The 115,343-nt window shown below is 72.4% G+C and carries 91 protein-coding genes, 1 tRNA gene and 8 pseudogenes; 43 read left to right on the forward strand and 57 right to left on the reverse strand.

What is annotated here, in order from left to right; all coding sequences use genetic code 11:
• Positions 1-821 precede the first annotated feature (821 nt).
• The 4 genes from GVV04_RS28125 to GVV04_RS28140 form a co-directional block, all read right to left on the reverse strand.
• Entirely contained in the window at positions 822-2,024 is a 1,203-nt protein-coding gene (locus GVV04_RS28125) for an ABC transporter permease (protein WP_161692032.1), read from the reverse strand.
• On the reverse strand, positions 2,021-2,710 hold the full coding sequence (locus tag GVV04_RS28130) for an ABC transporter ATP-binding protein (RefSeq protein ID WP_328822615.1): 690 nt from the start codon (positions 2,708-2,710) through the stop codon (positions 2,021-2,023). Before GVV04_RS28130 ends, GVV04_RS28125 begins: the two co-directional genes overlap by 4 nt.
• An 89-nt stretch (positions 2,711-2,799) precedes the next feature.
• A complete protein-coding gene (locus GVV04_RS28135) occupies positions 2,800-3,861 on the reverse strand; it encodes a peptidoglycan-binding protein (protein WP_161692034.1) in 1,062 nt (353 codons plus the stop codon).
• Between the two features lie 95 nt (positions 3,862-3,956).
• On the reverse strand, positions 3,957-4,586 hold the full coding sequence (locus GVV04_RS28140; RefSeq protein ID WP_161692035.1) for a hypothetical protein: 630 nt from the start codon (positions 4,584-4,586) through the stop codon (positions 3,957-3,959).
• 89 nt (positions 4,587-4,675) lie between these two features.
• Between GVV04_RS28140 and GVV04_RS28145 the strand changes: the two genes are divergently transcribed.
• A complete protein-coding gene (locus GVV04_RS28145) occupies positions 4,676-5,329 on the forward strand; it encodes a response regulator transcription factor (RefSeq protein ID WP_161692036.1) in 654 nt (217 codons plus the stop codon).
• Positions 5,326-6,501: a sensor histidine kinase gene (locus GVV04_RS28150; RefSeq protein WP_201754300.1), complete on the forward strand. Its 1,176-nt coding sequence runs from the start codon at positions 5,326-5,328 to the stop codon at positions 6,499-6,501. Before GVV04_RS28145 ends, GVV04_RS28150 begins: the two co-directional genes overlap by 4 nt.
• Here the strand turns inward: GVV04_RS28150 and GVV04_RS34615 are convergent.
• Positions 6,474-6,569, reverse strand: a pseudogene (locus tag GVV04_RS34615) (DNA-binding response regulator); the annotation flags it as partial. The gene GVV04_RS28150 and the pseudogene GVV04_RS34615 overlap by 28 nt on opposite strands.
• 171 nt (positions 6,570-6,740) lie before the next feature.
• Here GVV04_RS34615 and GVV04_RS28155 point away from each other — a divergent pair.
• Positions 6,741-8,378, forward strand: a complete 1,638-nt coding sequence (locus tag GVV04_RS28155) for an alpha/beta fold hydrolase (protein ID WP_201754301.1) — start codon at positions 6,741-6,743, stop codon at positions 8,376-8,378.
• Between the two features lie 224 nt (positions 8,379-8,602).
• A pseudogene (locus GVV04_RS34885) lies at positions 8,603-8,800 on the forward strand (CGNR zinc finger domain-containing protein); the annotation flags it as partial.
• Between the two features lie 323 nt (positions 8,801-9,123).
• Here the strand turns inward: GVV04_RS34885 and GVV04_RS28165 are convergent.
• Entirely contained in the window at positions 9,124-9,465 is a 342-nt protein-coding gene (locus GVV04_RS28165; protein WP_328822617.1) for an AbrB/MazE/SpoVT family DNA-binding domain-containing protein, read from the reverse strand.
• Positions 9,466-9,976: 511 nt separating this feature from the next.
• Positions 9,977-10,150 carry a hypothetical protein gene (locus GVV04_RS32435; RefSeq protein WP_201754336.1) on the reverse strand — a complete coding sequence of 58 codons (174 nt, stop codon included), beginning with the start codon at positions 10,148-10,150 and terminating at the stop codon, positions 9,977-9,979.
• A 262-nt stretch (positions 10,151-10,412) separates the two neighbouring features.
• Between GVV04_RS32435 and GVV04_RS28175 the strand changes: the two genes are divergently transcribed.
• A complete protein-coding gene (locus GVV04_RS28175; protein WP_161692039.1) occupies positions 10,413-10,958 on the forward strand; it encodes a flavin reductase family protein in 546 nt (181 codons plus the stop codon).
• 9 nt (positions 10,959-10,967) lie between these two features.
• Here the strand turns inward: GVV04_RS28175 and GVV04_RS28180 are convergent, their stop codons facing one another.
• Both GVV04_RS28180 and GVV04_RS28185 read right to left on the reverse strand, forming a co-directional pair.
• A complete protein-coding gene (locus GVV04_RS28180; protein ID WP_161692136.1) occupies positions 10,968-11,603 on the reverse strand; it encodes a response regulator in 636 nt (211 codons plus the stop codon).
• Complete coding sequence (locus tag GVV04_RS28185; RefSeq protein WP_161692040.1) at positions 11,600-12,844, reverse strand: sensor histidine kinase; 1,245 nt, start codon at positions 12,842-12,844, stop codon at positions 11,600-11,602. Before GVV04_RS28185 ends, GVV04_RS28180 begins: the two co-directional genes overlap by 4 nt.
• A 110-nt stretch (positions 12,845-12,954) precedes the next feature.
• On the opposite strand from GVV04_RS28185, the gene GVV04_RS28190 reads away from it, so the two are divergent.
• From GVV04_RS28190 to GVV04_RS28205, 4 genes are all read left to right on the forward strand, one after another.
• The gene (locus tag GVV04_RS28190; protein WP_161692137.1) at positions 12,955-13,719 is read left to right on the forward strand and encodes an ABC transporter ATP-binding protein; all 765 of its coding nucleotides are present in this window, start codon (positions 12,955-12,957) and stop codon (positions 13,717-13,719) included.
• Positions 13,719-16,103 (forward strand): ABC transporter permease, encoded by a 2,385-nt coding sequence (locus GVV04_RS28195; protein ID WP_161692041.1) that lies wholly within the window; start codon positions 13,719-13,721, stop codon positions 16,101-16,103. The genes GVV04_RS28190 and GVV04_RS28195 overlap by 1 nt, the downstream gene beginning before the upstream one ends.
• Before the next feature lie 155 nt (positions 16,104-16,258).
• Positions 16,259-16,942, forward strand: coding sequence for a thioesterase II family protein (locus GVV04_RS28200; protein WP_161692042.1), 684 nt, complete (start codon positions 16,259-16,261; stop codon positions 16,940-16,942).
• A gap of 118 nt (positions 16,943-17,060) precedes the next feature.
• Positions 17,061-18,539, forward strand: a complete 1,479-nt coding sequence (locus tag GVV04_RS28205) for a recombinase family protein (protein WP_161692043.1) — start codon at positions 17,061-17,063, stop codon at positions 18,537-18,539.
• Positions 18,540-18,561: 22 nt separating this feature from the next.
• Here the strand turns inward: GVV04_RS28205 and GVV04_RS28210 are convergent.
• Positions 18,562-18,645, reverse strand: a tRNA-Leu gene (locus GVV04_RS28210).
• Between the two features lie 223 nt (positions 18,646-18,868).
• Between GVV04_RS28210 and GVV04_RS33625 the strand changes: the two are divergent.
• Positions 18,869-19,072, forward strand: a pseudogene (locus GVV04_RS33625) (hypothetical protein); the annotation flags it as partial.
• Positions 19,073-20,172: 1,100 nt separating this feature from the next.
• Here GVV04_RS33625 and GVV04_RS32440 read toward each other — a convergent pair.
• On the reverse strand, positions 20,173-20,880 hold the full coding sequence (locus tag GVV04_RS32440; protein ID WP_201754337.1) for a pentapeptide repeat-containing protein: 708 nt from the start codon (positions 20,878-20,880) through the stop codon (positions 20,173-20,175).
• Positions 20,881-21,064: 184 nt separating this feature from the next.
• Between GVV04_RS32440 and GVV04_RS32445 the strand changes: the two genes are divergently transcribed.
• The 5 genes from GVV04_RS32445 (at position 21,065) to GVV04_RS28235 (ending at position 29,221) form a co-directional block, all read left to right on the forward strand.
• A complete protein-coding gene (locus GVV04_RS32445; protein ID WP_201754338.1) occupies positions 21,065-21,676 on the forward strand; it encodes a fibronectin type III domain-containing protein in 612 nt (203 codons plus the stop codon).
• Positions 21,677-21,829: 153 nt separating this feature from the next.
• Positions 21,830-24,469, forward strand: coding sequence for a fibronectin type III domain-containing protein (locus GVV04_RS28220; RefSeq protein ID WP_407938851.1), 2,640 nt, complete (start codon positions 21,830-21,832; stop codon positions 24,467-24,469).
• Positions 24,470-24,496: 27 nt separating this feature from the next.
• The gene (locus GVV04_RS28225; protein ID WP_161692045.1) at positions 24,497-25,498 is read left to right on the forward strand and encodes an AAA family ATPase; all 1,002 of its coding nucleotides are present in this window, start codon (positions 24,497-24,499) and stop codon (positions 25,496-25,498) included.
• Positions 25,499-25,514: 16 nt separating this feature from the next.
• Positions 25,515-26,765, forward strand: a complete 1,251-nt coding sequence (locus GVV04_RS28230; protein WP_161692046.1) for a DUF58 domain-containing protein — start codon at positions 25,515-25,517, stop codon at positions 26,763-26,765.
• A 50-nt stretch (positions 26,766-26,815) separates the two neighbouring features.
• Complete coding sequence (locus tag GVV04_RS28235) at positions 26,816-29,221, forward strand: transglutaminase domain-containing protein (protein WP_161692138.1); 2,406 nt, start codon at positions 26,816-26,818, stop codon at positions 29,219-29,221.
• 593 nt (positions 29,222-29,814) lie between these two features.
• On the opposite strand, the gene GVV04_RS28240 is transcribed toward GVV04_RS28235, so the two are convergent.
• From GVV04_RS28240 to GVV04_RS28260, 5 genes and pseudogenes are all read right to left on the reverse strand, one after another.
• Positions 29,815-30,132 (reverse strand): hypothetical protein, encoded by a 318-nt coding sequence (locus GVV04_RS28240; protein ID WP_161692047.1) that lies wholly within the window; start codon positions 30,130-30,132, stop codon positions 29,815-29,817.
• 512 nt (positions 30,133-30,644) lie between these two features.
• A pseudogene (locus tag GVV04_RS28245) lies at positions 30,645-30,896 on the reverse strand (response regulator transcription factor); the annotation flags it as partial.
• A gap of 144 nt (positions 30,897-31,040) precedes the next feature.
• A complete protein-coding gene (locus tag GVV04_RS28250; protein WP_161692048.1) occupies positions 31,041-31,832 on the reverse strand; it encodes an SDR family oxidoreductase in 792 nt (263 codons plus the stop codon).
• Complete coding sequence (locus GVV04_RS28255; protein WP_161692139.1) at positions 31,829-32,803, reverse strand: LLM class F420-dependent oxidoreductase; 975 nt, start codon at positions 32,801-32,803, stop codon at positions 31,829-31,831. Before GVV04_RS28255 ends, GVV04_RS28250 begins: the two co-directional genes overlap by 4 nt.
• 107 nt (positions 32,804-32,910) lie before the next feature.
• On the reverse strand, positions 32,911-33,582 hold the full coding sequence (locus GVV04_RS28260) for a maleylpyruvate isomerase N-terminal domain-containing protein (protein WP_161692140.1): 672 nt from the start codon (positions 33,580-33,582) through the stop codon (positions 32,911-32,913).
• Positions 33,583-33,670: 88 nt separating this feature from the next.
• On the opposite strand from GVV04_RS28260, the gene GVV04_RS28265 reads away from it, so the two are divergent.
• Positions 33,671-34,123, forward strand: coding sequence for a YbhB/YbcL family Raf kinase inhibitor-like protein (locus GVV04_RS28265; RefSeq protein WP_161692049.1), 453 nt, complete (start codon positions 33,671-33,673; stop codon positions 34,121-34,123).
• A 10-nt stretch (positions 34,124-34,133) separates the two neighbouring features.
• On the opposite strand, the gene GVV04_RS28270 is transcribed toward GVV04_RS28265, so the two are convergent.
• Positions 34,134-35,021, reverse strand: a complete 888-nt coding sequence (locus tag GVV04_RS28270) for a phosphatase PAP2 family protein (RefSeq protein WP_328822620.1) — start codon at positions 35,019-35,021, stop codon at positions 34,134-34,136.
• Between the two features lie 465 nt (positions 35,022-35,486).
• A complete protein-coding gene (locus GVV04_RS28275) occupies positions 35,487-38,384 on the reverse strand; it encodes a glycoside hydrolase family 48 protein (RefSeq protein ID WP_201754312.1) in 2,898 nt (965 codons plus the stop codon).
• A gap of 918 nt (positions 38,385-39,302) precedes the next feature.
• Between GVV04_RS28275 and GVV04_RS28280 the strand changes: the two genes are divergently transcribed.
• Entirely contained in the window at positions 39,303-40,790 is a 1,488-nt protein-coding gene (locus GVV04_RS28280) for a GH1 family beta-glucosidase (RefSeq protein ID WP_161692052.1), read from the forward strand.
• Positions 40,791-40,896: 106 nt separating this feature from the next.
• Here GVV04_RS28280 and GVV04_RS28285 read toward each other — a convergent pair whose 3' ends face one another.
• From GVV04_RS28285 to GVV04_RS28295, 3 genes are all read right to left on the reverse strand, one after another.
• Positions 40,897-41,316 carry a roadblock/LC7 domain-containing protein gene (locus GVV04_RS28285; RefSeq protein WP_268926370.1) on the reverse strand — a complete coding sequence of 140 codons (420 nt, stop codon included), beginning with the start codon at positions 41,314-41,316 and terminating at the stop codon, positions 40,897-40,899.
• On the reverse strand, positions 41,316-43,958 hold the full coding sequence (locus GVV04_RS28290; protein WP_161692054.1) for a nitrate- and nitrite sensing domain-containing protein: 2,643 nt from the start codon (positions 43,956-43,958) through the stop codon (positions 41,316-41,318). Before GVV04_RS28290 ends, GVV04_RS28285 begins: the two co-directional genes overlap by 1 nt.
• Positions 43,959-44,054: 96 nt before the next feature.
• Positions 44,055-45,467, reverse strand: coding sequence for an FGGY family carbohydrate kinase (locus GVV04_RS28295; protein ID WP_161692055.1), 1,413 nt, complete (start codon positions 45,465-45,467; stop codon positions 44,055-44,057).
• A 282-nt stretch (positions 45,468-45,749) separates the two neighbouring features.
• Between GVV04_RS28295 and GVV04_RS28300 the strand changes: the two genes are divergently transcribed.
• The gene (locus tag GVV04_RS28300) at positions 45,750-47,681 is read left to right on the forward strand and encodes a chorismate-binding protein (protein ID WP_161692056.1); all 1,932 of its coding nucleotides are present in this window, start codon (positions 45,750-45,752) and stop codon (positions 47,679-47,681) included.
• A 77-nt stretch (positions 47,682-47,758) separates the two neighbouring features.
• Here GVV04_RS28300 and GVV04_RS28305 read toward each other — a convergent pair whose 3' ends face one another.
• Both GVV04_RS28305 and wrbA read right to left on the reverse strand, forming a co-directional pair.
• On the reverse strand, positions 47,759-48,151 hold the full coding sequence (locus tag GVV04_RS28305; RefSeq protein ID WP_161692057.1) for a DUF4190 domain-containing protein: 393 nt from the start codon (positions 48,149-48,151) through the stop codon (positions 47,759-47,761).
• Between the two features lie 255 nt (positions 48,152-48,406).
• Positions 48,407-49,027 carry an NAD(P)H:quinone oxidoreductase gene (gene wrbA, locus GVV04_RS28310; RefSeq protein ID WP_161692058.1) on the reverse strand — a complete coding sequence of 207 codons (621 nt, stop codon included), beginning with the start codon at positions 49,025-49,027 and terminating at the stop codon, positions 48,407-48,409.
• 109 nt (positions 49,028-49,136) lie between these two features.
• Between wrbA and GVV04_RS28315 the strand changes: the two genes are divergently transcribed.
• Positions 49,137-49,631 (forward strand): GNAT family N-acetyltransferase, encoded by a 495-nt coding sequence (locus GVV04_RS28315; RefSeq protein WP_161692059.1) that lies wholly within the window; start codon positions 49,137-49,139, stop codon positions 49,629-49,631.
• A gap of 749 nt (positions 49,632-50,380) precedes the next feature.
• Here the strand turns inward: GVV04_RS28315 and GVV04_RS28320 are convergent.
• Together GVV04_RS28320 and GVV04_RS28325 are read right to left on the reverse strand one after the other, a co-directional pair.
• A complete protein-coding gene (locus GVV04_RS28320) occupies positions 50,381-50,749 on the reverse strand; it encodes a DUF3037 domain-containing protein (protein WP_328822621.1) in 369 nt (122 codons plus the stop codon).
• A complete protein-coding gene (locus tag GVV04_RS28325) occupies positions 50,746-51,504 on the reverse strand; it encodes a HipA family kinase (RefSeq protein WP_161692060.1) in 759 nt (252 codons plus the stop codon). The genes GVV04_RS28320 and GVV04_RS28325 overlap by 4 nt, the downstream gene beginning before the upstream one ends.
• Before the next feature lie 189 nt (positions 51,505-51,693).
• Here GVV04_RS28325 and GVV04_RS28330 point away from each other — a divergent pair, with 189 nt between their 5' ends.
• Complete coding sequence (locus GVV04_RS28330; protein WP_328822622.1) at positions 51,694-52,851, forward strand: winged helix DNA-binding domain-containing protein; 1,158 nt, start codon at positions 51,694-51,696, stop codon at positions 52,849-52,851.
• Positions 52,852-53,320: 469 nt separating this feature from the next.
• On the opposite strand, the pseudogene GVV04_RS34955 reads toward GVV04_RS28330, so the two are convergent.
• The 4 genes and pseudogenes from GVV04_RS34955 to GVV04_RS28355 form a co-directional block, all read right to left on the reverse strand.
• Positions 53,321-53,518, reverse strand: a pseudogene (locus tag GVV04_RS34955) (helix-turn-helix domain-containing protein); the annotation flags it as partial.
• An 830-nt stretch (positions 53,519-54,348) separates the two neighbouring features.
• A pseudogene (locus tag GVV04_RS28345) lies at positions 54,349-55,326 on the reverse strand (MerR family transcriptional regulator); the annotation flags it as partial.
• On the reverse strand, positions 55,320-56,006 hold the full coding sequence (locus tag GVV04_RS28350; RefSeq protein WP_407938852.1) for a HEAT repeat domain-containing protein: 687 nt from the start codon (positions 56,004-56,006) through the stop codon (positions 55,320-55,322). The pseudogene GVV04_RS28345 and the gene GVV04_RS28350, both read right to left, overlap by 7 nt.
• Before the next feature lie 252 nt (positions 56,007-56,258).
• A complete protein-coding gene (locus GVV04_RS28355) occupies positions 56,259-57,806 on the reverse strand; it encodes a golvesin C-terminal-like domain-containing protein (RefSeq protein ID WP_161692065.1) in 1,548 nt (515 codons plus the stop codon).
• Between the two features lie 298 nt (positions 57,807-58,104).
• Between GVV04_RS28355 and GVV04_RS28360 the strand changes: the two genes are divergently transcribed.
• Complete coding sequence (locus GVV04_RS28360; protein WP_161692066.1) at positions 58,105-58,806, forward strand: VOC family protein; 702 nt, start codon at positions 58,105-58,107, stop codon at positions 58,804-58,806.
• A gap of 95 nt (positions 58,807-58,901) precedes the next feature.
• On the opposite strand, the gene GVV04_RS28365 is transcribed toward GVV04_RS28360, so the two are convergent.
• Positions 58,902-59,873: an oxidoreductase gene (locus GVV04_RS28365; RefSeq protein ID WP_328822623.1), complete on the reverse strand. Its 972-nt coding sequence runs from the start codon at positions 59,871-59,873 to the stop codon at positions 58,902-58,904.
• A gap of 85 nt (positions 59,874-59,958) precedes the next feature.
• Between GVV04_RS28365 and GVV04_RS28370 the strand changes: the two genes are divergently transcribed.
• The 3 genes from GVV04_RS28370 to GVV04_RS28380 all read left to right on the forward strand — a co-directional run bounded on the left by GVV04_RS28370 (position 59,959) and on the right by GVV04_RS28380 (position 61,621).
• On the forward strand, positions 59,959-60,588 hold the full coding sequence (locus GVV04_RS28370; RefSeq protein ID WP_161692067.1) for a TetR/AcrR family transcriptional regulator: 630 nt from the start codon (positions 59,959-59,961) through the stop codon (positions 60,586-60,588).
• Between the two features lie 279 nt (positions 60,589-60,867).
• Entirely contained in the window at positions 60,868-61,299 is a 432-nt protein-coding gene (locus tag GVV04_RS28375) for a RusA family crossover junction endodeoxyribonuclease (protein ID WP_161692068.1), read from the forward strand.
• Between the two features lie 46 nt (positions 61,300-61,345).
• Positions 61,346-61,621: a hypothetical protein gene (locus GVV04_RS28380; protein ID WP_161692069.1), complete on the forward strand. Its 276-nt coding sequence runs from the start codon at positions 61,346-61,348 to the stop codon at positions 61,619-61,621.
• Positions 61,622-61,817: 196 nt separating this feature from the next.
• Here the strand turns inward: GVV04_RS28380 and GVV04_RS28385 are convergent, their stop codons facing one another.
• Positions 61,818-62,516, reverse strand: a complete 699-nt coding sequence (locus GVV04_RS28385; RefSeq protein WP_161692144.1) for an HAD family hydrolase — start codon at positions 62,514-62,516, stop codon at positions 61,818-61,820.
• Between the two features lie 135 nt (positions 62,517-62,651).
• Between GVV04_RS28385 and GVV04_RS28390 the strand changes: the two genes are divergently transcribed.
• Entirely contained in the window at positions 62,652-62,810 is a 159-nt protein-coding gene (locus GVV04_RS28390) for a hypothetical protein (RefSeq protein ID WP_161692070.1), read from the forward strand.
• 61 nt (positions 62,811-62,871) lie between these two features.
• Here GVV04_RS28390 and GVV04_RS28395 read toward each other — a convergent pair whose 3' ends face one another.
• Both GVV04_RS28395 and GVV04_RS28400 read right to left on the reverse strand, forming a co-directional pair.
• Positions 62,872-63,957 carry a sensor histidine kinase gene (locus tag GVV04_RS28395; protein ID WP_161692071.1) on the reverse strand — a complete coding sequence of 362 codons (1,086 nt, stop codon included), beginning with the start codon at positions 63,955-63,957 and terminating at the stop codon, positions 62,872-62,874.
• A complete protein-coding gene (locus tag GVV04_RS28400; RefSeq protein WP_161692072.1) occupies positions 63,957-64,619 on the reverse strand; it encodes a response regulator transcription factor in 663 nt (220 codons plus the stop codon). The genes GVV04_RS28395 and GVV04_RS28400 overlap by 1 nt, the downstream gene beginning before the upstream one ends.
• A 121-nt stretch (positions 64,620-64,740) precedes the next feature.
• On the opposite strand from GVV04_RS28400, the gene GVV04_RS28405 reads away from it, so the two are divergent.
• Positions 64,741-65,628 carry an ABC transporter ATP-binding protein gene (locus GVV04_RS28405; RefSeq protein ID WP_161692073.1) on the forward strand — a complete coding sequence of 296 codons (888 nt, stop codon included), beginning with the start codon at positions 64,741-64,743 and terminating at the stop codon, positions 65,626-65,628.
• The gene (locus tag GVV04_RS28410) at positions 65,625-66,614 is read left to right on the forward strand and encodes a transporter (protein ID WP_161692074.1); all 990 of its coding nucleotides are present in this window, start codon (positions 65,625-65,627) and stop codon (positions 66,612-66,614) included. The genes GVV04_RS28405 and GVV04_RS28410 overlap by 4 nt, the downstream gene beginning before the upstream one ends.
• 58 nt (positions 66,615-66,672) lie before the next feature.
• Here the strand turns inward: GVV04_RS28410 and GVV04_RS28415 are convergent, their stop codons facing one another.
• A complete protein-coding gene (locus GVV04_RS28415; protein ID WP_161692075.1) occupies positions 66,673-69,447 on the reverse strand; it encodes an MGH1-like glycoside hydrolase domain-containing protein in 2,775 nt (924 codons plus the stop codon).
• Between the two features lie 42 nt (positions 69,448-69,489).
• Between GVV04_RS28415 and GVV04_RS28420 the strand changes: the two genes are divergently transcribed.
• The 3 genes from GVV04_RS28420 (at position 69,490) to GVV04_RS28430 (ending at position 74,325) form a co-directional block, all read left to right on the forward strand.
• Positions 69,490-71,433 (forward strand): amylo-alpha-1,6-glucosidase, encoded by a 1,944-nt coding sequence (locus tag GVV04_RS28420; protein WP_161692076.1) that lies wholly within the window; start codon positions 69,490-69,492, stop codon positions 71,431-71,433.
• Between the two features lie 190 nt (positions 71,434-71,623).
• Positions 71,624-73,372, forward strand: coding sequence for a serine/threonine-protein kinase (locus GVV04_RS28425; protein WP_161692077.1), 1,749 nt, complete (start codon positions 71,624-71,626; stop codon positions 73,370-73,372).
• Between the two features lie 143 nt (positions 73,373-73,515).
• A complete protein-coding gene (locus tag GVV04_RS28430; protein ID WP_161692078.1) occupies positions 73,516-74,325 on the forward strand; it encodes a metal-dependent hydrolase in 810 nt (269 codons plus the stop codon).
• Positions 74,326-74,425: 100 nt separating this feature from the next.
• On the opposite strand, the gene GVV04_RS28435 is transcribed toward GVV04_RS28430, so the two are convergent.
• Positions 74,426-75,685, reverse strand: coding sequence for a glycosyltransferase (locus GVV04_RS28435; protein WP_161692079.1), 1,260 nt, complete (start codon positions 75,683-75,685; stop codon positions 74,426-74,428).
• A gap of 390 nt (positions 75,686-76,075) precedes the next feature.
• Between GVV04_RS28435 and GVV04_RS28440 the strand changes: the two genes are divergently transcribed.
• Complete coding sequence (locus tag GVV04_RS28440) at positions 76,076-76,999, forward strand: CPBP family intramembrane glutamic endopeptidase (RefSeq protein WP_161692080.1); 924 nt, start codon at positions 76,076-76,078, stop codon at positions 76,997-76,999.
• A 91-nt stretch (positions 77,000-77,090) separates the two neighbouring features.
• Here GVV04_RS28440 and GVV04_RS28445 read toward each other — a convergent pair whose 3' ends face one another.
• The 3 genes from GVV04_RS28445 to GVV04_RS28455 all read right to left on the reverse strand — a co-directional run bounded on the left by GVV04_RS28445 (position 77,091) and on the right by GVV04_RS28455 (position 79,948).
• On the reverse strand, positions 77,091-78,119 hold the full coding sequence (locus GVV04_RS28445; protein WP_161692081.1) for a phosphotransferase family protein: 1,029 nt from the start codon (positions 78,117-78,119) through the stop codon (positions 77,091-77,093).
• A 132-nt stretch (positions 78,120-78,251) separates the two neighbouring features.
• Positions 78,252-78,845, reverse strand: coding sequence for a nucleotidyltransferase family protein (locus GVV04_RS28450; RefSeq protein WP_161692082.1), 594 nt, complete (start codon positions 78,843-78,845; stop codon positions 78,252-78,254).
• Positions 78,846-78,937: 92 nt separating this feature from the next.
• A complete protein-coding gene (locus GVV04_RS28455) occupies positions 78,938-79,948 on the reverse strand; it encodes a hypothetical protein (RefSeq protein ID WP_161692083.1) in 1,011 nt (336 codons plus the stop codon).
• Positions 79,949-80,040: 92 nt separating this feature from the next.
• On the opposite strand from GVV04_RS28455, the gene GVV04_RS28460 reads away from it, so the two are divergent.
• Both GVV04_RS28460 and GVV04_RS28465 read left to right on the forward strand, forming a co-directional pair.
• Positions 80,041-80,661, forward strand: coding sequence for a TetR/AcrR family transcriptional regulator (locus GVV04_RS28460; RefSeq protein WP_161692084.1), 621 nt, complete (start codon positions 80,041-80,043; stop codon positions 80,659-80,661).
• A 172-nt stretch (positions 80,662-80,833) separates the two neighbouring features.
• Entirely contained in the window at positions 80,834-81,046 is a 213-nt protein-coding gene (locus GVV04_RS28465) for a hypothetical protein (RefSeq protein ID WP_161692085.1), read from the forward strand.
• Between the two features lie 103 nt (positions 81,047-81,149).
• Here GVV04_RS28465 and GVV04_RS28470 read toward each other — a convergent pair whose 3' ends face one another.
• The 7 genes from GVV04_RS28470 to GVV04_RS28500 all read right to left on the reverse strand — a co-directional run bounded on the left by GVV04_RS28470 (position 81,150) and on the right by GVV04_RS28500 (position 88,900).
• On the reverse strand, positions 81,150-81,740 hold the full coding sequence (locus tag GVV04_RS28470; protein ID WP_161692086.1) for a TetR/AcrR family transcriptional regulator: 591 nt from the start codon (positions 81,738-81,740) through the stop codon (positions 81,150-81,152).
• A 173-nt stretch (positions 81,741-81,913) separates the two neighbouring features.
• Positions 81,914-83,590, reverse strand: coding sequence for a bifunctional 3'-5' exonuclease/DNA polymerase (locus GVV04_RS28475; RefSeq protein ID WP_407938848.1), 1,677 nt, complete (start codon positions 83,588-83,590; stop codon positions 81,914-81,916).
• Between the two features lie 213 nt (positions 83,591-83,803).
• Positions 83,804-84,763 (reverse strand): carbohydrate ABC transporter permease, encoded by a 960-nt coding sequence (locus GVV04_RS28480; protein WP_161692087.1) that lies wholly within the window; start codon positions 84,761-84,763, stop codon positions 83,804-83,806.
• Positions 84,764-84,775: 12 nt separating this feature from the next.
• Entirely contained in the window at positions 84,776-85,717 is a 942-nt protein-coding gene (locus tag GVV04_RS28485) for a carbohydrate ABC transporter permease (protein WP_161692088.1), read from the reverse strand.
• Positions 85,718-85,759: 42 nt separating this feature from the next.
• Complete coding sequence (gene ngcE, locus GVV04_RS28490) at positions 85,760-87,172, reverse strand: N-acetylglucosamine/diacetylchitobiose ABC transporter substrate-binding protein (protein WP_161692089.1); 1,413 nt, start codon at positions 87,170-87,172, stop codon at positions 85,760-85,762.
• Positions 87,173-87,197: 25 nt separating this feature from the next.
• On the reverse strand, positions 87,198-87,947 hold the full coding sequence (locus GVV04_RS28495; protein WP_161692090.1) for a sugar isomerase domain-containing protein: 750 nt from the start codon (positions 87,945-87,947) through the stop codon (positions 87,198-87,200).
• Positions 87,944-88,900, reverse strand: coding sequence for a MurR/RpiR family transcriptional regulator (locus GVV04_RS28500; protein ID WP_161692091.1), 957 nt, complete (start codon positions 88,898-88,900; stop codon positions 87,944-87,946). The genes GVV04_RS28495 and GVV04_RS28500 overlap by 4 nt, the downstream gene beginning before the upstream one ends.
• A 196-nt stretch (positions 88,901-89,096) precedes the next feature.
• On the opposite strand from GVV04_RS28500, the gene GVV04_RS28505 reads away from it, so the two are divergent.
• Positions 89,097-90,086, forward strand: coding sequence for an N-acetylglucosamine kinase (locus tag GVV04_RS28505; RefSeq protein ID WP_161692092.1), 990 nt, complete (start codon positions 89,097-89,099; stop codon positions 90,084-90,086).
• A gap of 60 nt (positions 90,087-90,146) precedes the next feature.
• Here the strand turns inward: GVV04_RS28505 and GVV04_RS28510 are convergent, their stop codons facing one another.
• A complete protein-coding gene (locus GVV04_RS28510) occupies positions 90,147-91,076 on the reverse strand; it encodes a hypothetical protein (RefSeq protein ID WP_161692093.1) in 930 nt (309 codons plus the stop codon).
• Positions 91,077-91,187: 111 nt separating this feature from the next.
• A complete protein-coding gene (locus tag GVV04_RS28515) occupies positions 91,188-91,565 on the reverse strand; it encodes a hypothetical protein (protein ID WP_161692094.1) in 378 nt (125 codons plus the stop codon).
• Between the two features lie 318 nt (positions 91,566-91,883).
• Between GVV04_RS28515 and GVV04_RS28520 the strand changes: the two genes are divergently transcribed.
• Positions 91,884-94,304, forward strand: coding sequence for a helix-turn-helix domain-containing protein (locus tag GVV04_RS28520; protein ID WP_161692095.1), 2,421 nt, complete (start codon positions 91,884-91,886; stop codon positions 94,302-94,304).
• 103 nt (positions 94,305-94,407) lie between these two features.
• On the opposite strand, the gene GVV04_RS28525 is transcribed toward GVV04_RS28520, so the two are convergent.
• From GVV04_RS28525 to ngcE (GVV04_RS28535), 3 genes are read right to left on the reverse strand one after another with little or no spacing between them, the layout of a single operon-like run.
• Positions 94,408-95,322 carry a carbohydrate ABC transporter permease gene (locus GVV04_RS28525; RefSeq protein ID WP_161692096.1) on the reverse strand — a complete coding sequence of 305 codons (915 nt, stop codon included), beginning with the start codon at positions 95,320-95,322 and terminating at the stop codon, positions 94,408-94,410.
• Positions 95,319-96,227: a carbohydrate ABC transporter permease gene (locus tag GVV04_RS28530; protein ID WP_161692097.1), complete on the reverse strand. Its 909-nt coding sequence runs from the start codon at positions 96,225-96,227 to the stop codon at positions 95,319-95,321. The genes GVV04_RS28525 and GVV04_RS28530 overlap by 4 nt, the downstream gene beginning before the upstream one ends.
• Positions 96,224-97,639: an N-acetylglucosamine/diacetylchitobiose ABC transporter substrate-binding protein gene (gene ngcE, locus GVV04_RS28535; protein WP_161692098.1), complete on the reverse strand. Its 1,416-nt coding sequence runs from the start codon at positions 97,637-97,639 to the stop codon at positions 96,224-96,226. The genes GVV04_RS28530 and ngcE (GVV04_RS28535) overlap by 4 nt, the downstream gene beginning before the upstream one ends.
• A gap of 155 nt (positions 97,640-97,794) precedes the next feature.
• Between ngcE (GVV04_RS28535) and GVV04_RS28540 the strand changes: the two genes are divergently transcribed.
• Entirely contained in the window at positions 97,795-99,168 is a 1,374-nt protein-coding gene (locus GVV04_RS28540; RefSeq protein WP_161692099.1) for an acyltransferase family protein, read from the forward strand.
• Here GVV04_RS28540 and GVV04_RS28545 read toward each other — a convergent pair.
• Complete coding sequence (locus GVV04_RS28545; RefSeq protein WP_161692146.1) at positions 99,140-100,624, reverse strand: CoA-acylating methylmalonate-semialdehyde dehydrogenase; 1,485 nt, start codon at positions 100,622-100,624, stop codon at positions 99,140-99,142. The genes GVV04_RS28540 and GVV04_RS28545 overlap by 29 nt on opposite strands.
• A 58-nt stretch (positions 100,625-100,682) precedes the next feature.
• Entirely contained in the window at positions 100,683-101,990 is a 1,308-nt protein-coding gene (locus GVV04_RS28550; RefSeq protein ID WP_161692100.1) for an aspartate aminotransferase family protein, read from the reverse strand.
• Positions 101,991-102,251: 261 nt separating this feature from the next.
• Here GVV04_RS28550 and GVV04_RS28555 point away from each other — a divergent pair, with 261 nt between their 5' ends.
• Positions 102,252-103,280 (forward strand): hypothetical protein, encoded by a 1,029-nt coding sequence (locus GVV04_RS28555; protein ID WP_328822625.1) that lies wholly within the window; start codon positions 102,252-102,254, stop codon positions 103,278-103,280.
• Positions 103,281-103,339: 59 nt separating this feature from the next.
• Here GVV04_RS28555 and GVV04_RS28560 read toward each other — a convergent pair whose 3' ends face one another.
• Positions 103,340-104,014 carry a Tat pathway signal sequence domain protein gene (locus tag GVV04_RS28560; protein WP_161692101.1) on the reverse strand — a complete coding sequence of 225 codons (675 nt, stop codon included), beginning with the start codon at positions 104,012-104,014 and terminating at the stop codon, positions 103,340-103,342.
• A gap of 469 nt (positions 104,015-104,483) precedes the next feature.
• On the opposite strand from GVV04_RS28560, the gene GVV04_RS28565 reads away from it, so the two are divergent.
• The 4 genes from GVV04_RS28565 to GVV04_RS28580 all read left to right on the forward strand — a co-directional run bounded on the left by GVV04_RS28565 (position 104,484) and on the right by GVV04_RS28580 (position 107,983).
• Entirely contained in the window at positions 104,484-105,272 is a 789-nt protein-coding gene (locus GVV04_RS28565) for a TetR/AcrR family transcriptional regulator (protein WP_235967160.1), read from the forward strand.
• A 230-nt stretch (positions 105,273-105,502) separates the two neighbouring features.
• The gene (locus tag GVV04_RS28570) at positions 105,503-106,132 is read left to right on the forward strand and encodes a DUF6230 family protein (RefSeq protein ID WP_161692102.1); all 630 of its coding nucleotides are present in this window, start codon (positions 105,503-105,505) and stop codon (positions 106,130-106,132) included.
• 1 nt (position 106,133) lies between these two features.
• A complete protein-coding gene (locus GVV04_RS33635; RefSeq protein WP_235967161.1) occupies positions 106,134-106,748 on the forward strand; it encodes a DUF6114 domain-containing protein in 615 nt (204 codons plus the stop codon).
• 257 nt (positions 106,749-107,005) lie between these two features.
• Positions 107,006-107,983 carry an NAD(+)/NADH kinase gene (locus tag GVV04_RS28580; protein ID WP_161692103.1) on the forward strand — a complete coding sequence of 326 codons (978 nt, stop codon included), beginning with the start codon at positions 107,006-107,008 and terminating at the stop codon, positions 107,981-107,983.
• Positions 107,984-108,241: 258 nt separating this feature from the next.
• Here GVV04_RS28580 and murD read toward each other — a convergent pair whose 3' ends face one another.
• Positions 108,242-109,591, reverse strand: a complete 1,350-nt coding sequence (gene murD / locus GVV04_RS28585) for a UDP-N-acetylmuramoyl-L-alanine--D-glutamate ligase (protein ID WP_161692104.1) — start codon at positions 109,589-109,591, stop codon at positions 108,242-108,244.
• An 87-nt stretch (positions 109,592-109,678) separates the two neighbouring features.
• On the opposite strand from murD, the gene GVV04_RS28590 reads away from it, so the two are divergent.
• Entirely contained in the window at positions 109,679-111,028 is a 1,350-nt protein-coding gene (locus GVV04_RS28590) for a hypothetical protein (RefSeq protein ID WP_161692105.1), read from the forward strand.
• 104 nt (positions 111,029-111,132) lie between these two features.
• Here the strand turns inward: GVV04_RS28590 and GVV04_RS34960 are convergent.
• Positions 111,133-112,137, reverse strand: a pseudogene (locus GVV04_RS34960) (PucR family transcriptional regulator); the annotation flags it as partial.
• Positions 112,138-112,208: 71 nt separating this feature from the next.
• Positions 112,209-112,932 (reverse strand): annotated as a pseudogene (locus GVV04_RS34965) (PucR family transcriptional regulator ligand-binding domain-containing protein); the annotation flags it as partial.
• Between the two features lie 120 nt (positions 112,933-113,052).
• Between GVV04_RS34965 and GVV04_RS28600 the strand changes: the two are divergent.
• A complete protein-coding gene (locus tag GVV04_RS28600) occupies positions 113,053-114,336 on the forward strand; it encodes a serine hydrolase domain-containing protein (RefSeq protein ID WP_161692107.1) in 1,284 nt (427 codons plus the stop codon).
• A 91-nt stretch (positions 114,337-114,427) separates the two neighbouring features.
• Here GVV04_RS28600 and GVV04_RS28605 read toward each other — a convergent pair whose 3' ends face one another.
• Positions 114,428-115,330, reverse strand: coding sequence for a TrmH family RNA methyltransferase (locus tag GVV04_RS28605; RefSeq protein WP_407938853.1), 903 nt, complete (start codon positions 115,328-115,330; stop codon positions 114,428-114,430).
• Positions 115,331-115,343 lie beyond the last annotated feature (13 nt).

Here is a 115,343-nt window from a genome sequence, read left to right on the forward strand (position 1 = left end):
GGCGCGCGACATCTTGCGGCCCGCTCCGTGCGCCACGGAATGGTTGGCATCCGGCCTGTCGGTTCCGCCTGAAAACTGGCTCAGGCACACATTTTGTGAGTTGTGCTCGCGGGTAGTTCGGGTTGGGGACTGCGTGATTTCGGCTCTGGCTCACTTTCGGTGGTGACATTCGGTAGTAGGCAGAGATGCCCCGGGATTGCCCTCATGTGCTGGCGTTTCTCTGAGCTGGTCAGCTTCGGGGAAGAATCTACAACTGCGGCTCGCCGAGTGGCTGGACACGCCCGCAGCCTGCCTGACCTGCAATATCGAACTGTTGCCGTCGGAACTACTTTCTGTGACCACCGAAAGCGAGCCAGAGCCGAAATCATCGACACACTCCCTCTGTATGCACGGGGACTCGGCGTAAGCGCGACATCTACTTGTACATCGACGGGTCAGGATGAGTTCCGCGCGCACGGCGTGGAACTGCGAGAACGCGGATGGATTCGGGGCTTGCGCTCGGACGAGTTTTTGACAAAGTGCCAGTTGTAGAAGTATACGCTCCAGGCTTCGGACTACGGATCAGAAGGTTAGGGGTTCGAGTCCCTTCGGACGCACAAGATCAAAAGGTGCCTGGCCTGTGGAAACGTGGGTCAGGCGCCTTCATCATTTTTCGTCCCTTGTGGACGTTGGGGTGCTCGGTGGGTGCTCGTCCGACGAGCGTGTCCTACGTCTCGTCCTGTCCGCTGGGGTCCCATCGGGCCTCGTCGTCGTCGGCGGCGTGCCGGCTGCCCGGCACGCGGCGATCCTTCGCCGCGACGCCGGGCAGCCGGGCGTTTGATTCAGGCGATGCGGAGTGCCTCGGTGGGTTGCATGCGGGCCGCGCGGAGCGCGGGGAGCAGTCCGGCGATGGCGCCGATGGCTATGGCCGCACCGAGCCCTCCTGCCCAGGCGAGCGGCGGAACTACTGTGGCCCAGCCTTTGACACCGGCGTAGATCGCTGTGGCCGTTGTGCCCATCGCCACTCCAGCGGCGCCGCCGAGCGCGGCGAGCAGGATCGCCTCGGACAGGAACTGGAGGCGGATGTGGCCCTTGGTAGCGCCGAGCGCGCGCCGCAGTCCGATCTCAGATCGGCGCTCGAGGACGGAGATGACCATGGTGTTGGCGACTCCGATACCGCCGACGAGCAGGGCCACCGCTCCGAGCCCGAGGAACAGGCCGTTGAGCGCGGACTGGGCCGCGGCGCGGGCCACGAGAGCGGCTGAGGGCCGGCTGACGCTGACCTCACTGGCGTTTTCCGGGTTGGCCGTCGCGGCCAGCACGCTGTAGACGTCATTGACATGCTCGGTCTGGGCCCGCACGTAGATGGTGGAGGGATGGCCGTCGAAGTGCAGGTATTTCTGCGCGGCCGGGTAGCCGACCAGGACCGATTCGTCGAGTTCGGGGGTTAGTGCCACGGGATTGAGGATCCCCGCGACGTAGAACCACTGCCCGCCGACCCAGATACGTTCGTCTAGGTGGATCTGGGCGATGCCCAGTCGGGCGGCGGCGACCGAGCCGAGTACGGCGACCGGTTGCTCGGCGGTGGCGGCGTTGAGGTATCTGCCCTGGGCGATGGTCGTGCGTACTGCGGCGGGCAGGTCCAGGCTCGCGGCGTTGACCGTGAGTGAGTTGGTGTTGATGCTCGGGATGTACGGGCTGCGGTAGGCGTTGGCCTTGGTGCTACCGGTGCTCTGGGCCGTTTCGACCGGGCCGATCCGGGCGATCATCGCCGGAGCGTCGAGGGGCAGCGTGGCGTCGCCGCCGCCCAGGCTCTGGCCCGGGGTGACCTTGAGCAGATTGGTACCCAGTTTGTCGATCTCGGCTAGCAGCCCGGCCTGGGACGAGGCGGACAACCCCATCACCGCGACCATCGCCGCGACGCCGATGGCGATGCCCAGCGCTGACAGTACGGCCCGCATCCGCCTGTTGCGCAGCCCCACGCTGGCGGTCCGGGCCAGGTCGGCCGGATGCAGCCGCCCAGGAGCGGGAGCCGTGGTTGTCATGGCAGGTGCCTTTCGGTGGACAGCGGCTGCTCCGCCGAGCTGACGTCGGCGACGATCTGGCCGTCGAGGACCTCGATGCGGCGCGGCAGCCGTGCGGCCAGTTCACGATCATGGGTGATCATGATGATGGTGGTGCCCTCGGCGTTGAGCTCCGTGAGCAGCTTGAAGATCGCCACTCCGGAGACACTGTCGAGGTTGCCGGTGGGTTCGTCGGCCAGCACGATCGCCGGGTTGCCGACCAGGGCCCGGGCGATCGCGACCCGCTGTCGTTCACCTCCCGACAGTTCCGGCGGACGGTGATCGACCCGATGACTCAGCCCGACCCGGGCCAGTGCCTCGGCCGCGGCCGCCAGCCGTGCACCCTGCCTGACACATGAGTACAGCAGCCCGTCGGCGACGTTCTCCAGGGCGGTGGCGTGTTGGGCCAGGAAGAACTGCTGGAACACGAACCCGATCCGGGTGGCCCGCAGTCCCGCCAAAGCCCGGTCCGACATCTTGGCGACGTCGTCGCCGACGATCCGGACCGTCCCCGACGTGGGACGGTCCAGGGTGCCCATCACCTGTAACAGGGTCGACTTTCCCGAGCCCGATGGGCCCACGATCGCCACCAGCTCGCCCCGGTGAATGGTGAAGCTGGCCTTGTCCAGCGCCACCACCGGCGTCGCTCCGGGGTAAATCTTGGTCACCTCGTCCAGTTGCAGGACCGGCCAACCAGTGTGTCGGCCACCACCGGCCGCCCTTGTCTGCGTGGCCACTGTCGGGCTGTCCAGGCCGGTCATGAGGCCGGCACCACGATGTTCTGGCCCGCCGTTAGGCCGTCACCCGTGACCTCGACCTTCCCGACGCTGGTGTCGAACAACCCCGTTGTCACCGGGATCAGGCGATGCGCACCAGCGGCCTCAACCACCTCGACCGCGTACCCTCCGCCGGCCATCGCCAGCAGCGCGTTAACCGGCACTGACAGCACGTCCTCCACCGTCTCGGAAATGATGGACACCAGTACCGGTGCCTGGTCGAGCTGTCCGGTCTCCTCCGGCTTCGACGGCGTGACATACACGTCAACGGTGGTTTTGCTGTCCCTCTTCGTCGCCACCTTCCCGACCGACGAGACCACACCGGGCGTGGTCCTGCCGGTGGGCAGTGAGATGGTGACCTTGTCACCGACCTTGACGTCTGACTGCTGGCTTGCGTTCAGCAAGACGGCCACCTGCCGCTGGGTCGAGGAGGCCTGCAGGACCGCGGCGCCGGGCGCTGCCGAACCACCGCGTACCGCGGTCACCTTGGTGATCCTGATCTCCTTGGCCGGCACGAACACCGCCTGCCCGAGCGGCAGTCGTCCGGTCTCGCCGAGGCCCACGTCGTCTTGCAGTTCCTTGAGGGCGTTGTAGGTCTGCCGGCCGAAGTAGTCCGAACCCGGGGCGATCTCGTCCTTGGTGGCGTATCCGAGGGCGACGAGCGTGGCGTTCAACTGCCGAACGTCAGCACCCTCCGTGCCCCAGTCCAAGTCCCGATAGGCCGGCACGCCGCCCTGCAGCAGGATCACCGGCTTCCCGTCGACCAGGTAGAGCGCCTTGCCCTGACCGACCACGTCGCCAACGTTCGGCAGCCTGGTGACCGTGCCACTGGCCTTGTTGACCACCTGGTAGTCACCCCCGTAGCCCAGCGTCCCGTTCTCCTGGGTACGGGCGGACAGGGTTCCCTTGGTCACCTGCGCCAACCCGGTCGAGGCGGTGCTTTCGGTCGACGTGTTCTTCGTCCGGCCGCCGAACGGGTCGGTGACGACGATCACGATCCCCGTAGCGACCGCGACCAGGGCCACCACGACAACCGTCGTCACCCATCCACGCCGCCCACGGCGTCCGGGGCGCGGACGTCGGCCCTTCCCACCGGCCGGGCTGACGTCCGCGTCTTCCACCGAGATCTGCGTCGTACTCACGACCCGCCGCCCGGCTTCTTGGGGGTCTGGTTCCGCATGCTCTCCGGCTGGTACTTCGCGCAGGCGGTCTCTGCCGCCTTGAACTGCGGAAAGTTGGGGTCGGTGTCGAGTTTGAAACCGCCGTCCGCAGCGGGGTCCGGAAAGCTCGGCACACCGTTTTCCCGCATGCACTGGGCGTACTTGAGCTTGTCCGACGAGGACCACTGATTCTGGGTGCCCGCCTGCGGATCACCAACCGGCATGAGCTGCTTACAGGCGTTCATCGCCTTCTTGAACGCTTCAGAGTTGACGTCGATCCCGTCTCCCATGCCCTTTCCGGGCTGGGGGTCCGGAAAGCTTGGAAGGCCGTTCTCACGCATGCACGTGGCAAAGCCCACACTGTCGGGTGCCGAACCGGCCCCGGAAGCCCCGGTCGTCGCCGTGTTGCCCGAATCGCCGCTGCTGGAGCAGGCCGCGGCGGCCAGCGCGACGATCGTCAGCAGGACGGCCGTCGCATTGGCCCGGTGCAACCGCCGCTTCCGGTCCGGAATCCGGCCGGCGGTGCCCAACATGTCGTCTTCCATCACGTTGGCGAGTACCGGCTTCGGTGCGTGGGTGGCCGTCGTTGTGGCCTTGGTCGTGGTCATGGCGAACAGACTGGTGGTAGGGGCGTTGCCCGGGCATGAACGGAAGCGTTAACGCCCCTGTTGCGGCCGACCTGCTATGACTTGGACCCATGCGAGTGCTGGTGGCGGAGGACGAGCGGGATCTGGCCGATCTGGTGGCCGTGGGGCTGCGCCGGCACGCCATGGCGGTCGACGTGGCCTATGACGGCGCCGCCGCGGCGGAACGGCTGGCCGTCAACGACTACGACGTGCTGGTGCTGGACCGGGACCTGCCCGAGGTGCACGGCGATGTGATCTGCCGGGACCTGGTGCGGGCCGGGGCCCGTACCCGCATCCTGATGCTGACCGCGGCCGCGTCGGTGCCTGAGCGGGTTGCCGGCTTGGGTTTGGGCGCCGACGACTACCTACCCAAACCCTTCGACTACACCGAATTGGTGGCGCGGGTGCAGGCCTTGGGGCGGCGCAGCGAGGCGTTGCAGCCGCCAATGCTGGAGCGGCACGGCATCGTGCTGGACACCTACCGTCTGCAGGCGTCCCGCGACGGCCGCTTTCTGCGGCTGTCGCTGAAGGAATACGCCGTACTGGAGGTATTGATGCGGGCGAACGGGGCAGTCGTGAGCACCGAGACGCTGCTGGAGTCGGCGTGGGACGAACACGTCGACTCGTTCTCCAGTGTGGTGCGCGTCATCGTCAGCCGGCTGCGTGCCAAGCTCGGCGACCCGCCCTGCATTCGGACCGTGCCAGGCGCCGGATACCTGCTGTGACCGGTCGTACCTGGCAACCTCTGGCGCGGCGGCTCGGCACGATGCGGATGCGCCTCACCGTCCTGTATACCGGCCTGTTCCTGGTCACCATGACGATCGCGCTCACCGTGGTGAACCTGCTGATCAGCAACATGCTGAAACGTCAGGTCGTCGGCACGAAGTCTCGCGCGCTTCCCTGGATGCCTCTGGACGCCGCACCTGGTTCGGGAAACTACTACGCGAAGGACGTAAGCCGTCTGCCTGACGCGGTGCTGCATTACCAATGGACTGTCACGACCATCACGATCGCCGTGCTCACAGTCGTCTCGGTGGCAGCAGGGTGGTGGCTGGCCGGACGACTGCTGCGCCCACTGCGGCACATCACCGCCACCGCGCACCGGCTCTCCCTGTCCAACCTGCACGAGCGGATCGCCCTGACCGGTCCCCACGACGAGCTCAGAGACCTCGCCGACACCTTCGACGCGATGCTGGAACGGCTGGAACGATCAGTGGACAGCCAGCGGCGTTTCATCGCCAACGCCGCCCACGAACTGCGCACCCCACTAGCCACCCAGCGGGCAGCGATCCAGATCGGGCTGGACGACCGGCTACCGGACCACCTCACCGAGGTACGGCAGAAACTGCTGACCGCCAACCAGCGCACCGAACGGCTGATCGACTCGCTACTGCTCCTCGCCCAGGCCGAACACGGCCTGGACACCACCCAACCGGTGGCCCTCGACCTGCTGACCCGCCAAGCGGCCGACGAGATGGTCCCGGACGGCATCATCGTCACCCTGGATACCCAGCCGGCCACTGTCCCAGGCGACCCGGTGCTGCTCCACAGGCTCCTGACCAACCTTTTCCAGAACGCGGTGAAGTACAACCACCCCGACGGAACCGTCCACGTCAACCTCACCGAGACCGGCACCCTGACCGTCCGCAATACCGGCCCCGACGTACCAGCGGAACGGATCACCGAACTGTTCCTACCGTTCCGCAGACTCCATACCCGCACCCGAGCCACTGACGGCGCCGGCCTCGGGCTGTCCATCGTCGCCTCGATCGCCCAAGCCCACCACGCCACCCTCGACGCCCGGCCCAATCCCGGCGGCGGACTTGAATTGACCGTACGGTTCCCCGCCCTCGCCGGAACAGGAGCGGCTCAGGCGCGTGTCAGGCCGCATTTGTAGGCGTAGACGACGGCCCGTACACGATCGCGCAGGCCCATCTCGGACAGCACTCGGCTGACGTGCGTCGTGAGGGCGCCATCCATGCCGGCGCAGCCCCACGGCCACCAGATCGGCCAGATCCCGCTCGTCCTCCGCCACCAGCACTCGCATGGGTCCAAGTCATAGCAGGTCGGCCGCAACAGGGGCGTTAACGCTTCCGTTCATGCCCGGGCAACGCCCCTACCACCAGTCTGTTCGCCATGACCACGACCAAGGCCACAACGACGGCCACCCAAACACCGAAGCCGGTACTCGCCAACGTGATGGAGGACGAAAAGGAAGGCACCGTCGGTCGCCGCGCCGGCCGGAAGGTAGTCGCGGCGGTAGCGGTGGCTGCTGGCGCGCTGGCATGGCTGGTCGCCGGCTCGCCCGCCGCGGAGGCGGCGCGACATGCCGAGCCTACGGTCGACTGGCAGCCCTGCCCCACCTACTCCGACGAGGTGCTTCGGTCCCGCGACGTCCCCGACGAACGGATACCGGAGTTCCGCGCCCTGCTGAACCGGATGGACTGTGGCACGGTCGGCGTCCCGTTGGACTACCGCCAGCCGCAAGGCCGGCAGATCACCGTCGCGATCACGCGGCTCAGGGCGGCGTACCAGACGCGTCGGTTGGGCAGCATCGCGGTCAACCCGGGCGGGCCGGGCGCCGGCGGATACCTCACGCCCCTCGACTTCATGATGACGAACCAGGAAAGCGCGCGACTGGGCGACCGGTACGACCTGATCGGCTTCGATCCGCGCGGGACCGGCTACAGCACCAAGGTCAGGTGCACGAACGCGGGACCGGGCGGGCCACCGACGTCAGGGCCCCTGACCGAGGCGGCGGCCAGGGCCAACTACGACGCCGAGGTGGCCGGCAACGCTGCGTGCGGGCAGTCCGATCCCGACATCCTCGGTCAGCTCACCACGGTGAACGTTGCCCGCGACCTCGAACGCGTCCGGGTCGCTTTGAGGGAGCGGAAGCTCAACTTCCTCGGCGTGTCCTGGGGCACCTGGCTCGGCGCGGTGTATCGCAGCAACTTCCCCGGCAGCGTGGGGCGCATGTTTCTGGACAGTGTGGCGTCTCCGGAGTTCAGCGTGGACTCGTTCGACGACGGCCGCGCCGCAGCCGTCGAGCGCCGATTCTCGCGCCTCGCGGCATGGATCGCGTCGCGCCACGACACGTATGGCTTCGGTACCTCCGCCGGGCAGGTACGGGCCGCGATTTTAGAGCTCGTTCGCGCCTACGACACAAACCCGAAGCAGTACACCGACCTGAGCCGGCCCGCGGACGGTGCAATGGTCGCGCGACTGGCCGGCCAGGACTCACGGGACTGGACGCGGGTCAGCCAGGCGCTTGCCGAGTTGCGGGGCTGGACTGGCACCACCGCACCGCCCACGGTCAGGGAGATCTTCAGTGCACGCCCGCGCATGATCCCACCGGGCGCACCGGAGGTTTTCAACCCAACGATGCAAAAGGCAACCGTCTGCAACGAGGACCCCGCTCGGTTTGACTTCGCCACCGCCTGGGCCGAGTACCAGCAGCGCCTCGAACAGAACCCGGTGACCGGTCGGGCCACCGTGTTCTCCGCCGGGTGCGCCGGCTGGCCGCTGCCGGGCCGGGAAGTCCAGCTACGACCCGCCGCGGGGTCGCTGGTGCTGGCCGGACACCGCTACGAAGCCGGATCCCCGTACGAGTGGACGCCGCAGATGCGCGCCGCCGTCGGTGGCACGATGTTCACCGTCGACGACGATGTGCACGGATCGGTCCTGAGAGTGCCGGACTGCGCTGCCGAAATGGTGTCGTACTTCGCCACGGGCCGAATCGATCAGGGCTGCGACGGTGTCCCGGTGCCGTAGAACCGGCCGCCACTGCACTCGACGGGCTAGCAGACCCGATTCCACGATCCTGGTAAACCCGGTTGGCTGCCGCCTGCTCGCCGGGATGGCACCGCATGTGCCGCCCCGGTGACCGGCGCGCCTACCGGTACCTGACCGAGGGCGCCGATCATCAGGCGTAGCCGGCCGCACCGGAACCGGTCCACAAGCAGCCGGCACCTGGCCCCGGCTCACGGTGCACGAGCGACGCCTGCCGCTGGGTGTTCTACGGCACCTCACGCTCCGGCGCCGGCAAGTGGTGCTCGATGCGCCTGTGCGGCAACCGCGCCAAGCAGGAGGCCTGGCGCGGCCGCCGTCGTACGACGGATAGCCGCCGCGGGTGCGAAACGCGGATGCTCGTCGCACGACCGCCCTCTTGTAGAGACAACGCAGGGCGGCGATAAGGTGCTCTGCTGCGCTTCGACCTCCGCGGGCATTCCGCCGCGCCACAACGTGCGTCTTGACGTATTCCGCCAAGTGCTCAATCTCCGACGGTGTGGGCTCGTCCAGTCTCCGCTGCCCCCAGTGCTCCACGACACGCTTCCAGTAGGAGCCGTAGGCGCGGCGCGTACCTACAGTGACCGCAGCCGCCACTACAGGGACGTATTCGGCGAAGGCCGGCGACGGAGGACGAGCCACCGCAGCTTCCAGAAGATCAGCAGGCGAGATACCCATCCGGGCAAGGAGCAGCCGAGCTGCGTCCAGTTCAGCACGATTCGCCGCAGCATCACTCATGCTCGCCCCCGAACACCGCATCGTGAGCCTGCGCAATCATCTCGTCGAGCTTTGCCGGCGGGTGAACCACCAGGCGTCTGCTGGCTGGTTCAGCCACGATGAACACGCGGTCGCCGGCGGCAAGGCCGCACCACTGACGGACCACCGCCGGCAGCCGGACGTGACCTTCCTTTGTCACCTTGAAGACGCCTTGCTGATCAGCAGACACCACAATCAGCCCACGGCGCTCCCTGATACTCAATCGCAGACCGGGAACCCACTGGAGCACCTTCATCGCCGACCGATCAGCGATTCGACCGTGCGCATTGAGCGTGACCAGGCCGTAAACAGCCACGCGACTGCGGGTGACGGCAAGGCTCGGAAGCGGTAGCGGTGGCCGCTTCATCGCCGCGGCAGGTGAGCGAGGAACACCGCGTGCGCCGCTCGGCTGACCAGGCACAACAACAGCGGGGATGACCGATGAGCTGGCGCGCGACGTCGCAGCTCTCGCACCCAGCCTGCCACTACGAGCAGTGCTGGGCTCCGTCTTGGAGGGATTTTGGCGGTGGTCAAGCATACTTGACCACCGCTACGTCATACGTTGCACAGATAAAACATGCTTGTGTCCGAGGATCGACACGAACCGATACCCAACACGGGTTGCGCCTTATCGGCGCTATTCCACTCGCCTGAAAATCAGGCTACCTGAAGGGTCCCGGGCTGACCGCCCGGGATCCGGTCGGCACGAGAGGCTCCTCAGCGTGACGCGGCGAGAGATTCATCGTTCACCTTGGCCTGGCGCGGAATGGCTCAGTGAGCTGCGGAGGTCGTCGACTGCGGGCTTCAACCGCGCGCGCTCTTCATCGTCAGCGGCGATGGTCTCGAGTGAAGCTCATTTCCGCGCAGGCGGCCAGCTTCATGGGTTGATCAAAGGACTGGCGTCGGCGGATCTCGGCGACGGGCAACGCGATCATCTCCGTGTCAGCGTGGGATTGCTGGGCGGTGGCGGTGAGGATGGTCAGGACGGCGAGGGCGAGCATGGCCAGGGTGACGTGGCAGCAGGATCCGGTCGAAGCCAAGCGGATTGTCCGGATCCCACGGATCGCCGAGCCGGCGCTCGAGTTCATCGGCGCCGGGCCCGGCCTGGTGACCAGCAAGGATCGCTGACAATCGACTCACCCTTCGCAGACGGCGTCGCGGCTTACTCGGCGAAGAGTCCGTGGGCGGGATATCGCGTTCCTATAGGTTCCCGCCGGCTGACGCTATAGGCGAGTTATAGAGAGGCCGCGCACCGTCGCGGCCATGGAGACCGCAGCCGGGGCTGTTCCACCTATCGCAGCGCGAGCGCCCGAGGTCGACGAGCGGGAATTCCGTCGGACGATGGGCCGGTTCTGCACCGGCGTAACCGTCGTCACCGCCCTTGACGAGGAGCCCGTCGGTTTCACCTGCCAGTCGTTCACGTCGCTGTCCCTCGACCCGCCACTGGTCATGGTGTCCAGCTCGAACCGCGGCCGCAGCCTGCCGCGCATCGTGCGGGCCGGCTCGTTCGGGACCAACATCCTCAGCGCACGGCAGGAAGCGTTGGGGCGTCGCTTCGCGACCTCCCGGCCGGACAAGTTCGCCGGGGTGAGTTGGCAGGCGTCGCCGGTCACCGGCACACCGCGTATTAACGGCGCCCTCGCGTGGATCGACTCGGTCGTCCGGGACGTGATACCGGGCGGCGACCATACGATCCTGATCGGCCAGGTAGTCGCGGTCCACCACACTCCCGACGCGGGCGAGCCGCTGCTCTTCTTCGACGGCGAGTTCTGCGATCTCGCGGCTGGGCAGCCAGGCCGAGGTCGGTGACCCTGCGGCTCAGCTCCGCAGGTAGGCCAGCACCGCGAGCACCCGCCGGTGGCCGTCCATCGCGGCCGGCAGGTCAAGTTTGCTGAAGATGTTGCCGATGTGCTTGTTGACCGCCGCGTCCGTGACGTGCAGCCGCTTGCCGATGGTGTCGTTGGAGCGGCCCTCCGCCATCAGCGCGAGGACCTCGAGCTCGCGGGCGGTCAGCCGCTGCCTCGGATCCGGCCGCCGACTGATCAGCTGGCGGACCACCTCGGGATCGACGACCGTCTCCCCGGCCGAGACCTGTTCCACCGCAGCGTTGAACTCCACGACCGCGCCGACCCGGTCCTTCAGGAGGTAGCCGACGCCCTCGCCGTTGTCGGAATCCAGCAACTGTGCCGCGTACGACTGGTCTACGTACTGGCTGAGGACCAACACGGGCAGGCCGGGGTTGGACCGACGGAGCTGTACGGCGGCTCGCAGCCCGTCGTTGGCGTTGCCCGGCGGCATCCGGACGTCGGTGATGATGATGTCCGGGCGCCGGGCCTGGACGGCGTCGGCCAGCGCGTCGGCGTCCGCCACCGCGTCGATAACCTCGTGCCCAAATCGGCCGAGGATGCTCACCAGGCCCTCCCGAAAGAGAGCGGAGTCCTCGGCAAGTGTCACCCGAAGGGGCATGGAATCTCCATCAGTACGAGAGTCGGACCGCCCGGCGGGCTGGACACCCGCATGCGCCCATCCAGCACGGCCAGGCGGTCCGCGAGCCCAGTCAGCCCGGTCCCGGCGGAGGCATCCGCGCCGCCCACACCATTGTCCCTGACCTCCAAGACCAGAATGTCGGCGTGGTGCCGCCCGATCAGCTCGACCCGATCGGCCCGGCTGTGCTTGGCCACATTGGCCAGCGCCTCGGTGACGGCATAGTAAGCAGCGGTTTCGACAGGCTGCGGCAGCCGTCCGGCGAGCCGCAGGTCGAGCGAGACCGGCACCGAGAACCGGCTGGCCACCTCCTCGAGCGCGGCTACCAGCCCGTTGTCGGCGAGCACCTGCGGGTTCAGCCCGCGGACCAAGTGGCGCAGGTCGGCCAACGCCAGGGCGAGCTGCTCCTGCGCCGACCCGATCTCGCGGTGGAGCGAGGAGTTCTCGGGCACGTCCAGGGTCATCAGGCCCAGCATCACGCTGAGCGAGACGAGCCGCTGCTGAGCGCCGTCGTGCAGGTCGCGCTCGATGCGCGCCCGCTCGGCCTCGAACGCGTCGAGCAGCCGCGCTCGTGACTCGGTGATCTCTTTCAGGTTCGGGTCGACTTCGTCGTCCCGAGGCGCGAGGACAATCCGGCACAGTGTCGCGCGGGCACCCGCCCAGGCGGTCAACGAATAGGGTGCGGCGAGCAGCAGCAGTACGCCCAGCACGGCCCAGGGCCAGGCGTACGGATCGTCGATCGGCGCGCCGATGCACAGTGCCGGCACCACAAAGGCCAAGCCGAGTACGGCGACGTCGACCCACCAGAGCGCGGTCAGCGAGATCACCATCAGGATCAGTTCGCGCCAGGTCGCCGACTCCTTCAGCCGGGTACGCAACCATGCGCGCAGCCCCGACTCCTCCGGTGGCCGGTGCGGATCCTGGATTCCGTCCAGGTCCACCAGCCGCAGCCGCTGCCGCTCCAGGCGCGCGAAGGGCAGTCCCATCAGCGCGGCGGCCAACAACAGCACGACCCCGACGATCACGACGACGGTGAGAATGCCGACGGTGACCACCGCGACGAACAGGCACATCGTGAGGGCGCCGGCGAGTACGCCCGAGAGCAGGTAGAGCAGGGCTCGCCAGGGCCAGGCCGAGGCAAGGAATCCGACTGGATGCAGGGCCATCGCCTGCCAGGCGGTCCGGCTTCGCATCTCGCCGCCTCTTCGCACCCCGCCATGGTAGGCCAATGACCGATCCTGGCGCGGTAGTGCGGGCTCTACCAAAAAGACTATTTCCTGGATCAGTGCATGCCACACAGTCCATACGATCGAATCAAGGCATGACTGCGACAAAACATTCGTCTGTGACGACGGCGGTCGAGCTTCGTGCCGTGCACAAGGTCTATCAGCGAGGCACCCAGGAGGTTCAGGCGCTGGACGGCGTGTCCATCGGCTTCCCGACGGGCACCTTCACCGCGATCATGGGCCCCTCCGGCTCCGGTAAGTCCACGCTCCTGCAGTGTGCTGCCGGCTTGGACGAGCCCAGCGCGGGGCAGATCTTCGTCGCCGGGGCGGACATCAGCGGGATGGACGAGCGTCAGAGAACAGCACTACGGCGGGACCGGATCGGCTTTGTGTTCCAGGCCTTCAACCTGGTGGCGTCTCTGACCGCGGCGCAGAACGTGGAGCTGCCGCTGCGCTTCGCCGGCCGCCGCCCCGACCGTGCCGAAGTGACACGGGCCCTGTCCGCGGTCGGCCTCGGCGAACGCACCGGGCACCGGCCGAGCGAGCTCTCCGGCGGTCAGCAGCAGCGGGTCGCACTGGCTCGCGCGCTGATCACCCGGCCCGACGTGCTGGTCGCCGATGAGCCGACCGGCGCGCTCGACACCAAGACCTCGCGCGAGGTGTTGTCGCTGCTGCGACTGCTGGTCGACCAGCAGTCGCAGACCACCCTCATGGTCACCCACGATCCCGTCGCCGCTTCGTACGCCGACGTGGTTATCTTCCTCAAGGACGGCCGGATCGCCGACCGCCTGGAGCTCGATCCGACCGACGGGTCGAAGCCCAGCCGGATCGCCGCCCAGATGGCTCGGCTGGAGGCATGATGCTGGCCGCAGCCAACATTCGCGAACACTGGCGGGCTTTCCTCGCCACCTTCCTCGCCGTCGTCGTCGGCGTCGGCCTGATCGCCGTCACCTTCATCCTCTACGACTCGGGCCGGCCGCGGCCCCAGCCCCGAGTGGCCGACGCCCCGGTTCTGGTGGTGTCGAACCAGGCGGTGGACCAGACCGGTGCTGTCCGGGACCGCGTGCCGTGGAGCGAGAGCGAAGCCGCTGACCTGGTCCGGCAGTTCGACGGGATCGACGGCGTCGAGGCGACGATCATCGACCGCAACTTCTATGCGCAGGCCTTCGCCAACGACGAGCCAGTGGCCGACGAGGCCGCGATGGAGGCCGGACACGGCTGGTCCAGCGCCCGGCTGGCGACGTACCGGCTGACCGCTGGCCGAGCGCCGCAGGCAGACAACGAGGTGGTGGTCGGCACTGATCTCGGAGTGCCCGCCGGATCTGCTCTCCCGATCGGCCTCACGGACGGCATGCACACCTACACGGTGAGCGGGACGACCGATGGCCACGGCTTCTACTTCACCGACGCCGAGGCCGCCCGACGGGACACCGGGGTAACCACGATCGGGCTGCTGGTGCCGCGAGGATCCCCCGTCTCAGACATCGCCGACCGGGCCGGCAGCATTGTCGGCGACGCCGGCTCCGCGCTGACCGGTGACGCCCGAGGTGTCGTGGAGCCCGGCTACATCACGCACAAACGGTTCCTGGGCGCTCAGTTGATCGGCGCGATGGCGGTCATGGCCCTGTTCACCACGATCTTCGTGGTCGCCGCCACCCTGGCCCTCGCCACGACGCAGCGCCGCCGCGAGATCGGGCTGCTGCGAACGATCGGCGCCGACCCGCGCCAGATCCGCCGCATGGTGCTAGGTGAGGCGGCCATCGTCGGTCTGCTCGGCTCGGTGGTCGGCTGTCTGGCCGGCATATTCGCCGCGCCCGCCATGCTGGCGTCACTCGATCGGCTCGACGTCACGCCGCCCGACTCCCGGATCATCATCTCGGCGTGGCCGTTGCTGGCCTCCACCGCGGTCGGCACCGGGGTGGCTGTGCTGGGCGCATGGGTGGCCAGCCGCTCGGCCGCCCGGGTGGCACCGATCGAGGCACTGCTCGACGCCGCGACGGAGCAGCGTCCGATGAGCAGGGGCCGCTGGATCGCCGGGCTGGCCATCCTCGGACTTGGTGTGGTGCTGGCCTTCATGACCGCGGTCGGTGATGCGGACGGCCGCCTCAACCTGGCGATTGGTACATCGGTGTGTCTGATCGCCGCCGCAGCGCTGCTGGCGCCGATCGTCATCAGGCCGGTGGTACGCCTGGCGACGGCGCCGTTCGCCCGCCGGTCGTCCGGCGCGGGCGCGATGCTTGTCCGGGCCGAGCTGCTCAACGCGACCCGGCGAGCCGCCTCCACGGCCGCCCCGGTCATCGTCGCGGTCGGCTTCGCCGTCCTGATAAGTGGGCTGGTCGACACCATGCGGATGGCCTACCCCGCCGAGACCACCAAGCAACTGGCCGGGCAGGTGCTCATCGACCCCGGCAACGCGCCCGGTCTGAGTGACGCGGCAGTCACGCAGAACCCGGTCGGCCGGGCCGCCCTGCCGACCCGCCTGTTCGTAGCCCGGCCGGACGCTGGCGACACCGTGATCGACGGGGTCGGATCGCGAGACCCTCGCTGGTCGCGGCCGGGCGAGGCGGTCCTGGACACAACCATGGCGAAGTTCCTGAAGGTCCAGGCTGGCGCGACGGTCACCGTACGGTTCGCCGACGGCCTCATCACCCCGTTGCGGGTCGCTCAGGTGCTGCCGCCCGACCAGGCTCGTGGTTCGTTCGTACTCTCCCGGGACACGGTACGTGAGCATGACCCTACGGCCCTGACCGACAATATCTTCATGGCCGCCGACCAGGCGCCGGCTCACCTCAGCGCGGGAGCCCGGTTGCAGAACGCCGAGCAGTTCGCGCTGGAGGAGTACAACACCGACGCGAAACTGACGGACAACCTGGCCATGATGCTCACGGTGGTCGCGGTCGGCTACAGCGGCCTGGCAGTAGCCAACAGCATGGCTATGGCGGGATACGGGCGACGCACCGACTTCGCGGTGATGAAGTCAGCCGGCGGCACCCGGCGGCAGCTGCTCGACCTCGCCGTCAGCGAGACCGGGCTGCTGGTGCTCATCGGCTCGGTGCTGGGTCTGCTCGCCACCCTGCCAGCGCTGGCCGGCGTCGCCTCGGGCCTGAGCGCTGAGACAGGGACCCAGGTAACTGTGCACCTCAACGGGGGCACCCTTACCTGGGCCGTCCTCGGCAGCCTGGTTATGGCGACGGCCGCGAGCGCCTTCGTGACCTGGAACGTGATGCGCCCGCGCAATAGGTAAGCGAGGCCCTTCTGCTGGAGCCCGAGGGATGCGCACCCCCGTCGCCGCCCTCGGGCTCCTTCGTGCGCAACCGCCTCTCGACCCGGGCAACCTATAGAAACGATGTAGCAACTACCGGTCTACTCGGCCTCGCCCAGACACGGGAAGGCGAAAATATGATCACCGGCAGATCGCGATCTTCCGACCGATGGCTGCGGTCGTCGCCCGGCCCGGCGGTTCCTGCGCGTCGCCTGGTTTGTCTGCCGCATGCAGGCGGGACAGCTCAGGCCTACCGCACCTGGCAGGACGGCGTGCCAGACGACACCGGCGTCTACGCGGTGCAGTATCCCGGCCGGCAGGACCGGCTCCGGGAGCCACCGGCGACCTCCATCGAGCAGTTGGCCGGGCCAATCGCCGACGCGCTCGACCCGCTCACCGGATCGCCGATGGTCCTGTTCGGACACAGCCTGGGTGCGATCGTCGCGTACGAGGTGACACTGGAACTCGAGCGACGGCATGGTCCCGTGATCGACCTGCTGATCGTCTCCGGTTCCCGCGCCCCTCACGAACGGGAGACCGACGACAAGCACCTGCTCTCCGACCGTGAGCTGGCAGCCGAGATCGAGCGAGTTGACGAATCGTTCGGCGAGTTGGCCCAGGATCCCGAGCTGCTCGGCCTGCTGGTCGTGACACACGAGATCCGTGGCCGGCTCCTTCCCCCGGACCTGGCCGACCTGGCTCAGGGCATACGCCAGACGGTGGCGCGTGAGCTACTCCCACTTCGGTGGAGAGAGGACTCCACCAAGTTCGGGCGGGGATGCCGACACACGGCCGACATCGGCACCACGCCAGGCGAGTAATAGCTTCGACCCCTCCTCCGCGCCGACGGGTGCGGTGAGTGGCCGAGTCCAACAAACCACTACATCGTTGTCCATCCATACCGAGGGCTGACCGTAAGCCTCGGTGTGGGAGGTCCTGATGCAGTACGCGCCGGAACTCGACGGCCCTGACCTGCTCGGCTGGTGGATGCGGCAGCCGCCCCGGCGGGGCCGCCCCCGGACGCGGTACCAGGCAACATCAAAGCCGCTGGGTATCCCGTTCGCGTTCTACGGCCGGATGTCGACGCGGGAGTTCCAGGACCGGTTGTCGTCGGCGCGGTGGCAACGCGACTTCGCCGAGGACGTGATCGACGGCCGGGGCGTAATCGTCGCCGAGTTCTTCGACGTCGGCGAGTCCCGTCAGGTGCCCTGGACGCGTCGCCCGCAAGCCGCACGACTACTGGCAGCTCTCGCGGACCCTGGCCGGGGGTTCGACGCGGTGGTCGTGGGAGAGTTCGAGCGAGCGTTCTACGGCAACCAGTTCCGCGACCTCGCGCCGCTGTTCAACCTGTACGGCGTGCAGCTGTGGCTGCCCGAACTCAACGGACCGGTCGACGCCAGCAACGAGTTCCACCTGTCGCTGCTGGCCCTGCTCGGTGTGCACTCGAAACGAGAGGTCCAGCGCTCGCGGTTTCGGGCCAAGGCGGCGATGCGCGCCCAGGTGGTCGAGCAAGGCCGTCATCTCGGCGGCCGCCCGCCCTACGGGTACCGGCTGGTCGCGGCAGGACCGCACCCGAACCGGGCCCACGCCAGGTGGGGACGCATGGCTCACCGGCTGGAACCTGACCCGTCCACCGCACCGCATGTGCAGTGGATGTTCGCCCAGCGCCTCGCCGGCCGCAGCGTCGCCGGAATCGCCCGCGACCTCAACGATCGGCACGTGCCCTGCCCGTCCCGCGTCGATCCCGGCCGCAACCCGCACCGCAGCGGCACGGGATGGACGCTACGCACGGTGGCGGCGATCCTCGCCAACCCTCGCTACACCGGCCGGCAGGTCTGGAACCGGCAGCACACCGACCGCGGCCCACTCGACGCCGCCGATGATCTCCTCGGCCAGTCGGAGGCACGCCGCTGGAACCTGATGCAGCAATGGGTGATTTCCCGGGACATCGCGCATCCGCCGCTGGTCAGCGAGCACGACTTCGTCGCCGCCCAACAGGCCAACGCCCTGCCCGCACCGGCCGACGGCGCGAGCGGGCGCTACCTGCTCACCGGGCTGATCCGCTGCCAGGAATGCGGACGGATCCTCGACGCCCACTGGGTCAACAAGCACGCCGCCTACCGCTGCCGCCACGGCCACCGCACCGCAGCAACAGGTGACGCGCCCCGGCCGCGCAACGTCTACATCCACGAAGCCAAAGCGATCACACAACTCGCCGAATGGATCGGCATCCCGGCCGCCGACCCCCACACGGTCACCGACGCGCTACTCGAACACGAGCTCCACGTCACCTGCGCGATCGGCGGGACACTGACCATCACAAAGATCTCCGAGGCGGCCACCGCGCATCGACTACCCGCGATCCCGCACCAGCGCAGGACAGCAGAAACCCCCACCGAGACGCTTCATCTACCGTGAAGACCACCCGTGGGGGTTAACGTGTCCGAGGGGGGACTTGAACCCCCACGCCCTTTACGGGCACTAGCACCTCAAGCTAGCGCGTCTGCCATTCCGCCACCCGGACCTACTCGTTCAGCCTACCCTGTCGGCCTGGGCGGCTTCGCCACCCGTTCACCGACCCGGAGGGCCGCACGGGGCATTACTGTACACGGCGGCGGTGGATCATGCACATCACCTTCCCACCGGCCCGTTTGCGCAGCTCAGGGGGCTGAAAGAACCGACTGGGGTAGGCCGACTCGATCATGGCCGGCAGGGCGGGTGGCGTCGAACCCCCCTCTCCGGGCAGCATGACTGACGTGTCACAGCCCTCTCCCTTGGCCGCCCTCCAGCATCGGACGCTGGCCCAACGCGCCGCCGGCGACATCGCCGGCGCGCGTCGGCTACTGGCCGACGCGCTCGGACCGATCCGGGCCAGCTACGGCGAGGACCATCCGGAGGTGCTGCGCTGCGCACACCTCCTGGCCCGCCTGCACCGCGAGGCCGACGACCCTGCCGCCGCGCGGCGCGTACTGGAGGAGTGCCTCGCGGCCGGCGAGCGCCGATGGCATCCCGCCGACCCGCTGATGCTCGCGCTCTCCCTCGACCTCGCCTCGGTCTCCGAGGAACTGGGCAACCGGCACGAGGCCCGCCGCCACTACTCGCGCATCGCCAGCGCCGGGCCCGCCGTGCTCGGCGCGGACCATCCGGCGGTACGCGAGGCGCGGCAATACCTCGGCGCCGCCGCGCCCGGGGCGGCCCCCGTTCCTCAGCCCAACCCCTCCGCCGCCCCGCACCACCCGACGGCCCCCCAGCCCAGTCAGCCGGCCCCCCAGCACGGCCCGCCCATCCCCCCGCTTGGCCCCCCGAAGCTCGACGGTCAGACCATTTCCCTCGCACCGGTGCCGGTACTACCGCCGCAGAGGCAGGCGCAGGCCGCGCCCCGCCCGGGTGCCGCGCCGCCCCCGCCTCCGGTGTCCGCCCCGCCCCGGCAGTCGCCAACTCCACCGGCGGTCCCGGTGACGCAGCATCATTTTCCGCCGCCGCCCGAGATTCCGGTGCCGCCCCAGCAGTTCCCGCCGCCCATCCCACCTCCGCCTCGTGCTCCGGCCCCACCGCCAGCCCGGGCCCAGGCACCGGCGCCGGCACCGCGTCGTCCCGAGTCGCCCCCTGTACCTGGGACGCAGGGGCACGCGCCCGGGCCCCGGCTTTCCGCTCCCCCGCCCACCACGCCGGCTGGCATGCCGACCCAGCAGGCGGGCTCCTCGTGGGCCCCGTCCCAGGTCGCCGCGCCGCAGGCATCCCGACCCCCGGCTCCCCCACCGCCGGCCCCCAGCGCCCACCCCGGGCCGCCGCGTCAGGCCCTCCCCCCACCGCCGGCCGCGCCGTATCCGCACACCGGACCGGTCACACCACCCCAGCCGCCGACTCCGCTCGGATCGGCCTCCCCGGGGGTGCCGCACCCCCCGTCGAGCGGCACCCAGCCCACGTCCGCCCCGCCGCCACCCGCACCGGCCATGCCGCAGGCAGTGCCCGCGCCGCGCCCACCCGTCGGCCCGCCACCGCAGCCGGCATCGCCGCCAGTCCCGGCGCCGGGTTGGGACAAGCCGACCATTCAGGTACGGCAGATCGACGCGTTGCTGCGGGAGGAGGCCGCCCGCGCGGCCGGTACGCGGGCCGGGCCGGTCAGCGGCGGCCCGGCGGCTGCGGCGAGCGGTGCTCCGTCAGTGACCGACGCCCCGGTCAGCGCACCGGCCGCGAGCGGTCCCCCTGCCATCCCGGTCAACAAACCCCCCACGGCCGCACGACCGGCCAGTGGGCCACCCGTGGGCGGCATACCGGGCAGCGTGCCGCCCCCGGCCGGGCCACCAGTGGGCGTCGCACCGTTTACAACTCCGCCCGTGAGCGGAGCACCGATCAGCGGTACGCCATACAGCGCACCGCCCGTGAGCGGTACGCCATACAGCGCACCGCCCGTGAGCGGCACGCCATTCAGCGCGCCGCCGGTCAGCGCGCCGCAGTACAACGCACCGCCGATCAGCGCCACCCCCTCCAGCGCACCGCCATACAGCGCACCGCCAGTAAGCAGCCCGCCGGTCAGTGCCACGCCCTTCAGCGCGCCCCCGGTCAGCGGTCCGCCGGTGAGCGGGGCACCGGTGCCGCCCTGGGGAATGACGGCGCCGCCATGGAGCAGCGTCGCCCCGCCGCAGCCGCTGGCTTCGGCCGTCGACCCCGACGCGGCCCCGCACCCACGAGACGGGTCCGACCGTCCCGCCGAGGAGTTGGGCGCGCCGTACGCCGGCGGGGAGCCGGTGACCGGCACCGCGCCCACACCCCCGCCGCCGCAGTCACCCGACCCGGAGCCGTCGGTGCCGCGGCCCGACGCGTCCGCCGCCGCGCGGCCCCCGGTCCCACCGCCGCCGCCCCCGATCCCCCCGCCTCCGCTCCCGGTGCCACCGCCTCCGCCTCGGGACCACCGCTCCGACGCGATTGAGCGGGGACCGGCCGTGCTGGACTGGGCGGAGCAGCAGTCGGCCCAGCACAGGCCGGCCGAACACGGCCAGGGCCAGGGCCAGGGGCAGACCTGGCACGAGCGGGACGGGTGGCGGGCCGCCGACGACTACCCCTCGCCGCCGGATGCCTGGCAGACGACGTACCAGGAGGAGAAGCGGACCGGGCGCGGCCGGACGGTGGTCCTGGTCGCGGTGGCGGTGCTGGTGGTCCTGGCCATCGTGGTCGGCGTCGCGGTGCTGGTGTTCGGCCGCGACAAGGCGGCTCCCCCGGGCGCGGCACCGGCGTCGGCGTCGGCGTCGGCCGGTCCGAAGGTGAGCGGCCCTCCGCCGGGTGACCTGAAGCTGCGCGACGATAGCAGCACGATCAGCCTCACCTGGACGGATCCGTCCTCCGGCGCGGTCCCGTTCATGGTGGCCGGCGGGCGGGCCGGGCAGAAGCTGGGCGTGCTGGCCACCGTGGACCCGGGGCAGACCGGCTACACGGTCAACGGCCTCAACTCGCGGGTGGACTACTGCTTCACCGTGCTGGCGGTCTACTCGACCGACGCCTTCGCCACGTCCGGGCAGGTCTGCACCGAGCGGAAGCCGGCCCCGACGCCGAGCTGACCGGTCGTCCACACCGCACACGCTGGGTGTCCACAGCCGGACCGTGCGGGTTCCCCCTGTCTCAGGGTGGCCATATGATGGCACCCGGCTCAGGGGAGGGTCGCCGGTCTCCGGCGCGCCGCCCGGCATGACGACATGGGGAGGCAGCCGCTTGTGGCCACCATCGACGACGCTGTGAGCACCGGGCGGGAGGTCCCCGCTCGTCGTTCCCGCTGGCGTGGTGGCCTGGTCACCGTCGGCACGGTGGGTGCGCTGCTGGCCGCGATGGGGCTCACCGTCCTCGGGCTGGGCGCCGCCGACAACGCGGTGGCCAACTACGACGCCAGCAGCTGGCTGTGGAGCGCGGCGCGCAGCGAGATGGCCCGGGTCAACGGCATCACCGCTCGGGTAGACACCCGGGTGGAGATCCCCGATGCCCGTCGGCACCCGATGCAGGTCATCCAGACCGACCGGCTGCTGGTCCTGCGTGACCTGAACACGGGACAGGTCAGCTCGCTGGACCTGGCCACCCTCCAGATCACCGCCACCACCCGGACCACCCCCGGCCTGGGCGTCAACGTCGCGCTGCACAAGGACGCCGCGTTCGTGGTGGACGCCGTGCAGGGCATCGTCCGACAGCTCGACCCGCGCTCGCTGGCACCGGTCGGCGAGCCGGTGCGCTATCCACCGGGCATCACCGGCGGGGCGTTCGACGGGGAGGGTCGGCTCTGGATCGCCGTCCCGGCGGAGGGCACCGTCTCCGCGGTCACGGCGGCGGAGCTGCCGTCCGAGCCGGGCTCGGCCGCGCCGGCCGGTGCCGGCGTCAGCCCGAAGAAGGTCGAGACGTACGAGGTCGCCGAGCCCAGCCACGAGCTGGTCGTCTCCACGCTGGACGACGGGGTGGCGGTGCTCGACCGCACGTCGGGCGAGCTGGTGCGGGTGCAGGGCGGCAAGGTCAGCCGGACGCCGCCGCTGACGATCGCCGGGCCGGGTGCCCTGCCGGCGCGGACCAGCGGGCCGAAGGTGCCGGTGACGGTGTCCGGTGACCGGACGGTGCACGTGGTCGGCGCAGGCGGCGAGGAGCGCGCGTTCACCGTGCCGGGCCGGGGCGCCGAACTCAGCCCGGCGGTGGCCTGGGCGGGCCGCTACTACTGCGCCGACGAGACCACCGGCACCGTGTACTCCTTCGACGCCAACGGGCAGCTCGTCGACACGATCGGCGGCAAGGGCTCGACGGGCCCACTGGAGCTGGAGGTGCGGGAGAACCGCCTGTTCATCAACGCGCCGGACTCGTCGACGGCCCGGGTGGTCGACGACAAGCACCAGGTCCGCGAGGTCAACAAGTACGCCAACGACGTGCTCGGCGGCGACCCGCCGCCGGTGCCCCCGCCGCCGCCCCCGCCGAAGAAGCCGAAGGTGGGCAAGCCGAGCGCGCCGCGCAGCGTCACCGCGTCGGCCGGCAACGCGCAGGCCCGGGTGAGCTGGCAGCCGGCCGCCGCGAACGGCGCGGAGATCATCCGGTACGTGGTGGAGGGCGACGGCCAGCGCCGGGAGGTGGGGGCCAACCAGCGGTCGGTGGAGATCACCGGTCTGACCAACGGCGAGACGTACCGGTTCTCGGTGCACGCGGTGAACGCCAAGGGCGACGGCCCGGCCCGGGCCAGCAACCCGGTCACCCCGACTGCGGCCGTGCCGGACCCGCCGGCCAGCGTCACGGCCGAGGCCCGGCCGGACGGCACGGTGCTGGTCAAGTGGCCGGCCGCCAACGGTCAGGGCAACACCATCGCGAAGTACGCGGTGACGGCGGCCTCGGCCGGCGCGAACGCCCCGGTGGGCGAGTCGGCGAAGACGGAGCTGGTGGTGCCGGCCGGCGAGCTGGAGTACGGCACGCAGTACGCGTTCACCGTCGTCGCGGTCAACGACCGGGGCGCCGGGTCGACGGCGTCCCCGGTGAGCAACAGCGTGGTGCCGTTCGCGGCGCCCGGCCAGCCGGTTGACCTGCGGGCGTCGACGGTGGCGGACCAGCCGGGCACCGTCGCGGTGCAGTGGTCCCCGGCGCCGGCCAACGGCCGGCCGGTGACGAGGTACCTGGTGGACGTGGGCGGCCGGGCCAGCGAGGTGACCGACACCCGGGCCACCGTGAACGGCCTGGGCGACGGGCAGAACGTCACCGTGAAGGTGAAGGCCGTCAACGAGGCCGGCCCGGGCCCGGAGGCCACCGCCACCGCCCGTACGGTCGCCCAGCCCCGGATCACCGTCACCGGCTCGTCGGCGACGGCCACGGCGGTCACGGTCACCTTCACCGTGGACGCCGGGGGCGGGAAGGCGAACTGCACGGTCAGCGTCCCGGGCGAGGCGCCGGTGCAGGCGGGGAACTGCGCCAGCGCGACCGTGTCCGGCCTGACGCCGGGGACGGCGTACACGGCGACGGTGACGGCGAGCAACGCCGCCGGCAAGGACACCGTGACGCGGGCCCAGGGCACCGACGCGCTGTACGGGATCGCGACCTGCAACAACGGTCCCGACGGCGATCAGCGGACGTACTGCGACAAGGAGGTCGACGGCCGCAACGGCAACGAGGTCTTCCGGGTGACCCGGCAGGACAACGACCAGCAGGCCGGCTGGGCCAAGCCGGGCCGGCGGCTGAAGGCGTACTGCCGCAAGCAGGGCGAGAACGTCGACTCCTGGATCTACAACAATCAGAAGCAGAGCACCTGGTGGGTGCAGGTCGAGTTCGGCGGGAAGAACTACATCCCGTGGGCCTGGCTCAACCTCGAGGGCGGGGACAACATCAACGTCCTGCCCACCTGCTGACCGCGCCACCAGGCAAGGAGCACCACCGTGACCACCAACGAACCGCTCACCCAGCCGGAGGTGCAGGGCTTCGCCGCCCTCGCCGCCCGGCTGGCGGAGAACGTCAACTCGGTGGTGCTGGGCAAGCCGCAGGTGGTCCGGCTCGCGCTGACGGCGCTGTTCGCGCAGGGGCACGTGCTGCTGGAGGACGTGCCGGGGGTCGGCAAGACCACCCTGGCCCGGGCGATCGCCGCCACCGTCAAGGGGCGGTGGCGGCGCATCCAGTTCACCCCGGACCTGCTGCCCTCGGACGTGTCCGGGGTGACCATCTTCAACCAGGCCACCCGGGGCTTCGAGTTCCACCCGGGGCCGGTGTTCGCCAACATCGTCATCGCCGACGAGATCAACCGGGCGTCGCCGAAGACCCAGTCGGCGCTGCTGGAGGTCATGGAGGAGCGCACGGTCACCGTGGACGGGGTCCGGCACCCGGTGCCGCAGCCGTTCCTGGTGGTGGCGACGCAGAACCCGGTGGAGATGGACGGCACGTACCGGCTGCCGGAGGCGCAGCTCGACCGGTTCCTGGTGAAGCTCTCCGTCGGCTATCCCGACGAGGCGGTCGAGGTGGAGGTGCTGCGCGGGGCGACGGTCCGCTCCCCCGAGGCGCTGTCGGCGATCGCCGACACCGACACCGTCGGGGAGATGGTGCAGATGGCCCGGCGGGTGCACATCGCCGAGCCGCTGTACGCGTACGCGGTCCGGCTGGCCGCCGCGACCCGCAGCCACCCGCAGGTGCGGGTGGGGGTGAGCCCCCGGGGGGTGATCGCGCTGACCCGGGCGGCGTGCTCGTACGCGCTGATCGACGGGCGGGGCTGGATCATGCCGGAGGACCTCAAGGCGTTGGTCGAGCCGGTGTTCGCGCACCGGCTGCTGCTCACCTCGGACGCGCAGGTGCGCGGGGTGACCCCCGCCGAGGTGCTGCGTCAGGCGGTCGCCTCGGTGCCGGTGCCGCTGCCGTCGGGGCAGGTCGCCCCGGCCCGGGTTCAGGGCTGAGGCGGGCCGTACGGACGTGGGGATCACCGCCCGGGGCGCCGGGCTGCTCGTGGCCGCCGTGGCGCTGCTCGTCGCCGGGTTCCGGTTCGCGTACCCGGAGTTGACGCTGCTCGGCGCGGCGGGGGCCGTCGCGGTGGGGTACGCCCTGCTGGTGGCGCTGTGGCGGCCCCGGCTGGAGGTGACCCGGCACGCCGACCCGGACCGGGTGGCCCGGGGCGAGCCGGCGCGGATGGTGCTGACGGTGCGCAACGCCGGGCGGCTGCGGGCGGCGAACCTGCTGGCCGAGGACCGCTGCGGCGAGCGGACGGTGCCGGTGCCGGTGCTGCGGTTGCGCCCCGGTCGGGACACCACGATCAGCTATGACGTGCCGACCGACCGGCGGGGCGTGGTGCCGGTCGGGCCGCTGCGGGTGACCCGGCGCGACCCGCTGGGGCTGGTGGCGCTGGCCCGCCCGTACTCGGGCACGGTGCCGGTGTGGGTGCACCCGCGCATCCATCCGCTGACGGCGGTGCCGAGGGGGGCGGGGCGCAGCCTGGACGGCCGGGTGGACGGGGTGCCGCACGGGTCGATCACGTTCGACTCGTTGCGGGAGTACGTGGTCGGCGACGAGTTGCGCCGGGTGCACTGGCGCACCAGCGCCCGGGTGGGTGAGCTGATGGTGCGGGAGAACGTGGACACCAGCCTGCCCCGGATCGTGGTGCTGCTGGACGACCGGGCCGCCGCCCACCCCGACCCGGAGTCGTTCGAGTCGGCCTGCGAGGCGGCGGCGTCGGTGGTCGCGGCGGCGCTGCGCGCCGACCTGCCGGTGACGCTGCTGCTGGTGGCCCCGGAGCAGCCCACCGACGACGGGCAGCCGGCGTCGGCCGGGGACCGGTGGTCCTCCCGGCTGGTGGGCCGGCTGCGGGCCCGTACCGCCGCGCCGCCGGCCGCCACGGTGCCGAGCCGGGCGGCCGAGGCCGCGCCCCCACCGCTGGACCGGCTCGCCGCGGTCCGGCTGGACCCGGGGGACGCCGGTGCGGCGCTGCGCGCGGCGACGGCCCGGCTGCGTCAGCAGCGCCTCGGCGACACGCTGGTCTTCCTCACCGGGCCGGGCGGCCGGGGCGACCTGGGGCACCTCGGCGTGCTGCGCGGGGCGTACCCGTCGGTGGTGGTGGGGGTGTTCGGGGCGGCGGAGCCGACGCCGGCCGGCGCGACCGGGATGGTGGTCGTCGACGCGGTCGACGGGGCCGCGTTCGCGGCCGAGTGGGACGGGGTCCGCCGGTGGTGAGGGTGTTGCGGGTGCTGCGGGCGGTGCCGCTTCCGCTCGCGCTGATCGCGATGGTCGCGCTTGGCGGGGTGGCGCTGGACCGGGTGTACGCCGGGGGCCTGCTGCCCCGGTTGGTGATCGGCGCGGCGGCGGGTTCGGTGCTGGTCAGCGTGGCCGCCCGGCGGCTGCCGTCCTGGTTGGTCGCCCCACTGTCGGTGGCCGGCCTGGCGGGGTTCACGGCATGGTCGCTGAGGCTGTCCGCCGACGCGGCCGGGCTGTCGGGCTCGCTGGCCGAGGTGACGGTGGACGCGGCGCGCAACGGCATTCCCCGGCTGCTGACCGCGATGATCCCGGTCGAGCCGGCCCCGGACACGGTGCTGGTGCCGCTGGTCGCGGCGTGGCTGGCCGGGCTGGCGGCGGCGGAGGTGGTGCTGCGGGCCGGCCGGGTGCTGCTGGGCTTTCTCCCACCGGCGCTGCTCTACGCCGGCGCGCTGTACGTGGTCGGGCCGAACGCGGACCCGGCGATCTGGCCGACGGTGGCGTTCGCTGCGGTCGCCGCGGTCGGGCTGGCCGTGCCGTCCCGAGGGCCGGGCCCGTCGGGGCCGGACCCGACCGCCGGGCTGGCTCCCGGGGTGCGGGCGGCGGTGCGGGTACGCCTCGCCGCCACCACCGCCGCCGGGCTGGTCGTGGTGGTGGGCCTGGCCGCCCTGCTCGGCCCGATGGTGGCGGGCCGGATCGACGACCGGCCGGTGGACCCGCGCCGGTACGTGGAGCCGCCGCAGGTGGAGTCCCTGGACGAGAACCCGCTGATCCGCATCTCCGGCTGGGCGTTGAACCCGCGGCAGAAGCTGCTGGACGTGACGACACGCCGCCCCGGCGCCCCGGCCGACGACCCGGGCCCGGTGCCGACCCCCGCCGGGTCGCCCGGCCCGGCGAGCGGCACCCGGCCGGGCGGGGGTGCCTCGCCGAGCGGGGACGCCGCACCGGGCGGCGGTGACAGGCCGGGCGACGGGACCGGGCCGGGCAGCGGCGCCGAGGGCCGGTCGGTGCGGATCCGGCTCGCGGTGCTCAGCGACTACGACGGGGTGACCTGGCGGGTCGGGGCGACGTACCGCAACGCCGGGCGGATCCTGCCGGCGGCCGAGCCCGCCCCGGGGGCCACGGTGGAGACGGTTCGGCAGGAGATCACCGTGGCGGACCTGAGCGGGCGACTGTTGCCCGCGGTGGCCACCCCGCGCGAGGTCAGCGGCGCCCGGGTGGCGTACGACCCGCAGACCGGGACGCTGATCCGGCCGGAGGGGCTGACGCCGGGGCTGCGGTACACGGTCACCTCGGCGGCGGAGCGGCCGGACGACAACCTGCTCGGCACGGCGGACGTGCCGGCCGGGGACGAGGTGGCCCGGGTGCTGCGGGTGGCCGACGGGGTGCCGGACCCGGTGCGCAGGCTCGCGACCCAGCTCGCCGAGGACAACGGCGCACCGTACGCGCGGGCGGCGGCGATCGAGCAGTTCCTCGCCGAGCACTACCGGATGGTGGCGGACGCGCCGAGCGGGCACGCGTACCCGAACCTGAACTTCTTCCTCTTCGGGCCACGCAACGCGGGCGGCCAGCGGGGCACCTCCGAGCAGTTCGCGGCGGCGTTCGCCCTGCTGGGCCGGTTGACCGGGCTGCCGACCCGGGTGGTGGTGGGCTTCCGTGCCACCGGCGACGGGCCGGTCCGGGCCGGCGACGCGTACGCCTGGCCGGAGGTGCTCTTCTCCGGCCTCGGCTGGGTGCCGTTCGACCCGCTGCCCCGCCCGGACGACGAGCCGCGCCCGGTGGAGGAGGACTTCCGCCCGACGCCGGAGGATCCGCCCCCGTCGGAGGTGCCGGAGCCGACGGTCGAGCCGACCGCGGCGCCGGAGCCGGTGGCCGGGCCGGGCGGGCCGACCGACTCCGGTGGGCCGTCAACGGCGCTGCTGGTGGGCTTCGGGGCGGGCGGCACGCTGCTACTGGTCGTGGCCGGGCTGCTCACGCTCCTGCTGATGCGCCGGGCGCGGACCCGGGCGCGGCTGGAGCGGGGCGACCCCGGCCAGCGGATCGCCGGCGCCTGGCGGGAGGTCACCGACGCGCTGCGGCTGGCCGGCCGGCCGGTCGGCGGCGACCTCTCCGCCTCCGAGGTCGCCGCCCATGCCGGCCGGGCCGTCGCCGACGCCGGTCCCCCGTTCATCCCGGCCACCGGCGCCGCCCCCGCCTTCGTCCCGGCCGCCGGGCCATCGAAAACCGGGACAGCCGCCGGGGATCTCGGCGCGCGGCTGGAGGAGCTGGCCGGTCTGCTCAACCGGACGGCCTTCGCCCCGGGCACGGCCACCGCCGAGCAGGCCACCCGGGCCGTCGCGACCGCCAACGACTACGTGGCCGCGCTGCGCGCCGGCCGTCCCTGGTGGGGCCGCCTCCTCTGGTCGGTCCGACCCGGTCCCCTGCGTTGGCCCCGCTGAGCGCTCGATGCCCAGCGCTGGGATCGGGCCGGTGCAGAAATCCGGCCAAACCCACTCCCCCTTCCCGGACGGGGTCGGAACCCAGGGCCTCGGCAAGGTCGTGAGGGTCTCCGGCTTGGCAGGTCCCAGGGGATACGTGCGCTACCGGCATCGTCGGCCCCTGCCGGGTCGGTCTTCGCCGGGTCGGCCTCGTCGGCGAGCCGGTCGAGGATGGTGTGCGCGGCCGGGGTGCGCGCCGTCGGGTCGGTCCACCCTCCGTCGCCCCTTTGGAGCTGCCCCGTTTGTGCTACCGATGGAGCGGGCGCGTAAACGGGGCAGCTCCAAAGGGAGCCGACAGACAGGTCCCCGACCGGATGCGGCGGGGGGCAATCGTCCGGCCGCCACCCGGACTGCCCGATGCGCGGGGCGGCAGGGGGCGCCGTGACGGCGACCTTCCGGAGCAATCCCGGAGGGTGGATGAACTTCGGGCGGGATCGGACGCCCCGCGACTTTGCCGGGCCCTTGGTCGGAACCTGCTTGGTGCTCGGCGCTGTGGCGCTCGCGGTCAGCAGTTGCTCGTACGCGGGGAGTGTGAACGCCCCGTCAGGGATTAGTCACCACAGCGGCGTGCCGGTGATGTTCCACGTAGCGGCACCCTTGCCATCGTTGTTGATGTCGTAGGTAACCTTCGCGTCGGCTGACCAGTAGCCCTGCCAGCTGTAGCCAATCCACGGCATCCAGCAGACCTCACTGGGCAGGTTGGCTGGCCGCGGGCCGTTGACGTAAGCCTTCAGGTCACAGGTCCACCGAGAAATCACGTGGTCCGCGCTGGTTTTGGTGTCCCGCCGTTCGATGGTCACTTCGATGGTGTAGGCATCGAACCGGACACCGGGCACGGGAGGGACGATGTCCTCGAAGTCCCAATAGGTCAATGACCTAGCGTCGGCCTTGCCGTCATCGAACGACCGGAAGCAAAGCATCACGTGGTGGCGTCAGTCTCTTGCGCACATCAGCTCCTCGTGTTCGCGTTGGGGTCGATCGGCACAGGCCGGGGCATCGGCAGGACCAGCCCCGGCCTGATCACGGTGGCGGCGGGCCAGTGGGTTCCCGCCGGAACCGGTCGGGCCTGGACGGTCCTGGACACCGGCGCAGGGCGGGGTGGCCCGGTACGAAGACACTAATTCCCGTATCGACGGGCCGCGTCATCTCGGTGACTGACCCTCTTCCGCAACCACAGCGGCAACCGCCCAGGGTGCCTACCACCCTGGTTGCAGGCGTCTGCTCCACCGGCCGGCCGGGACAGCTGACCATCCGGATCACCGACGACGGGCCGGGCGCCGCCGCCGGGCAGGTGGGCGGCCACGGTCTCGTCGGGATGGACGAGCGGGCCCGGCTCTACGGCGGAAGCGTGCACGCCGGCACCGCCCCGCAATCGGGCTAACCGGCCTGGTCGGACCAGCCCTGACTCGTACGCGAAGACCACCGCCTGCGCCCGGCTGGCCAGGTCGAGCTTGGCCATGGTCCGGTTCAGGTGGGTCTTGACGGTCGCCTCGGCGATAACCAGCCGCTCGGCGATCTCCGCGTTGGTCAGGCCCGCGGCGACCAGTCGCAGCACCTCCCGCTCCCGTTCGGTGAGGATGTCGAGCGCCGGCAGCGCGTGGGGCGGTGACGCGGCGGAGCCGGCGAAGGCCTCGACCGGCCCAGTGCTGCGGGACATGAGCCTCCTGCCCTTCCGGTTTGACGCCGAAGATCGGCAGGCCTGAGCGTACGGTTACCGGCCTCGCCGGGGTCGAGCCGGCTGACCCGCCCACCATGGCCTGCCGCCGGAGCGGCGGCGGGGCTAGGAACGGAGGCGGCGGACGAGCTTGCGCAGGCCGGACTGCCAGCCGTCCGGGTCCTCCACCCGGCGCCGGGCGTAGGCGGCGACCTCGGGGTGCGGAAGGATGAGAAAGCGCTCCTCGGCGAGGCCGGCGACCACCGAGTCGGCGACCTGGTCCGCGGTGAGCACGGCGCCGGACGCGGCGATGACCCGCGCGCCCAGGTGGCCGGCGGCCAGCCCGTCGGCGAGCATCGGGGTGTCCACCCCCTGCGGGCACAGCGCGCTGATCCGGACGCCCTGGTCCCGGTAGGTGATGGAGAGCCACTCGGCGAAGCCGACGGCGGCGTGCTTGGTCGTGGCGTACGGGGCGTCGCCGACGGAGGTCAGCACGCCCGCCGCCGAGCAGGTGTGCAGCAGGTAGCCGCCGCCCCGGGCCAGCATCGCCGGCAGCACCGCGCGGGCGGCGTAGACGTGGGAGAGCACGTTCACCCGCCAGGCCCGGTCCCAGCCGGCGTCGTCGACCTCCATCCCGCCGCCGGAGGTGACGCCCGCGTTCGCGCAGAACAGGTCGATCCGCCCGTACCGCCGCTCGGTGTCGGCGACCAGCGCGCGGACCTGCTCCTCGTCGGTGACGTCGAGCTGCACGGCGTGGGCGACCGGGCCGACGCCCTCGGCGGCGGCGCGGGCCCCGGCGGCGTCGAGGTCGGCCACCACCACGGCGGCCGCGCCCTCGGCGGCGAACCGGCGGGCCAGGGCGGAGCCGATGCCGCCGGCCCCGCCGGTGATCACCACGATCCGGTCGGTCAGGTTCACCGCGGCTCACCCCCGCCCAGGCGCGCGATCAGGTCACCCAGCGCCGCCGCCCCGCCACCGGCCAGCTCGGGGGTGGGCAGCAGAGCCAGCACCGGTACGTCCACCCCGGCGTCGGCGTAGCGGCGCACCTGGTCGCGGCAGTGCTCGGGCGAGCCGTGCAGCACCAGCGCGTCGACCACCTCGTCGGGCACGGCGGCGCCCGCGCCGCGCCGGTCGCCGGCCGCCCAGGCCCGCCACATCGGGCCGAGCGTCTCCTCCCGGCCCAGCCAGCGGTGGAACTCCGCGTACGCGGGCACGGTGAGGTAGCTGGTGATCAGCCGGCGGCCGAGGGCGCGGGCGTGCGTGGCGTCCTCGGTGGGGCAGACGAAGATCCGGGCCACCACCTCGAACCCGTCCCGCCGCTCCCCCAGCGCGCCGAGGGCGGTCGGCACGTCGTCGGCGGCGAGCCAGTTGAGGATCACCCCGTCGGCCTCGGCGCCGGCCAGCCGCAGCATTCCCGGGCGCAGGGCGGCCAGCAGTAGCGGCGGCGGCACGGCCGGCGGCCGTTCCAAAGTGAACCGGCGCACCGCGAAGGTGTCGTACGCGCCGTCGACGGTCTGCCCGCCCAGGGCTGCCCGCAGGAAGCGCAGCACGTCCCGGGTGCGCTTGAACGGCTCGTCGAAGGGCACGGCGTTCCAGTCCCGCACCAGCACCGGCGAGGACGCGCCGAGGCCCAGGGCGAACCGGCCGGGGGCCGCCTCGGCGAGCGCGGCGGCGTGCATCGCGAGCAGGCCCGGCCCTCGGGTGAAGACCGGGGCGATGGCGGTGCCGAGCCGCAGCTCGGGCTGCCACGCGGCGGCGAGCGCCAGCGGGGTGAAGGCGTCGGACCCGGCCACCTCGGACGACCAGAGGTCGGTGAACCCCGCCCGGTGCAGGGCCGCGTAGACGGCGGCGTGGTCGGCCAGCGCAATGCCGCCCAGCGGCACGGTCATGCCCCATCGGTTCGTCATCGGTCGATCCTGCCCGCTGCCCGGGCGTCCCGGCAAGACGACGCCGGGCCCGAGGTTACGGGCGACGCGCGGTCCGGCCCGGCGGCGGCTCAGCGCGCGAAGGCGAGCCGGCGCATCCCGGCGCCGTCGAGCACGGCCCGTTCCCGGTCGGTGAGCGGCACCCGGCCGGTGGCCCTGCCGACCAGCGCCAGCCGGTCCCAGCCCAGCTCCGCCGGTACGTCCCGACCGCCGGTCAGTAGTGCCGTGGTGACCTCGGCCGCCGCCGGGGTCAGCCACGGCTCGCGGCCCAGGGCGGCGGCCAGGTCGAGGCCGTGCACGCCGACCTCCACCACCCGGGTGACCAGGAACTCGGCCAGGGCCATGGCGTCGCCGTGCCGGGTGCGGACCACCCAGCCGGGCGGCTGGCGACCCACCGCGTCGTCGGCGGACTGCCAGGCTCGGTCGAACTCGGCCGCGACCGCTGCGGGGTCGGGCAGTTCGCGGGCCTCCCGGCGGGCGCTGTCGATCCGCGCCCGGTCCACCTCGGGGGCGAACTTGGTCGCGCCGAAGTAGCCGGCGGCGTCCACCTCGGCGGCACCGGGGGCCGGCGCGGCGAGCATGCCGGTGAGGCGCCCGGCTCCGGTGCTGACGTGGGCGATCAGCTCCCGTACGGCCCAGGGCGGGCATCCGGTGGGCCGGTCCAGGTCGGCGGGGCTCAGGCCGCGCAGGACGGCGCCCAGCGTCGCGCACTCGGCGCGGAACGCCGCCCGTACCGTCGGAATGGTCACCACCCCGTCACCCTCTCATTGGCCGTTTCGCGCCGTGCCCGGCGGGTACGCGCGGCCCGGACGAGGAGAGGGGCGCCAAGAGATGGCCGGCATCATGCTGCGCAGCACCGCGTTCACCGATCATGACCAGTTGCCGGGACGCTTCGCCCGCGACGGCGGGAACGTCTCGCCGCCGTTGCAGTGGGCCGACGTCCCGGGCTCGGCGCGGGAGCTGGTGCTGCTCGTCGAGGACCCGGACGCGGGGCGGGAGCCGTTCGTGCACTGGCTGGTCACCGGCATCACGCCGGACTCCGGCGGGGTGGCCGAGGGCGCGGTGCCCGACGGCGGGCGGGAGTGGCCGAACGGGTTCGGCGCGTCCGGCTGGGGTGGCCCGCACCCGCCGCAGGGTGAGGACGCGCACCGCTACTTCTTCCGGCTGTACGCGCTCGACCAACCGCTGGAGCTGCCCGCCGCGCCCGCCGTGGAGGAGTTGCGCCGGGCGCTGGACGGCCGGGAGATCGCCAGCGGCACCATGGTCGGCACCTACCGCCGCTGATCCGCGCGGGTCAGCCCTTGATCCGGGGGACGAGCCGGTGCACCACGGCGAGCAACAGCGCCGCGACGATCGCCATCGTGCCGGCGATGCCGGCGGCGCTGCCCGCGTAGCCGACGAAGAGCGACCGGCGGCCCATCTGGTCGGGATCCACCCGGGGCAGGTCGACCAGCCAGGACAGGGCCAGCGCGGAGCTGACCACGGCCAGGGCGCCGGTCACGCCGAGCACGACGGCGGCGACGCGGTGGGCGTCGGCCGGCTCCACCTGGGCCTGTTCCCGCTGGGTGACCAGCAGCATCAGCCCGGCCAGCGCCGCCCAGGCCCCGACCACCAGGAACGCCGCGATGGCATCGCTCGGGCGGTGCCAGCCCGCGGAGAGGGTGGCCACCCCGGCGACGGCCGCGTACCCGGCGCCGACGAACGCGCCGAGCACCCGCACGGTACGCGGGAGCACCAGGATCAGCGCCAGGGCCACCGACGCGGCCACGGCGGTGTGCCCGCTGGGCAGGCTGTTGCCGGCGACGGCCCGATCGGGGTCGATGCCGTACTCGGGACGGGCCAGGAAGTGCTTGAGCAGTTGGGTGGTCACGTTCGCCCCGGCGATCAGCAGGGTGGCCGTGATGGCCAGCGCGACCCGACGCCGGATCAGCGCGATGAAGCCGATCACCGCGGTCGCCACCAGCAGCGACAGGGCCGACATGGTGTTGAGGATGCGGTCCACCGGGGTGGCGATGGTATCCTGGCCGATCCGGTTGCCGGTCAGCGCCACCGTGTCGACCCACTGGCCGAGCTCGGTGTGCAGAGCACCGCGCCACACCACGACGAATGCGGCTGTCTGGGCCAGGGCCAGTACGACCAACCAGACCGCCGTCCAACCTCTCGCCGTCGCACGCACCCGCACACCGTAGCGGCACGCCCGGGAGCTCCTCCCGGTGGCCCGCCGACTTTGGGGCGGACCGACAGGAGGTTGCCGGTGACCGCCACGTCCGGGCCCGGAGGGCCGTCCACCCGCGATCCGCGACCCGCCGACCGGCCGGAGGCGCTCGCGGACCTGCTCGGCGGCCAAGGTCGGGGCCGGACGTAAAGGGAGAGGCCGCCACGGGGGGAGCGGCCTCTCCGGTGACGTACGTTACTCCGTCGACGACCGTCACGTGATCCCTCGACGGCCCCTTTTTCCGGCGCCTTTTCGCGGCAAGTTCGGTTTCGGGCGGTGGGGCGGGCCGGCCCGTTCGCTGCGTCGACCGTACGGCCGGCCCGTCCCGGCCTGACCGTGGGAGTCAGGCCGCCCGCCGACCGGCCTCGTGGTTCCCCCTGGCCGGCCGGGCTCCGGGTGGGCGGGCCGCGCCGCCCACCCGGAGGATCTGGATCACCCGTTCGGGAACAGGTTCCCGTAGTCGGCGTACGCCATGGCGACGTCGGCCTGGGCCCAGAACCGGTGGTAGTTGAACGTCGGCTCCGCGCCGCCGTTCAGGTACGCCTGCACCTTTGGCCAGTCGGGGTCGTTCTTGTAGAACGACCGGATGTCCAGGAAGCTCTTACCGGCGGCGATGGCGTCGCCGTTGGGCATCTTCCCGGTCCAGCCCGGCGGGACGTAGAGACCCTGGCCGTCGGCGGCGTTGTAGACGTCGTCGAAGCGCTTGTAGTCGCCGCGCTTCTCCGGCATCGAGACGCCCTTGGCGTCGCTGGCCGCGTACAGCGCGTCGAGCAGGCCCTTGGCGGTGGTCTTGGCCGCCGCGTTGCCGGACTTCGCGGCGTACGCGATCAGGGTCCGGGCGTACGCCGCGGCGACGCCGACGTCCTGGCCCTTGACGGTGACCTCGACGTGCAGGTTGGTGTTGGGCTGCGGGCTGGCCGGGTTCCAGTTGGTCGGCTGGCCGGTCCACTTCATGTCCGACGGGATCGACCAGTTGGCGCCCACCGTGGTGTTGGCGATCGCCCACGGCACCCACTTGTCCAGCAGGGCCTTGGCCTTGGTGTTGCCGGTCTGCAGGTACAGCTCGGCGATCCGCTGCATCGACCACGCCTGCATGCCGAACCACTGGTTCGACGGCGGGTCGTTGTAGACCGGGTCGACGTCGTAGAACATGCCGTAGAAGGTGGCGGTGCCGGCCGGCGGGGTGCCGTAGTTGCCGTCCCAGCTGTTGGTGGCGCCGCCGGCGATGCCACCCTCGGCGGACTGGAGCCAGGTGTAGAACTCCAGCTGCCGGTCGAGGCTCTTCTGCCAGTCCGCGACGGCGGTCGGGGACTGCGGCTTGAGTTCGGCGACGTTGGTCAGCGCCCAGGCCGCGAACGGGTTCTGGTAGCCGAAGTGGTTGTGGCTGGAGCCGATCCGCCACGACCAGTTCTGGTTTGCCTCGTACGCGCCGCCCCAGGCGTAGTACCAGGACATCAGGTAGTGCGCCGAGTCCTTGCCGGTGCCGGCCGGGCAGGCGCTGGCGCCGACGCAGTTGCCGATCTTCTTGAAGTACTTGTCGAACATCGCGTACCGCAGGTAGTCACCCATCTTCGCGGCCTTCGCCACGGTGGCGGCGACGTCGGCCTGCTTGCCCTGCGCCTTGGCCCAGGTCAGGGCCCAGTACGCGGCCTGCACGGCGCGGGCGTCCGCGTCGGGGGCGTTGGTGTACTTCCACTGCTTGGCGGGGGCGTTGGCCTCCTTGACGAACAGGTCGAGGTAGCCGTACTGGCCACCGTGCTTGAACGTGTCGCAGGACGGCTGCGGCACGGTCTCCCACACCGACTCCTGGGTGCCCCGCTGGAAGGTGTTGATGTACGCCGGCCTGGTGGTGCCGTCGCCGCAGCGGCCGTAGCCGTAGGTGTTGTCGACGTCCAGCAGCCAGTGCATGCCGTAGATGTCGCCGGTGCCGTAGGTGCTCTGCAGCTCCGAGCGCAGCGGGTCCGCACCGACCGGGATGTTCGGCTGGAGCTGCGACGGGTACTGGTTGGGCAGCGGCCACTCCGCGGCGTACTGCGGGGTGCCCGCGGCGCCGGCGGTCGCCTGGTCGGCGTGCGACGGGATGATGTACTTCTCCATCACCGTCCAGGAGTTGTTGAACGGGGCCCAGTTCTGGGTGACCCGGCCGTACTGGGCCTCCAGCCACAGCCAGAAGCTGAACGCCTCGGACGTGGTCTCGTGGCCGTGGTCGGGCGCCTCGACGATCAGCGTCTCGATCGAGTGGTAGGGCACGCCCTCGGCGCTGAAGTAGCCCGAGTTCTTGATCTTGCCGTACTGGTCGAGGAAGCGCTTGATGTAGGTGTTGTCCCCGCCGGGGGTGTCGTCGTCGATCTCCGTGGCGGTGACGGCCAGGGGCGCGACGCCGGTGCCGGAGGCGGTGATGGTGGCGGTGCCCCCGACGGTGTCGGCGTCCTGCGCCGCGGCCACGGTGACGGTGACGCCGGTGTTCCAGTTGGCGGGCGTCAGGGTGACCGAGGCCGGCGTGACGGTGATGTCGGCGTCGCCGGTGCGGGCGAGCGTCACCGGCACGTTGGCCGTCGGCGCCGCGCTGAGCTTGAGGTTGAACGTGGCGGTGCCGCCCTCGTTCACGCTGACCGCGGACGGGGTGGCCACCAGCTTCGGGCCGGAGGCAGCGGTGACGGTGAACGCCTTCTCGTCGACGGCGACGCCGTTGGCGTTGTCGTAGGCCTTGGCCTGGACGGTGTAGCTGCCGGCCGGCAGGTCCTCCAGGGTGTAGCCGTACGGGGCGGTGGTGTCGGTGTTGACCAGCAGGCCGTTGCGGTAGAACTCGACCTTGCTGATCGTCCCGTCCGGGTCGCTGGCGGTGGCGGTCAGCGGCACGTCCGCCGGGGCCTCGAACGGGCCGGCCGGCACGCCGAGGGACACCGTCGGCGGCTGGTTGGCGGGGGTGCCGTTGCAGGTGACACCGTTGAGGGTGAACGCGGTGGGCTTCGGGTTGCTGCCGGAGTAGCTGCCGTTGAAGCCGATGGTGGTCGACGCCCCGGTGCCGAGGCTGCCGTTGTACGACTCGTTGGTCGCGGTCACCTCGCTGCCGGTCTGGCTGTACTTCGCCGACCAGCCCTGGGTCACCCGCTGGCTGCTGTTGGGGAACGTCCACTTGAGCGCCCAGCCGTTGATGGCGTCGCCCAGGTTCTTGATGGTGACGTTGGCGGTGAAGCCGCTGCCCCAGTCGTTGGTGGCGTAGACCACGTCGCAGGCCGGGGCGGCCTGCGCGGCGCCGGCCGGCAGGGCGACCCCGCCGACGGCCAACGTGGCGGCGGCGAGCATCGCCGTCCGGCGACGTCTTGCCATGAGTCTCATGTGCGCGGTGTCTCCTCGGACCAGGCCGGGGCGCGGGGCCCCGGCGGGAGCGCCTCCACATGCGCGTGGCACGGGGGGACGGAGGTGCTCGGGATGGTGGTCGATCCGGCCCGGCCGGGTTCGGGACGGGAGCGTCGGCGCTGGCAGACAGCGGCCGTCCGTCCCTCTCGGGTGCCGTCCGGAAACCGGATGCCCTCGGCGACCCGCGCTCACGCGAGCTGGCTCCTCGTCGCGGTAGGCCGACAGTCTGGCATGGAAGCGCTCCCACGACAAGGAGCCGCCCAAAAGAAGCAGGTAGATGTTTCGATCTCATTTTGGGTCTTTCACAAACCCGTGACGGGCGTTACAGTCGCTGCATCATCCGATGGGAGCGCTTCCATCGATGGAGATCCATAGAAGATGTCGACCGGGATCGTCGCTCCCGCGACGCTCCCGGGACACTGCCCGAAGGCTGACGGCGGGCCAGCCCGGACGCCGCCGCCAGCCACCACCCACCGGCAATGGAGGGAGGTGGAACCAGAGCCACTCGCGTGGCCCGGCTCCCGCGCGACACGCACGGCAGGACGCCAATTCCACTCGTGCGTGTTTGCATCGAAGGTGGGGACGGGGGTTGCCCTCCCCCGTCCCCACACTAAACCTCCTGCCACGATGGGAAAAGAGGCCGACGGGCCAGGCGTGCCACGCCGCCCCGCCGGCCTCGTTCGCTATCGGCACGCCGGCTGCGCCCGCGTGCCCTCGACCGCCGCCCGGCAGCGCCTCACCTGCGCGTCCGCGCAACCGGCCGCGCGCCGAACCATTCCGCACAGCAGAGCCGACCCGGCATGATCGCGGTCGGCCGCCCCCGCCTGCCCTATGCTGGGAGCGCTCCCGGCCGGTTGCGGCGGGCACCCACCCCAAGGAGAAGGCTCCATGTCGATGCTCACCCGGCGGCGGCTGCTCAGCCGCGCCGCACTTTCCGCCACCGCCGGAACCACCGATGCCGGCCCGCGCGCCGGCGCCCTCGCGGCCACCGGCGGTCTGGCCACCAGCTGCGGAACCGGGGCGGACCCCGACACCGACCCGACCGACCGGCCCCGGGGCGCGCTGCGCTTCCCGACCGGCTTCGGCTGGGGCGCGGCCACCTCGGCGTACCAGGTCGAGGGCGCCGCCAAGGAGGACGGCCGGGGCGAGTCCGTCTGGGACACCTTCAGCCGCACCCCCGGCCGCACCCGCAACGGCGACACCGGCGACGTGGCCGCCGACCACTACCACCGCTACGCCGACGACCTCGACCTGATGCGCGACCTGGGGCTGCGCAGCTACCGGTTCTCCATCTCCTGGCCGCGCATCCAGGCCGACGGCGCCGGCGCGGTCAACCAGCGCGGCCTCGACTTCTACCGCCGGCTGGTCGACGGGCTGCACGAGCGGGGCATCTCGCCGATGGCCACCCTGTTCCACTGGGACCTCCCGCAGGCGTTGCAGGACGCCGGCGGCTGGGAGAACCGGGACACCGCGTACCGGTTCGCCGAGTACGCCGAGGCGGTCTTCCGGGGCCTCGGCGACCAGGTGCCGGTCTGGCTGACCATCAACGAGCCGAAGACCGTGGTGCAGAACGGCTACCTGACCGGCCACCACGCTCCCGGCTTCCAGGACCCGCAGGCGGCGTACCTGGTCGCCCACCACCTCCAGCTCGCCCACGGGCTGGCCGTGCGGGCGCTGCGCGCCACCGGCAGCGCCGGCCGGATCGGCCCCGCGCTCAACCTGCACCCCTGCTACCCCGCCGACGACAGCCCCGAGGCCGCCCGCGCCGCGCGCCTCTACGACGGGTACGAGAACCGCCTCTACCTCGACTCGATCCTCAAGGGCAGCTACCCGGCCGACGTGCTCGACGACCTCGGCGCCGACAGCCGGCTGGCCCGGGGCGTCGCCGACGGCGACCTGGAGATCATCTCCTCGCCGATCGACCTGCTCGCGGTGCAGTACTACACGCCGTACTACGTCACGGGCGACGGCGCGACGGTCACGCGCTGGCCCACCTCGCAGGCGGACTGGCAGCAGATCTACCCGGACGGCATGTACGACATCCTGACCCGGGTCACCCGCGACTACGGCCCGGTCCCGCTGACCGTCACCGAGAACGGCCTGCCGCAGGCGGACACGCTCTCCCCCGACGGCACGGTCGACGACGCCGGGCGGATCAGCTTCCTGCGCGACCACATCGCCGCCGCGCACCGGGCCGTCTCCGACGGGGTGCCGCTGGAGAGCTACCACGTCTGGTCGCTGCTCGACAACTTCGAGTGGGCCGAGGGGTACGACCAGCGCTGGGGCCTGATCTACGTGGACTACCCCACCCAGCGCCGGGTGCCCAAGCGCAGCGCGCACTGGTACCGCGAGGTGATCCGAGCCAACGGCCTGTAGTCCGACGGCGAGCCCCCCGGGCGGGCGCGGCACGGCCGCGCCCGCCCGGGGGGCGTCCGGTGGTCGGGTCGTCCCGGCCCCGTCGGGCGGGGCCGGGACGACAGGGTCAGCGGGGCAGCGCCTGCTGGAGTTCGGCCCGCAGCGCCGGGGTGAGCATCTCGCCGGTCTGCTTGGCCAGCCGGGCCATTTCGTAGCCGACCACGCCGATGTCTGCGTCCCCGGCCGCCAGGGTGGCCAGGATCGAGCCGTCGCGGACCTGCATCACCAGGAAGTACCCGCGGCCCATCTCCACCACCGTCTGCTTGACGATGTCGTCGTCGAACATCTGCGCCGCCCCGGCGGCGATGCTCATCAGGCCCGAGGTGACTGCGGCGAGCTTGTCGGCGTTGTCGCGGGGCAGGTGGTCGGAGATCGCCACCAGCAGCCCGTCGGACGAGACCACGATCGCGTGCGCCACACCCGGCACCCGCTGCGCGAACCCGCTCACCAGCCAGCTCAGGTCCCGGGCCTCCTGGCTCAACGTCATCACTGTTGTCCCCCTTCGGTGCTCCCGCCAGCCGGCGGCAAGATGATCTCGGTGGTCTCCTCAGCCTCCGCCCGCCGCACCCCGCTGTAAAGCCGGGACAGCATGCCGCCGACGGCTTCCGGGTCCGGGTCGTGCCGTGGAGCTGGCTCCTGTGGCCGGGCGGACCGCGTCACGGCGGACAGCTGCGCCATCGGCACCCGCACCGGCAGGCCCCGCTCGTTGGTGCCCCCGGTGACCGGGACCGCCGGGGGCGCCGGGGCCGCCGGGGCGACGCCCGGGGTCGGGCCCTCCCGCGACCACCAGCCGCCCCCGCCGTCCGTGGGCACCCCGGCGGCCGGGGCAAGCACGTCATCCGCCCGCACCGGCACCGGCCGGGACTGCCGCGGCGCGGTGCGGCGCGGCCGGCGGCCGGCCACCGGTAGCTCGCCCGGGGCCGCCGGGCCGCCGTCGCCGGCCCGGCCCGCGACGGTGCCGCCCGGCCCTGCGGACCCGGCGAGCCCCGACGGGCCGGCAACGGCGAAGCTGGCCCGCACGGACCCCGGGGCGCCGTTCCGCGCGGCAACGGCCCCGCCCGGGCGGTCCGTCGAGGCCAGCGGGGTGGTCAGCATCCGCCGCGACGGCGGCGGTTCGAGCTGGACCGGCGGGGCGGCGGTGAGCAGGGCCGCCGGGATCCGGACCAGGGCCACCAGGCCGTCCTCGCGGGGGTGCAGGCGCACCTGCACCGCGTGCCGGGCGGCCAGGTGACTCACCACGAACAGGCCCATCCGCTCGGACGCCGCGACGTCGGCGGCCGGCGGGGACGCCAGCACCTCGTTCGCCTCGGCCAGCGCGGCCGGGCTCATCCCCAGCCCCCGGTCGGTCAGCTCCACCAGGGCGCCGAGGCCCTCTGGGCGGGCGGCGACCAGCACGACGGTGTCCGGCCGGGAGAACGCGGTGGCGTTCTCCAGCAGCTCGGCGAACAGGTGCACCAGGTCGCCGATGACGTGCCCGACGACGTGCAGGTCTGCCACATGCGCGCGGTGTACCCGCTGGTAGTGCTCGATCTCGGCGCTCGCGGCCAGCAGCACGGCGGCGAGGCTCACCGGACGGTTCCACCGCCGGGTCGACTCGCTGCCGGCGAGCACCAACAGGCTCTCGTCGTTGCGCCGCAACCGGGCGGCGAGGTGGTCGAGCCGGAACAGGTTCTCCAACTGGTCCGGGTCGCTCTCGTCGCGTTCCAGGCCGTCGAGGAGTTCGAGCTGCCGCTCCACCAGCACCTGGCTGCGCCGGGCCAGGTTGACGAACATCAGGTTGACGTTGCGACGCATGGTCGCCTGCTCCACCGCGACGCTGACCGCGCTGCGGTGCACCGCGACGAACGCCTCGGCCAGCTCGCCGATCTCGTCCAGCGAGCGAACCACCGCCGGCGGCACCTCGATGTCGGACACCCCGCTGTTGACCTGCCGCAGCTGGTCCAGGGCTTCGGGCAGGTCGATCTGGGCGATCCGCAGCGCCTGGCCGCGAAGCAACCGCATCGAGCGGGCGACGGACCGCCCGACCAGCACCGAGATCAGCAGGGCGACCAGCAGCACCGTGCCGATCCCGCCGACCACCAGCAGGGTGGTCCGCAACTGCCCGGATCTGGCGTCATCGGCCCGGATCACCGCGTCGCCGAGGACGCCGACCTCCAGCTGTCGCAGCCGATCCTGGCGCAGCCCGCTGGCCGCCCACCACTGCGACGCGTCCAGCACCAGGGGCGTGGCGCCGCCGCTGGGCAGGCTCTGCTCCTCCAGCTTCGTGGCGGCGGCGAGGTCCGGCTCCGCCGACGCCGCGTCGTACCGGCGGATCTGGTCGGCGGTGGCGGCCACCCGGAACGCGCCGAGGGCGGTGAGCTGCTGGGCCCGCAGGTCGGTCAGCTCGACCTGATCCGCCACTCCGTACCGGCCGGCGCGGGCGGCGGCGTAGAGCTCGGCGCGGACCCGGGAGGACAGCTCCTTGACCCGGGCGAGCTGGACGTAGCGCAGCACGCTGTCGTTGAGCACCCGCTGGCCGTCCCCCGGCGACGGCTGGGCGAGCAGGGTCAGCAGCGCGTCGATCGCCCGGTGGTAGTTGCCGAGGATGGTGTCGCTGGCCAGCACCGCCGGGGGCACGGTCGCCCGGATGTAGACCACCTGGTCGTACGCCTCCAGCGCCTGCGAGTAGGCGACCTGCCAGGCGGCGTCGGCGTCGGCCAGCGGGCCGGCCGCCCGCCGCAGCTCCCGCACGGCGGCGTCGCTGGCGGCGTGCAACGGCCGCAGGGCGGCGATCGCGGCGTCCCGGTCGGCCCGGCCGCCGACCCGGCGCAGTTCGGCCAGCTCACCGGCGGTGCGGTCGCGTTCCTGCTGGAGCTGGTGCACCGCGGCGGTGATCTCCCGGCCGATGTCGACCTGCCGGGCGAAGTCGCTCAGCACGGTGGTCTGCCCGACCAGCCCCCGGGTCTGCACCCCGGCCAGCACCAGGAACGCCACCGAGGGGATGACGAGCACCGTGACGAGCTTGGTCCCCATCCGCCAGTCCCGCAGTCGGAACGGCGAGCGGCGGCGGTGCGGCACCACGCGGACGTCGAACCGGCGCCGACTGTGGTTGGACACCCCACTGTCGGCCGGATCGGGACCTACGCCCACACATGCCTCCTAGGCCCTCGCGTCCGCCGCATCGGGGAGCGGGGTCCATCCAACCAGGCAGGCCCGCGCTGTCAACGGGCTCACCTGAACAGAAGATCAGGAAGGATACCGAGGGCCGCGCGGACCTGACGGGGTCGGCGAGGGTGCCTCATCCGTCCGGCCGATGTCGCGAAGCGCCACCGGCTCGTCCAGCCGGCCCAGCGCCACCCGGGCCGCGCCGGTCGCGCCGATCTCCGGGTCGGGCCGGTAGCGCACCCGGCGGGGCGCCAGGACGGCCGCGAACGACTCCCGCCACCACCCGGACGCGGCCAGCGCGCCGCCGCCCAGCACCACCTCGACCGGCCCGTCCACGGTGGACTCCAGCTCGGTCAGGTCGGCGGCGACCAGCCGGCAGATCCCGGACATCAGTCCGGCGAGGATGTCGACCGCGCCGGTGTCGAGGCTCAGCCCGCGCAGCTCGCCGGCGCCGGCCGGGGCGTGCCCGGGCGGCCGGTCGCCGCCGAAGCGCGGGTTGGCCGACACCCCGCCGCCCGGGGCGATCCGGGCCAGCGCGGCGTCCAGCTCGGCGCCCTCGGGCAGCCGCAGCTCCCGCCCGGCCCAGGCGAACAGGTTGCCCCCGCTGGAGTAGGCCGCCCCGGTGACCACGTGGTCGTAGTCGACCCGGTACCGCCACAGCCCGGCGGGCAGCGGCGGCGGCTCCGTGCCGGCCGGCACGGCCTGGACCAGCCGGACGGCCGCGGACGTGCCGACGGTCACCGCCGCCCGGCCGGGGCCCACCGCGCCGGAGCCGACGTTCGAGGCTGCCCCGTCCCCCACCGGCGCGGCCCAGGCCGCGTCGGCGAGCTGCGGCCAGCGGCGGGCGTGCTCCCGCCGCAGCCGGCCCCGCCAGCCGTCGGGGGCCAGCTCGGGCAGCTCCCCCGGGCCCGCGCCGGCCAGCTCGCACGCCTCGGCGTCCCAGGTCAGCGTGCCCAGGTCGAGCAGCCCGGTGCCGGAGGCCTCGGACACCGACATCGGGGCCGCGTCGAGCAGTGCGCCGAGCACGAACTCGGCCAGGCCGACGAAGCGGGCCGGCGGGGTCGAGGTGCGCTCCCGCAGCCAGGGCAGCCGGACCGACCAGTAGCAGCGGTGCCACCAGGTGCCGGTGCGCCGGTGGTAGGCGGCCTCGTCTGCCGGGCCGGTCGCGCCGGCCGGGGGCTCCGGGCGGGTGTCCAGCCAGGTGAGCACCGGGCCGAGCGGCTCGCCGGCCCGGTCCACCGGCAACACCGAGTGCCACTGGGCGGAGACGGCGACCAGCCCGACGTCGGGCAGGTGACCGCCGGCGGCCAGCTCGTCCAGGCACTCGGCGAGGCAGGCCAGGTAGGTGGGGCCGTCCAGGGTGCCGGCGCCGTCGTCGTCGACGGTAAGGCGCACCTTGCGGCGGGCGAGGGCGCCGGGCCGCGGGGTCGCGCCGGTGTCCAGCACGAGGCCCCGCACCGAGGAGGTGCCCAGGTCGAGGGCGAGGATGTCCATCGTCGATCACCGTACCCGCCGGCCGGCGTGGCGGCCCGCCGGTCCGCGTCACCGCAGGTGACCGCCGGCTGGTCCCGTACCCCGGGATCGGGTTCCGGGCGGGCGGCGGCGCGCGTAGGGTGATCGCATGCCCGCGCACCCGACCTGCTGGTGGCCCGCCGACCCGGCGGCCCACCCCCGCGCGTAGCTTCCCACGCGGCCGCCCGACAAGGCGGTCGCCGGTTCTCTCCCCCGGCCCAGGGCCGCCCCGACGGCGACGCCCGGCCACCAGGAGAAACCCCGATGACCAGCCCGCACGACCTGCTCGCCGCCGTCGCCCGCGGCGTCGACCCCGGCCCCTTCGCGCTCGTGCGCCGCGAGGGCGCCGACCATCTTGAGCTTTTCACCGGCACGGTACGCCCCGTCGACCGGCTCGCCGACGTCCCGCTGCCCGACGGGCCGCCCGGCCCCCGCACCCTGGCGCTGGTGCCCTACCGGCAGGTCACCGAGCGCGGGTTCGACTGCGTGGACGACGGCACCCCGCTGGAGTGCCTGGAGATCGCCGGGCACGCCCGGTTGCCCCTGGCCGACGCGCTCGCCGCCCTGCCCGACGCCCCGGTGGCCACCGCCGACGCCGGGTTCGACATCGCCGATGCCGAGTACGCCGACATCGTCGCCCGGGTGCTCGCCGAGGAGATCGGCCGGGGCGAGGGGGCGAACTTCGTCATCCACCGCACCCTGCGGGCCGCCGTGCAGGGCTCCCCGCTGGTCGCCGCCCTGGCCGCGCTGCGCCGGTTGCTGCTGCGCGAGCGCGGCGCGTACTGGACGTTCGTGGTGCACACCGGGACGCGGATCCTGGTCGGGGCCAGCCCGGAGCGGCACGTCAGCGTCGACGACGGGCTGGTCATGATGAACCCGATCAGCGGCACCTTCCGGCACGGCGGGACGGCGGACCGGGCGGCGCTGCTGCGCTTCCTCACCGACCCGAAGGAGGTCGACGAGCTGTACATGGTGCTCGACGAGGAGCTGAAGATGATGGCCCGCGTCGCCGAGCGCGGCGGGCAGGTCGTCGGCCCGTACCTCAAGGAGATGTCCCACCTGGCGCACACCGAGTACCTGCTAGCCGGGCGGGGCCGCCTGGACGTGCGGGACGTGCTGCGGGAGACGATGTTCGCCCCCACCGTCACCGGCAGCCCGATGGAGAACGCCTGCCGGGTGATCGCCCGGCACGAGACGACCGGGCGGCGCTACTACGCCGGGGTGCTGGCCCTGCTGGGCCGCGACGACGCCGGCCGGCAGACCCTGGACGCGCCGATCCTGATCCGGACCGCCGAGATCTCCCCCGCCGGCGAGCTGCGGGTGCCGGTCGGGGCGACCCTGGTGCGTCACTCCACGCCCTCCGGCGAGGTGGCCGAGACCCACGCCAAGGCCGCCGGGGTGCTGGCCGCCCTCGGCCTGCGCCCCGACGCCCCCGACCCGGGTCCCGGCCCGGTCGAGCGGCTCGCCGACGACCCGGAGGTACGGGCGGCGCTGGCCGCCCGCAACGCCCCGCTGGCCCGGTTCTGGCTGGATCAGCGGCCCACGGGGGCAGTGGCGCTGCCCGGGCTGACCGGCCGCCGGGCGCTGATCGTGGACGGCGAGGACACCTTCACCGGCATGCTCGCCCACCAGCTACGCGCCCTCGGGCTGGCCGTCGAGCTGACCCCGTGGCACGCCGCCGGCCCCACCGCCGGGTACGACCTGGTGGTGGCCGGGCCCGGCCCGGGCGACCCCCGGGCGGTGGAGCAGCCGAAGATGGCCGCCCTGCGCGGACTGCTCGCCGGGCGGCTCGCCGCCGCCGCCCCCACCCTGGCGGTGTGCCTGAGCCACCAACTCCTGGCCGGGCTGCTCGGCCTGCCGCTGCACCGGCGGGACGCGCCCTACCAGGGGTTGCAGCGGGACGTGATGGTCTTCGGAGCCAGCCGGCGGGTCGGGTTCTACTCCACCTTCACCGCCCTCGCCGACGCCGACCGGGTGGCCACCCCGTACGGGGCGGTGGAGCTGTCCCGCGACCCGGACGACCGCGCGGTGCACGCGCTGCGCGGGCCCGGCTTCGCCGGGGTGCAGTTCCACCCCGAGTCGGTGCTCAGCCGCGACGGGCTCGCGGTCCTGGCCGACGTGCTCGCCCACCTGCTATCGGTGCCGTCGGGCCGCTCGCCGGCCGGGCTGGGGCATGGGCCGACGCAACGGGGGTAGTGACCCGACGACCGGCGGCGTGGGCGGGCCGAGAGCCCCGTCCGCTTCGCGGTGGTCGGTGGGATCCCGCCGGCCGGTCAGTCGTTCAGCTTGTCGCGCAGGTCGTTGACCCGCTTTTCCACCCGGTCGACGGCCTTCTCGTTGTTGACGAACGTGCTGATCCCGGCCGCCAGGGCGAGCCCGAGCAGCACCGCGAGGGCGCTGAGCACCAGCCCGCCGATCGCCACGCCGCGTCCGGTCACCCCGGGCCGGGCCGCCATCTTCAACCCGACGATGCCGAGGATCACCCCGATCACGCCGAGCAGCAGACCGACCGAGGCCAGGATGGCGGTCAGCACGCTGAGCAGCCCGGCGACCCCGAACACCAGGGCGAAGGTCGCCGCGGCGCTGGTCTTGGCCCGGCCGCCGGCCGGCGACGGCTGGCGGCCGGTGGATCCGGCACCCCGGGCCGGCTCGTTTGACGCGGTCATCCCACACCTCGCATTCGTCGCGTCGATCCGTCCCGCCGCATCCCCGCTGTGTCGCCGCCCATGCCTCGCGAACGGCCCGCTTCCGCCCACGTACCATGCCCGGCCGCGCGCACCCGACGCCGGCCGGTCGGCGCACGAAGTTCGCCGACCGGGGGTAGGGACGCCGGCGACCGGTGGCCGGAAGCGGGTACGAGAGCCCCGTCCGGCCACCGGTCGCCGAACGGGAGGCGTCAGCCGGCGGCGCCGAACGAGGGGTCAGCCGGCGGCCAGGCCCTTCTTCAGCGCCGCGCCGATCCGCACCGCCCGCTTCGCGGTCAGCGCCGTCGCGCCGAGCGCCACGGCGTCCGGGGCCACCTCGCCGTTGTTGCTGGTGTGCGAGGCACCGTACGGGTTGCCGGCGATGAACTGGCTCGGGTCGGTGTAGCCGGGGGTGACCACGACACCGCCCCAGTGGTAGAAGGTCGTGAACAGCGACAGCAGCGTGGACTCCTGCCCGCCGTGCGTGGTCGCCGTCGAGGTGAACGCGGCGTACGCCTTGTCCGCCAGCGCCCCGTTCGCCCACAGCGGCCCGGTGGTGTCGATGAACTGCTTGAGCTGCGCGGCGATCATGCCGTACCGGGTCGGCGAGCCGAAGATCACCACGTCGGCCCAGGACAGGTCGTCGGGCTCGGCCTCCATGACCTCCTGGGTCTCCAGGCGGTGCGCCTGCCACCCCGAGTTGGAGCGGATCGCCTCGTCCGGCGCCAGCTCACGCACCTTGCGCAGGCGGACCTCCGCACCGGCCTCCCCGGCGGCCTCGGCAGCCGCGACCGCCATCTGGTATGTGATGCCGGTCGCGCTGTAGTAGATCACCGCGACCTTGATCTGGCCGTCCATCAGATGTTCCTCTCCTCGGTTCAGGTCAGCTCCGGCGCCTACCCGTTCCCCGCGACCGCAAACCCCGGGTCGGTGCCGCCGCCGGGCCGCGCGCTGGCATGCTCGACGCATGCTGATCAGGGAGGCCACCGCCGCCGACTGGCCCGGGATCTGGCCGTTCCTGCGCCGGATCGTGGCCGCCGGTGAGACGTACACCTGGCCCCGGGACGTCGACGAGGCGACCGCCCGGCGGCTGTGGCTGCCCGGCCCGCCGGCCCGCGCGGTCGTCGCCGTCGACGACGCCGCCGACGGGACGGTGCTGGGGACGGCGAAGCTGGCCCCCAACCAGCTCGGCCCCGGCGACCACGTGGCCAACGCGAGCTTCATGGTCTCCCCGGCCGCCGCCGGGCGCGGGGTGGGCCGGGCGCTGGGCGCGCACGTGCTGGACCTGGCCCGGGCCGAGGGCTACCGGGCGATGCAGTTCAACGCGGTGGTGGCCAGCAACGAGCGGGCGGTGGCGCTGTGGCGGTCCCTCGGCTTCGCGGTGGTCGGCCGGATCCCCGAGGGCTTCCGGCATCCGAGCCGGGGGTACGTCGACCTGCTCGTCATGCACCGCCAGCTCTGACCGTCGCCGGCCGGCCCTACCCCGGCCCCGGCGAAGTCGTGAAAGTCGGGCTCGGCAGGCCCCGGGGATGCGCGCGCTGCCGACATCATCGGACCCGTGCCGGGGCGGCCTACCCTCGTTCGGCCCCTGTGGAGCTGCCCCGTTTGTGCTACCGATGGAGCGGGCGCATGGACGGGGCAGCTCCATAGGGGCCGAAGGACAGGTCCCCGACCGGATCCGGGCCGCAATCGTCGGGCCGCCACCCGACTGCCCGGTGTGCGGGGCGGCCTGGGGCGGCGTAGCAGCGACCCGGGGCATCCACGCGAGAGGGGACATAGCTTAGGACGGGCAGACCGAGGCCCCGGCCAGGCTCTCGGAGACCACCGCCATCCGTGCGGCGAACAGGTCGCGTTGCACCTGCGCCAGCTCACCCCGGCGTCGACATCATCGAGCCCGGCAGCGGCATGGGCCGCAGCCACGCCGAAAGGTGACCGACAGTGATCGTCCGCTCAAGATTTGCGCAAGTTCCACGGTCGGCGGGCCCGGGCGGACCCGGCGAGCGCCATCCTGAGCGGACCGGCGCCGGCGGCCAGGGGGCCGTCGCCCCGCGCCGGGCGACCTGAACGGGGGATCGCGCTCCGCCGGCGACAGACCGGCGTAGCGCGATCAGGGGGGACCGCCGCCCACTCCGACCGGGTCGGGGTCAAGCCCGCGCTGGACGGGGGCCGTCGCCGCGGAACCACCTCCGGCCGGGTCCGCGCGGGGCGCGGTCAGCGGACCAGGGCGTCCAGCAGCCGGTCCAGTTCCGCCGCCGGGTCGGCGGTCAGCCCGGTGTGCACCGGGCTGGTCTGGATCATCGTGCTGCGCGGCGCGGCGAGCCAGCGGAACCGCTCCCCGTGCTTCATCCGCCCCGACGGCCCGTCCCCGGCACACGTCCGGTCCCAGGAGCTTAGCGCCGTCGCGACCTCGGCCAGGTCCACGTCCGGCGCGAGGGCCCGGACCCGGTCGGCGTCCAGGTGGGTACGCGCGGCGAGGAAGTCCCGCCCCTGGCAGTACAGGATCACCCCGACGTTGATCTGCTCGCCGCGCTCGACCCGGGGCACCAGCCGGATCATCGCGTACTCGAAGGGCTCTCTCACGCGGCGCTCCCCTGGGGCAGCCAATCGGCGGTGCGCGCGACCCGGCGGGTGAGGTGGTCGACGTACGCGGCGCGGGCCGCGTCGGCGGAGTCGAAGTCCAGCCCGGCCAGCCAGGCGTCGGGGACCAGGGCCAGCACCTCGGCCAGCAGCCCGGGGGTGACCCGGGGCGCCAGGTCCGCGTCGGCCTCGGCCAGCCGGCTCGCGTACGGGGCCAGCACGTGGTCGTCGGCCCGGTACGCCCGGTGCACCGCCTTTTCGGCGCGCGGCCAGTTGTGGTGGAAGTACAGGCAGGCCCCGTGGTCGATCAGCCACAGCTCGCGGTGCCAGATCAGCAGGTTGGGGTTGCGCCAGCTCCGGTCGACGTTCTCGGTGAACGCGTCGAACCACAGCACCCGGGACGCCAGCGTCGGGTCGACCAGGTGCGCCACCGGGTCGTAGCCGAGCGCGCCGGGCAGGAAGTCCATCCCGAGGTTCGGCCCCCCGCTGCCGCGCAGCAGCTCCTGCACCTCCTGGTCGGGCTCGGCCCGGCCGATCACCGGGTCGATGTCGAGAACGACCAGCCGGGGCACCGCCAGCCCGAGCCGGCGGGCCAGCTCGGCGCAGATCACCTCGGCGACCAGCGCCTTCGGCCCCTGCCCCGCGCCCCGGAACTTCGCCACGTACGTGCCGAGGTCGTCGGCCTCGACCACACCGGGCAGCGAGCCGCCCTCGCGCAGTGGGGTGACATACCGGATTCCGGTGACCTGACGGAGCACGAACCCACCCTAACCGGGCCGACACGGGAGCGGCCATCCGGGCACGCCCCCGGCTCACCGCGTACCACCCGCTCCAGCGGCCGGGCTGGTCACCACCGCCGACGGCCGGCTGGCCGGGCGCGGGGCCCGGCGGGTGTCGGTGCCCGGTCCTATGCTGTCCGTCGACCCGGACGGAAGGCGGCTGACCACGTGGCAACGAGCGGCGCGAGGACACGGACGGCGGCACCGGCCGGAAAGGCGGAGCTGACCGGCGCGGAGGCGCTCGCGCTGCGGACGGCCAGCCTGCTGCTGCGCCCCCATCCCACCGCCCGCCCCACCGACGTGGCCGGCGTGGTCGAGTGGTTCGGCGCGATGCAGGCGCAGGACGTGGCGAGCGGCATGTGGTCGCTCGGGCTGCGGCTGCCCGGCTGGACACAGGCCGACGTACAGGCGGCGCTGGAGCGTCGGGAGGCGCTGCGCACCTGGCCGATGCGCGGCACCGTGCACCTGGTGCCGTCCCGGGACGCCCGCTGGATGCTGGAGGTGACCGGGGCGCGCATCCTGGCCGCCGCCGGCCCCCGGCGGGCGTTGCTCGGTCTCAGCCTGGAAGACGTAGACCGGGCCGCCGACGTGCTCGGCGAGGCGCTGGCCGGCGGCGTCCGGATGACCCGCTCGGAATGCCTGGGCACGCTCAACGCGGCCGGCGTCGAGGCCACCGGGCAGCGCGGCTACCACCTGCTCTGGTACGCGGCCCAGCGCGGCGTCACCTGCATCGCCCCGCACGTCGGCACCGAGCAGACCTTCGCCCTGCTCGACGAGTGGGTGCCCGACCCGCACCGCCCCGACCGCGACGAGGCGCTGGGCATCCTGGCGCTGCGCTACTTCCGCAGCCACGGCCCCACCACCCGGCAGGACTTCGCCGGCTGGACGGGCCTGACCGCCGCCGACGCCAAGCGGGGCATCGCCGCCGCCGGGCCGGCACTGACCACCGTGACGGTCGACGGGGTCGAGGCGGTGGTCGACCCGGCCCTGCTCGACGCGCCCCGGGAGCCGGTCGACGACGTGCACACCCTGCCCGGCTTCGACGAATACCTGCTGGGCTACAAGGACCGGGCGCTGATGCTCGACGCGGCGCACAAGCAGGCGATCATCCCCGGCGCCAACGGGGTCTTCCAGTCCACGGTGGTGCGCGGCGGCCGGGTGGCCGGCACCTGGAAGCGGACGCTGACCAAGACGAAGGTGAAGGTCGCGGTGCGCCCGCTGGTCGACCTCGACGCCGCCACCCGGGCCCGGGTCGACGCGGCGCTGGAGGCGTACGCGGCGTTCGTCGGGCTGCCCCTGGCCGTCGACTGGGCCGCCGAAGCCTGACCCTCCGGTGTGGTTATCGCCGGGTCAGGCCGATGGTGGCGGCGAGGCGGGCCACGTCGGCGGCGATGGGGCCGGCGCGGAGCACGGCGGTGAGTGCGGTGTGGGCGGCGGGGCGGGTGCGGGTTTCGGCGGGGGCGATGGTGTCGGCGGTGATGAGGGCGCGGCCGGCGGCGTGGGGGTCGCCGAGGTCGAGGTGGGCGTGGGTGATGTCGATGAGGTGGGCGGCGCGGTGTTCGGCGGGGAGCCGGTGCCAGGTGTCGCCGCTGGTGGCCCGTTGGTGGGTGGTGACGGCCCGGTGGTGGTCGCCGAGGCGCATGGCGGTCAGGGCGCGGGCGAGTTCGACGGCGGTGGACCCGAAGCCGGTGCCGTCGTTGTCGTGATGGCGGTGCTCGCCGTGGGCGGTGGCGAGGTGGGCCGCGCGTTCGGTGAGTTCGCCGGCGGTGGTGTCGTCTCCGCAGGTGGCGGCGGCGAGGGCGGCGGCGACGGTTTCGATCACCGAGAGCCGGTCGAGGGTGCGGACGCCTCGCTCGACCTTGTCGACCCAGCTCTTCGACTTGCCGATCCGGTCGGCGAAGACCTGCTGACTCATTCCCCGGCGGTCCCGCAACTCCGCCATCCGCAGCCCGATCGGCAGTTCGTTGCCGGTGCGCCGGCCCGGCCCGGTCATCGCTCCCCCTCAGCCGGCGGCATGGCGTCGGTGGACTCCCCGCAGCACGGACACCACCGGGACTTGACCCGAAACGCGAGGAGCCCGAGCAGGAACCCCGGCACCAGCCCACCAAACACGATCGACACGACTTCGGAGATCACGAGGACCCTCGCTTTCTGACGAGGCAGAGGAGCGGTTCATGGGCGGCGTGCCGGTTCGCGATGTCATGACCAGCATGGGCCTCGGTGCGGCAAGCACCCATCCGCTTGGGAGGAGCGGGCCGGAACAAGACCAAGGCCCAAGCCCAACTCGACTACTTGGCCGCGCCGCCGCCGACATCACCCCACCGAAGCCTGTCCTGCCACACTGTCCCCCACCCCCACCCCCGCCCCCGCCCCCGCCCCCGCCCCCGCCCCCGCCCAACCTGCCCGCAGCCGTCCACGCAACGGTACTTGCGTTCCACTGCTTGGGATCGCTGAAGATCTTGGAGGGAAATGGCCCCTGGGGGGGCCAGATTCTTCCAAGATCTTGCATGGGGTCAGCCGTGGCCCGGGTGGGCGTCGGAAATGACGCTCGTAGGCGTGACGCGCGGTGTGAGGGGCCGGGGTCTCGGTTCGAGAACGATCTTCTGAAACGGCTCTGCCTGCGCTACTCCTGCCAGCAAGGGCGCGTCTCCGTTAGCCACCCCAGGCCGGGTGAGCCGCCCGGCTCTGCCCCGGGCCCTGGCATAGAGGCTGAGATCCGCGAGTTCATGGGGTGAGAGTTCCGGGCCGCGCCTCGGGTTCAGCCGTTGGACCGCTCTTCGAGCACTCGCTCAGGTCCACCGTGGAGGGCCTGACGAACACGAGGGCCGAGGCGGTGAGGGCGACAGTCCGATCATCGTCTTGGGCCAGTTGCCGCAGGATCCCCTGGGCGATGGTCGCCGGCATCTCGGCGAGTGCCTGGGTCAGGCGTATCCGCACCGCAGAGTCCGCAGGGTGTGCGGCGAGCTCGTCGACCAGCGCACTCATGATCCGGTCCGCCCACCCGGGGTCCAGGGACAATGCGCCCAGGATCTCGGCCGCCTCGACGTCGTTCGTGCCCTCGACCACCATGCCAACGAGTGTCGGCACGGCTGAGGTCGCGCCACGCGTACCCAGTGCCAGAGCGGCATGCCTGCGCACCGTCGTATCCGAGTCCCCGAGTGCGTCCGCGAGCACCGCGGTCGCCTCGTCGCCGGGCATCTCGGCGATCGCCAGGACCGCGCGCCGCCGGACCTCGACGTTCTCCGAGTACACGCCGGATGCCACGCTGGTCACAGCGTCCCCGCCCGCCCGCGCGAGGGCCCACCGCAGGGCGCCGGCGACGGTCGGGTCGGATTCGGCGAGGACCGCCCCAGCCAGCAGCTCGGTGGGAACCGGCACGTCCTCGGCCGGGGCCAGGACGGTCTGCTGTCGGCGCGCGGCACTGGGCGAGTCGAGCCCGTGCAGGAGCTCGACGATGCGCAGGACGCCCTGCCAGCCGGAGGGCGCCGAGGCATCGACCGTACGGAGTCGTTCGAGTAGCTCCCGCTCGCGCTTCAGTCGGTCTTCGGTCCGTCGGATGAGGTCGCCGACCAGTGCGGACGGCGCGAAGGCGGGATCCTCCAGGGCGCGTCCGATCTGTCGCAGCGAGAGTCCCAGGGACCGCAGACTCTCCACGTGGAAGATCCGGCGGATGTCCTCGGCGGAGTACTCGCGGTAGCCACCCACGGTACGGCCCGTTGGTCGCACCAGCCCGAGGGAGTCGTAGTGCCTGAGCATCCGGGTGCTCACCCCCGAGCGGCGGGCCACCTCGCCGATCAGCACGCCGTTCCCTCGCCCCGCTCCGGGCCGAGGGCGACGATCCGTTTCGCCTCGTCGACGGCGGGGTCGGAACCGGCATCCGGGTCGCGTAGGAGCCGCTGCGTGGCGCGGGCATGCGCACACACCGTCGGGTCGCCACTCGCCATTGCCGTCCCCAGGGCCGGCTCGATCACGTCTCCGAGTGCGACGAGTGCTCGGCTGAGACTCCGTTGCACATGCCGGTCGCCGCGACCGAGTTGAGCGGCCAGCTCCGCCGCCAGCCCTTCCCGTTCCCCGGCGGGCACGAGGACGACGGCAGCACGCCACGCGCTTCGCGCGACCTCGTCATCGGCGTCCCGCAGCAACGACCGCGTGATCGCGGGCCACGCGCTCCCGTCCCCGATCTTGGACAGCGTATGCAACGCCTGGCTTCGGGCCTGAGCACACTCGGAACGCAGCTCCGCGCGGAGTCTGGGCACCGTGATCTCCGACGGGAGACGGGTCAACGCCCAGGTGAGCATGTCGCGCACGAAGAAATCCGGCTCGACCACGCACCGCTCCACGAGCACATCGACGAGGCCGGGATCGGCGTGCGTGCCAACCGCCAGAGCCGCCCGGAGCCGCACCGACGGGTTTCCGGCACCCAACGCGTCGAGCAGGCGCGCGTCCTGTGAATTCCGGTGTGTCGAGTCGACGGGGACCACCTCCTGCACCCAGTGAAGACCCTGTCACGGTGTCAACGTCAAGTACGGGAGGCCCGGGGCGAGCAGAGACTCGGCCCGGAACGCCCAGCAGGACATCCGTTCCCCCAGGCGTTGGTGGCGGCTCCGCCGAATGAGGGGTGGGCAACTGCCGTAGCGGTAGTCAGGAAGGGCCCCCTGCCAGATAGCAGGGGACCCTTCCTTGCGCAAATCGTTGCCGCGCTGGTGCCCTGTCCGGGCTACCGCGCTGCCGCGCTAGACGCGGGTGATGCGGATGGCGTCGGCGATCACGAGACCGGTGCTACCGGACCACCGGCTGATGCCCACCTTGTTGGCGTCCCCGGCGGCCAGGGTGAAGTTGCCCAGCGAGCGCCATCCACCACCGTTGGCCGACTGGTTCACGTTGACCGTCTGGTTGCCGCTGCTGGTCACCACGACGTAGGGCGTGGTGGCGTTGTAACCGGCGACGGCCGGGTACCAAACCTCCACCCGGTAGGTGGCGGTGGCCGGGATGTTGACCTTGTACCAGGCGGCGTCGCTCGCCGCGACCGGGTCGGCGAACCGGTAGTCGGCACCGTAGCGCTGCGACGAGTACGACGAGGTGCCCCAGTTGGCGCTCGCGGTGAACCGGCCGGCGGTGGTGTTGTCCACGATCGTCGACCAGGTCGGCGGGGGCGTGGTGGTGCCGGTGACGAGCTGCATGTAGTAGGTCCAGTTCCAGTTCGGACCCGGGTCGGTGTGGGTGGCGCCCGGCACCTGGTTGTGACCGATGATGTTGCTGCGGGTCTTCGGGATGCCGTACTTGTCGCACAGGTACCGCGTCAGCGCGGCCGACGACCGGTACATCGCGTCGGTGTACCACGAGGCGTTGTCGACGTAGCCCTCGTGCTCGATACCGATCGACTGGGTGTTGTAGGTCCAGTTGCCCGCGTGCCAGGCGACGTCCTTGTCGCGCACCATCTGGGTCACCGCGCCGTCGGAGGAGCGGAGCAGGTAGTGCGCGCTGGTGCCGGCGGCTGCGTTCTGGAACCAGTTTATCGAGCCGGCGTAGCTGCCCTGCATGGTGTGGATGACGACGTAGTTGATCGGGTACGACGACTCGCGGCTGGAGGCCGTGTAGTTGGACGAGTTCGCCGCCACCCAGGCCGCCGGGCCGTAGTCGGTGCTCAGGGTGCCCATGTCGGCGGCGCCCACCGGCGCCACGTCGGCGTAGTCACCCCGCTGGGGCGCGACCGGACGGCCGTCCACGGCAACCTCGCCGGTGGCCGTGGACGCCCTGAAGCCGCTGCCGAGCAGGTCGTACACGGCGTCGGCGTACAGCCGGGCGGTGGCCTTGTCCGACGAGCCGCCGTAGCGGGCGATCAGGCCGTACCACTGGTTGACGTCGTCGCGCTGCACCGCGGTGAGCCCGGCCTGATCGGCGTACGAGCGGAGCACCGCCGCCGCGCCCGCGACGTTCGCCGCGTCACGGGTACGCAGCTCGGTGCGGTCCAGTCGGGCACGGCGCGCGGCCTCGTCGAGGGTCCGCACCTTCGGGTTGCTGGTCAGGTGCATCACGCCGTACCCGCCGGAGGCGCTGGGCTCGCCGTTGTGGCCGTCCAGCCGGGTCTCCGCGTACCCGAGCGCGGCGAGCAGGTCGCGCGGCACGTCGGAGCGGGCCGCAGCCCGGTCGAAGGCGCCAGCGAGCGTCTCCGCGCCTTGCTGCGGCGCGGCCAGGGCTGGCTGGCCGGTCAGGCCGATCATCAGGATCATCGCGCCGCCGAGCAGTTGGCTCACCCGACGTGGGGGTCTCCGAACAGTCACCGTCACTCCTCGTCGCCTACAAAGGGCGACTGTGATCATGCCGCCCGGGTTGCCGCACCATACAGCGCGACGTCCGTCTATGTCGAGACCTTGCATCGGACTCGCCGGTCATGAAGAATTCCTTCACCCGGCGGACATCGGGACACCATCGGTGTGCCGCCCGGACCTGCCGGTGAGTCAGACCAGCCCGGCCACCCACCCCACCGTCCCCACCGTCCGCCCGGCCTTCCACGGGATCAAACGGGGCCGCCGCTGACCGGTGCGGGCGGGCCGTCGGCCCGGCCGGCATGATGGCCGGATGATCGCGCGCTTCAAGGACCTCTGCATGGACGCCAACGACCCCCTCCGGTTGGCCGGCTTCTGGGCCGGTGTGCTCGACGGCGAGGTGGTCGACACCGGCGACGGGGACGCCCGGATCGACCCCCGGAGCGGCCCCGGCGCCGAGTCGATCTGGGTCAACCGGGTGCCCGAGCCGCGCGCCGCCAAGACCCGGGTGCACCTCTACCTGCGGCTGGCCGGGCCGGAGCCGACGGAGCTGTTGGCGGCCGGTGCCCGGCTGGTCCGCGAGCCGGACGTGGAGGTGAGCTGGTGGGTGCTGGCCGACCCGGAGGGCAACCAGTTCTGTGCCTTCGCCCCCGGGGAGGGCTCCCGGCCGGGGACGTTCGAGCTGGTGGTGGACAGCGCCGACCCGGTCGCCCAGGCAACCTGGTGGGCGGGGATCGTCGGCGGCCGGGCGGAGACCACCGAGGAGGGCGCAGCCGCCGTCCTTGGCGCGGCGGGCTTCCCCTGGGACCGCTGGGTCTTCGACCCGGTGCCGGAGCGTAAGCGGGTGAAGAACCGGGTGCACTGGGACGTCGACCTGACCGGCCCCGACGCCACCCGGCTGATCGCCGCCGGCGCGACGCTGTTGCGCGAGCCCGACGCCGACACCGGCTGGTGGGTGCTGGCCGACCCGGAGGGCAACGAGTTCTGCGCCTTCGCGCCGCGCCCCAACCCCTGAGCTGCTCAGCGCCCGCCCGGCGGCAGGAGCGATCCGACCCGGGGCGCCGGCCCGGAGCCGTGCAACCAGCAGCGCCACGTCATAGGCGATGAACGCTACGGTTGGCGTGCCGATGTCGCGGTGGGCAACTCGTAGGTCACGCCGGTAAGGCGTTCGGAGAGCTGCCACAGGCGACCGGCTGTGCCGGTGTCGCGGATGGCGCGCTCACGAGTACGACGTGTGGGCTCACCACGCAGCTGCAGCAGCCCGTCGGGAACGATGTAGCTGCCCCCGGGCAGGTCCGACACGGTCGCCGCGTACAGGGAGGTCTTCGCCCCTTCCGGGGTGGGTCGGAAGGCCACGCGCACGAGCAGGCGCGCGACGGTCGCGTAGAGCCGTCCTCTGTCGCTGTTGGCGCCGCCGGTGAGCACGTTGGTACGAGTGAGTCCCGGCGCGACGGCCATGCTGCGCAGCTTCAGCCCGGCGGCGTCCGCCCGGCGCTGGAGTTCTATTGCGAAGTAGAGGCCGGCCCGTTTGGACTGCACGTAGGCGAACGCCGTCCAGTAGCTGCGCTCGGCGTTGAGGTTGCCCAAATCGAAGCGGGCAAAGCGCTGCCCCTCGCTGCTGACGGTGACCACCCGTGGATCGGGCGCGGCAAGCAAATGAGGCAGAAGCAGGCCGGTCAAGGCGAAGGTGCCCAGGTGGTTGATGCCGAACTGCGACTCGAACCCGTCCGCGGTCAGCGCGAAGGGCACCATCGCCACCCCGGCGTTGTTAATCAACAGATCGAGCCGATCGCGGTCCCACCCGGCGGCGAACTCTCGGATGGAGGTCAGGCTGCCCAGGTCCACCCGGCGAAGTTCCAGGCGAGCGCCGGGCACCTCGCCCTGCATACGGGTGAGCGCGGCCTGGCCACGTTCGGGGTCACGGCAGGCCAGCACGACGTGCGCGCCACGGCGGGCCAGTTCACGGGCCGTAACGTAGCCGATGCCGCTGTTGGCTCCGGTCACCACCGCGACTCGCCCGGACTGGTCGGGGATGGTGCGGAGGGTCCAAGAGGGAGAGTTTTGCATGATCTTCCGCCTCACGGGAGCAGGATGACGGTATCGCAACTTGGAGTTGCGATACCGTCATCGTGTCAGCCCTCTCGCGATATCGCAACTTGGAGTTGCAATGAAGTCTGATCATTCCACCGCCCGGCCGGTCGGACGTGGCGCAAAAGTACGCACCGCAGTCCACGCCGCCACGCTCGCCGAGCTCTTGGACAAGGGCTACGCCGCGTTGAGCGTGGAGAACATCGCCCAGCGCGCCGGCGTCCACAAGACGACGGTGTACCGGCGTTGGAAGGATCGCGAGAGCCTGCTCACGGACGCCCTGGCCGAACACGTGGCGATGGACATCCCCGTTCCCGACACCGGAGCGATCGAGACCGACCTGAGGGCGCTGGCGCGCTCGCTCGTCCAGAAGTTCACCAGTCCGACCGGGCAGGCCATCCTCGCTGCCATGTTCACCGGGGCAGCCCATCTTCCGGAGATCGCCGCAGCCAGGCGTCACGTGTTCGACGACCGGCTCGCGAGAGCCGAGTCGGTCGTGACGCGCGCCATCGAGCGAGGCGAACTCGCCACGGATACTGATCCCGCCGAGCTGTTCAAGACCCTTGCCGCGCCGATCTACCTGCGCCTGCTCATCACCGCCGATCCGGTGGACGAGGCGACCGCCGACCAGGCCGTGCGAGTCACGCTTGCCGCCGCGCGCGCCGGCGCTCTGCGGCCGGCGCATGACGGCGAGTCGGCTACGGGCTGAGGACGCTGATGCCGAGCCTGCGTGTGCCGGTCCCGGTGCGGGGGCGGTGCGCGCCCGGTGGCAGGAGCGATCCGACACGGGCCCGGCGATGCTACCCAGCGTCCGCCGGTTCGACTAGCGTTTCCCCAGCGTTCTCCCAACCCGGCCGCCAGGCGTCGCCGTCGAAGTCGACATGCCTCCGGCCCGGGCCCTGCCTGCCCGATCGGTGGGTAATCGAGCGATCCCCTCGCTGCCGGTCCACCGGTTGGGCAGGATCGTTGACGACGAGGAGGTGCCGTCGTGCAGGACACCCGCGCTCTCGCCCTGACGTTCGAGGTGAGCGGCCTGCCACCGGTGAAGACCGAAGCCCTGTCCATCTTCGCCGCCGGGCACCGGCAGGCGACGAGGGTCCGGGCCCTGCTCCTGGCGGCCTGCTCGGCGGCCCAGCGCACCGGCTGGACCCCGCTGGACGGGGCGGTGGAGGTGGAGGTGACCCTGCGCTGCCCGCCGGGGCACCGCACCTCCGACGCCAGCACCCTGCTCGGCGGGGTCTGCGCGGTGCTGCAGGACAAGAAGCGGGTCGCCACGATCGGCCTGACCCACCTCGGGGTCCTCGCCGACGTCGCGCTCTACACCGACGACCGACAGATCCGCCGGCTGTCGTACCTGGAGGAGCCGGCGGAAAAATTCTCCTACCAGGTACGGGTGGCCGCCGTGCCGGCCATGGTTTGACCGACGCCCGCGGTGGGGTACCGCGACGCCGACGAAGGGAGCGCCGATGTCGGAGCCACATGTCACGCTCGACCCGAGCGGGCTCGACCCCGTGCAGCAGAAGTTGCGGGGCCCGCTGGAGGATCAGCTGACCTCAGCCCTTCAGGCGGCCACCGAGCGGATCCGGGTCAGCTACGCGGGCGAGCCGGTCGAGCAGGTCTGTCAGCGGCTGCTGGACGAGACCCGGTCCGGGCTGCACCCGGACATCGCCGCCGGCTTCCAGCCGGACATGGACGAGTTCTGCCGGGTGGCGGTGGCGATCGTCCGGGGCGAGATCTCCTGACCCACGGTCGCCGGCCCACGCCGACCCACAACCCGGCGGCTCGACCCGCCGGGTCGGCTCGGGTCAGGACCGGGTCCGCAACTCCCCGGCCCTGACCACCAGCCGTCGTCCGGGATGGCAGCGGAATTCGCGGTGCCGGCGCTGCACCCCCGGGGAGCGGGTCCGTCCCGGGGGTTCACGAAGGCCGGACGAGGGCTCAGAAGTGCCGGAGCAGCTCCGGGAAGGCGGCTAGCCGGAGCACCCCGGCGTCCGTCGGGTCGAGGTCGTCGTGCTCCAGCACCCAGGTGTTGTCGTTCGGGATGAACACCGCCCGCATCCCGGCCGCCCGCGCCGGCAGGATGTCGGACCTCGGCGAGTTGCCGATCATCCAGGCCCCGGCCGGGTCGAAGCCGTGCTCCCCGACCAGCCACCGGTAGGTCTCGGCATTCTTCTCCCGGACGATGTGCGCGGCGTGGAAGTGGTGCAGCAGCCCGGACGCGTCCAGCTTGCGCTGCTGCTCATCGCGGTCGCCCTTGGTGAGCAGCAGTAGCCGGTGCCGCCCGGCCAGCGCGTCGAGCGTCTCGGCGACCCCGGGCATCAGCTCGACCCGGTGCGCGACGAGCGCCTCGGCCAGCAGGTCGATCTCCCGGCGCTCGGCGTCGGTGGCGGGGCGCTCGCGCAGCCGCTCCAGGCACTCACCCAGGCTGCGCAGGAAGACCTTGCTGCCGTACCCGTGGGCGACGGCGTTGGCCCGCTCCACGTCGTCGAGCACCTTCCGGATCTCGACCCGGTCGAGCGTGGGGTGGTCCAGCCAGTCGAGGAAGTCGTCGATCACCCGCTCGAACAGCACGTTGTTCTCCCACAACGTGTCGTCGGCGTCGAAGACCATCACCTGCGCGTCCCGGCGCTGCCCCATCGCGTGTCCCATCGTTCGTCCCTCCCACTCGGCCCGGGACACCGTAGTGCCGGCGCGGGAACGGGGCATGCGGATTTACGCCGGGCAGAACGGGTACCGCCAGGGGACGGGCCCGCGACGAGAGGAGCAGCCGCGATGACGGCGACGACGAGCGTCATGCTCAAGGCGTACCCGGCCGAGATCAACCTGGACCGCGACCGGCTGGCACTGACGATCGACGCCCTGACCTCGTGGGCCCAGGCGTGCACCGCCTGCGAGCAGGCGTGCCGGGGCCTGCTCGCCACGATCGGCTGACCGACGCCGCCTGCCACAGATCGGCTGGACCGGTCGGGGCAGACCGGCGGCCGCGGCTCATTCAGCCGGGAAACCCGATCTCGATGTCAAGACCGCCGGTGGCCCGGGCCCGGGCGTCGATGGTCGCCCCGTGCGACTCGGCGATCGCGCGGACAATGGCCAGACCGAGCCCGTGCCCGTGTCCGTCGGGGTGCCTGATCCGGCGGTTGCCGACCTGCCGGAACGGCTGGAACAGCGCGTCGACCTCGCCGGGCGGCACCACCGGGCCGGAGTTGCTGACCCGGATGGCGCCCCCGGTCGCGGTGGTCTTCGTGCTGATCTCAACCCACCCGCCCGGCGCGTTGTGCCGCACGGCGTTGTCGACCAGGTTGACAACCAGGCGCTCGATCAGGTCGGGGTCGCCGGTCGCCGGTGCCCGACCGAGGGCGGTGTGCATCCGGATGCCCCGCCGGCCGGCGTCCTGATGGCGGGCGGCGACCACCTCGGCGGCGGTGTCGGCGACGTCGAGCTGGGTGTGCGGTTGGAGGCCCTGTTCGCCGTGCGCCAGGGTGAGCAGCGCCTCGATGAGCCGTTCCTGTTGGTCGTTGAGCGCGAGGACCTCGTGGCACGCCGACCGCAGCGTCTCGGCGGGAGCGTCCGGGTCGGCGAGTGCCACCTGGAGCACCGTCCGCTCGGCGGTGAGCGGGGTACGCAGTTCGTGCGAGGCGTTGGCGACGAAGTGCCGCTGCGACTCGAACGCGGCCTGCAACCGCTGGAACAGGTCATCGAGCGTCTCGGCCAGGTCGGTGAACTCGTCGTGCAGACCGGTCCGGCCGAGCCGGCGGTGCAGGTCGCTGGCGGAGATCTCCCGGGCGGTGGCGGTGATGGTGCGCAGCGGGCGCAGGAACCGGCCGGCGACGAACCAGCCGAGCAGCAGGGAGACCACCACCATGCCGGCGATGGCCCACGCCGAGGTGGTGAATTGCCGGTCCAGGTGACCGCCGTCGCCGGGGACGCCGACGGGATCCGCGACCGGCCCCACCGGGGAAGCCTGCTTGTTGCCCAGCAGCGGGATCGCGAGCAGCACGACGCCGGAGATCAGGAAGGGCACGGCGTAGAGCAGCGTGAGCTGGACATGCAGGCTCCGCCGGGGAAGCCGGACGTGCATCACGGTTCGCCGACCCGGTAGCCGCCCTCGCGAACGGTGTGGACGATCGGAGGGTCGCCCAGCTTGGTCCGTAGCCGGCGGATGGTGGTCTTCACCGCCGTGGTGAACGGGTCCGCCGCCTCGTCCCAGACCCGTTCGAGCAGATCCTCCGCCGACACGAGCCGGCCGTGCGCGGCGAGCAGGCATTCCAGGACGGCGAACTCCTTCGGGCTGAGGTCCAACCGGCGTCCTTCGCGGGTCGCAACCCGGCGGCCGGGGTCGAGCGTGAGCTCCCCGTACTCCAGGATCGGTGGCACGGCTATGCCCGGCCGCCGGCCGAGCGCCCGCACCCGCGCGACCAGCTCGGCGAAGTCGAAGGGCTTGGCGAGGTAGTCGTCGGCGCCGAGGCCCAGGCCGTCGACCCGCTGTTTCACCGACGAGGCCGCGGTCAGCATCAGCACCCGGGTCGCCGAGTGCTCGTCCACGATCCGCCGGCACACCTCGTCGCCAGGCACGCCCGGCAGGTCGCGGTCGAGCACCACCACGTCGTAGCGGGTCACGGCCAGGTGATCGAGGGCCGCGTCGCCGTCGAGGACCACGTCGACCGCCATGCCCTCACGGCGTAACCCGACACCCACCGTACGGGCCAGCACCTCGAAATCCTCGACCACGAGCACGCGCATGATCCCCACCATGCCACCGCGCGGGTGTCAGAACGGTGTCATTCGGCGGCACCGTCATGACACCGGCGTCCGCGTAGAACTGAAACCTGCAAACCGCGTCAGCAGGACGGAAGGGTCACGGATGGAAATCGTTCTCGAAACCGACCAGCTCGGCAAGAGGTACGGCAGAGCCTGGGCGCTGCGGGACTGCTCGCTGCGCCTTCCGGCCGGGAGGGTGGCCGCGCTGGTCGGCCCCAACGGAGCGGGCAAGAGCACCCTGTTGCACCTGGCGGTCGGTCTGCTGCGGCCGGACGCCGGCGCCGTGCGGGTCTTCGGCCGCACGCCGTACGACGACATCGCCGTCCTGTCCGAGGTCGGCTTCGTGGCCCAGGACACGCCGCTGTACCGGGACTTCACGGCGGACGAGCTGTTCACCATGGGCACCAAGCTGAACCGGCGCTTCGACACGGCGCTGGCGCACCGCCGGCTGGCGCAGATCGGCATCCCGCGCGACAAGCCGGTCGGCAAGCTGTCCGGCGGTCAGCGGGCCCAGGTCGCCCTCGCCCTGGCGATGGCCAAGCGCCCACGGCTGCTGCTGCTCGACGAGCCGGTCGCCAGCATCGACCCGCTGGCCCGGCGCGAGTTCCTCCAGGCGCTGATGGGCGTCGTCGCCGAGACGGGCACCACGGTGCTGCTGTCCTCGCACATCCTGGCGGACCTCGAACGCACCTGCGACCACCTCATCGTGCTGCACGCCTCGCAGGTGAGGCTCGTCGGCGACGTCAGCGCCCTGCTCACCGAGCACCGGCGGCTGGTCGGCCCCCGGGACGGCGGCTCGCCGCCCGCCGGGGTCGCGCAGGTCGTGCGGGCCGAGCACACCGATCGGCAGTCCACGCTGCTGGTCCGCACGAACGCTCCGCTGCGAGATCCGGCATGGAAGGCGTACGACGTGACTCTGGAAGACCTCATCCTCGCCTACCTCGGCGACGGCGGCTCCCGGCCGCACGCCGCGTGGGAGGTGGCGGCATGATCTGGCTCGCCTGGCGGCAGCACCGCAAGCAAGCACTGTTCACCGCGATCGGCCTCGCGCTCCTCGCCGTGTTGATGGTCCCCACCGGTCTGGCCATGCGGCACACCTTCGCCGACCTGGGCCTGGACGACTGTGTCGGAGCGCTGGGTACCGCCTCGGTGATCCCGGCTGACGCCGACGCCTGCGGCAGGGCATCCATCCAGTTCAACGGTCAGTACAGCGTGCTGACCATGATCGGTGTGCTCTTCCTCGTCCTGCCGCTGCTGGTCGGGCTGTTCTGGGGTGCGCCGCTGGTCGCCCGCGAGATCGAGCAGGGCACCCACCGTATGGTCTGGACCCAGGGCGTCAGCCGGGGACGCTGGGCACTGGTCAAGTTCGGGGTCGCCGGCACCGTCGCGCTCGTCGCCTCGGTGGTCTACGGACTGGGCGTCTCGTGGTGGCTGACCCCGATGAGCCAGGCCGGGCAGCACGGCCGCTTCAACATTTTCTTCTTCGACATGCAGGGCACGGCCCCGATCGGCTACACGATCTTCGCAGTCACGCTCGGCATCTTCGCCGGCACCATCTGGCCCAAGGTGCTGCCGGCGATGTCCGCCACGCTCGTCGGGTTCCTCGGGCTGCGCATCGCGCTGACGACGCTCGCCCGGCCGCACTACCTGCCCGCCCGCGTCCTGACCTTCCCGGTCAAGGACGCCGCCGAGCAGACCAACCCGGCCGCCGGCGACTGGATCCTGTCCTACGGCATCCGCGACGCCTCCGGCAAGATGGTCACGGCCAACGCGCAGATTGCCTGCGCGCCCGACGCCACCGGACCGGGAGCCGCGTGCGGCGCCGACCTCGGCATCACCTCGGGCGCCTACAACTGGCAGCTCTACCAGCCCGGAACCCGGTTCTGGCTGTTCCAGGCCATCGAGACCGGCATCTTCGTCGCCGTCGCCGCCCTGCTGCTCCTCCTCGCCGTCCGCCGCATCCGCCGCGTCGCGTGACCGCGACGCCGTCGGTGCAGTCGGTCATGCCACCGCCTCCGCCCGACCATGGGCCGGGTCAGCGGCGCAGGGTGAGGATCAGGTCGGCGACCAGGGCCGTCCAGCCGGTCTGGTGCCACGCGCCGAGGCCCGCCCCGTTGTCGCCGTGGAAGTACTCGGGGAAGCAGATGAGGTCCCGCCAGTCCGGGTGGGTCTGGAAGAGCTGGGCGGCCCCGTAGATCGGCCGGCGGCCCCAGTCGTCCCGGGTGAACAGCGAGATCAGCCGGGCGGAGAGGTCGTCGGCGATCTCGTCGAGGGTGTGCTTCACCCCCGACCTGGTCGGGTACTCCACCTGAAGGTCGTCGCCGAAGAACGCGGCGTAGTCGCGCAGCGCGCTGATCAGCAGGAAGTTGGTCGGCATCCAGATCGGGCCGCGCCAGTTGGAGTTGCCGCCGAACAGGCCGCTGGTCGACTCGGCCGGCTCGTAGCCGACGCTGAACTCCTGCCCGCCGAGGGTGACGGTGAACGGCTTGTCCAGGTGCGCGCGGCTGAGCGTACGCAGGCCGTACTCGGAGAGGAACTCGTCGGTGTCCAGCATCCGGGCCAACAGCCGGACCACCTGCTCCGGGCCGACCATGGACAGCAGCCGCTGCTGGCTGCCGTCCGGGCCGATCCGGCGGGCGCCGATCACGTCGGCGTACTCGGGGCGGTTGGTGAGGAACCAGCGCAGCCGGGCACCCAGCTCGGGCAGCCGGCGCAGGGTCCGCGCGGTGAGCCGGGTGGTCGCCGCCAGCGGCAGCAACCCGACCACCGAGCGGACCTTCAGCGGCACCTGGCTGCCGTCGGCCAGCCGCAGCACGTCGTAGAAGAAGGCGTCCTCGTCGTCCCACAGCCCCTGCTCGTACGCGGCGGCGGCGATGTAGGCGAAGTGTTCGAAGAACTTGGTGGCGGTGTCGGCCCAGGTCGGATCGTGTTCGGTCAGGATGATGGCGATGTCGAGCAGGTTGAGCGCGTACATGCCCATCCAGCCGGTGCCGTCGGACTGCTCCAGCGTCCCGGCCACCGGCAGCGCCGCCGAACGGTCGAACGGGCCGACGTTGTCCAGCCCGAGGAAGCCGCCCTCGAAGACGTTGTTGCCGCCGGTGTCCTTGCGGTTGACCCACCAGGTGAAGTTGAGCAGCAGCTTGTGCATCACCCGGGCGAGGAACTCGTGGTCGCGGGAGCCGTCGATCTCGAACACCTTCAGTGCCGCCCAGGCGTGCACCGGCGGGTTGACGTCGCCGAACGCCCACTCGTACGCGGGGATCTGTCCGTTGGGGTGCAGGTACCACTCCCGCAGCAGGAGCAGGAGCTGCGACTTGGCGAAGCCCGGGTCGACCCGGGCGATGCTCACGCAGTGGAACGCCAGGTCCCAGGCCGCGTACCAGGGGTATTCCCAGGGGTCCGGCATGGAGATCACGTCGAAGCTGGTCATGTGCCACCAGTGGCTGTTGCGGCCGTGCCGGCGGCCGGCCGGCGGGGGCGCCGAGCCGGGGTCGCCGGCCAGCCACCGCTTGACGTCGAAGTGGTAGAACTGCTTGCCCCACATCAGCCCGGCGATGGCCTGCCGGGCGACCAGCGCCTCGTCCTCGGTCGCGGCGGCCGGGATGACGCCGTCGAAGAACCGGTTCGCCTCGGCCCGCCGGGCCCACACCACCGCGTCGAAGCCGTCGCCCAGGTCGGCCCGGGGCGGCGGCGTCCCGCCGGGCGGACCGGCGGTGCGGGTCAGCCGCAGCCGGATCTGCCGGCGCCCGCCGGCGGGCACGTCGAGCACGTAGTGCAGCGCGCCCTTGGTCCCCACCCGGTCCGGGTTGACCGTCGCCGCGCCGTCGACCACGTGGTCGTTGATCCCGTCCTTCGGGTACGGCGAGCGGCCGGGCAGCCCCCAGAGCCGCTCGGCGTTGGTGTCGTTGTCGCACAGCAGCGGGACGGGGTCGCCGTCGCCCTCCAGCAGGATCTGGCCGAGCACCCAGTGCTCGCCGACCAGCCGAGCCCCGCCGCCCGAGCCGGAGCCGTGGCCGGAGCCGGAACCCGAGTCCGAGCCCGAGCCCGAGCCCGAGCCCGAGCCGACGATCCGGGGCACCCGGTCGCCGCCGGGTAGCCCCCACGCCCAGGTGTTGCGGAACCACAGCGACGGCAGCACGTGCAGCCGCTCGTCGGTGTCCCCCCGGTTGGCCACGGTCACCACGACGCACATGTCGCTCGGGGACGCCTTGGCGTAGTCGACGGTCACCGCCCAGTACCGGTCGTCGTCGAAGACGCCGGTGTCGACCAGCTCGTACTCGGTGTCGTCGCGACCGCGCAGGGCGTTGACGGCGACCAGTTCGTCGTACGGGAAGGAGGCCTGGGGGTAGTGGTAGCGCCAGCGCATCCAGGAGTGGGTCGGCGTCGAATCCAGATACCACCAATAGTCTTTTGCATCTTCGCCGTGGTTGCCGCCGTCCCCGCCCAGGCCGAACATCCGCTCCTTGAGGATCGGGTCCCGGCCGTTCCACAGGGCGAGGGCGAAGCAGAACGTCTGCCGGTCGTCGCAGACGCCCGCCATGCCGTCCTCGTTCCACCGGTAGGCTCTGGACCGCGCGTGGTCGTGGGGAAAGTAGTCCCACGCCGTGCCGTGCTCGCTGTAGTCCTCCCGTACCGTCCCCCACGCCCGCTCGGACAGATAGGGACCCCATGCGCGCCAGTCCTGCTCCCCCGAGTCGGCCTGGGCGAGCCGGAGCCGCTCGGCGTCGGGTGCGGACGCGGGACCAGTGGGCACGTCGATGATCACGTGCCTATCTTCGACGCCGCCGGGGTACTTCACCACAGCGGCCATTCTCGTCGTGGCGTGTTACACCTCGCCGCTGCTGGAGGAAAGTTGATCGACATTCATTTCGGCCCCCAGGTGTGCGGGGAGCTGACCGGCGGGGCCACCAGGGAATGGCTGGTCCCGGACGGCCTGGGCGGATACGCGATGGGCACCGTGAGCGGGCTGCGCACCCGCCGCTACCACGGGCTGCTGGTGGTCCCCGGCCAGACACCGGCGTCCCGCCGGATGGGACTGGTCAGCCTGGACCCGGCGGTCGTCCTCCCCTCCGGGGCGCGGCTGCGCCTCGGCGCGCACGAGTGGTCCTCCGGCGACGTCGACCCGCGCGGCTTCGAGCTGCTGGAACGCTTCGACCTGGCCGACGGCCTGCCGCGCTGGCGGTGGCGCATCGGCGACGTGGTGATCGAGCGCGAGCTGGCCATGGCGTACGGGCGCTCGTGCGTGGCCGTGGTGCACCGGCTGGTCGCCGGCGGGCCGGTCCGGCTGGAGCTGTCGGCGGCCTGCACCTGGCGGGACGCGCACGGCGAGCGGCACGCGGACGGCCCGACGCCCCGGGTCGAGCCGGTGGACGGCGGCGCGGTGGTGGAGGGCGCGTTCCGGCTCGCCGGGCCGGGCTGGGCCCCGGAGGGCCAGTGGTGGGTCGGGGTGCACCACCGCGAGGAGGAGGCGCGGGGCCTGCACCCCGACGAGGACGTGTGGCACGCCGGGCGGTTCTCCGGCGCCCTGGAACGCCCCGGCGACACGGTGTCGGTGCTGGCCTGGGCCGGCGACCTGGCCGCCGAGCCGCCCCCGGCGGAGGAGATCGTCGCGGCGGCCCGGCGGCGCAACCGGCGGGTGGTGGCGCAGGCCGCGCCGGCCGACGCGGTCGAGGCCACCCTCGCGTTGGCCGCCGACGCGTTCGTGGTGCGCACCGCCGCCGGCCCCGACGTGGTCGCCGGCTACCCGTGGTTCGGCGCCTGGTCGCGGGACACGATGACCTCCTACGAGGGGCTCTTCCTGAGCACCAACCGGGCCGACGAGGGGCGGGAGCTGCTGCGGTCGTACGCGGCGACGCTGTCGGAGGGGATGCTCGCCAACACCGCCGACACCGGGCGGGTGGAGTACAACACGGTCGACGCGACGCTGTGGTTCCTGCACGCGGTGAGCCGGCACGTCACCGTCAGCGGGGACACCGACCTCGGCGACGAGCTGCTGCCCGCGCTGCGCGGGATCGTCGACGCGCACCTGGCCGGCACCCGGTACGGCATCGCCGTCGACCCGGCCGACGGGCTGATCACCCAGGGCGGCACCCCGGGCACGGCGCTGACCTGGATGGATGCCCGGGTACACGGGGTGCCGGTCACCCCGCGCACCGGCAAGCCGGTGGAGGTCAACGCGCTGTGGGTCAACGGCCTCGCGGGGCTGGCCGAGCTGACCGAGCTGGCCGGCTCCGACGCCGCCGAGCTGTGGCGGCTGCACGCCCGGGCCACCGCGTCGTTCGCCGCCCGGTTCCCCTCGCCGGTCGGCTGGCTGCACGACGTGGTGGACGCGCCCGCGCCCGCGTACCCACTGGGTGGGGCGCCGTTCCACGACGACGACCTGCTGCGGCCGAACCAGCTGCTGGCCTGGTCGCTGCCGTACGCGCCGCTGGAGCCGGACGAGTCGACCCTGCGCCGGGTGGCCGCCGGGCTGCTCACCCCGCTCGGTCCGCGCAGCCTCTCCCCCGGCTGCCCCGGCTACGTCGGCCGGCACCGGGGCGGCCCGGCCGAGCGGGACGGCGGCTACCACCAGGGCACGGTGTGGCCGTGGCTGCTCGGGCCGTACGTGGACGCCGCCCGGCGGGCGAAGATGGACGTCGACGGGTTGTTCACGGGCGTCGACGCGCACCTGACCGAGTACGGGCTGGGTTCGGTCAGCGAGACCGCCGACGGGGCGGCCCCGCACGGCGCGACCGGCTGCCCGTTCCAGGCGTGGTCGGTGGCCGAGGTGCTGCGCGCCCGGCGGGTCCGTCGGTAGCGCTCCGCATCCCGGCAACGGTGACGTCTCCGCGGTCGGCCGCCGGCGCACCCGGATCGCCATCCCGAGGGGGAACCCGCTGACGAAACCGGCCCATCCGGCCCGCTGACTGCTTTCCCCGACCTGTCGTCCGATAGGTCCACGCCGATCCGCTGGCTATGGTGTACGTCGACCAGCGGTGAGGAGAACGGTGCAGCAGGTAGTGATCGCCGGCCGATACCGCCTGCTCGACCTCGTGGGTCGCGGCGGGATGGGCCGGGTGTGGCGGGCGAGCGACGAGGTACTGCACCGCGACGTCGCGGTCAAGCAGGTCGTCCCGCCGGCCTGGTTGTCCGACGACGAGCGCGACGAGCTACGCCTGCGCACCCTGCGGGAGGGCCGGACGGCGGCCCGGCTCAACCATCCCAACGTGGTCCGGGTGTACGACGTGGTGCCGGTGGGCGACGACCCGTGGTTGATCATGGAGTACGTCCCGTCCCGGTCGTTGCAGAACGTGCTGGACACGTCCGGGCCGGTGTCGCCCCGGCAGGCCGCGGCGATCGGGCTGGCGCTGCTCGCCGCGCTGCGCGCCGCACACCGCGCCGGGGTGCTGCACCGCGACGTGAAGCCGGCCAACGTGCTGATCGCCCACGACGGGCGGGTGATGCTCACCGACTTCGGGCTGGCCGTGTTCGACGGCGGGGACGGGGTGATGACCCGGCCGGGGCTGGTGCTCGGCTCGCCCCAGTTCGTCGCACCGGAGCGGGCCGCCGAGGGGCGTTCCAGCGTGGAGGCGGACCTGTGGTCGCTCGGGGCGACCCTGCACGCGTCCGTCGAGGGCCGGTCCCCGTACGCCCGCAGCACCGCGATGGCGACGCTGAGCGCCCTGGCCACCCGGCCGCCCGATCCGGCGCCGCACGCCGGCCCGCTGCGCCCGGTCCTGGCCGGCCTGCTGCGCCGCGACCCACGCGACCGCACCGACCACGACGAGACGCAGCGTCGGCTGGCCTCGGCCACCACCGTGAACGGGGAGCCGTGCCCCCTGGCCCTCGCCGCGCCGGCCACGGTGATGCCACCCGACGTCCCCGACCCGGGTGCCGCCCCACGGCCGTCCAGCCCGGCCAGCCCTGGCCGCCCGGCCGGAACCAGCCCGGCCGGAACCGGCACGGGTAGAACCGGCACGGGTAGAACCGGCACGGGTAGAACCGGCACGGGTGGACGGCGCTGGCCGCTGGCCGTGGCGGCCGGGGCGTTCGCCGTGCTCGCCGCGATATCCACCGCGATCGCGCTCGGTCAACGCGAGCCCGACCGGGGCTCGGCACCGGGGACCGAGGCCGGGCGGCCGGGAGCCGAACCGGACCGGACCGGAGCCGAGCCCGGAGCAGGACTGCCCGGGGCGGGACTGCCCGGGGCGGGGCTGCCCGGAGGGCGCGTACCGCCGCCGCCCTTCCCCTGCCTGCGGCCCTACCCCGCCGGCGAGCCCGCCCCCACCGTCTCCCCCGCCCGGGGCGAGCGGCTCCGGCTGCCGTCCGGCTGGCACTGGTACGCCGACCCGACCGGGTTCCGGCTCGCCGTGCCGCCGGGCTGGCGGCACTACCGGGTGGGAGGCGCGGTCTGCTTCCAGGACCCGACGGCCCGGCGGGTGCTGACCGTCGCACCGACCAGCGATCCCGACGCCGCCCCACTGGCCCAGCTACGGGTGAACGAGCGGCGCGCGCTGGACGCCGACGCCCTGCGCGGGTACGCGATGATCCGGCTCGAGACGGTGGCCGGCCGGGGATCGGAGTGGGAGGCCGCCTGGGACGCCCCGTACGGGGGCCGGCTGCACGCGGTGCAGCTGATCCCGCGCGACGCCCAGGCGTGGTCGCTCGCCTGGAGCGCCCCCGACGTGGACTGGCCGATCGGCGCGACCGAACGGGACACGGTACGGGTCAGCTTCCGGCCCGGCGACCCGGGCTGAGATACGGTGCCCAACGACCCGGCACGCGCTGACCGTCACCCGACAATGTCCCCTGTGGACCGCCCGGGTTGTTGCCCCCGGGCGGCTGCTCTGCCAGAGTGGCGTAGTTTGTGGATCAAGATCCCTGGGGAGGGCGAGGCGTCATGATGGGACCGTCCCACGCGTTGTCGGGCGCGGCGGTGTGGCTGACCGGCTCCTGGGCGCTCGACCAGTTCGCCGACTACCACCAGTCGCCGCTGGCGCTGGCGGTCGGCACCGCGGTCTGCGCCGGCGGGGCGCTCTTCCCCGACCTCGACCTGTCCGGCAAGGTGACCCGCAACCAGGGCGGCGCCACGGTGGCCCGCACCTTCGGGGTGGTCAGCCTCTTCGTCGCCGAGGTGACGGAGAAGATCTCGCTCGGCGTCTACTACGCCACCAAGCTGAGCAAGGACCCGCGCCGCAACAACGGCCACCGCACGCTGACCCACACCATCCCGTTCACCGTGCTGGTCGGCTGGGGCACCACCGCGCTGTGCGCCTCGTACGGCAAGTGGGCCGTGGTCGGCATCCTGTTCTTCATGTTCGGGCTGGCCCTGCGCGGGCTGTTCGACCGGTGGGCGGAGCGCGCGGGCTGGGTCATCGTGACCCTGACCTCGGCCGCCGCCGCCTGGTTCACCTTCGTCAACCTGCCCGGCGACCGGGGGTACCCGCTGATCGGGCTGGCCGTCGGGGTGGGCTGCTTCGTGCACATCCTCGGCGACATGATCACCCGCGCCGGAGTGCCGATCCTCTGGCCGATCCCGATCAAGCGCCGGATGTGGACGATGATCGGTCTGCCGAACAGCATCGCCCTGCGCACCGGCAGCAAGGCCGAGGTCATCGTGCTGCGCGGCGTGCTGACCGCGGTCGCCGTGCTGGCCACCGTGGGCCTGGTCGCCCCCTCCGTGCTGCGGAAGTTCAACATCGAGATCTGACCGCACCCCGGTCAGCGCCGCCAGACCGGCCGCCCCACCTGAGCGGCGGGTCGGCCGAGGACGGCGCCGCCGGCCGGCACCGTCCTCGGTCGAAGGGGCGTCAGCCTCCGACGCCCGACGCGGGCTCGGCGGCCTCCAGCAGCGGCCCGCGCACGGACCTGCCGATGCGGTGGGCCTCGGCCAGGATGTGGGTGCGCCAGCGTCGCCACAGCGGGGTGAGCCGGGAGGTGACCAGGACGACGTCGACGGCGTCGTCGGACAGGACGGTGCGGATGCCGATGGCGTGGTGGGTCGGGTGCGCCGGGTCGGCGGGCAACTGTTGGAGCAGCGTCTCGTCGTAGTCGAACAGTTCGGCGGGCGGGAACCCGGCCGGCAGCACGCCGCCGCAGCCGAACACGGCGACCCGGGCGCCCGGCGGCAGGGTGTCGCGCAGGTGGGCCAGCTCCGCCGTCACGTCCAGGCCACGGACCCGGTTGGCCCCCCGGCGGATGGTGGGCAGTTCCAGCCTGACGTGCCAGTCGCGGGTGTCCTCAAGCTGGGGCAGGTGCTTGGAGTACCAGGCCCACAGCAGTTCTGTCAGGGGCTCGGGATGCTTGTGCAGGAACGTGAGCATGTTGCTGCGGTTGTCGCTGAGGTCCGGCTCCGACGGGCGTGAGTGCGGCGTGTCCACCGCCCAGCCCTCGCGGCTGACCTCGAACGCCAGGCCGTGCCGGTACAGGCGGAAGCCCAGCTCCGTGTCCTCGGCGCCCCAGGAACGGAAGATCTCGTCGAAGCCGCCCACGGCCCAGAACTCCTCGGCCGGCACGGAACAGTTGCACGTCCAGAACAGTTGCCAGGGCAGCGCCGTGCGGGCGAGGTAGAAGCGGGCGGTCGCGAAGAGGGAGTGCCGGGAGTCCTGGAACTCCGGGTCGGCGCCGTGGTCGCGTACGACCTCCTCGGGGGTGTGTGTCTGGAGGATCCCCTCCAGACCGGGGGTCGGGTGGTCGGGGCGGAAGCCGTAGGTGTAGCCGATCACCGCCCGCGCCGGTCCGGGCTCCCGGTGTGCGGCCAGGTGCCCGGCGACGAAGTCGGGGCCGGGCAGGATTCCGCTGTCCACGAAGGCCAGGATCTCGCCACGGGCGAGGCGGGCGCCCGCGTTGCGGGCGGCGGCGGCCCGGAAGCCCAGGTCCTCCTGGAAGTGGTACCGCAGGCGGAGCCGGTCGGTGAAGTCCTCCACCGTCTGGCGGGTGTCGTCGGTCGACCCGTCGTCAGCGACGATGACCTCGAAGGCGTCCGACGATATCCGCTGGTCAGCCAGGGCCGTCAGCGTACCGCGCAACAGACGGGAGCGGTTGTAGGTGGGAATGATGACGGAGAGCATTGGCACTACGGCGCCAGAGGGCATTGCGGCGACTCCGTGAGGTCGGGGCGTAACAACGTAGCCGTCGACGAATGACGAAAACATCATCTATGAGGGTTGTTCGTCTTCTCCTGGCGACCAGAACTGGAGAGACCCCGCCGGGCGGGCATCCGCTGTGCGGTCCACGTGGAGGTGACAGCGACCGCAGCCCTCAACCCTGGGGCCGGCACGGCCAGTCGCCACGCGGGACGCGGTGTTGGGCGACCGAACTCAACGGGGCTGCGACCAGCACGGTGGCCGCGTCGATCCGTCCCGCCCCGCCGCGAGCCGCACGCCTGTCTGCAGGAATCGGGTAGGCCTAGCCATACCCGCGTTACGCCTACTAATGCCAGTGACCGCCACGCGAAGCACATGATCTTGTGGATCTTGCATTTCGGCAGGCAGGAGAAAGGTGCAGTCGTGACGAGGAAAACGAAAGGCGTGCTGGCTTTCCTGGCCATTTCCTTCGGGGCGTCCTGGGTCTGGTTGATCGGCGCTCGATTGGGCCTGGGGCTCTCACTGGTCAACCCGCTTGTTCAGCTTCCCTTTGGTTTCGCCCCGGCTGTCGCCGCCATAGTTGTACGCCGTTGGGTGACAAGGGAGGGGTTCCACGACGCAGGGCTTGCGCTCCGTTTACGAAGGGGATGGTCCTCCTATCTGATCGCTTGGCTCGCTCCACTGGCCTTGGTCGGGGCAACCGTCGGGCTGGCGGCGACGCTCGGTTTGTGGAGTCCGGACGCATCAAGCCTGGACGACGCCGTTCCTGGCCTTCCGGGGTGGGCGTTCGTTCTCCTGCTGATGGCCGCCATTCCGCTGCTCACGCCCCTCTACTGGGGTGAGGAGTTCGGCTGGACCAGCTACCTGAGGCTTCGCATCTTCGTGGACCGCCCACTTCTGTCGGTTACCGCGACGGGGCTCATCTGGGCAGTGTGGCACTATCCCCTCGCCTTCTTCGGTTACCTCGAGTTCACCAACATCTTCCTTGGCCTACTGGTGTGGACGGTGGGCTTCCTGTTGCAAGAGGTCATCCTTGCCTGGCTCAGGTCGCGCAGCGACAGTGTCTGGCCGCCGAGCTTGGCCCACGCTGGCAACAACATGGTCCTGTCTCTTCTCACGGGCGCACTGCTGACCGAGGGCGGGGGCCTCGACGAAATCACCGTCATGCTCCTGGTGGCGGTGCCGATGGCGGCCGTGTGCGCCTGGATTCTTCTCGGCAGGCGACTCACCGCCCCGAGATCCGTCAGCGGCACAGTGACGACGGAGAGCGGAGAGCGGCCAGAACTCGCCAGGAGGTAGCGGAGCCGGTGCAGATGGCCGGGACCAGATCCTGCCAAGTCCATTCATCCGTCCTGTCCGCGCCGACGCCTGACGGGGGCGGCCGGCGCGTTCAGCGGAGCTGCTCGTCCGCCCAGCGGGCGAGCAGCTCCAGCACCGGCCGGCGGCCGGCGAACATCTCGGCCTCGCCGCGCAGGTCGTAGGTCTGCGCGGTGCCGCCGCCGGCTCGGCCGAGCATCAGCGGGGCCAGCCAGAAGTACTTCGCCACCCCGGTGAGTCGCACCGCGCGGGCGACCTCGGCCCGGTCGAGGGCGCCGCGCAGGCCGTCGGCGTACCGGTCGACGACCGTGGCCGCCACCTCGTCGAGCAGGGCGACGTCGACCAGACCGTCGAGGAAGGTGTCCAGCACCAGATTGGCGGCGTCCTCACCGACCGCCCCGGGGCCGACGAACGACCAGTCCAGCAGCACCGGGCCGGCGTCGCCGAACACCAGGTTCATCGGCCAGCAGTCGTGGTGGCACAGGGTGCGCGGCAGCCCGTCGGCGGCGGCCAACAGCGCGTGCCGGTGTTCCCAGAGCCGGCGCAGTGCGGCGCGCAGCGGCGCGGGCCACGCGGCCACGGCGACCGGGTGGTCCCACGGCACCGGCTCGACGACCGGCCGGGTCAGGGTGTAGTCGCGCAGCCAGTCCCGGGCCAGCCAGTCGTAATCGGGCGGCCGGCCGAGCCAGGCGGCGTGCCCGGCACCGAGCCGGGCCGCGACGTCGCCGAGGTCGGCGACCGTGCCGGCGGTGCCGGGCCGCCCGGCGACGTCGGCCAGCCAGAGCGCCACGCCGCCGTCCGGGCGCTCGTCGACCGCCAGCGTCTCGGGCGCGGCCAGCCCGGCGCCGGCGTACGCCCGGACGGCCAGACCGTCCCGGTACGCCTCGACCTCGCGCCGCCAGTAGTTCCAGTGCCCGGGGTCGGCGCTGCCGGCCCAGTGCGCCGGGCCCTCGCGGCCCGGCGAGGTGATCAGCTTCAGTACGGCCGGGCGGCCGTGGCGGCGGGTCCGCCAGATGCCGCCGGTCACCGCGTTGAACGGGTTGTGGGTCAACTCCTCGGCCAACTCGCCGTGGGGCACCAGGTCGATCGGGGGACGCGACACCGCCCGACCCTACGTCCACCCACCGTCCGACAACCCGCGCCCACCGTGCGTTGATCAAGAGGTCTGCGCCAGGATTCGGGCCGCCGGATGACGCGAACCTCTTGATCACCGGGGCAGGGGCGGGGGCGGGGTTTAGGCGCCTACGCGTTGGGGTGGGACGGTCAGGCCGTACAGGGCCATCAGTTCGGGGGTGTCGACGCGGCTGCCGTCGGCCACCGAGTCGCAGGCGATGTCCACGATCTGGTCCTTGTGCGCCAGCAGGTAGGGCCGGGCGCCGACGTCGGCGCTGGCCAGGGTGGCGATGCCGGCCCAGTGCCGGCGGCCGAAGAGCATCGGGTACCCGCGCAGCCCGCTGTAGGTGGCGCAGGCCAGCACGTCGGGGTACGGCAGCGCGGCCACCCGCCGCACCGCCGCAGGGGTGAGCCCCGGCATGTCGACCGGCACGACCACCACCGCCTCGACCGCCTCGTCGGTCAGCGCGGCCAGGCCCGCTCGGATCGACGAGCCGACCCCGGTCCCCCACGCGCGGTTGACCACCACCGTGGCCCGGGTCAGGTCGGCGGTCTGCCGGACCTGGTCCGCCGCCGCGCCCAGCACCACCACGAGCTGCTCGCAGCCAGCCTTGGTCATCGTTTCGATCATCCGGTCCACCAGGGGTTGCCCACCCTGGTGGAGCAATGCCTCCGGGCCGCCGAGGCGGCGTCCCCCGCCCGCCGCGATGATCATTCCTGCGATTCGCACACCGGGTGCAACGAGCGCCCGTCAGATCAGTGTCGGGGCGAAACGGGTATTTGCTACACATCGCCCCGATGGCCGACTCAGCGGCGGTACGCGTCGGCCAGCGCCGCGAAGGCCGCCTTGGGCTCCCACGGCAGGTCGGGGTACGGGTCACCGAGCCGGTCCTCGAACACCTTCACCAGGCCGTACGAGGCCCGGTCCACGTCGCGCAGCGGGTCGTCGCGGTGCGGCAGGTTGTACGTCGCGAAGGTGCACCAGAATGCGGTGTCCACCCCCTCTGCGGCGAAGACGTCGAGCAGTTCTCGCAGGTACGTGGCCTGCTCGTCCTCGTCGCGGGCGTACTCGCCGGTCAGCCGGACGCCGTTGGCGCCGTCCCACTCGACGATGAAACTGCCACGGGCGCCGAGCCCGGCGGCCCCCCGGTGGGTCGTGCAGCCGAACTCGGTGACCGCGACCGGCTTGCCCTGGGCGACGAGGGCTCGGATGCCGTCGACGTACCGGTCGGCGACCTCGGCCGAACGGTAGGCGTCGGCCGAGACGTAGTCGAAGGGCGTCCAGTCGACGCGCTCGGACGGCAGCGAGGCGTACGTGACCTTCCCGCCGAACCGGGCTCGGACGACCCGGACGGCCTCGCCGAGGAAGGCGTTCAGCCGGGCGGGCACCTCCGGCAGCACCTCGCGCAGGAGGTCCGGCCGGGCCAGCACGTCCAGCCGCTCGGCGAAGTTGTCACCGGGCAGGAACCCCTTCGTGAACAGCATCAGCTCGGCCCCGGTGACGAGGACGACCTCCCCGCCCTGCTCCCGCAGCCGCTCGGCGCGCTCGGCGCAGTCGGCCAGGACGTCGAGCAGCTCGTCGGTGGTCAGGTCGCAGGTGAACGGGGAGAACCACACCTCCAGCCCGACGTCGGCGGCGTGTCGGGCGGCGATCTCCAACCGCTCGGGGATGCCGCCGGTGACCCGGACCGCCGTGCAGTGCAGGTCCTCCCGAATCACGCGCATCTCCCGCCGTACGACGTCCGGGTCGAACGGCTCACGGGTGCTCTCGCCGGCGTTGACGAAGCCGGTGTCGTACGTGATGCCCCTGCCGCGCACAGTTGCCCTCCTTCATTAGGGTACGCAACGTACCTTAAGGCGGTGGTGACGAGCGGCGCAAGAAGGGAGCTGGGGTACGATCCGTACCCGTCATGGCAGGCGACGGGGCGGAACGGACCGGGGCGACGCGGCGGCGCGGGGCAGCCCTGGAACAAGCAATCCTGCGCGCCGCCGCCGACGAGCTGCTGGAGTCCGGCTACACCGGCCTCACCATGGACCGGGTCGCCCGGCGGGCCGGCACCAACAAGAACACGATCTACCGGCGCTGGCCGAACCGGGCCGCGCTCGGCGTCGCCGCGTACCGGCAGCTCGCCGTGGCCGACCTAAAGCCGCCGGACACCGGCGAGCTGCGCGGCGACGCGTTGGAACTGCTGCGCCGGGCCAACTGCCACTGGACCTCCCCGCTGGGCGAGGTGCTGCGCGGCCTGCTGTCCGCTGTCGGCGAGGAGCCGGAGCTGCTGGCCCAGTTGCAGGAGCAGGCCGGCGCCGCCGGGACGGCCGGCTGGCTAGCGGTCCTCGACCGCGCCGTCGCCCGGGGGCAGGCGCCACCTGAGGCCCGACACCCCCGGGTCGCCACGGTGGCCCTCGCACTGCTGCGCAACGAGATCATCACGCGCGGGGTCTCCAGCGCGCCGGACGACGTGCTCGTCGAGATCGTCGACGAGGTGTACCTGCCGCTGCTGCGCGGGCACGCCCACACGGAAACCGCCTGACCGACGCACGTCCACCAAGCCCACCGGAGTCGGTCGCCGCAGGGCGGACCGACGGGGCGGGCTGTTCGGCGATGGGCGCAGGATGATGACGGCTACGGCTGCCAGGACGGCCCCACAGGCGGCTTGCTCGACGACCATCCACGACGGCAGGGGCACGAAGAGCAGCACGGCGATGACGGCGACAATGACGATCGCGACGACGATGCGTAGGCGCAACAGCGCCCGAGTGTCGCCGCGAGCCGCGCGGCTCGCGAACACGAAGCTCAGCAACGAGGTTGCGGCCACGATGATGCCGCGCACCTGGGCCTGGGGGTTGACCAGGCCCGGGGCCACGGCGGAGAAGGTGATGATCGCGGCGACGGTGAGCGTGCTGAGGCTTACGTAGACGCCGACGAGCCACTTGACGGTGCGGAATTCGGTAGCGCTGGGAGTACGCAATCTTGCGATTGACGAACTGGCGGAAGTCACGGTGGTTCCTTCCTGCGGCATCAGGGTTTAGTCACCTTGTCGAAGAGTTGGACCACTTCGGCGATGTAGTGTTCGACGTCGAATTGCGGGTGCGCGGTGAAGTGCAAAGATGCAGCGTCAACGACGGCGCGGGCGGCCATCGCCACGACGTGGGGGTCGAACTCGCCGAACTCGCCATGCTGCTGTCCCGACGCCAGCAGCTGTCGCAGTGCCAGCACTCCGTCCGGAACCTCGATGTCGGAGCCGGCGTTTTCGAGGATGCGGTGTACGGCTCGGACGTGCGCGGTGTTGTCCGCGATGAAGTGCAGGTCGGACGACAGGTAGACGCGGAGCCTGTCGCGGTAGGACTCTGCGGCGGTGATGCGCTCGGTCATGTACGCCGCACCGTTGTCGTAAAGGAGGCGCACGACCGCCTCGTTGACGGCCTCCTTGGTCTTGAAGTGATACAGGACGGTTCCTTTGCTCGATGCCGCCGCCCTGGCGATGCGCTCGATCGATGCCGTGGCGTAGCCCTCGCTGTTGATCACTGAGATGGCTGCGGCGACGATGTCCTGCCGACGGGCGCGTTGCGTCCGGGTGAGGGCATCCTCCGCACCAATTTTTGACTGCATGGTCAGAGATTAGACCATGCGGTCAGATTTTGTGAAGATCCTGCCTCGGCGAGGCCTCTGAAGCTCGTTCCGAGCTACATCCACCGAGGCTGATGCCGCGCGCATCATGATCTGCAGCCACGCGGTGGAGTCGCCTTGAGGACGGCGGGGCAGGGCTGGCCTCAGGCCGACGGTCAGGCGTCGGCGTAGCAGTCGACGACGGACAGGTCCAGCGGGAACCGGACCGGAGTGTCGCCGAACAGCAGGGCTGTCGCCCGCTCGCCGCTGGCGCGCACCATCTCGGCCACCGCGTCGGCCTGCGCCGCCGGGCAGTGCACGATCACCTCGTCGTGCTGAAAGAAGACCAGCTCGGCGTCGGTGCCGGCGAGCGCCGTCCGCAGGGTGGCCAGCAGGGTGGAGGCCCACTCGGCGGCGGTGGCCTGGATGACGAAGTTGCGGGTGAACCGGCCCCGGGAACGGGCCGCCCGGGCCCGGGGGCCCTGCGGGTCGGCCGCCGCGTCCGGGTCGACCCCGGCGTCGTCGCCGTCGGCGAAACCGGCCGTGCCGGGCGGGCACGTCCGGCCCAGCCAGGACCGGACCAGCCCGCCTGCCTCGCCGGTGCGGGCCGCCGCCTCGACGTACGCGAAGGCGGTCGGGTAGTTGCGCCGCAGCACCGCGAGGGCGGGGACGGCCATCCCGCCGGTCTGCCCGTACATCGCACCGAGCAGGGCTACCTTGGCCCGGGCGCGGTCGCCGCCGAAGGAGTCCCGGGCGAGGGCGGCGTAGAGGTCGCCGGCCCCGCCCGCGGCGGCGAGCCGGGCGTCGTTGGAGACCGCGGCGAGCACCCTCGGCTCGAGCTGGCCGGCGTCGGCGACGACGAGCCGCCAGCCCGGGTCGGCCACCACCGCCCGCCGGATCACCTTCGGGATCTGCAACGCGCCGCCGCCCCGGGTGGCCCAGCGGCCGGAGACCACCCCGCCGGGGACGTACTCCGGATGGAACCGGCCGCCGCGCACCCAGGCATCTCGCCAGGCCCAGCCGTGCGCCGTCCAGATCCGGTAGAGCTCCTTGTGCTCCAGCACCAGCGGCACCGCCGGGTGGTCGACCCCGCGCAGCACCCAGGCCCGGGTGTTGGGCAGCTCCACCCCGGCCCGGGCGAACGCCTTGAGCAGCTCGGCCGGGGAGTCGGCGTGCACCCGGCGCAGCCCGAACGCCGCGGCGATCCCGGCCGCCAACTCGGCCAGCCTGCGGGGCGGGCCGCCGACCGGGGACGGCTCGCCGAGCAGCTCGGTGAGAAGCTCGTCGTGCACCTCGGCACGCCAGGGCAGCCCGACCGCGCCCATCTCGCCCGCGATCAGGGCGCCGGCCGACTCGGCGGCCACCAGTAGGCGGAACCGGCCGGGGTGCTCGGTGGCGGCGGTCCGGGCGAGCTGGTCGGCGTACACCCGGGTCAGGGCCTCGACGCCCGGGCCTGGCGGGCCGGGCAGCGCGTCGAAGAGCGCGCCCTGCCCGTGGCCCGGCGGCTCGGCCGCGCGGGGCGGCGGGTCCGGCGGCACCGGCGCGCCGGTCAGCCGGGCCCAGGCGGCGGCGAACGAGCGGGGCTCGCCCCAGCGGCCGGCGTGCCCGAGCAACAGCGACTCGGTCAGCTCGACGTCGTGGCAGCGGTCGAGCCGGACCCCGGCGCGCAGCAACACCGGGTAGACGGCCGCGCCGCAGGCCCAGACCCAGCGCGGATGCTCCGCGGCCTCCCGGGTGGCCACGGCGGCGGCGAGGTCGGCCACCGAATCGGCCGGGGCCGTGGGCCGACCGACGGGGTCGAGGGGTTGCAGCACTCCCCCGCCCCGGTCGTCCGACACCACCGCGACCAGCACGGACGTGATTCTGCCTCGCCCCTACGACATTCCCCCCACCCCACCCACCCGCCCGCCGCGCCGGGCCGGGCCCGACGCCGCCGACGCCCCCGACGCCGCCGGCCGGCCCGCGCTTTCACGGAAAGAGTGGCCATTCCGTATCGAATGGCCACTCTTTCCGTGAATTTGCGCGCGCAGAGCGGGGTGGGGGTAGGTGGGGGTGGGGGTGGGGGGTTATTTGCCTACGCCGGCGGTTAGGCCGGACTGCACCTGTCGTTGGAACACGATGTACACGATGAGCACCGGGAGCATCGCCATGGTCACCCCGGCGAACAAGCCGGACCAGTCGGACTTGTAGCCCTGGTTGACCGACAGCTCGATCAGGCCCTGCGAGATCACCTGGTTCTTCGGCTCTCCCGCCACCGACTGCATCAGCAGCGTCGGCAGGTACCACTGGTTCCACTGGCCCAGCACGTTGAAGATGCCGATGCTGATCAGGCCGGGCTTGGACATCGGCAGCATGACGCTGAAGAACAGCCGGCTGTGCGAGGCTCCGTCCACCATCGCCGCCTCGGCGATCGAGTTCGGCAGCGTCCGGAAGAACGAGTGCATGAAGAAGACCGTGAACGACAGCGACCAGGCCACGTACACGAAGATCAGCATGAGGTGCTTGTTCGGGCCCAGCAGCGGGAAGGCGAGCCCCGTGTTGTAGACGCCCTTGAACAGCGGCACCGCGGCGAGGTAGATCGGCAGCGTCAGGCCCGACAGGAACATGTAGTAGATCAGCCGGTTGCCGGGGAACTCGTAGCGGGACAGCACGTACGCGGCCATCGAGCCGAGCAGCATGGTCAGGAAGACGCTGCCGACCAGCACCAGCAGCGTGTTCAGGAAGAACGCCCCGAGGTGCCCCTCCCCCCAGGCCCGGGTGAAGTTGTCCCAGTGCAGCTTGTCGGGGATCAGCGACAGCGGCTTGCGGATGACCTCGGAGTCGTCCTTGAACGCCGACATCACCACCCACAGCAGCGGGTAGATCACCATGACGGCCCAGACCACCAGGAACACGTGCGAGAAGCCGTTGAAGAAGCGGCCGCCCAGCTCGCGGCTGCGGCCGAGGAGCCCGTCCGGCGCGGGGGTCGGCGGGGTGCGCCGCTCGGGGCGGGTCCGGTCACCGGACGGGTGGATCACCGTGCTCATCGTCCAGCCTCCTCAGTACTCGATCCGCTCACGGCGGGTGATCCGGAGCTGGAGCGCGGCCAGCAGGATCGTGAAGATGGCCAGCGACACACCCATCGCGCAGGCGTAGCCGAACTGACCCTTCTGGAACGCGGTGAAGTTGAGCACCGACGCGAAGATCTCGCTGGCGTGGTTGGGCCCGCCCTGGCTGGGCGTCATGACGAAGACCAGGGCGTACATGTCCAGCGCGATGAATCCCAGGTAGACCCAGGCCACGGAGATGGTGTCCCGCAGCAGCGGCAGGGTGATCCGGAAGAACGTGTGGAACCGGCTCGCGCCGTCGAGGATGGCCGCCTCGTAGATGTCCTTCGGGATCGACTGCATCGCCGCGGAGAAGAGCACCATGTAGAAGCCGGCGCCGCTCCACACCGCGATCAGCAGCAGCCACCAGAGCACCGCGGGCACGCCGAGGAAGGGCTCGGGGTCGGCGGTGAAGGCGATCGGGTTGTCAGCGTCCACCAGCCCGATCTTCATCAGCAGGCCGTTGACCAGGCCCTGACCGTCGGACCGGTAGATCTGCTGCCACATCACGGCGATGACCACGAGTGACAGGACCTGCGGGAAGAAGAAGATGACCTTGTAGAATCCGGAGCCGAAGATGCCCCGGATGCCGGCCCTGTCCTCGCGTCCGCCCACGTTGAGCAGGAACGCGAGGAACAGGGCCAGCGCGATCGTGAACAGCGGCACGGTCACCAGGAAGAACACGTTGTGCCAGAACGCCTTCCTGATCAGCTCGTCGGAGAACAGCCGGATGTAGTTGTCCAGCCCGACGAAGTCCTGCTTGTCGGAGTAGCCTCCCCAACTGGTCAGCGAGTATCCGGCTGCCTGGGCGAAGGGCCACACCACGTAGAAGAGGTACAGCGCGACGGGGAGGGCAAGGAAGCCCGTGACGAAGCGCGCGACACCGTGCCGCATTCCACTCACTCTCTCGTTCGGATCAGTGGTCCGTGACCGCCATCAGGCGCGGGTCTGCTTCTTGATCGACGAGTCCTTGGCGACCTTGTCGGCGGCCGCCTGCATCTTGTCGACGAACTGCTGCGCGCTGAGCCGGCCGGCCATCAGCTCCTCGGAGAGGTTCTGGCTCTCCTTGTCCAGGTCGGCGTAGAAGTCCTGGAACTTGACCTTGATCAGGTCCTTGGGCGCGTTCTTCATCAGCTCGTTGGCGGTGGCCAGCGCCGAGTCCTGCACCCCGTCGCCGGAGCCCTTGGTGGAAGCGAGCGACTTGGTCAGCTCCGCGAACTTGGTGGAGCCGGACTTGGACAGCACGGCCCGCAGGAACTCCTTCGCCGCCGCCTTGTTCGGGGCCTTGCTCGGCACCACCAGGCCCTCGCCGGCACCGGCGAAGACGTCCTTGGGCGCCTTGTCGGCGGCGCCCAGGCTCCAGTAGTCGGACACCTTCATCTCGAAGCCCGGCGGGATGGTCGCCGCCATCTCGTTCTTCAGCCAGGTGCCGACCTGGATGAACGCCGCCTTGCCGTCGAGCCACGCCTGCTGCGACTGGGTGTGGTCGAGGTTGCCCGGCAGGAGCAGCTTGTCCTTGACCAGCTTCTCCCACGCCTGCAGGGCCGGCAGCACCCCGTCTGCCTTCCAGGCGTTCTCCTTGAGGTTGTCGATGTCGATGACGACCTGCCGGCCGGCGGACTTCCAGATCGTCGCCATCAGCGCCCAGCGTGGGTAGTAGCCGTGCTTGGCGTCGTGCACGTACGGGGCGATGCCCTTGGCCTTGATCTTCGGAGCGAGGGCGAAGAACTCGTCGAACGTCTTCGGCGGCTCCCAACCCTCCTTGGTGAACAGCGCGCCGTTGTACCAGTTGCCCCAGACGGTGTAGGCGACGTTCACCACGTAGAACTTGCCCTGGAAGGTGCCGTCGTCGACGGTGCCCGGCAGCAGCGAGTCGGCCACGGTGCCCTCGCCGTCCCAGGCCGCGGCGGTGAGCAGGTCGTCCAGCGGCTCGATCGCGCCCTCGTTGACCAGGGTGCTGATGTCCATCATGTCCGCGCCCGAGTTCATCACGAGGTCGCTCGGCTGCGTCGCCATCTTCGGCTGTTCTTCGGTCTTGATCTTCTGGGTGGAGCTCATGTTGACCGTGACGCCGGCGTGCTTGGCGTTGAAGACGACCTTGTCTTCCTTGGCCCACTGGTCGCCCAGCCCGCCGTTGAAGACGACCACCTTGACGGCGCTGCCGTCCTTCACGCCGAACGGGTTGTCCTTGCTCTTGGCGGACCCGGAGTCGTCGGACTTGCTCGGCTCGCTGCCGGCGCAGGCGCTGAGCAGACCGGCGGCGGGGGTGACGAGCAGGCCCGCGGCGGCGGCGCGGCGCAGCAGGGTCCGGCGATTCAGGTCGGCCGGGTGCTCGGGGGTAACCGACATCGTTGTCTCTCCTTGTGGTGTCGAATCAGGCGGTTCGCCGGAGACGCCCGGCGTACCGCGACTCAAGGGCGAGGTTGTGCTCGTCCCCACCGGGGACGTTGGCGGAGAGGTAGATAGGGGGTACCTCTCCGGCCTGGTGGAACCGTCGTACGACCTCGGCGGTCAGCAGCTGCGCCAGCAGCGCGGCGGTGACCGAGGAGACCGCACAGACCGCGCCGCCGCCCTCGAGCGGCAGCAGTGCGTCGCCGTACGGCGCGCCGTTGTCCAGCACGACGTCGGCGAGGTCGGCGAGCCGGTGCCCCGACGGGTGCCGAGGGGCGACCCGCGCGGTGTGCTCGACGGAGGTGACCGCGATCAGCGGATGGCCGTTGTCCCTGACCAGCGTCGCCAGCTCGACCACCGAGCCGTTGATGCCGGACTGGGACGCGACCAGGAAGACGTCCCGCGGGTGCGGGGCGGCCAGGGCGTAGAGCTGGTGGGCGACGGCCGGGTCGCGTTCCAGCAACGGATCGGCGAGCACGTCGCGGGAGGCGTCGCCGTGCAGCACCAGGTCGTGCAGGGTGATCCGGTTGGTCGGGACCAGCCCGCCGGCCCGGGCCACCAGCTCGGCGGCGAACACCTCGGAGTGGCCGGCGCCGAACGCCTGGAGCACCCCGCCGGCGCGCAGGCTGGCGGCGATCAGGTCGGCGGCCCGGCCGACCGCCTCGGTCTGCGAGTCGACGAGCCGGTCGAGTACGGGGCGGACGGCGGCGGCGTACCCCTGTGCGCTGATCATGCGGCTGCACCCTTCGCGGCCTTGTGCCCGTCGACGGCCTGGGCGGTGCGCCGGAAGGCCGCGTGGGCGCGGGCGTGGGTGCGCTGCGCCACCGCGATGTAGAGCAGGTCGAGCACGACGAGCTGCGGGTGCCGGGCGGACAGCGCGTCCGGCCGGAAGGTGGTGGCCTGGCTGGCGGTGAGCAGCACGATGTCCGCCAGTTCGGCCAGCGGGGAGCGGGGGAAGCCGGTGAGAGCGACGGTGGTCGTGCCCCGGCTGCCCGCCTCGGCGAGCATCTCGATGGTCTCCCGGGTCTGCCCGGTGTGCGAGATGCCCAGTGCCACGTCGCCGGGGCCCAGCAGTGCGGCGCTGGCCAGCCCCTCGTGCACGTCGCTCCAGGCCCAGGCGGCCACCCCGATGCGGTGCAGGCTGAACTGCATCTCCGCGCCGACCAGGGCGCTGCCGGAGGCGCCGAAGATGTTGACCCGGCTGGCGCCGGCGATGGCCACCGCCGCCCGCTCGACCTCGGTCAGGTCGAGCAGCGCCGCGGTGTCGTGCATGGCCCGGGTGTCGGCCGCCATGATCTGGCCGAGCACCCGCTCCAGGGGGTCGCCGGGCTGGATCTCCCGACCGATGTCGACGGTCCAGCCGGCGGAGCGGGCCCGGCCGGTCTCGGCGGCGATGCCGAGCCGCAGGTCCGCGTACCCCTCGAAGCCCATCGCCCGGCAGAACCGGGTGATGGTGGCCGGTGAGGTGCCGCTGCGCTCGGCCAGCTCGACGATGGTGGCTCGGGCCGCGGACTCCGGGTCGCTGAGCACGTGCTCGGCGACCCGGCGCAGGGCGCCGGTCAGCTCACCCGCGCCGGCCCGGACCCGGGCGAGCACGCCGTCGGTGGGGAGCGAGCCCCGCCGGTCGGCCGTGTCGGCGTCGACCACGGCGGCCCCCTCGGGGGTCTCCAACTCGTGATCCACCATGCGACGCCTTTCGGAAAAGATTCTTAACTGTTAGTGGTAAAATTTCTTACTAAAGGCCCCCCGGTGTCAAGGCCGTGGGCGAAGTTTTCAAACCGTTACCTGGACCGCGGCCATCGACCGGGCCCGGGGTCTTGCCTCCGGCAGCCGGGCCGACCAGCATGAATCCGCCCGCACCACAGTCCAGGGAGGATCAACGATGTCCGACACCGTCGTGGTCGGTCTCGACGTCGGGGGTACGTCCACCCGGGCGGTCGCCCTCACCCTGGCCGGCGAGCGCCTCGGCACCGGGCGGGGTGGCGGGGGCAACCCGACCAGCCACGGCGCCGAGCGGGCCGCCGGGGAGCTGCTGACCGCCCTGCGCGGGGCGCTGTCCGGGGTGGACCCGACCCGGGTCCGGGCCGGCACCATCGGGCTGGCCGGCGCGGGCCGGCTGCTCGCCGACCCGGCAGGAAAGGTCGCCTTCGACCGGGCCTGGCGGGACGCCGGGCTGCGCTGCCCCTACTCCGTGCACGGCGACGCCCTGGTGGCGTACGCCTCGGGCACCGCCAGCCCGGACGGCACGGTGCTCATCGCCGGCACCGGCGCGATCGCCGCGCAGATTCGCGATCTGCGGCTGGATCGGGTGGCCGACGGGCACGGCTGGCTGCTCGGCGACGCGGGCTCGGGCTTCTGGTTGGGCCGTGAGGCGGTCCGCCGGCTCCTGGGCGCCCTGGACGCCGGCCGGGAGCCCGGTCCGCTGGGCCGCCGGGTGCTCGGCGAGCTGCTGGGCGGGGACGGGGTCTCCGCCCGTTCCCGGGACACGGTGGACACGGTGGTCCAGATCGTCACCCGCCGGCCACCGGTGGAGCTGGCCCGGCTCGCGCCGCTGGTGGTCGCCGCCGCCCTCGCCGGCGACCCGGTCGCCACCGGGCTGCTCGACGAGGCCGCCGGGCAACTGGCGGCAAGCGCCGAGCGGATCCGTCCGCCTGGCGCTGTCGACCCGGTGGTCCTCGGCGGCGGCCTACTCACCGGCAACACCCCGCTGGCTGCGGCGGTCCGGGCGGAGCTGGGCCGGCGATGGCCGGACGCGCCGCTGCGCACCGCCGGCGACGGGGCCGCGGCGGCGGCCTGGCTCGCCGCCCGCGACCTGCCCGAGGTCACCGACCCGGCGGCCCTTCATCCGCTGCTGGTGCCGCCGCCGGCCTGACCCCGCACCCGCCGGCCCGCCACCGTCCCAGGGCGGACGGGACACGGTCACCCCGGGGCGTCAGCCGACCGTGGGTTCGTCGAGGATCCTGGCGGCGTTGTGGAGGTTCGTGCGCAGCAGCGTCGACACCTGCTGGACCACCGTCCGATGCCGCTGGATGAGCTGCTCCTCACGCTCGGCGATCACGCTCCGGAGCACGCCGGAGAGGTTGACCTCGTCGCGGCAGCCGCGGTCCGCCAGCGCGACGGCGACCTCCGGGGCGGACGGAGCTGCCGAAGCTCCATCGGGTCGGGATGCCCAACGCGGGTCGCCCTGCGCCTGGTCGGGATCCGCGTAACGATGCCCCGATCGCTGCATGCAACCGCTCCAACTCGCGATCACCGATCGGTAGCGGTCGTCCGTCCGCGCCTGGTCGGCCGCGCGCGACTCGAGCGCCTGGATGCCCCGCTCCGGGACGACGGTCGGGTCAACGGTGCTGAAATCGACCGAGGGGGCACGCTCGTGCAGCCTGCGCCGCGCCTGCCCGTCGCAGCCCTCCGACGGCACCGCCCGGCCGGAGACCCGGGACGACGTACCGCTGAAGACCGGAAGTTGGCTCTCCGGCACCGCGATCGGCCGCGCCTCCCGGCGGGCGGCGGCGGCCATCTCCTCGGCGAATCCCGGCGGCCCGCCGTACCCGTACTTCTGCACATCCTGCGCACCGAGCCAATACAGCAGGGTGGCGTGTCGCGGATATCTCGACGGCCGCCCCGCACTTTCGGGGAATGTCAGGCCGAAATCAGCCATGCAGTCACGCAGCAACCGGATGTTCGCCTGGTGCACGGTCAGGTTCTCGGCCGGGGTCAGTTCATAACCGTCGAGCGGGAGGACCAACTCGGCCGCCCCACCGGGGCTCTGCCCCAACCGGGGCACCGGGACGGGGCGCGGCGGCGCGGAGGTCGCCTCGCATCCCACGGCGCCGAGCGCCGCCGAAAGTACCAGGCCGGTCACAAGAGACCGGGTTCGCGAAGCCCGCACGAGACGCTCCTGTCAGTAACGAATGTGAACGCGCCAGCCTCCCGCATCGCGGCGCGACGAAACCGCGATGCGGGAGAGGTCGGCCTATCGCCAGACCACCGCCGGCCCGTACGCGACGTTGCTGTGCTTGTACTTGGCCTGCACCTTGTAGGCGTGGGCGTCATCGACACCGGCCGTGTAGTCCTGGGACCATTCCGATTCGCCGTCGCGGCTGCCGCACGCGTAGATCGCCTTGTCGGACTGGTTCACCCAGATCAGCGAGACTAGGTCCATGCCGTAGTTGTACATCTTCGCCCAGGCGTACCACTTCCCGCCGTACGTCCCCTGGTTGACCCGGATGTAGGTGGACCCGCCGACGTTCGCCGTCGTTCCCGGGACCACCGAGATGTTCGACGCCAGCGACGGCTCGCTCAGCCAGTTGCCGCACCAGACCGGAGCGGCGGATGCCTGAGTGGATGGCACCGTCACGGCAAGGGTCACCGCCATGGCCGTCCCGACACCGACCCCGATAGTCTTCCTGACGAAATTCCCAGCCATCGTTGATCCCTTCACACTCGGTCGACAGTCGGATTTCTGTCCGACTCCGCGCACCCGGCCGCCCCGGCCCCGACAGTTCTCCCTTCCCTCGCCGGTGGACGGGCTTTCCGTACCTCGATGATGGCAATGGCGGGCAGTTTCGGGCCGATTGTTGGTCACCCATGGACAAGCCTGGACGACCCACGGAAGGGTGAAGGAGTGATCGACAATTCCGACCCCTCGGGTCCAGTGACGGAGCAGGACTTGTTGACGGAGCTCAACCGCCTGCGGGTGCGCGCCGCCCGGTCCCGGGGCAAGGCCCGGCTCTCGCTCCAGGACCTGGAGGCGGCCACCGGCGTGCCCAAGAGCAGCCTGTCCAACTACCTCAACGGCCGCAGCTTGATGCCGATGGACGTGCTCGACCGGTTGCTGCTCGCCCTCGGCGTGCCCCCGGCCGAGGCCGGGGCGTGGGCCACCCGGTGGGAGCGGATCACCGGCGACCGGCTCGGGACGGCGCGCTCCATCCTCGGCCCGCAGATCTCCGCCGCGCGGGGCGCAGACCCGGCGCCGCCGACCGGCGCCGACTCACCGGCGCCCGACCGTCCGGGACCGGCGCTGCCGGCTCCCGCCCAACTCCCACTCGCCACCGGCGCCTTCACCGGGCGACAGGATGCCCTGGCGGAACTCGACGAACTGCTCACCGACGTCGACCTGAGGCCGAGAGCCCCGATCATCGGGGTCGTCACCGGAGACGCGGGCGTCGGCAAGACGACCTTGGTCATCCACTGGGCACAGCGGGCGCGCGAGCGCTTCCCGGACGGGCAGCTCCATGTCAACCTGCGGGGCTTCGACCCGGCGAGGACGCCCGTCCCGCCCGCGGCGGCGCTCCGCGATCTCCTGGACGCATTCGATGTGCCACGGCACCGGATCCCCACCGGCCTGGACGCGCAGATCAACCTGTTCCGCACCCTACTGACCGGCCGCCGAATGCTCCTGGTGCTGGACAACGCCCGGGACACCGACCATGTCCGCCCGCTACTGCCCGGCTCCGCCGGCTGCCTGGTGCTGGTGACCAGCCGCGGCCAGCTACCCGGTCTGGTCGCCGTGGAGGGCGCCCGGCCGGTCACCCTGCCCCTGCTGCGCGCGGAGGAGTCGAGGACGCTGCTCACCCACCGACTCGGCGAACGCCGTGTGGCGGCGGAGCCCAGCGCGGTCGACGAACTCGTCGACCGGTGCGCCGGCCTGCCGCTGGCCCTCGCCGTCGTCGCCGCCAGGGCCGCCACCCACCCTCACTTCCCGCTGGCCGCAGTGGCCGACGAATTGCGAAACGCCCCACGACGGCTGGATCCACTGGGCGGGGCAGATCCGGGCATCGACGTGCGGGCGGTCCTCGCCTGCTCCTACCGGCGGGTCAGCGCGCCGGCCGCCCGACTGTTCCGGCTGTTCGGGCTGGTCCCCGGGCCCGACATCGGGATCGCCGCCGTGGCCAGCCTCGCCGGGGTGCCGGTGGCCCAGGTCCGGCCGCCGCTGGCCGAGCTGGTGCAGGGCCACCTGGTCACCGAGCACCGGCCGGGCCGATTCACCTGCCACGACCTGCTGCGCGCGTACGCCGGGGAACTGGTTGACGCGGACCCGGAGCCCGACCGGCGAGCGGCGACCCGCCGGGTGCTCGACCACTACCTGCACGCCGCGCACGGCGCCGAGCGGCCGTTGCAGCCGCCCCGGGGTCCGATCGCGCTCGCCGAGCCGGCACCCGGGGTGACCCCGGAACGTCTCGACGACCGGGCCGCCGCGCTGGTCTGGTTCGCCGCGGAGCACCGGGTGCTCGTGGCCGCCGTCGAGCACGCGGCCGACACCGGCCACGACGGGCACGCCTGGCAGCTCGCCGCCGCCTGCGTCAGCTTCTTCGACCTGCGTGGGCACTGGCACGACTGGACCGGCACCCAGGAGATCGCCCTGAACGCCGCCCGTCGGCTCGGCGACCGGGCCGCCGAGGCCCACGCACACCGCTTCCTCGGCGGCGCCGCGACCCGGCTCGGCCGGTTCGTGGACGCCCACACCCACCAGTCGCGGGCGCTGGAGCTGTTCGGTGAGCTGGGCGACCGGCTCAACCAGGCGTTCACGCACCGCAGCCTGGGCTGGATCGCCGAGCGGTCGGGCCAGCACGCCACCGCGCTGCGACACGACCTGCTGGCCCTGGAGTTGTTCCGGCGCACCGGCGACCGCGGCGGGGAGGCGCGGACCCTCAACTCGGTCGGCTGGTGCCACGCCCAGCTCGGGGACCACCGGCAGGCGATCGCGGACTGCGAGCGGGCGCTGGCCCTGCTCGACGAGCAGGGCGACCTGGACGGCGTCGCCATGACGCTGGACAGCCTCGGCTACGTCCACCGGCTGCTCGGCGAGCACGCCCGGGCCGTCGAGCTGTATCGCCGGGCCCGGGAGATCTTCGTGGCGCTCGGGGACCGGCACGGCGAGGCCGAGGCCGGGGCGAACCTCGGCGACACCCTGCGCGAGGCCGGCGACCCCGAGCAGGCCGCCGCCGCGTGGCGGCACGCGCTGGCCATCCTCGACGACGTCGACGACCCGAAGGCCGCCGGGGTCCGGGCCAGCCTCGACGAGCTGGTCTGCGCCGAACTGGATCCGGACGGCCCCCGAACCGGCCGCCGACGACGGCAGTCCGGGTGAGCCGGCCGGCGGGGGCGGCCGGGACCATGTCAGCCGGGCCGACCCCCGCCGCGCGTTCGGTGGGACCGCCGCGCCAGAACCGCTCGCGGCGGCTACCGGTCGGCTACTTGAGCTGGCCGGCGGTGAGGCCGGACTGCACCTGACGCTGGAAGATCAGGTACACCACCAGCACCGGGATCACCGCGATGGTGAGGCCGGCGAAGAGCTGGGCGTAGTCGCCGGCGTACCCCTGGCTGATCGACAGGGCGGCCAGGCCCTGGGCGAGCATCCACTTCGACTCGTCGCCCTGGAGCAGCACCTGTGGCAGCAGGAACTGGTTCCAGTGGCTGAGGAAGTTGAAGATGGCGACGCTGATCAGTCCCGGTCTGGCCATCGGCAGCATCACCCGGAAGAACAGCCGGAAGTGGCCGCACCCGTCGACCAGCGCCGCCTCCGCGACCGAGGTGGGCAGGGTGCGGAAGAACGCGGTGAGGAAGAAGACCGTGAACGGCAGCGAGTACGCCGCGTAGACCAGGACCAGCCCGGTCCAGGTGCCGAACAGCCCGGCGCTGCGGACCACGAAGAACAGCGGCACCAGGGCCAGGAAGACCGGGAACATCAGCCCGCCGACGAACAGGTAGTAGGCGAGCTGGCGGCCCCGGAACTCGTACCGGGCGAAGACGTACGCGGCGGTGGCCCCCATCAGCATGGTGAGGGCCACCGAGCCGGTGACCACCACGGCGCTGTTGAGGAAGTACCGGCCGATGTGCGCCCCGGTCCAGGCCCGGGCCCAGTTGTCGAATTGCAGCGCGCCGGGCAGGCCCCACGGGTCGGCGATGATCTCGGCGTTGGTCTTGAACGAGCTGACGAGCATCCACAGCAGCGGCAGCACCGTCAGCGCGCCCCAGAGCAGCAGGAAGCCGTGCGAGAGGAAGTTCACGACCCCCCGCTCGCGGCGCACCGGCCGGGGTTTCCGGGCGTCCCGGGCATCCCGGTCACCGTCGACGACCACGCCGACGGGCCTGTCCAGAGCGGTCATGACAGCTCGATCCGTTCCCGCCGGCTGACCCGCAGCGCCAGCACGGCCACCGACAGGGTCAGGAAGAACATCACCACGCCGATCGCCGACGCGTAGCCGAACTTGGTCTCGCTGCCGAACGCCGTGTCGTACATCCGCACCCCGATCACGTCCGAGGAGAAGTTGGGGCCGCCGTTGGTCATGAGCTGCACCAGGATGAACCCGTCCAGGGCCGCGACGGCCAGGTAGATCCAGGCGACCTGCACGGTGTCCCAGAGCAGCGGGATGGTGATCCGGACCAGGGTGGCCCACCGGGACGCCCCGTCGAGCAGCACCGCCTCGTAGATCTCCCTCGGGATCGCCGACATGGCGGCCCCGAAGAGCACCACGTAGAACCCGACGTTGGACCACACCATCACCGCCAGCACGCACCAGAAGGCGAAGTCCGGGTCGCCCAGCCAGGCCGGCCCGGACACCCCCACCGTCCCGAGGATGCCGTTGATCAGGCCGCTCGTGGGGTGGTAGGCCTCCTTCCACAGCGCCGCGATGATCACCACGGACAGCACCTGCGGGAAGAAGTAGACGGTGCGGTAGAACGCGCCGCCGCGTACCCCGGTGACCCCGGCCCGGCCCCGGCGCCCACCCATGCTGAGCATGGTGGCGAAGAACAACCCGAACGCGATGGTGAACACGGGCACCAGGGCGAGCAGGATCGCGTTGTTCTTCAGCGCGTTCCACACGTAGTCGTCGTGCCACAGGGCCTTGAAGTTGGCCAGCCCCACCGGGTTGGCCTCGGCCGAGTAGCCGAGCCAGTCGGTGGTGGAGATCTGGAACGCCTGCAGGTACGGCGACACGACGAAGACGACGTAGAGCAGCAGGGGCGGCACCAGGAAGGTGACGATCAGCGGGATTTTGCCGTGCTTCACGCCGACCGCTTGTACTTCTTGATCGAGGTGTCGGCGGCGATCGAGTCGGCGCCCTTCTGGCACTGGTCGAGGAACTCCGCCGGGCTGATCCGCCCGCTGAAGAACTCACCGCAGGCGGCGTCGACCAGGTTGCGCTCCAGCTTGCGGTAGTAGTTGTTGTAGACCCAGTTGAAGCCGTTGGCGCCGGACGCCTCCAGGGCCTTGACCACGGTGGTCAGCCCGTACGGCAGCTCGACGCCCTCAGCGGCACCGGCGATCACGGTGAGGCTGGAGACCTTCTTCGTGAAGTCCTGTGCGCCCTGCTTCGACAGCATGGTGCGGAAGAACTCCAGGCCACCGGCGGCGTTCTTCGCCTTGGCCGGCACCATGAACGGCTCGCCGGCGGTGCCCCGGACCGCCTCGAACGGCAGCTTGTCGCCGGCGCCCAGGCTCGGGGTGGGCGCGACGGTCATGTTGAACCCGGCCGGGGTGACCGCCTTCTGCTCGTTCTCCAGCCAGGAGCCGCAGGAGATGAACGCGGCCTTGCCCTGGCACCACGCGGTCTGCGACTGGACGTGGTCCAGGCCGGGCGAGCCGTCGAGGATGAACTTGTCCTTGACGATCTGGTGCCAGGCGTCGGCCGCGGCCTTCATCGCGTCGGACTTCCAGGCGTTCGGCTCCAGGTTGTCGATCGCCATGGCGACCGAGGGGCCACCGAACTTGATCGCGGTGGAGATCACCGGCCAGCTCATGTAGCGGGGGTGCTTACCCGCGTACGTCCAGGGGGCGATGCCCGCGGCCTTGATCTTCTTGCACAGGGCGATGTGCTCGTCCCAGGTCTTCGCGTACTCCCAGCCCCGGTCGGCGAAGAGCTTGGTGGAGTGCCAGATGCCGTAGACGGTGTAGGTGTAGTTCATCACCAGGAACTTGCCGTCGTACGAGCCGACCTCGACCGCGCCCGGCAGCAGGGTGTCCTTGACAGTCTTGCCGGGGATGTCGAGGCTCGGCGCGGCGAGCAGCTCGCCCAGGTCGGCGAGGGCGTTCTGGGAGACCAGGCCGTTGAAGTCGATCTGCCCGGCGCCGGAGTTGTTCACCACGTCCGGCGGGGTGCCGTCGACGAAGCGCGGCTGGAGGGTCTTGCTGATCTCCGTGGTGGCCGAGTGCTTGATCTTGGCCTTCGGGTGGTTCGCCGTGTACATCGCCTCGTGGGCCTTGGCGTAGTCCTCGCCGAAGCCGCCGCTGAAGATGACGACCTCCAGCGGGGCGTCCTCGGCGACCCCGAGCGGGTTCTGCGCGGACTTGGTGCCCTTGTACACCTCGGCGTCGGCGGAGTCGTCGCCGCCGGAGGTGGCGCAGCCGGCGAGCAGGCCGGCGGCGGGGGTGGCCAGCAGGCCGGCGGCGGCGCTGCGCCGCAGGATGTCACGCCTGTCCATCGTTGCTCCTCGGATCGTCCCGGGTGGATCGTTGTTTCTCTTCACGTCACTGAAGTCAACTGAAGAATTTCTACGGCAGGAGCCCGTCGACTTCAAGCCCTGGCCGCCGAACCGTTATCACCACCGGGCCACCAGGGCTGGCATAGCCTGAGCCCATGCGCCGTCTCCGGCAGCTCGCCGAGCGCACGCCGGCCGGGCGCGAGCGCTACGTCGACCTGCTCCGGGCGGTCGCGATCGGGATGGTCGTCGCCGGTCACTGGGGCGTCACCGTGATCGGCCGGGACGCCGCCGGCCACCCCACCGGGCACTCGGCGCTCAACGACCTGCCGTGGGCGTACCCGCTGACCTGGGTCGCCCAGGTGCTTCCGGTGTTCTTCCTGGTCGGCGGGTACGCCAACGCCGCCTCGCTGACCGCGCACCGGGGCCAGGGCGGCGACGCCACCGGCTGGCTGCTCGACCGCAGCGCCCGGCTGGTGCCGCCGACCACCGTCCTGCTGGTGGTCCTGGCCGTCGGCGCGGCGGGCGCCCACCTGCGGGGCGCCGACCCCGCCCAGGTCCGCCAGGTGGTCTGGTTCGCCACCATCCCGCTGTGGTTCCTCGTGCCCTACCTGGCCGTCGTGGCCCTCACCCCGCCGATGTACGCGCTGCACCGCCGCTTCGGACTGGCCGTGCCGGTGGCGCTGGTCGGGCTGGTGGCCCTCGGCGACCTGGGTCGGCTGACCGGCCCGGCGGCGCTGGCCACCGGCAACCAGTTGGCCGGCTGGCTCGCCGTGCACCAGGTCGGCTTCGCCTGGTACGACGCCCACGCCCGCCCGACCGGGGACCCGGGACGCGACGGCGCCCGGCACCCCCTGCCCACCTCGCGGCGGGCGGCGACGGCCCTGCTGGTCGGCGGGTTCGGCACGCTGCTGCTGCTCACCACGATCGGGCCGTACCCGGTCTCCATGCTGCACGTGCCCGGCCAGCGGATGGAGAACGACGGCCCGCCCAGCCTGGCGCTGCTCGCCCTGTTCACCGCCCAGCTCGGGCTGATCCTGCTGCTGCGCGACCCGGCGCGGCGGTGGCTGCGCCGGCCGGGCCCGTGGCAGGCGGTGATCGCGGTCAACTCCGTGGTGCTGACCATCTTCCTCTGGCATCTCACCGCCGCCCTGCTGCTGATCGGGCTGCTGGACGCGGTCGGCCTGCTGCCCACCCCGGCGGCGGGGACCGCGGCCTGGTACGCCTGGCGGGTGCCGTGGCTGCTGCTGCTCGCCCTGGTGCTGGCCGGCCTGGTCGCCATCTTCGGGCCCGTCGAGGCACGGGCCGGCCGGCGCCACCCCGCCGGGGGGCGGTCGACGGGTCGCCGGCCGGCCCGGACCGCGCTGGTGGTCGCCGGGTACGTCTCCGTGCTCGGCGGGCTGCTGGTCAACACCGTCACCTCGAAGAGTGCGCCCGCGCCGCTGGGGCTGCCCACCCCGGCGCTGGTCGGGTACCTGGCCGGGGCGGGGCTGCTGCGGCTGTTCAGGTCTGGGTGGGGAACCCGAGGTTGACCCCGCCGTGCCGGGGATCGGGCCACCGGCTGGTGACCACCTTGCCGCGGGTGAAGAACGCCACCCCGTCGGCGCCGTGGGCGTGCAGGTCGCCGAAGAGGGACGCCTTCCAGCCGCCGAACGAGTAGTACGCCATCGGCACCGGGATCGGCACGTTGATGCCGACCATGCCGACCTCCACCTCGTGCTGGTAGCGCCGGGCCGCGCCGCCGTCGTTGGTGAAGATCGCCGTGCCGTTGCCGTACGGGTTGGCGTTGACCAGGTCCACCGCCTCGTCGTACGAGCCGACCCGCAGGACGCCGAGCACCGGGCCGAAGATCTCGTCGGTGTAGATCGACATGTCCGGGGTGACCCGGTCGAACAGGGTCGGGCCGAGCCAGAACCCGGCCGGGTCCCCGTCCGGGGCGACGTTCCGCCCGTCCAGCACCGGGACCGCCCCGGCGGCCACCCCCGCCTCGACGTACCCGCGCACCCGGGCCGCGTGCGCGGCGGTCACCAGGGGGCCCATGTCGCAGCCCCGCCGGCCGTCGCCGGTGCGCAGCCGGGCCATCCGCTCGGCGATCCGCGCCACCAGGGCGTCGGCGACCGGCTCCACCGCGACCAGCGCGGAGATCGCCATGCACCGCTCCCCCGCCGAGCCGAACCCGGCGTTGACCGCCGCGTCGGCGGCCAGGTCCAGGTCGGCGTCCGGGAGCACCACCATGTGGTTCTTCGCCCCGCCGAGGGCCTGCACCCGCTTGCCGGCGGCGGTGCCGCGCTGGTGCACGTGCCGGGCGACCGGGGTGGAGCCGACGAACGACACCGCCCGCACGTCGGGGTGGTCGAGCAGGGCGTCGACCGCCTCGGCGTCGCCGTTGACCACGTTGAGCACCCCGTCGGGCAGGCCGGCCTCGGCGAACCACTCCGCCAGCAGCAGCGCCGCGCCCGGGTCCTTCTCGCTCGGCTTGAGCACCACCGCGTTCCCGCAGGCCACCGCGACCGGGACGAACCACAGCGGCACCATCACCGGGAAGTTGAACGGGGAGATCACCGCGACCACCCCGAGCGGCTGGCGCAGGCTGTACGAGTCGACCTCGGTGGAGACGTTCTCGCTGAACCCGCCGCGCAGCGCCGAGGGGATGCCGCAGGCGTACTCGATGACCTCCAGGCCGCGCTGCACCTCGCCGGCGGCGTCGGCGAGCACCTTGCCGTGCTCGGCGGTGATCACCTCGGCGAGCCGGTCCCGGCGGGCGTTCACCAGCTCGCGGAAGGCGAACAGCACCGCCGTCCGCTTCGCCAGGGAGGCGTCCCGCCAGCTCCGCGCGGCCCGCCCGGCGGCCCGCACCGCGACCGCGACGTCCGCGGCGCAGGCCAGCGCCACCTGCCCGGTACGCCGGCCGGTGGCCGGGTCGAAGACGTCGCCGCGCCGGGTGGACGTGCCGTCGACCCGCCCGCCGTCGACGAAGTGCCCGATCACCGGCCCGTCCCCCGCCGCGCTCACGCCGCCGCCCCGGGCGCCGCCGCCGAGGCGCGGTTCACGCCGCAGCCTCCGGTGCCGCCGCCGAGGCGCGGATCGCGTCGACGAGGATGGCCAGCCCCTCGCGGGCCTCGTCCTCGGTGAGGGTCAGCGGCGGGCCCATCCGCAGCACGTTGCCGTACAGGCCGCCCTTGCCGACCAGCAGGCCGCCGGCCCGGCACGCCTCGAACACCCGGGCGGTCAGCGTCGCGTCGGGCTCGACGCCGCCGGGATGGACGAACTCGACGCCGAGCATCAGGCCCTTGCCGCGCACCTCGGCGACGCAGTCGAGGCCGCCAACGGCGGCGCGCAGGCCGTCGGCGAGGATCGCCCCGGTACGGGCGGCGTTGGCCTGGAGGTCGTGGTCGAGCAGGTAGTCCAGGACGGCGTTGCCGGCGGCCGTGGAGACCGGGTTGCCGCCGAAGGTGGAGAAGCTGATCGCCGGCACCGACTCCATGATCTCGGCCCGGCCGACCACCCCGGCCAGGGCGAAGCCGTTGCCGATGCCCTTGGCGAAGGTGAGCAGGTCCGGGGTGACGTCGTGCGCCTGGTACCCCCAGAAGTGCTCGCCGGTGCGCCCCCAACCGGTCTGCACCTCGTCGGAGATCAGCAGGATGCCGTGGGCGTCGAGTTCCTTCTTCCAGGCGGCGAACAGGCCGTCCGGGCCGTGCACGAAGCCGCCGACGCCCTGGACCGGCTCGGCGATCAGGCAGGCCACGTCGCCGGCCGTCTGGGTGGCGAGCACCTCGCGCAGGTCCTCCAGCGCCGCGTCGACCCGGTCGGCCGGGTCGAGCCGGGACAGCAGGCCGCGCAGCCGCTCGCCGGAGTGCAGCCAGGCCACCTGGAGGGGGTTGAGCGCGCTGGCCGACCAGCTCCGGTTCCCGGTGACGCCCATCGCCGCGTACGACCGGCCGTGGTAGCTGTTGCGCACCGCGAGGATCTGGTGCGAGCGGCGGTGGTTGGTGGCGGCCAGCAGGGCGGCCTCGTTGGCCTCGGTGCCGGAGTTGGTGAAGAACACCCGGGCGTCGGGGATGCCGGAGAGCCGGGCGACCTTCTCGGCCAGCTCGACCTGCTGGCGGATCAGGTAGAGCGTGGAGCTGTGCACGACGCCCGTGCGGAGCTGCCGCTCGACGGCCTCCCGGATCTCCGGGATGTCGTAGCCGATCATGTTGGTCAGCACGCCACCGAAGAAGTCCAGGTAGCTGCGTCCCCGCGCGTCGGTGACCCGGCGACCGGAGCCGGCGACCAGCTCGATCGGCTCGGCGTAGTAGAGCGGCATCCAGGACGGCAGCACGGCCCGATGCCGGGCCAGCAGGTCGTCGGTCATTGGTCGCACCCTCCAGGCGTTGGCGGTCACCGCACGCTCCCACCTGGACGGCGCGGGGACAACTGCCACTGTGTAGCGCACCGCCGGCCGTCGCCTGACACCACGTCAACCGACGGCCACGATTTCCGACGCACTCCGGGCAGAAAGACGGCGTTTCCGGTTGCCGAAGCCGGCCGACACGACTCTTTCCGCAGCGGGCCGGTCGGCGCGCCGGCCTGATCGCGAGGCCCGGGGCGGGCGGGTGCCGGTACGATCCGGCGGGTGCCGATCATCCCGGACGACCTGTCGACGCCGCGTCCCCGGCACGCCGACGCCCACGTGGCGCTGCCGAGCGGCGGGGCGGGCACGACCCCACAGGAGATCGCCGACGGCGTGCGGTCCTGGGTGACGTCGCCGCCGCTGCGGGAGCTGGTGGCGCGCTTCGGCGGGGAGTGGCCGGCCGGGGACCTGGCGACGGTGCTGGCGTGGCTGGACGACTTCTCCGCCCGGCACTGGGACTTCCGGGGCGGCCGGGAGCGCCCCGAGGCCCGGGAGCCGGCCCTCGACCCGCGCACCGCCGGGCTGGTGCTCGCCGCGGCGTCCGCGCTCGGCCTGGTCCGCCCGGTCCCGCCGGCCCGCCCCGGGTACGCCCACCTGGTCGTCCTCGGCGGGCTGGCGCACGCCTGCCTGCGCCGGGTCGGGTACGCCGAGCACCTGCTGCGTTCCGGCACGCGGGTGGCCGGCGAGGTCGCCGTGCTGGGCAGCTTCCGTCCGCTGTCCGACGCCGAGCTGCGGGCGCTGGCCGAGGCGGGCGTGGGAGGCGTGACGGGCGGGGACACCGAGGTGGACGCCCTCGACGCGGCGGTCCGGCTGGCGTTCCGGGTGACCGGGCCGACCGCGTCCGACGGGGCGGACGCCGGACACCCGCACCACTCCTGGTCCTCGCGGACCTACCGGCCGGCGGGGCTGCCCCCGGTGCGGGTGCTCGCCGCCCCGTCCAGCGAGCCGGACCGGCGGAGGGCGCACACGGCCGACACCCAGCGGTTCTGGGCCGAGCACGTGCGGCTCTCGCCGGGCGATCCGGTGCTGGTGGTCACCGCGCCGATCTACGTGCCGTTCCAGCACTGCGACGCGCTGCGCACCCTCGCCGTGCCGTACGGGTGCGCGATCGAGACCGTCGGCGTCGACCCGGAGGTGCCCGACCTGGCCCGGCTGCCCGAGCCGGCGCTCACCCCGGGCCGCCACCTTCAGGAGATCCGCTCGGCGATCCGGTCGATGCGCGCCCTGCACGCGAGCCTCGCCGCCGGCTGAGGCGGCGCGGGCCGACGCCCGACGGGAATGTCGGACGCCGACCCGGACCGGGTGCGCGGTCAGTTCACGTAGACGATCGGGCTGCCCGCCTGGGTGGTGTCCCGGATCGGCGAGTACGTGGCGCTGAAGTACGCGGTCGAGAAGCAGGTGCCCGGCCCCGAGGACTTGGTGAAGGGCTGGTTGACGAAGGCGATCGAGGTGGTGGCGTTGGACGCCGTCCCCTTCACGGTGTTGCCGTTGGCCTTGTAGACGCAGGTGATGTTGCCGAGCAGGGTGCGCAGCGAGACGGTGCTCTGGATCGGCCCGGTGAGGGTGACCGCGCCTGCGCTGGTGACGGAGACGGAGTACGGCAGGTTGTCGACGATCACACTGTTCACCCCGAGCGTGCCGACCACATTCGTGGTGCAGCTGGTGAAGCTCTGCACGGTGAGGCTCTCGGTGGCGGTCCCCGGCGCGGCCGGGTTGGTCAGCACCTTGGCGCTGAAGCTGGACGCGGCGCACTTCACGCCGGTGGTGCCGGTGGCGGTGGAGTAGAAGTTGGCGGTGGTGGTGGCCTTCAGGCTGGCCTGCAGGACGTCTCCGACCGCCGCGGCGGTGCCGGCCGCGCTGCCGGTGGTGAGCACCGTGTTGGCGAGGGAGTCGGTCGGGGCTGCGGCGGCGGGGGCCGCCGCGACGAGGGAGCCGAGCAGCGCGACGGCGGCGAGGCCGACGAGGGCGCGTCCGTACCTGGGCATGGTGGATCCTTTCGACGGTGGTGCGACGGTGGCGGCCGACCGGGGTCAACGTGCCCGGCATGGACCGGGCGCGACCGGACGGCCGCTCGGGGACGGCCGCGGCGGGACGGTCGCGGCCGGTGGGCCCGTCGCCGGGGACGGCCGGCGACGGGGTGGGCGCCGCCGGGGCGGCGCGATGTGCGCGGATCAGTGGCCGGGCGACCGGTGAACCACCGGGCGGCCCGAGTCCTTCCGGTCGGTCAGCGGGCGGTGCGGGCTGGCGCACTGCGGCGCAGCCGCGTCACCTGCGCCCTTCCGGCCTTGGGGGCGAGGGTGCGGTCAGCGATAATGGCGAACATCGAGCCCTCCTTCGGCGCTGCTCGGTGCGACCATCAACAAAGATGACCATGAGTGACACGACCGGAACTCAACGTGGTGAAGTTATAAACCCCGGAGGGTCGCAAAGTCAATCGTTGATTCACGGAGGTCGATGCCAATGTCGCTGGCGCCCCACCCCGCGGCCGGGGCGACCCCCCTGCCCGGAGCCCGCCCCGGCCGCGACCCCGAACGGGCGATCAAACGCGGCCCACGCCGCCTGTCCGCCGAGGTGGTGGCGGCGACCCAGCGCGACCGACTGTTCGACGGACTCGTCCACGAGGTCGCGGCGAGGGGCTACGACAACGCCCGGGTCACCGACATCTGCCGCGCGGCCGGGGTGACCCGCCCCGCCTTCTACGCCCTCTTCGCCGGCAAGGAGGACGCCTTCCTGGCCACCTACCGGCACGGCACCGCCGTCCTGCTGCGCCTGATGGATGACGCCTACGCGGCGGCCGGGCCGGACTGGACGGACGCCACCCGGGCCACCCTGCGGACCCTGCTGGAGGTGCTGGCCAGCGTGCCCGCGTTCGCCCGGATGGCGCTGGTGGAGATCGACGCCGCCGGCCCGGCCGCCCGAGGCGAGCGGGACCTGCTGCTGGCGGAGTTCCACCGGTTCTTCCACCCGCCCCGCCCCCGGTCCCCGCTGCCCGAACAGGACGACGAACTGCTGGTCACCGCCGTGGTCGGCGGCATCCACACCACCGTCCGCCAGCGGGTCGCCCAGGGGCGCACGGCGGAGCTTCCCCAGCTCCTGCCGGCACTGACGTACGCCATGACGGCACCGTTCCTCGGCCCGGCCGCCGGCGGGCGGGCCGCCCGGACCGCCGACGCGGACGCCACCCCCGGCGTCACGGCCCCCTGCGCGGCCGACCCGGCCCGGCCGCCCAGGCGGGGAGCCTGACCGACCCGCCGGCCACGATCAGAAACCGCTGCGGTTTCTCACTATTGGCCGCATTTCGCAGATCCGCCAATTCCACCGGTCGTTAATCTTGACCCACCCCTTACTCGGCGGTAACTTCGCGGTGCAGCGACCCGAACAGCACAACGCGCAACCAATTCAGATCATCCCCCATGATCCGCGGCGCGTTCATCGCATTGTCGCGGACGAATCGATCTCGAAGAGGAGCCGTCATGTCGGACGACACCGTACCCATCGAACCGGTCCCACCCCAGAGCGGCGTGCGCTGGCGCCGGTTCGCGGCCAGCCTGGCCGTCGTCGGCGCCGGCGCCGCAGGAATGGTGGTGCTCACCGCCCAGGGGGTGCTCAGCGCCCAGTTCGCGATCTCCGGAATGCCCTTCGTGGTCACCGCCGACAAGCTCAGCGGGACCGGGTTCGAGCAGTTCGCCACCCTCGACCAGATGATCGAGGACAGCCCCAACCAGGGCGACACGGGCGGCCAGGTCGTCGTGATCGTCTCGGCGATCGACAAGGCCGAGCTGACCAACCTGTGCCAGAGCATCAACCTCGGCGGCATGTACATGAAGCTCACCGCCGGCGGCGACGGCAAGCCGGTCAGCGCCCGCACCCTGGTCGTGGACTCGGACGAGCTCTCCGGCAACGCCTCGTTCAAATCCATCGACATCGGGCAGGACGCCAGCACGCTGGACCAGGTGCCCGGCGTGCGGGGCAACCCGGGGGTCTTCGGCCAGCAGGCCGACACGGTGACCATCACCGACCTGCGGCAGAACAACTACGCCACCACGGCGGCGGTCTTCACCCTGCCGAACCTGCGGATGCGGTTCACCTCCGAAGGATGCTGAGATGACCGACGGTGGCGGGGCACGCGCGGCCAGGGCGTGGCGTGGTGGCGGGGCGCGCGCGGCCGGGGCGACGCGCGGTGGTGAGACGCGGGGCGGCCGGTGGCGGGCCTGGCGGCGCAGCCGCCCCTTCTGGGGCGGGCTGCTGGTCGCCCTCGGCGGCGCCGAGATCCTGCTGACCCTGCGCGCTCCGCTGCCGGTGATCCTGCACATCGGGCCGCAGGGGCTGGCCGGCTACCTCGGGCCGGTCATCCTGCTGCTCTGCGGCGTGCTGCTGGTGGCCCACCCACCCCAGCGGGTCTTCTACGCGCTGGTCTCCCTGGTGCTCGCCCTGGTCTCCTGGCTGACCTCCAACCTGGGCGGGTTCTTCGTCGGGATGTTGCTCGCGCTGGTCGGCGGTTGCCTGGCGTTCGCCTGGACCCCGGCCAGGACGCCCCGCCCCGGCACCGCCCCGGCGACCCGCCCCGCCGCGACGACCGCAGTGGACCCGATGGACCCGGAGGACGACCCGGAGACTTCCGCAGGCCCAGAGGCTTCCGCAGGCCCGGAGACTTCCGCAGGTCCCGAGCCCGTCCCCGTGACCGACGGGCGGCACCGGTGGGGAGTCGACCAGACGTAGCCGCGCGGGTGGGCGCACCGGACGGCCTGGCCTGCGGGGGCCGGTGCGGGCCGGCACCTTCGGCCAGGGAACGCGCGCCAGCCGGGTGCGCGGCCCCGGCGCCCACCCCCACGACGCGGTGAGCAGGCACTACGCGAGCGAGCCGGCCGGGGATGGCTTTCCCGGTGCTGCGGACCCCCGGGCCGCCCGGTGCGTAACCTGTGCCCTGATCGGGTGGCCCTGCGGACAGACCGGCCCACCCGGGACGGGAGAAAAGCATGACCGACGTGCCCACACCAGGACCGGAGCCGTTCGTCCTGGGCCTGGTGGTTCATCCGCGCAACGACGTCAGCGAGTCGGTCGCGACGGTGACGCGGGCCGCCGCGCAGCACGGCTCCCCCGTCGTGGCGCGCCCGGGCGACGCCGCCCGGCTGGGCGACGGCGTGCTGGCCATGGACGACCAGGAGTTCGTCGAGCGCGTCGACGCCGTGATCAGCCTCGGCGGGGACGGCACCATGCTCGGCGCCATGCGCCTGATGGCGGGGCGGCAGACTCCCGTGCTCGGCGTCAACCACGGCAACCTCGGGTTCCTCATCGAGGTCTCCCCGGCGCAACTGCCCGCGGCACTCGACGAGATGGTCAACGGCCGGTTCAGCCTCGAACCACACAGCTGCCTGGAAGTCGACGGCGATACCGACTCCCTCGGGCCGGCGACCGCGTTCAACGACATCGTGCTCACCGGCGAGCGTCCAGGGGCGGCGGTGACCCTGGACCTGGAGATCAACGACGTCCGCCACGGCTACTACCGTTGCGACGCGGTGATCGCGTGCACACCCACCGGCTCCACCGCCTACAACTACGCCGCGGGAGGACCGGTCATCTCCCCGTCGATCCCCGCGATCGGGCTGACGCCGGTCGCGCCCATGTCGGGCATCAGCCGCACCATCGTCCTCGGCGGCGAGGAAACCGTCACGCTCCGCAACCCATCCGAGCGGGAGACCCTGCGGATGTCCCTCGACGGCGCGGCCGTCAGCCGGATCGGGCCCAAGGGCCACGTGATCCTGCGGCTACGACCGAACGTCGTCAACGTGGTCCGGTTCGACGCCGCCGCCCTCGGGCGACGCAACCGCGTCAAGCTCAGCCTCCTCGACCTGCCACTGCGCCCCGACCAACTGCTCGAACTCGTGCCCGAGCACCTGCGGGAGCGCGCCCGGCGGCTGCGGCAGTCGCGGGACGAGGCGGCCTCGTCGGACTAGATTCTGTCGCAATCCTGGGCCCTCTTTCGCGAACGCCCCGGGAGATCGCCGCCCCCTGCCGCCCCGCACGCCGGCCAGTCGAGCGGCGGCCGGCCAACTGCGCCCCGCGCCCGGTCGGGGACCTGCCATCCGGCTCCTATGGAGCTGCCCCGTCTACGCTCCCGCTCAATCGGTAGCACAAACGGGGCAGCTCCATAGGAGCCGAAGGAGGATAGGCCGACCCGGTGAAGGCCGATGATGTCGGCAGCACGCGCATCCCTAACCGGCGGCGGTGTCCCGGACCGCCTCGGCGAAGACCTCGGAGCGGTGCTCGAAGTTGCGGAACCGCCCGTAGCTGGGCGCGGCCGGGGAGAGCAGCACCACCCCGTCGGCCGGGGTCAGCTCCCGGGCCCGGCGCACGGCGGCGACCAGGTCCTCGACCATCTCGGTACGCACCTTCGGCAGCCCGGCGAGGGCGCCGACGATCCGCTCCCCGCTGTCCGGGATGCCGAGCACGGTCAGCTCCCGCTCGGTCAGGTGCTCGCGCAGCGGCGTGTAGTCCAGCCCCCGGTCGGTGCCCCCGACGATCACCGTCAACGGCCGCCCCTCGTACGCGTCGATCGCGTGCATCGCCGCGTAAGGGCTGGTGGCCAGGGTGTCGTCGACGAAGGTCAGCCCGGACGGGTCGGCGATCTCGGTGAGCCGGTGGGCCAGCCCCTGGAACCCGGCGACCGCGACGGCGAGGGTGTCCTTCCGGGCCACCACGTCCACGCCGAGGGCGTCGAGCACGGCGAGGGCGACGCACAGGTTGCCCTCGTTGTGCCGGCCCACCAGGGGCAGCACGGCGCGGGGGAACAGCGGCCGGTCGGCGAGGTGGAACCAGGGCGTGCCGTCCGGGCCGGTGGCCACGTGGGTGGTGTCCGGGGAGCCGGCGCGCACGGCCGGCCGGTCGCCCAGCTCGGCGACGAGCCGCGGGTCGGCGACGTTGACCACCACGGTCTCCGGCCCGTACGCCAGCAGGTTGAGCTTGTCCCGGTAGTACTCCCGCTCGCCGCCGTGCGCGTCCAGGTGCTCGGGGAAGAGCGCGGTGACCGCCGCGACCCGGGGCGAGTCGGTCAGGTCGGTGCACTGGTAGCTGGACAGCTCCAGCACGTAAAGGTCGGCCTCGGGCAGGTCCAGCAGCGGCACCCCGATGTTGCCACCGAAGACGTTCGGTCGGTCGACCGCCGCGAGCAGGTGGCTGATCAGGCTGGACGTGGTGGACTTGCCCTTGCTGCCGGTCACCCCGACGGTGCGCCGGGCATGGTCGGCCATCCACAGCGCGCTGCCCTGGGTGACGGTGACGCCCCGGCGGCGCAGCTCGACCATCCACGGGTGGGTGTTCGGCACCCCCGGGGAGCGGACCACCACGTCGGCGGCGGCCAGCCGGGCGAGGCCCTCGTCGCCGGTGACCAGCGGGGCCGCCTCGGCCAGCGGGCCGTCCCACGGCAGGGCGAGGAAGTTGGCGCTGTCGTCCACGGCGACCAGGCCGGCCGGGCCGTGCGCGGCGATCGCGGTCACCGCCGCCCGGCCCTCCCGGCCGGTGCCCCAGACGGCGACGGTACGTCCGCGCAGGTCAGACAGGCGCACGAGTGATCTCCTCAGGGCTGGGGTCGGTCGGCGGCCCGGTCCGGCGCAGCCGGGCACGGCCGGACGAACCAGGGCCTAGTATGGCGTGTGCCCAACGAGCAGCTCCGGCGGATGGACGCCTTCACCTTCCCGTCCTACTCGATCGACCTCTCCACGGGAGAGGCGTTGTTCGACTACGCCCTCACCGGCCCCGACGGCGAGCAGCGGTTCACCGAGGTGATCACCCTGCCGCTGCCGGCCGAGCCGCCCTCGGACGAGACGGTGGCCACCCTGGGCCGGGTCCTGGAGCTGCTGCACATCGTCGCCGGGGTCAGCTACTACAAGGCCGCCGCCCCGCCCCGGCTGGTGCTGCCGGCGCCGCTCGGCCCGGCCGCCGCCGAGCTGGTCACCGCCGTCTACGCCAGGGGCCTCGCCGAGTACGCGTACCGCAACCAGCTCCCGCACGTGCTGGAGCTGGCCCCGGAGATCCCGCCGGGGTCGGTGTCGCCCGCCCGCGAGTACGACAACTCCGACCTGCGCCCGCTGTCGGCCGTCGGCGGCGGCAAGGACTCCATCGTCAGCCTGGAGGCGCTGCGCCGGGCCGGCCTCGACCCGGTGCCGTTCTCGGTGAACCCGAACCACGTCATCGTCTCGGTCAACGAGGCGTCCGGGCTGGCCCCGCTGGCCGCCCGGCGGCGGCTCGACCCGGTGCTGTTCGACCTCAACGCGGCCGGCGCGCGCAACGGCCACATCCCGGTCACCGCGATCAACTCGCTGATCGCGGTCGCCACGGCGGTGCTCAACGGGCTCGGCCCGGTGGTGATGTCCAACGAGCGGTCCGCGTCCGACCCGAACCTGGTCTGGAACGGGCACGAGATCAACCACCAGTGGTCCAAGGGGGTCGAGGCGGAGGGGCTGCTGCGGGCGGCGCTGGCCGAGCACGCGGGGCTCACCGAGCCGTACTTCTCGCTGCTGCGCTCGCTGTCCGAGCTGCACATCGCCCGGCTGTTCGCCGCGATCGACCGGTACGACGACGTGGTGACGAGCTGCAACGCCGCGTTCAAGCTGCGCGACGCCAGCGAGCGGTGGTGCCGCGACTGCCCGAAGTGCCGGTTCGTCTTCCTGGCCATGGCGCCGTTCATGCCGCGCGAGCGGATCATCCACATCTTCGGCGGCGACCTGCTGGCCGACGAGGCCCAGATCCCCGGCTACCGGGAGCTGCTGGGCGTGGACGGCCACAAGCCGTTCGAGTGCGTCGGCGAGGTCGAGGAGTCAGTGGTGGCGCTCAGCCTGCTGGCCGAGCAGGACCAGTGGCGCGAGGCCCCGGTCGTCCGCGCCCTGGTCGACGCGGTCCCCGAGACCGCCTGGTCGGCGGCAGCCAACTCGGACGTCTTCACCCCGGGCGGCCCCAACCACATCCCCGCCCCCTACGCCAAGTCCCTGACCACCCAAACCTGACCCACCCCCACCGGCCCGGCCCCACGCAGCCCGTCGACCCCCGGGCAGCCCCGGCAGCCCGGGCAGGGGGAGAGGGGACGGGATCGGGGAGGGGGTGGGGTGGGTCAGGGGGTGCGGACGGCGTCCAGGGCCAGCAGGGCGACGTGCAGGGAGATGCACGCCTCCACGGAGTCGAGGTCGACGGCGAGGATCCGGGCGATGCGGGCCAGGCGCTCGTAGAAGGCGGGCCGGGAAAGGTGTGCCGCGGCGGCGCCGGCCGACTTGTTCCGGCCCTGCTCCAGGTAGGCCCGCAGAGTGCCGAGCAACTGCTCCCGGGGGTGCCGGGCGTCGTACGCCAGCAGGGCACCCAGCTCGCGCTCGACGAAGGTCTGGAGGCGCGGCTCGTCCCGCAGCAGGTGCAGCAGGCCGGCCAGCCCGACATGCGGCAGCCGGAAGATCGGCAGGTCCCTGCGGTCCCGGCGGGCCGCGTCGGCGACCTGCCGCGCCTCGACCAACGACCGGCGGGCCTCCCGCAGGCTGCCCACTCCGGACCCGGCGGCGACGATCACCGCAGCCGACCCGGCGGTCCGGAGCAGCGACGGCAGCGCGCCGGGGCGGGCGGGGACGGTGTCGGGCGGGCGGGGCGGGGCGGCGTCCATCCGGTTGCGGCGCAGCGCGGCGGCGAAGGCGGCCAGCGACCGCTCCTCGGCCGCCGCGTCGGGCAGGGCGAGCAGTACACCGACGGCCTGGTCGTCGATGGCGCTGCTCAGCCCGGTCAGCTTCGCCTCGCGCAGGGTCTGCCCGACCGCCTCGGACAGGTCCCGCAGTCGGGCCGGCCCGGCCTCCGGGTCGACCGGGCCGGCCTCGCCCGGGATGCCGACCTCGACGGCCGGCTCGTCGGCCCGGTACCGCACCACCACGCCGACCAGATGCCGGCGTTCCAGCGCGACGCCGAGCGCCCGGGCCCGCAGGGCCACCTCGTCGACGGGGCGGGAGTGGTCCAGCAGGGCGGTGAGCAGGGTCCGGTGGATCTGCCGCTCCAGCCCCTCCGCGTCGCGGCGGATCAGCCGGCCCAGCGCGAGGGCGGAGGCGGCCCGCTCGACGAGGATGGTCAACCGGGTCGGCGGTGCGCCCGGCCCGATCCGACCCGGCTCCGGGTCCGGCATCCCGTCGGGGATCGGTGCGGGGGTGGTCAGCTCGCTGCCGGCCGGCCAGCGCAGCAACAGCCGGCCCCAGTCCTGCCCCCGGGCCCCGACGGTGGTCACCAGCCAGCCGCTGTCCTGGTCGTACGCGGTGCGCCCGGCCGGGCTGATCCGCCGAGAGTGCTGCTCCCAGCCGTCCAGCAGCAGCTCGGCGCTCTCCCCCGCCGGGTCGTACGCGAGCACCTGCCGGGACAGGTTCTCCAGCACCACCGGGCAGCCGGACAGCTCGGCGGCCTGCCGGACCACCTCCGCCGGGCCGGCGCCCTCGACCGACAGTTCGGTGAACCGCTGGTGGATCTCCTCGGTCGCCCGCAGCTCGGTGAGCTGGGCGTCGACGATCAGCGCGTGCACGGCCTCGGTCACCCGGACGAACGGGGTGGCCCGGCGCAGCTCCACCAGCGGCAGGCCGCGCCGCTCGGCGGCGGCGGCCATCACCCGGGGCACGCCGCTGACGTACCGGCGACCCAGCTCGACCACCAGACCGGAGACGCCGACGTCGGCCAGTGCGCCGATGAACACGCGCAGGCCGGCGTCGTCGGCGGGCAGCCCGATGCCCGTGGTGAGCACCAGTTCGCCGCCGCGCAGCAGGGTGGCGATGTCCGGCACCTCGGCCACGTGCACCCAGCGCACCGGCCGGTCCAGGCCGGACTCCCCGGCGACCAGGCGGGGCGTGCCATGGCGGACCGGGTCGAGCGCGAGGACCTCACGGACGGTAGGGAACACGGGCGACACGCTACCGTCCGTGACGTCGATTCCGCACGGGCCGCCGGTCCGGCCGTACCCCCCGACATCGATCTTGTGCAGTACGGTGCCTTTCGACCACGACCAATCGGAAGGAGCGGCATGGACGGGACAACTGTCAGCCGGCGCGGGTTCGGCAAGCTGGTGGGCGCCGCCGCAGGGGCGGGGGCGCTGGGGGCGCTCGGGTTGGGCGCGACGGCGGCCCAGGCGGTGGCGGACACCTGGACCGCCACCGGCACCACGGTCGCCGCGCTGAGCGCGTTCGACAACGCGATGAAGTCGTTCATGCAGGCCAGACACATTTCCGCCGGGCAGCTCGCGGTCACCTACCAGGGGCGGCTGGTGCTCGCCCGGGGGTACGGCGACAACTCCCCCCAGCTCATCCAGCCGACCTCGCTGTTCCGGGTGGCCAGCCTCTCCAAGTCGCTGACCGCCGCCGCGCTGGTCCGGCTGGCCCAGGACGGCAAGCTGGGCCTCGACGACCCGATCACGAAGTTCCTCCAGTTCACCCCGCCGGCCGGCCAGGCGACCGATTCCCGGCTGCCCCAGGTCACCCTCCGGCGGCTGCTCCAGCACACCGGCGGTTGGAACCGGGACCTGACCGCGTTCGACCCCCTGTTCAAGGACCGGGTCATCGCCAGCTCGCTCGGGGTGCCGCTGGAGCTGACGCACGCCGACGTCATCCGGTACATGTCCGGCCAGCCGCTGTCGCACGCCCCCGGCTCGACGGTCTCCTACAGCAACTACGGCTACCTGCTGGCCGGCCGGATCGTGGAGAAGGTCAGCGGCCTGCCCTACGAGACGTACGTGCGGCAGAAGCTGCTCGCGCCGCTGGGCATCACCCGGATGGCGACCGGGTGGACGATCAACCGGCACAGCGGCGAGGTCGGCTACGAGTCCCAGTACACGGGCACGACCGTGCTGGACAACTCCGGCACGGTCGTCAACGCCCCGTACGGCACGTTCAGCATGCGGCTGCACGACGCCAACGGCGGCTGGCTCGCCTCGGCGGTCGACCTGGTCCGCTGGGCCCGCGCGTTCGAAAGCGGCAGCCCGGTACTCAACAGCACCTCGACCGGGCAGGTCTTCGCCACGCCCGCCGGGCTCGGGGTGAACCCGGACGGCTGGTACTACGGGATGGGCTGGGCGGTCCGCCCGGTCACCGGCGGCACCGGACGCAACATCTGGCACACCGGCAGCTTCGCCGGTACGTACAGCCTGCTGGTCCGCACGTACCACGGGCTGAGCTGGGCGGCGGTGTTCAACCGGCGCGACGATTCCTCCGGGCTGAGCTACGCCCCGATCGACTCCGCGCTCTGGACGGCGTCGAACGCCGTGACGAGCTGGCCGACCCACAACTTCTGGTCGACGTACTTCACCGCCTGACCCGGCCGCCGGCGGTGGGCGGAACTCCGCCCGCCGCCGGCGCGGGGACGGGGACGCCCGCCCGGCGGCCCGGGACGGGGACGGGCGCGGCTCAGGGCTGGTCGTCGCGGCCCAGCTCCCAGCAGGCCACGGCGGTGGCGGCGGCCACGTTGAGCGAGTCCACCCCCCGCCGCATCGGGATCACCACCCGCACGTCGCTGGCGTCCATCGCGGCCCGGGTCAGCCCGGCCCCCTCCGCGCCGAGCAGCAGCGCCGAGCGGGCCCGGGCGGCGGCGTCGAGGCGCTGGATCGGCACCGCGTCCGGCGCGGGGGTCAGCGCCAGCACCGCGAAGCCGGCCGCCCGCACGTCGGCGAGCGCGTCCGGCCAGGGCGCCAGCCGGGCGTACGGCACGGCGAAGACCTCCCCCATGCTGACCCGGACGCTGCGCCGGTAGAGCGGGTCGGCGCAGGACGGGGAGAGCAGCACGGCGTCCACCCCCAGCGCGGCCACGGCCCGGAAGATCGCGCCCAGGTTGGTGTGGTTGTTGACGTCCTCCAGGATCACCACCCGCCGGGCGTCGGCGAGCACCTCGGCCGCGTCCGGCAGCGGTTTGCGGTGGAACGAGGCGAGCACCCCCCGGTGCACGTGGAAGCCGGTGGCCCGCTCCAGCACGTCCGGGGTGGCCGCGTATACGGGGGCGTCGCCGGTGTCGAGGTCGGCGAGCTGGTCGACGCGCTTGGCGTCGACCAGGAACGACCGGGCGGGGTAGCCGGCCCGCAGCGCCCGGCGCAGCACCAGCTCCCCCTCGGCGATGAACAGGCCGTGCGGCGGCTCCCACCGGGTGCGCAGCTCCACGTCGGTCAGGGCGCGGTAGTCGGCGATCCGGTCGTCGTCGGGGTCGGTGATCTGGTGGACGGGCACCCGGCGATTCTGCCGGACCGCGCCGCCGCCGCCGCGCGCCGGTCGCCGGTCGGCGTTTTCCCCGGGTACGACGGGGAACGCGCCCGCGGACAGCGGACGCTACCGG

Origin of the sequence: Micromonospora rubida (assembly GCF_009908295.1) — a bacterium.
GTDB classification, from domain to species: domain Bacteria; phylum Actinomycetota; class Actinomycetes; order Mycobacteriales; family Micromonosporaceae; genus Micromonospora; species Micromonospora rubida.

Bases quoted from the DNA above. Each gene is read 5' to 3' on its own strand.
- GVV04_RS28390 (WP_161692070.1), top strand. From the start codon at position 62,652: ATGACGGCGACGACGAGCGTCATGCTCAAGGCGTACCCGGCCGAGATC.
- GVV04_RS28195 (WP_161692041.1), top strand. From the start codon at position 13,719: ATGCTGGCCGCAGCCAACATTCGCGAACACTGGCGGGCTTTCCTCGCC.
- GVV04_RS28255 (WP_161692139.1), bottom strand. From the start codon at position 32,803: ATGACCGTGCCGCTGGGCGGCATTGCGCTGGCCGACCACGCCGCCGTC.
- GVV04_RS28400 (WP_161692072.1), bottom strand. From the start codon at position 64,619: ATGCGCGTGCTCGTGGTCGAGGATTTCGAGGTGCTGGCCCGTACGGTG.
- GVV04_RS28265 (WP_161692049.1), top strand. From the start codon at position 33,671: ATGGCCGGCATCATGCTGCGCAGCACCGCGTTCACCGATCATGACCAG.
- GVV04_RS28565 (WP_235967160.1), top strand. From the start codon at position 104,484: ATGCCAATGTCGCTGGCGCCCCACCCCGCGGCCGGGGCGACCCCCCTG.
- GVV04_RS33635 (WP_235967161.1), top strand. From the start codon at position 106,134: ATGACCGACGGTGGCGGGGCACGCGCGGCCAGGGCGTGGCGTGGTGGC.
- GVV04_RS28275 (WP_201754312.1), bottom strand. From the start codon at position 38,384: ATGGCAAGACGTCGCCGGACGGCGATGCTCGCCGCCGCCACGTTGGCC.
- wrbA (WP_161692058.1), bottom strand. From the start codon at position 49,027: ATGGACGGCCAGATCAAGGTCGCGGTGATCTACTACAGCGCGACCGGC.
- GVV04_RS28370 (WP_161692067.1), top strand. From the start codon at position 59,959: ATGAAGTCTGATCATTCCACCGCCCGGCCGGTCGGACGTGGCGCAAAA.
- GVV04_RS28285 (WP_268926370.1), bottom strand. From the start codon at position 41,316: ATGACGTTGAGCCAGGAGGCCCGGGACCTGAGCTGGCTGGTGAGCGGG.
- GVV04_RS28485 (WP_161692088.1), bottom strand. From the start codon at position 85,717: ATGCGGCACGGTGTCGCGCGCTTCGTCACGGGCTTCCTTGCCCTCCCC.
- GVV04_RS28125 (WP_161692032.1), bottom strand. From the start codon at position 2,024: ATGACAACCACGGCTCCCGCTCCTGGGCGGCTGCATCCGGCCGACCTG.
- GVV04_RS28410 (WP_161692074.1), top strand. From the start codon at position 65,625: ATGATCTGGCTCGCCTGGCGGCAGCACCGCAAGCAAGCACTGTTCACC.
- GVV04_RS28440 (WP_161692080.1), top strand. From the start codon at position 76,076: ATGATCTTGTGGATCTTGCATTTCGGCAGGCAGGAGAAAGGTGCAGTC.
- GVV04_RS28305 (WP_161692057.1), bottom strand. From the start codon at position 48,151: ATGACCGCGTCAAACGAGCCGGCCCGGGGTGCCGGATCCACCGGCCGC.
- GVV04_RS28460 (WP_161692084.1), top strand. From the start codon at position 80,041: ATGGCAGGCGACGGGGCGGAACGGACCGGGGCGACGCGGCGGCGCGGG.
- GVV04_RS28430 (WP_161692078.1), top strand. From the start codon at position 73,516: ATGATGGGACCGTCCCACGCGTTGTCGGGCGCGGCGGTGTGGCTGACC.
- GVV04_RS28505 (WP_161692092.1), top strand. From the start codon at position 89,097: ATGTCCGACACCGTCGTGGTCGGTCTCGACGTCGGGGGTACGTCCACC.
- GVV04_RS28145 (WP_161692036.1), top strand. From the start codon at position 4,676: ATGCGAGTGCTGGTGGCGGAGGACGAGCGGGATCTGGCCGATCTGGTG.
- GVV04_RS28495 (WP_161692090.1), bottom strand. From the start codon at position 87,947: ATGATCAGCGCACAGGGGTACGCCGCCGCCGTCCGCCCCGTACTCGAC.
- GVV04_RS28500 (WP_161692091.1), bottom strand. From the start codon at position 88,900: ATGGTGGATCACGAGTTGGAGACCCCCGAGGGGGCCGCCGTGGTCGAC.
- GVV04_RS28175 (WP_161692039.1), top strand. From the start codon at position 10,413: ATGGAGACCGCAGCCGGGGCTGTTCCACCTATCGCAGCGCGAGCGCCC.
- GVV04_RS28450 (WP_161692082.1), bottom strand. From the start codon at position 78,845: ATGATCATCGCGGCGGGCGGGGGACGCCGCCTCGGCGGCCCGGAGGCA.
- GVV04_RS28140 (WP_161692035.1), bottom strand. From the start codon at position 4,586: ATGACCACGACCAAGGCCACAACGACGGCCACCCACGCACCGAAGCCG.
- GVV04_RS28600 (WP_161692107.1), top strand. From the start codon at position 113,053: ATGGACGGGACAACTGTCAGCCGGCGCGGGTTCGGCAAGCTGGTGGGC.
- GVV04_RS28470 (WP_161692086.1), bottom strand. From the start codon at position 81,740: ATGCAGTCAAAAATTGGTGCGGAGGATGCCCTCACCCGGACGCAACGC.
- GVV04_RS28155 (WP_201754301.1), top strand. From the start codon at position 6,741: ATGACCACGACCAAGGCCACAACGACGGCCACCCAAACACCGAAGCCG.
- GVV04_RS28395 (WP_161692071.1), bottom strand. From the start codon at position 63,957: ATGCACGTCCGGCTTCCCCGGCGGAGCCTGCATGTCCAGCTCACGCTG.
- GVV04_RS28405 (WP_161692073.1), top strand. From the start codon at position 64,741: ATGGAAATCGTTCTCGAAACCGACCAGCTCGGCAAGAGGTACGGCAGA.
- GVV04_RS28300 (WP_161692056.1), top strand. From the start codon at position 45,750: ATGACCAGCCCGCACGACCTGCTCGCCGCCGTCGCCCGCGGCGTCGAC.
- GVV04_RS28540 (WP_161692099.1), top strand. From the start codon at position 97,795: ATGCGCCGTCTCCGGCAGCTCGCCGAGCGCACGCCGGCCGGGCGCGAG.
- GVV04_RS28385 (WP_161692144.1), bottom strand. From the start codon at position 62,516: ATGGGGCAGCGCCGGGACGCGCAGGTGATGGTCTTCGACGCCGACGAC.
- GVV04_RS28480 (WP_161692087.1), bottom strand. From the start codon at position 84,763: ATGAGCACGGTGATCCACCCGTCCGGTGACCGGACCCGCCCCGAGCGG.
- GVV04_RS28315 (WP_161692059.1), top strand. From the start codon at position 49,137: ATGCTGATCAGGGAGGCCACCGCCGCCGACTGGCCCGGGATCTGGCCG.
- GVV04_RS32435 (WP_201754336.1), bottom strand. From the start codon at position 10,150: ATGCTCGCCCTCGCCGTCCTGACCATCCTCACCGCCACCGCCCAGCAA.
- GVV04_RS28580 (WP_161692103.1), top strand. From the start codon at position 107,006: ATGACCGACGTGCCCACACCAGGACCGGAGCCGTTCGTCCTGGGCCTG.
- GVV04_RS28190 (WP_161692137.1), top strand. From the start codon at position 12,955: ATGACTGCGACAAAACATTCGTCTGTGACGACGGCGGTCGAGCTTCGT.
- GVV04_RS28295 (WP_161692055.1), bottom strand. From the start codon at position 45,467: ATGGACATCCTCGCCCTCGACCTGGGCACCTCCTCGGTGCGGGGCCTC.
- GVV04_RS28360 (WP_161692066.1), top strand. From the start codon at position 58,105: ATGATCGCGCGCTTCAAGGACCTCTGCATGGACGCCAACGACCCCCTC.
- GVV04_RS28570 (WP_161692102.1), top strand. From the start codon at position 105,503: ATGTCGGACGACACCGTACCCATCGAACCGGTCCCACCCCAGAGCGGC.
- GVV04_RS28550 (WP_161692100.1), bottom strand. From the start codon at position 101,990: ATGACCGACGACCTGCTGGCCCGGCATCGGGCCGTGCTGCCGTCCTGG.
- GVV04_RS28465 (WP_161692085.1), top strand. From the start codon at position 80,834: ATGACGGCGACAATGACGATCGCGACGACGATGCGTAGGCGCAACAGC.
- GVV04_RS28280 (WP_161692052.1), top strand. From the start codon at position 39,303: ATGTCGATGCTCACCCGGCGGCGGCTGCTCAGCCGCGCCGCACTTTCC.
- ngcE (WP_161692098.1), bottom strand. From the start codon at position 97,639: ATGGACAGGCGTGACATCCTGCGGCGCAGCGCCGCCGCCGGCCTGCTG.
- GVV04_RS28525 (WP_161692096.1), bottom strand. From the start codon at position 95,322: ATGACCGCTCTGGACAGGCCCGTCGGCGTGGTCGTCGACGGTGACCGG.
- GVV04_RS28200 (WP_161692042.1), top strand. From the start codon at position 16,259: ATGATCACCGGCAGATCGCGATCTTCCGACCGATGGCTGCGGTCGTCG.
- GVV04_RS28380 (WP_161692069.1), top strand. From the start codon at position 61,346: ATGTCGGAGCCACATGTCACGCTCGACCCGAGCGGGCTCGACCCCGTG.
- GVV04_RS28415 (WP_161692075.1), bottom strand. From the start codon at position 69,447: ATGGCCGCTGTGGTGAAGTACCCCGGCGGCGTCGAAGATAGGCACGTG.
- ngcE (WP_161692089.1), bottom strand. From the start codon at position 87,172: ATGTCGGTTACCCCCGAGCACCCGGCCGACCTGAATCGCCGGACCCTG.
- GVV04_RS28560 (WP_161692101.1), bottom strand. From the start codon at position 104,014: ATGCCCAGGTACGGACGCGCCCTCGTCGGCCTCGCCGCCGTCGCGCTG.
- GVV04_RS28205 (WP_161692043.1), top strand. From the start codon at position 17,061: ATGCAGTACGCGCCGGAACTCGACGGCCCTGACCTGCTCGGCTGGTGG.
- GVV04_RS28235 (WP_161692138.1), top strand. From the start codon at position 26,816: ATGGTCGCGCTTGGCGGGGTGGCGCTGGACCGGGTGTACGCCGGGGGC.
- GVV04_RS28435 (WP_161692079.1), bottom strand. From the start codon at position 75,685: ATGCTCTCCGTCATCATTCCCACCTACAACCGCTCCCGTCTGTTGCGC.